78 protein-coding genes are annotated in these 83,063 nt (G+C 43.0%); 47 read left to right on the forward strand and 31 right to left on the reverse strand.

The genetic code is table 11. The annotated features are described in order from the left end of the window. Window positions 1–280: 280 nt before the first annotated feature. The 9 genes from GQS54_RS17245 to GQS54_RS17285 form a co-directional block, all read right to left on the reverse strand. Entirely contained in the window at window positions 281–1,780 is a 1,500-nt protein-coding gene (locus tag GQS54_RS17245; protein ID WP_166425189.1) for a VCBS repeat-containing protein, read from the reverse strand. Between the two features lie 169 nt (window positions 1,781–1,949). Continuing rightward, complete coding sequence (locus GQS54_RS17250) at window positions 1,950–4,472, reverse strand: TonB-dependent receptor (RefSeq protein ID WP_166425190.1); 2,523 nt, start codon at window positions 4,470–4,472, stop codon at window positions 1,950–1,952. A gap of 819 nt (window positions 4,473–5,291) precedes the next feature. After that, entirely contained in the window at window positions 5,292–7,196 is a 1,905-nt protein-coding gene (locus GQS54_RS17255; RefSeq protein WP_166425191.1) for a TRAP transporter fused permease subunit, read from the reverse strand. A 172-nt stretch (window positions 7,197–7,368) separates the two neighbouring features. After that, window positions 7,369–8,295: a TAXI family TRAP transporter solute-binding subunit gene (locus GQS54_RS17260; RefSeq protein WP_166425192.1), complete on the reverse strand. Its 927-nt coding sequence runs from the start codon at window positions 8,293–8,295 to the stop codon at window positions 7,369–7,371. 187 nt (window positions 8,296–8,482) lie between these two features. After that, window positions 8,483–11,392 (reverse strand): TonB-dependent receptor, encoded by a 2,910-nt coding sequence (locus GQS54_RS17265; protein WP_346766588.1) that lies wholly within the window; start codon window positions 11,390–11,392, stop codon window positions 8,483–8,485. A gap of 105 nt (window positions 11,393–11,497) precedes the next feature. Next, window positions 11,498–12,550 carry a FecR domain-containing protein gene (locus tag GQS54_RS17270; RefSeq protein WP_166425193.1) on the reverse strand — a complete coding sequence of 351 codons (1,053 nt, stop codon included), beginning with the start codon at window positions 12,548–12,550 and terminating at the stop codon, window positions 11,498–11,500. A 2-nt stretch (window positions 12,551–12,552) separates the two neighbouring features. Then, window positions 12,553–13,131, reverse strand: coding sequence for an RNA polymerase sigma factor (locus tag GQS54_RS17275; protein ID WP_166425194.1), 579 nt, complete (start codon window positions 13,129–13,131; stop codon window positions 12,553–12,555). A gap of 429 nt (window positions 13,132–13,560) precedes the next feature. Continuing rightward, window positions 13,561–14,064 carry a nuclear transport factor 2 family protein gene (locus tag GQS54_RS17280; protein ID WP_166425195.1) on the reverse strand — a complete coding sequence of 168 codons (504 nt, stop codon included), beginning with the start codon at window positions 14,062–14,064 and terminating at the stop codon, window positions 13,561–13,563. A gap of 131 nt (window positions 14,065–14,195) precedes the next feature. Next, window positions 14,196–16,463, reverse strand: coding sequence for a TonB-dependent receptor (locus GQS54_RS17285; RefSeq protein ID WP_166425196.1), 2,268 nt, complete (start codon window positions 16,461–16,463; stop codon window positions 14,196–14,198). Window positions 16,464–17,020: 557 nt separating this feature from the next. Here GQS54_RS17285 and GQS54_RS17290 point away from each other — a divergent pair. Further along, window positions 17,021–19,363, forward strand: coding sequence for a TonB-dependent receptor (locus GQS54_RS17290; RefSeq protein WP_346766589.1), 2,343 nt, complete (start codon window positions 17,021–17,023; stop codon window positions 19,361–19,363). 17 nt (window positions 19,364–19,380) lie between these two features. Further along, window positions 19,381–20,592 carry a dipeptidase gene (locus GQS54_RS17295; RefSeq protein ID WP_205967818.1) on the forward strand — a complete coding sequence of 404 codons (1,212 nt, stop codon included), beginning with the start codon at window positions 19,381–19,383 and terminating at the stop codon, window positions 20,590–20,592. Window positions 20,593–20,724: 132 nt separating this feature from the next. On the opposite strand, the gene GQS54_RS17300 is transcribed toward GQS54_RS17295, so the two are convergent. Beyond that, the gene (locus GQS54_RS17300) at window positions 20,725–21,267 is read right to left on the reverse strand and encodes an acyloxyacyl hydrolase (RefSeq protein ID WP_166425197.1); all 543 of its coding nucleotides are present in this window, start codon (window positions 21,265–21,267) and stop codon (window positions 20,725–20,727) included. A 312-nt stretch (window positions 21,268–21,579) separates the two neighbouring features. Here GQS54_RS17300 and GQS54_RS17305 point away from each other — a divergent pair, with 312 nt between their 5' ends. Next, window positions 21,580–22,107 carry a hypothetical protein gene (locus GQS54_RS17305; RefSeq protein ID WP_166425198.1) on the forward strand — a complete coding sequence of 176 codons (528 nt, stop codon included), beginning with the start codon at window positions 21,580–21,582 and terminating at the stop codon, window positions 22,105–22,107. Window positions 22,108–22,148: 41 nt separating this feature from the next. Here the strand turns inward: GQS54_RS17305 and GQS54_RS17310 are convergent, their stop codons facing one another. Next, window positions 22,149–22,550 (reverse strand): rhodanese-like domain-containing protein, encoded by a 402-nt coding sequence (locus GQS54_RS17310; RefSeq protein ID WP_166425199.1) that lies wholly within the window; start codon window positions 22,548–22,550, stop codon window positions 22,149–22,151. 10 nt (window positions 22,551–22,560) lie between these two features. After that, window positions 22,561–23,295 carry a sulfite exporter TauE/SafE family protein gene (locus tag GQS54_RS17315; protein WP_240919993.1) on the reverse strand — a complete coding sequence of 245 codons (735 nt, stop codon included), beginning with the start codon at window positions 23,293–23,295 and terminating at the stop codon, window positions 22,561–22,563. Between the two features lie 86 nt (window positions 23,296–23,381). Between GQS54_RS17315 and GQS54_RS17320 the strand changes: the two genes are divergently transcribed. Further along, window positions 23,382–24,248, forward strand: a complete 867-nt coding sequence (locus GQS54_RS17320) for an MBL fold metallo-hydrolase (protein ID WP_166425200.1) — start codon at window positions 23,382–23,384, stop codon at window positions 24,246–24,248. Window positions 24,249–24,255: 7 nt separating this feature from the next. Here the strand turns inward: GQS54_RS17320 and GQS54_RS17325 are convergent, their stop codons facing one another. Continuing rightward, the gene (locus GQS54_RS17325) at window positions 24,256–25,878 is read right to left on the reverse strand and encodes a response regulator (protein WP_166425201.1); all 1,623 of its coding nucleotides are present in this window, start codon (window positions 25,876–25,878) and stop codon (window positions 24,256–24,258) included. 266 nt (window positions 25,879–26,144) lie between these two features. Here GQS54_RS17325 and GQS54_RS17330 point away from each other — a divergent pair, with 266 nt between their 5' ends. The 5 genes from GQS54_RS17330 (at window position 26,145) to GQS54_RS17350 (ending at window position 31,774) form a co-directional block, all read left to right on the forward strand. Next, window positions 26,145–27,635 (forward strand): CoA-acylating methylmalonate-semialdehyde dehydrogenase, encoded by a 1,491-nt coding sequence (locus GQS54_RS17330; protein ID WP_166425202.1) that lies wholly within the window; start codon window positions 26,145–26,147, stop codon window positions 27,633–27,635. A gap of 11 nt (window positions 27,636–27,646) precedes the next feature. After that, window positions 27,647–28,804, forward strand: a complete 1,158-nt coding sequence (locus tag GQS54_RS17335; RefSeq protein WP_166425203.1) for an acyl-CoA dehydrogenase family protein — start codon at window positions 27,647–27,649, stop codon at window positions 28,802–28,804. 32 nt (window positions 28,805–28,836) lie between these two features. Continuing rightward, complete coding sequence (locus GQS54_RS17340; protein ID WP_166425204.1) at window positions 28,837–29,967, forward strand: enoyl-CoA hydratase/isomerase family protein; 1,131 nt, start codon at window positions 28,837–28,839, stop codon at window positions 29,965–29,967. 3 nt (window positions 29,968–29,970) lie between these two features. Next, complete coding sequence (mmsB, locus tag GQS54_RS17345) at window positions 29,971–30,897, forward strand: 3-hydroxyisobutyrate dehydrogenase (protein ID WP_166425205.1); 927 nt, start codon at window positions 29,971–29,973, stop codon at window positions 30,895–30,897. Between the two features lie 115 nt (window positions 30,898–31,012). Further along, window positions 31,013–31,774, forward strand: a complete 762-nt coding sequence (locus tag GQS54_RS17350) for an SDR family oxidoreductase (RefSeq protein ID WP_166425206.1) — start codon at window positions 31,013–31,015, stop codon at window positions 31,772–31,774. Between the two features lie 90 nt (window positions 31,775–31,864). Here GQS54_RS17350 and GQS54_RS17355 read toward each other — a convergent pair whose 3' ends face one another. The 3 genes from GQS54_RS17355 to GQS54_RS17365 form a co-directional block, all read right to left on the reverse strand. After that, entirely contained in the window at window positions 31,865–33,262 is a 1,398-nt protein-coding gene (locus GQS54_RS17355; RefSeq protein WP_166425207.1) for a DUF4397 domain-containing protein, read from the reverse strand. A gap of 164 nt (window positions 33,263–33,426) precedes the next feature. Then, the gene (locus GQS54_RS17360) at window positions 33,427–34,191 is read right to left on the reverse strand and encodes a class II glutamine amidotransferase (protein WP_166425208.1); all 765 of its coding nucleotides are present in this window, start codon (window positions 34,189–34,191) and stop codon (window positions 33,427–33,429) included. A 216-nt stretch (window positions 34,192–34,407) separates the two neighbouring features. Beyond that, complete coding sequence (locus tag GQS54_RS17365; RefSeq protein ID WP_166425209.1) at window positions 34,408–34,743, reverse strand: DUF3718 domain-containing protein; 336 nt, start codon at window positions 34,741–34,743, stop codon at window positions 34,408–34,410. Window positions 34,744–35,073: 330 nt separating this feature from the next. Between GQS54_RS17365 and GQS54_RS17370 the strand changes: the two genes are divergently transcribed. Both GQS54_RS17370 and GQS54_RS17375 read left to right on the forward strand, forming a co-directional pair. After that, window positions 35,074–36,084, forward strand: a complete 1,011-nt coding sequence (locus GQS54_RS17370; RefSeq protein ID WP_166425210.1) for a rhodanese-related sulfurtransferase — start codon at window positions 35,074–35,076, stop codon at window positions 36,082–36,084. A 91-nt stretch (window positions 36,085–36,175) separates the two neighbouring features. Continuing rightward, complete coding sequence (locus GQS54_RS17375; protein ID WP_158768904.1) at window positions 36,176–36,424, forward strand: EF-hand domain-containing protein; 249 nt, start codon at window positions 36,176–36,178, stop codon at window positions 36,422–36,424. Window positions 36,425–36,517: 93 nt separating this feature from the next. Here GQS54_RS17375 and GQS54_RS17380 read toward each other — a convergent pair whose 3' ends face one another. The 3 genes from GQS54_RS17380 to GQS54_RS17395 all read right to left on the reverse strand — a co-directional run bounded on the left by GQS54_RS17380 (window position 36,518) and on the right by GQS54_RS17395 (window position 40,911). After that, a complete protein-coding gene (locus GQS54_RS17380; protein WP_166425211.1) occupies window positions 36,518–37,693 on the reverse strand; it encodes a saccharopine dehydrogenase NADP-binding domain-containing protein in 1,176 nt (391 codons plus the stop codon). A gap of 594 nt (window positions 37,694–38,287) precedes the next feature. Then, window positions 38,288–39,724 (reverse strand): pyruvate kinase, encoded by a 1,437-nt coding sequence (gene pyk, locus GQS54_RS17390; RefSeq protein ID WP_166425212.1) that lies wholly within the window; start codon window positions 39,722–39,724, stop codon window positions 38,288–38,290. A 335-nt stretch (window positions 39,725–40,059) separates the two neighbouring features. After that, window positions 40,060–40,911: a MurR/RpiR family transcriptional regulator gene (locus tag GQS54_RS17395; protein WP_166425213.1), complete on the reverse strand. Its 852-nt coding sequence runs from the start codon at window positions 40,909–40,911 to the stop codon at window positions 40,060–40,062. A 275-nt stretch (window positions 40,912–41,186) separates the two neighbouring features. Between GQS54_RS17395 and zwf the strand changes: the two genes are divergently transcribed. From zwf to GQS54_RS17420, 5 genes are read left to right on the forward strand one after another with little or no spacing between them, the layout of a single operon-like run. After that, complete coding sequence (zwf, locus tag GQS54_RS17400; protein ID WP_166425214.1) at window positions 41,187–42,677, forward strand: glucose-6-phosphate dehydrogenase; 1,491 nt, start codon at window positions 41,187–41,189, stop codon at window positions 42,675–42,677. Window position 42,678: 1 nt separating this feature from the next. Continuing rightward, complete coding sequence (pgl, locus tag GQS54_RS17405) at window positions 42,679–43,371, forward strand: 6-phosphogluconolactonase (RefSeq protein WP_166425215.1); 693 nt, start codon at window positions 42,679–42,681, stop codon at window positions 43,369–43,371. Window positions 43,372–43,380: 9 nt separating this feature from the next. Next, complete coding sequence (gene edd / locus GQS54_RS17410) at window positions 43,381–45,204, forward strand: phosphogluconate dehydratase (protein WP_166425216.1); 1,824 nt, start codon at window positions 43,381–43,383, stop codon at window positions 45,202–45,204. 2 nt (window positions 45,205–45,206) lie between these two features. Beyond that, complete coding sequence (locus GQS54_RS17415) at window positions 45,207–46,160, forward strand: glucokinase (protein WP_166425217.1); 954 nt, start codon at window positions 45,207–45,209, stop codon at window positions 46,158–46,160. A 5-nt stretch (window positions 46,161–46,165) separates the two neighbouring features. After that, complete coding sequence (locus tag GQS54_RS17420; RefSeq protein ID WP_166425218.1) at window positions 46,166–46,816, forward strand: bifunctional 4-hydroxy-2-oxoglutarate aldolase/2-dehydro-3-deoxy-phosphogluconate aldolase; 651 nt, start codon at window positions 46,166–46,168, stop codon at window positions 46,814–46,816. A gap of 110 nt (window positions 46,817–46,926) precedes the next feature. Here GQS54_RS17420 and GQS54_RS17425 read toward each other — a convergent pair whose 3' ends face one another. The 8 genes from GQS54_RS17425 to argC all read right to left on the reverse strand — a co-directional run bounded on the left by GQS54_RS17425 (window position 46,927) and on the right by argC (window position 54,611). Continuing rightward, a complete protein-coding gene (locus GQS54_RS17425) occupies window positions 46,927–47,334 on the reverse strand; it encodes a YkgJ family cysteine cluster protein (protein WP_166425219.1) in 408 nt (135 codons plus the stop codon). 140 nt (window positions 47,335–47,474) lie between these two features. Then, complete coding sequence (locus GQS54_RS17430; protein WP_166425220.1) at window positions 47,475–47,822, reverse strand: HopJ type III effector protein; 348 nt, start codon at window positions 47,820–47,822, stop codon at window positions 47,475–47,477. A 79-nt stretch (window positions 47,823–47,901) separates the two neighbouring features. Further along, complete coding sequence (gene argA, locus GQS54_RS17435; RefSeq protein ID WP_166425221.1) at window positions 47,902–49,212, reverse strand: amino-acid N-acetyltransferase; 1,311 nt, start codon at window positions 49,210–49,212, stop codon at window positions 47,902–47,904. Between the two features lie 23 nt (window positions 49,213–49,235). Next, on the reverse strand, window positions 49,236–50,612 hold the full coding sequence (gene argH, locus GQS54_RS17440; protein ID WP_166425222.1) for an argininosuccinate lyase: 1,377 nt from the start codon (window positions 50,610–50,612) through the stop codon (window positions 49,236–49,238). After that, entirely contained in the window at window positions 50,612–51,850 is a 1,239-nt protein-coding gene (locus tag GQS54_RS17445) for an argininosuccinate synthase (RefSeq protein WP_166425223.1), read from the reverse strand. The genes argH and GQS54_RS17445 overlap by 1 nt, the downstream gene beginning before the upstream one ends. 35 nt (window positions 51,851–51,885) lie before the next feature. Beyond that, window positions 51,886–52,803: an ornithine carbamoyltransferase gene (locus GQS54_RS17450; RefSeq protein WP_166425224.1), complete on the reverse strand. Its 918-nt coding sequence runs from the start codon at window positions 52,801–52,803 to the stop codon at window positions 51,886–51,888. Window positions 52,804–52,812: 9 nt separating this feature from the next. After that, on the reverse strand, window positions 52,813–53,586 hold the full coding sequence (gene argB / locus GQS54_RS17455) for an acetylglutamate kinase (RefSeq protein ID WP_166425225.1): 774 nt from the start codon (window positions 53,584–53,586) through the stop codon (window positions 52,813–52,815). After that, the gene (gene argC / locus GQS54_RS17460; protein WP_166425226.1) at window positions 53,583–54,611 is read right to left on the reverse strand and encodes an N-acetyl-gamma-glutamyl-phosphate reductase; all 1,029 of its coding nucleotides are present in this window, start codon (window positions 54,609–54,611) and stop codon (window positions 53,583–53,585) included. Before argC ends, argB begins: the two co-directional genes overlap by 4 nt. Window positions 54,612–54,950: 339 nt before the next feature. Between argC and argE the strand changes: the two genes are divergently transcribed. From argE to GQS54_RS17475, 3 genes are all read left to right on the forward strand, one after another. Next, complete coding sequence (gene argE, locus GQS54_RS17465; RefSeq protein ID WP_166425227.1) at window positions 54,951–56,096, forward strand: acetylornithine deacetylase; 1,146 nt, start codon at window positions 54,951–54,953, stop codon at window positions 56,094–56,096. Between the two features lie 200 nt (window positions 56,097–56,296). After that, the gene (locus GQS54_RS17470; protein WP_166425251.1) at window positions 56,297–57,316 is read left to right on the forward strand and encodes a galactose oxidase; all 1,020 of its coding nucleotides are present in this window, start codon (window positions 56,297–56,299) and stop codon (window positions 57,314–57,316) included. 56 nt (window positions 57,317–57,372) lie between these two features. After that, window positions 57,373–57,780 (forward strand): methylglyoxal synthase, encoded by a 408-nt coding sequence (locus GQS54_RS17475; RefSeq protein ID WP_166425228.1) that lies wholly within the window; start codon window positions 57,373–57,375, stop codon window positions 57,778–57,780. Between the two features lie 156 nt (window positions 57,781–57,936). On the opposite strand, the gene GQS54_RS17480 is transcribed toward GQS54_RS17475, so the two are convergent. Continuing rightward, window positions 57,937–58,734: a hypothetical protein gene (locus tag GQS54_RS17480; RefSeq protein WP_166425229.1), complete on the reverse strand. Its 798-nt coding sequence runs from the start codon at window positions 58,732–58,734 to the stop codon at window positions 57,937–57,939. 177 nt (window positions 58,735–58,911) lie between these two features. On the opposite strand from GQS54_RS17480, the gene GQS54_RS17485 reads away from it, so the two are divergent. The 4 genes from GQS54_RS17485 to trmL all read left to right on the forward strand — a co-directional run bounded on the left by GQS54_RS17485 (window position 58,912) and on the right by trmL (window position 62,597). Then, window positions 58,912–59,619 (forward strand): response regulator transcription factor, encoded by a 708-nt coding sequence (locus tag GQS54_RS17485; protein WP_166425230.1) that lies wholly within the window; start codon window positions 58,912–58,914, stop codon window positions 59,617–59,619. Then, window positions 59,619–61,019, forward strand: coding sequence for an ATP-binding protein (locus tag GQS54_RS17490; RefSeq protein ID WP_166425231.1), 1,401 nt, complete (start codon window positions 59,619–59,621; stop codon window positions 61,017–61,019). Before GQS54_RS17485 ends, GQS54_RS17490 begins: the two co-directional genes overlap by 1 nt. A 67-nt stretch (window positions 61,020–61,086) precedes the next feature. After that, a complete protein-coding gene (locus tag GQS54_RS17495; RefSeq protein WP_166425232.1) occupies window positions 61,087–62,064 on the forward strand; it encodes an alpha/beta fold hydrolase in 978 nt (325 codons plus the stop codon). A 68-nt stretch (window positions 62,065–62,132) separates the two neighbouring features. Continuing rightward, the gene (trmL, locus tag GQS54_RS17500; protein WP_166425233.1) at window positions 62,133–62,597 is read left to right on the forward strand and encodes a tRNA (uridine(34)/cytosine(34)/5-carboxymethylaminomethyluridine(34)-2'-O)-methyltransferase TrmL; all 465 of its coding nucleotides are present in this window, start codon (window positions 62,133–62,135) and stop codon (window positions 62,595–62,597) included. A gap of 112 nt (window positions 62,598–62,709) precedes the next feature. Here the strand turns inward: trmL and fre are convergent, their stop codons facing one another. Beyond that, on the reverse strand, window positions 62,710–63,423 hold the full coding sequence (gene fre / locus GQS54_RS17505) for an NAD(P)H-flavin reductase (RefSeq protein ID WP_166425234.1): 714 nt from the start codon (window positions 63,421–63,423) through the stop codon (window positions 62,710–62,712). Between the two features lie 526 nt (window positions 63,424–63,949). On the opposite strand from fre, the gene GQS54_RS17510 reads away from it, so the two are divergent. The 4 genes from GQS54_RS17510 to rlmB all read left to right on the forward strand — a co-directional run bounded on the left by GQS54_RS17510 (window position 63,950) and on the right by rlmB (window position 68,255). Continuing rightward, on the forward strand, window positions 63,950–64,183 hold the full coding sequence (locus GQS54_RS17510) for a TIGR02647 family protein (RefSeq protein WP_166425235.1): 234 nt from the start codon (window positions 63,950–63,952) through the stop codon (window positions 64,181–64,183). Window positions 64,184–64,289: 106 nt separating this feature from the next. After that, window positions 64,290–64,943 carry a tetratricopeptide repeat protein gene (locus GQS54_RS17515; protein ID WP_205967819.1) on the forward strand — a complete coding sequence of 218 codons (654 nt, stop codon included), beginning with the start codon at window positions 64,290–64,292 and terminating at the stop codon, window positions 64,941–64,943. Window positions 64,944–65,082: 139 nt separating this feature from the next. Next, window positions 65,083–67,512 carry a ribonuclease R gene (gene rnr / locus GQS54_RS17520; RefSeq protein WP_166425236.1) on the forward strand — a complete coding sequence of 810 codons (2,430 nt, stop codon included), beginning with the start codon at window positions 65,083–65,085 and terminating at the stop codon, window positions 67,510–67,512. 2 nt (window positions 67,513–67,514) lie between these two features. After that, window positions 67,515–68,255: a 23S rRNA (guanosine(2251)-2'-O)-methyltransferase RlmB gene (gene rlmB, locus GQS54_RS17525; protein ID WP_166425237.1), complete on the forward strand. Its 741-nt coding sequence runs from the start codon at window positions 67,515–67,517 to the stop codon at window positions 68,253–68,255. A gap of 151 nt (window positions 68,256–68,406) precedes the next feature. On the opposite strand, the gene GQS54_RS17530 is transcribed toward rlmB, so the two are convergent. Further along, complete coding sequence (locus GQS54_RS17530; protein ID WP_166425238.1) at window positions 68,407–68,736, reverse strand: hypothetical protein; 330 nt, start codon at window positions 68,734–68,736, stop codon at window positions 68,407–68,409. A gap of 110 nt (window positions 68,737–68,846) precedes the next feature. Here GQS54_RS17530 and GQS54_RS17535 point away from each other — a divergent pair, with 110 nt between their 5' ends. From GQS54_RS17535 to rplQ, 20 genes are all read left to right on the forward strand, one after another. Beyond that, entirely contained in the window at window positions 68,847–69,746 is a 900-nt protein-coding gene (locus GQS54_RS17535) for a LysR substrate-binding domain-containing protein (RefSeq protein WP_166425239.1), read from the forward strand. 156 nt (window positions 69,747–69,902) lie between these two features. After that, window positions 69,903–71,543, forward strand: a complete 1,641-nt coding sequence (locus tag GQS54_RS17540) for an AMP-binding protein (protein WP_166425240.1) — start codon at window positions 69,903–69,905, stop codon at window positions 71,541–71,543. Between the two features lie 154 nt (window positions 71,544–71,697). After that, window positions 71,698–73,065, forward strand: coding sequence for a DUF4397 domain-containing protein (locus GQS54_RS17545; RefSeq protein WP_240919994.1), 1,368 nt, complete (start codon window positions 71,698–71,700; stop codon window positions 73,063–73,065). A 397-nt stretch (window positions 73,066–73,462) separates the two neighbouring features. Continuing rightward, window positions 73,463–73,828, forward strand: coding sequence for a 50S ribosomal protein L14 (gene rplN, locus GQS54_RS17550; RefSeq protein ID WP_006990572.1), 366 nt, complete (start codon window positions 73,463–73,465; stop codon window positions 73,826–73,828). 12 nt (window positions 73,829–73,840) lie between these two features. Beyond that, window positions 73,841–74,155, forward strand: coding sequence for a 50S ribosomal protein L24 (gene rplX / locus GQS54_RS17555; protein ID WP_158768937.1), 315 nt, complete (start codon window positions 73,841–73,843; stop codon window positions 74,153–74,155). A gap of 15 nt (window positions 74,156–74,170) precedes the next feature. Continuing rightward, window positions 74,171–74,710 carry a 50S ribosomal protein L5 gene (gene rplE, locus GQS54_RS17560; RefSeq protein WP_158768938.1) on the forward strand — a complete coding sequence of 180 codons (540 nt, stop codon included), beginning with the start codon at window positions 74,171–74,173 and terminating at the stop codon, window positions 74,708–74,710. A gap of 10 nt (window positions 74,711–74,720) precedes the next feature. Beyond that, the gene (gene rpsN / locus GQS54_RS17565) at window positions 74,721–75,026 is read left to right on the forward strand and encodes a 30S ribosomal protein S14 (RefSeq protein ID WP_006990569.1); all 306 of its coding nucleotides are present in this window, start codon (window positions 74,721–74,723) and stop codon (window positions 75,024–75,026) included. A gap of 12 nt (window positions 75,027–75,038) precedes the next feature. Beyond that, window positions 75,039–75,431 carry a 30S ribosomal protein S8 gene (gene rpsH, locus GQS54_RS17570; protein ID WP_166425241.1) on the forward strand — a complete coding sequence of 131 codons (393 nt, stop codon included), beginning with the start codon at window positions 75,039–75,041 and terminating at the stop codon, window positions 75,429–75,431. A 10-nt stretch (window positions 75,432–75,441) separates the two neighbouring features. Next, window positions 75,442–75,975, forward strand: a complete 534-nt coding sequence (rplF, locus tag GQS54_RS17575) for a 50S ribosomal protein L6 (RefSeq protein WP_166425242.1) — start codon at window positions 75,442–75,444, stop codon at window positions 75,973–75,975. A 12-nt stretch (window positions 75,976–75,987) separates the two neighbouring features. Further along, complete coding sequence (gene rplR / locus GQS54_RS17580) at window positions 75,988–76,341, forward strand: 50S ribosomal protein L18 (protein ID WP_166425243.1); 354 nt, start codon at window positions 75,988–75,990, stop codon at window positions 76,339–76,341. Between the two features lie 9 nt (window positions 76,342–76,350). Further along, a complete protein-coding gene (rpsE, locus tag GQS54_RS17585; protein WP_158768942.1) occupies window positions 76,351–76,854 on the forward strand; it encodes a 30S ribosomal protein S5 in 504 nt (167 codons plus the stop codon). Window positions 76,855–76,860: 6 nt separating this feature from the next. Further along, window positions 76,861–77,043, forward strand: a complete 183-nt coding sequence (gene rpmD / locus GQS54_RS17590; protein WP_166425244.1) for a 50S ribosomal protein L30 — start codon at window positions 76,861–76,863, stop codon at window positions 77,041–77,043. Window positions 77,044–77,046: 3 nt separating this feature from the next. Next, the gene (gene rplO, locus GQS54_RS17595) at window positions 77,047–77,481 is read left to right on the forward strand and encodes a 50S ribosomal protein L15 (protein ID WP_158768944.1); all 435 of its coding nucleotides are present in this window, start codon (window positions 77,047–77,049) and stop codon (window positions 77,479–77,481) included. A gap of 5 nt (window positions 77,482–77,486) precedes the next feature. Further along, window positions 77,487–78,806, forward strand: coding sequence for a preprotein translocase subunit SecY (secY, locus tag GQS54_RS17600; protein ID WP_007104310.1), 1,320 nt, complete (start codon window positions 77,487–77,489; stop codon window positions 78,804–78,806). Window positions 78,807–78,830: 24 nt separating this feature from the next. Beyond that, on the forward strand, window positions 78,831–78,947 hold the full coding sequence (gene rpmJ, locus GQS54_RS17605; protein WP_166425245.1) for a 50S ribosomal protein L36: 117 nt from the start codon (window positions 78,831–78,833) through the stop codon (window positions 78,945–78,947). Between the two features lie 125 nt (window positions 78,948–79,072). After that, the gene (gene rpsM / locus GQS54_RS17610; RefSeq protein ID WP_158768945.1) at window positions 79,073–79,429 is read left to right on the forward strand and encodes a 30S ribosomal protein S13; all 357 of its coding nucleotides are present in this window, start codon (window positions 79,073–79,075) and stop codon (window positions 79,427–79,429) included. Between the two features lie 12 nt (window positions 79,430–79,441). Continuing rightward, complete coding sequence (rpsK, locus tag GQS54_RS17615; protein WP_007104307.1) at window positions 79,442–79,834, forward strand: 30S ribosomal protein S11; 393 nt, start codon at window positions 79,442–79,444, stop codon at window positions 79,832–79,834. Between the two features lie 24 nt (window positions 79,835–79,858). Next, window positions 79,859–80,479, forward strand: coding sequence for a 30S ribosomal protein S4 (rpsD, locus tag GQS54_RS17620; RefSeq protein ID WP_158768946.1), 621 nt, complete (start codon window positions 79,859–79,861; stop codon window positions 80,477–80,479). Window positions 80,480–80,501: 22 nt separating this feature from the next. Continuing rightward, a complete protein-coding gene (rpoA, locus tag GQS54_RS17625) occupies window positions 80,502–81,491 on the forward strand; it encodes a DNA-directed RNA polymerase subunit alpha (RefSeq protein ID WP_158768947.1) in 990 nt (329 codons plus the stop codon). A 41-nt stretch (window positions 81,492–81,532) separates the two neighbouring features. Next, on the forward strand, window positions 81,533–81,934 hold the full coding sequence (gene rplQ, locus GQS54_RS17630; protein WP_158768948.1) for a 50S ribosomal protein L17: 402 nt from the start codon (window positions 81,533–81,535) through the stop codon (window positions 81,932–81,934). A gap of 80 nt (window positions 81,935–82,014) precedes the next feature. On the opposite strand, the gene GQS54_RS17635 is transcribed toward rplQ, so the two are convergent. Next, a complete protein-coding gene (locus tag GQS54_RS17635; RefSeq protein WP_166425246.1) occupies window positions 82,015–82,791 on the reverse strand; it encodes a hypothetical protein in 777 nt (258 codons plus the stop codon). Window positions 82,792–83,063: the final 272 nt, after the last annotated feature.

An 83,063-nucleotide genomic window follows, 5' to 3' on the forward strand; every position in this document is an offset into this window, starting at 1 on the left:
CCAGCCTGAACCTGATATTGAATCGGTGCTGCCATGGAATGTTAAGTTAGGCTAGACGTCTTTTACAAGACAGTTACGATTAAACAACATGTGTATCGGTGGCTGCTTAAAACTTCTAGCGATAAATATTATTGTCGACAAAAGCTATTACTGCTGGGGAGTGAAAAATGTTGTTTCGATATGGGCGCCACAAATGTACAAATTATTTTAAATGAACGGGCGGTATTTGTGATCAAAAAATAGCAAACTTCACAACGTATTTATGAAGTTTGCACCTAGGTTATTTAGACGTAGCAGGCCTATGCACCATTAGCGGTTTATTGGCTAAGGTTGTAATATCTTTGACTTCTACGCTTAGTTTTTCACTTCCCATAAAGTTCACTTCTACCGTTATGGGTTGTAAACTTGGCAAGGTAAAATAGACAGGTCGAGCGCTTTGTGCATTATATCCGCCTCCTGTCGATACTATCCTTGAACCGAGTATTTTACCGTCAGCATCAAAGAATTTCACAACTGCACCTTGTTGGGTATAGTTTCCTTGAGTGTCTAATACAAGGACTGCAATAGATTTAGCGCGCGCGGCTTCGTCCATTTCATTTCTAAAAACAAAGTGTCCACCCGTAGCCCCGTAGCCATCAGTGACAGACAGATCTAAGTCGCCGTCATTATCATAATCAATCCATTCCACTCCATGATCACCAGCAGAGGTTAATTCTGGATGACTATTGTCTACTTCAAACTTGGAACCTGTATTCTTGTAGAGCTTACCAAGCGGCTCTGATTGGCCATTAACCTTGTGATATCCAACGACCATTAAATCCAGATAACCATCATTGTCGTAATCTCCCCATGCCGCTGCGACGGAATGGTCTGGATCAACAACGCCCAGCTTTTTTCCTACTTCTTCAAAACTACCATCGCCGTTATTTTTATACAGTAGATTATCTCCATAGGTGGTGACATACAGGTCAATAAAACCGTCGTTATTGTAGTCGCCTACAGCACAACCCACGCCGCCTTCTGAATAAAGACGTTGGGTTTCATCCATGCCAAGTTCAGGGGCTATATCAACAAATTTATCTAAATCGTTTCTACCAACAGTATCGCTGTCACCTGATTGATTGGCTAAGAAAAAGTCTAAATCACCATCGTTATCAATATCAAACCAACACGCTCCTACTGTTCTTCTAGAATCATATACACCTGATGCATACCCTAGCGGTTTAAATACGCCATTTTCGTTTTGCAAAAGCTGGTTTGCCCCAGTACGGTTTGCTGCATAAAGGTCAGAGTCTCCGTCATTATCGTAATCAATCCAGTTTGACTGACGGCTAATACGGCCAGGTATTGCTAGCCCTATGGATTCAGCGACTTCTACAAACGCTTTTCCATCATCGTTTCTAAAAACATAGCTCCGACTTGGTATTGGCATCTCATTTGAGCCTCCTAATATATCCAAGTCACCATCGTTATCGTAATCCCCCCATGAAACACCGCGTATTTGATCACCTTTAATCGGGAGGCCTAATTCTTTGCCGACACTTACAAAAACGCCGTCATCATTACGATAAAGGCGAACTTCTCCGCCCTTTATCGAGACTAATAAATCGAGATCCCCGTCTTTGTCATAATCGCCCCAGGCATTAGAAACTGAGCCTGGAGTATTAAAAGTCTCAGTTTGAATTGATGTAAACGTTGTCGGTGATGCTATTGCACTAACACATAAGACAGAGCATACCGCAGCAATTGCATGCATCTTAAAATATCTAGTTTTCGACATTATATTCCTCCTAAAGACTATTTAACTTTTGCCAGCTTCCGCGATGTTTAGGTAAAATATCTTAAGGAATCTGGACGAACTTTTTTTTCATTGTTACTTTTAACTGTAAGACTTGGTTAAATTTGAATGAGACGACATAACCTGTCTCATCCATTTCAAATTTTAAAAACTACCAAGCGTAGGAAGTGCGCGCGTACCAGCTACCACCTGTAAAGCCGTAAGGAGCGTACGTATCGTAAAAGTTTCCGCCCAACGAGTTAGCTGAACGCTCTTCGGGATAGGTGTTGAAAACATTATTCGCACCTGCAAAGAACTCAAGGCCATTTTCCATTTGATATCCCGCTTCCATGTTGACGATCCACTTCGCCTCATTGGTTGTATCTAATGCTGCATTATTACGCACCACTGTCCACTCACCAAAGCGAGTACCACGAACATTTAGTACCCAACCATTTTTGCGAAAATTAGCGGATAGGCTTGTTTTGGAGTCTGGTACCGCATCTGTGTAGGTTCCCAATCGAGTGCGGTCAAACTGTTCTACTTGTGAGCCATCATCAAGCACTAAGCCTGATAACTCATCTGGGTTTTCGTCGACATGAACCACATCTACTTTGTTATAGTTGTATGCAGCGCTCAGTGTGAGATCTCCAAAGCTAGTATTGGGTGTCCAGGTCGCCACTAAATCAACACCCTTGCTTCGTGTATCAATGGCATTGGTGAAGTAGTTAACTGCACCTAATGAGGCATCAAAACCCGCATTGTCGAGCAGAGTTGATATCTCATCACCGATGGTGCCACCGGACAATGCTAGGCGCGTATCTCCTCTATTAAACTGTGTTGAAAGTGCAATTCGGTCATCCACATCAATTTGATAGATATCCATTGTGACAGATAGATTACTGGCAGGCGTATAGCTTATCCCTGCACTGTAGTTTACCGATGTTTCGGGTGTCAGTGGATTAGCACCTAAAGCCAAGGCCGCAGGATCGGTAGAAGGAAGGGTTTGGCGCAAGACAATGGTTTCTGCGATACCGTCATTGTCTAGATCCACAAATTGACCGCGGCTGCCACGAAATCCCAGTTGTTGGATGCTGGGTGCTCGAAAACCAGTGCTCACAGAGGTTCTAAATGCAACATCATCAGTGATTTCATAACGCATGTTGATTTTCCCTAGCACCTCTTCACCAGAGGAGTCGTTGAAATCCTCATAACGCAGAGCGCCAGCCAAGAACAGTTTGTCTGATACATCCCATGCCAAATCGATATAGGCATTAATATTGTTACGTGAAATATCGTTTTCGGCTTCGGGGGCAAAGCCTGGGAACCCTTGTGCACCGGGTGCCAATCCGTTATTACCATCGGCATAACTAAGTGGCTCGCCTTTAACAATTTCAAAAGACTCTTTTCGAAATTGCATCCCAAAGGACACTTGAAGGTCGCTGCCATCTAAAGCAATGGCACGGGTTGCATCTAATTGAGCAATCATTTCATCCGAGTTCATATCACCTAGAAAGAAAGAGGTCGGGCTAGCGGAGCCGAGACTGGAATTCAGACCGTTAGTGTTATACCAAGAGGTCTCATCGGAGCCATAGCTCATTGAAAAGTCCCAATCAAATTCCATACTGGTACCTTTAACACCAGCGACTATTTCAAAGTCATCTTCTTTAATTTGCTCTTCTGGGCGAAAACCTCGAGGAAAAATGTCGGTAATATTACGCGCATCTCCTGGAAGGCGATAAGTAAATATCAAATCAGATGCACGGCGAGCATAAGTCGCAAAGCTATAAAGTTGAATTTCACCTACATTAGTGCCCGCGTTAATACCAAAAACGTTGGTTGTTTGCGGAAAATTACCAAAATTTTTGGTTACTTGGCGATCAAGGCTTGCTTCTCTGGGATCAAAGCTACCGTCGTCCAAAAGAGCAAATAGGTTTCGTCCTCCGTCTTCTGGTAGAGCTAACGTGCGAGCGCGATTTGATAATTTACTGTCTTTATAGTCATAAGATAAATTGACGAAACCATCTTCACCGAACGCGAAGCCATTGTTTATGCCAACACTGAAATTTTCACCGTCACCACGGTCGAAATTCTGTCCTGTACTCACGACAGCACGGCCGCCTTCAGCATCATCTTTTAAAATGATGTTGACAACCCCTGCTATGGCGTCAGAACCGTATTGAGCTGATGCTCCATCTCGTAGCACTTCAATGCGCTCAATGGCAGAGGAGGGGATCATATTTAGATCTACGCCAGCGGAGCCGCTAAATAAACCGGTACTGGTATTGATTAAAGCCGTTTTATGACGTCTTTTGCCATTCACCAAAACGAGAGTTTGATCAGGATTTAATCCACGCAGGCCTGCAGAGGCAATAAAGGTTCCGGTGCCGCCGCCAGAGCGTTGTGGAAGATTAAGAGATGGAACAAGGAATCGTAGTGACTCGAATAGCCCTGTTTGTCCCTGTTGCTCAAGTTGTTCACTGGAGAAGACGTCAATAGGAGTTGGGCTTTCAATAACTGTTCTGGGATTGCCTCGCACCCCAGTAACTACGATATTTTCTAGATTGCTTGCTTTATCATTGCTCTTTGAGGGTAGGTCTCCTTCTTGAGCTACAGCCGACGAGGCGGCCATAATCGACGCGATAACACCATAAGTGCCAATTTTCACTTTACCCTTTACATTTTTATTTTTCATATTCTCTGCTCTTTGTTAGTCCTAGGAAGCACTCGGGTTATCGCAGCTTGTTCTTCCAATATAAATGGTAGAATTCGAGTCAATGGTCTTTCAGACCCCTCTCGACAAGCAAAACGAGAAACCGGCTTCAACTGAAAAGTGACCTCTCAGTGTGTTTTATATTTTTGAGGTCACAAGTGCTTGAGGAAAAATTGAAGTTAAGTTAGCAGCCTGCGCAACGTCTCTTAACTCATTTCCGGCAGATTGTTCGGGTATGTCAAAATACATTGTCATTATTGTTTAGCTGGTCGGAACGTTTACCTAAAAAGCGAACGTCGACTTGCTAATACGCAATGTAAATACAACAAAGTTTAATACCTTTCGAATCAACTTTTTTCCAACTTCAGGTTGAGCGTCAGCATAAAATGACTGCAGTTCAATCTACCTATACAGAGAATTGAAAAAGCAAAACCCGCTACTTTTTTTTAAAATAACTCAGGGCTTAGTAATTACGCGGTAAATTAAACTGGCAATACGACCGGAATACGACGAGCTAAAAAAGAAGAAGCGCGCAGATGCTTGAATATCAACGACAGCTGAATCGAGACAGTCAATGTTAAGGACATCACGTCTATTGTACGTTTAGGAATATGGATGCGATTGAGCATCAATCTTTAGCATGACTGCTATGTACGTCAGCTTAGAAATGAAGTCACTGAAGGTTGAGTGGTCTAATGTATTATCTTCATTTTCATGCTTGGCAACCTGTCAAACATCATTATTAAAGTGTGATACTTCCGCTATTGGTTTGTTCATACCAATAGCGGAGCTAGGCGACTTTTAGCGTACAGGAATAGGTTGTAATCTTTCTGACTTAGACGCGCGATAATTGATTATCGTCGTGACTATGATAATAGCAATACCCAAAATATTGATAAAAAGGTTAGGTACCAACATAGTAAACCCTGCTAATAATAATAGGCCACGAGCGGCTATTGGGAGTTTGGTTGCTAATCTTCCCTCAATAGTACCTGCAAAGGAGATGATTAATCCAACCGTTAAAATAACAGCTTTAACGAAATCAATATTTTGACCTTCCATCCAGATCAACCCAGAAAATGCCATCATGATCGGTATAATAAAAAATCCTTGAGCAAGTTTAAAAGCTTGGACTGCAGCTTTCATAGGTGACGTGTTGGCAATACCGGCGGCAGCGAAAGCAGCTAAAGCAATCGGGGGGGTTACGTTAGAGGTTTGCGATAACCAAAATACAATCATATGCGCAGCGAGTAAACCAACGCCTAACTCAGTTAAACTTGGAACAGCCATAATTGATAATACGATATATGCAGCCGTTACAGGTAACCCCATACCCAGAATAACCGCAGCGATGGCGATCAATCCTAATACAGACCATAAATAGCCGCCAGAAAGCGCCATTAAAAATTGTGTAAACTGTAAGCCAATACCTGTTTGGCCGACTACACCAACAACAATGCCTGCAGTACCACAAGCTACTGAAATAGGAAGGGCAAGTAATGCACCCTCTTTCATTCCTGCAAAAAAGACCGCTATCGTAATTCGGCTGTGTTTTCTACACATTGCTGCGACCAATATGGCAACGCACCCAGAAATACCCACTAATATAGGCGAGTAACTCATCAGTAGCAAAGTGGTTATTAAGATTAATGGCACTAAAAAATGCCAGCCATCTTTTAGTACAGTAGAGATTTTTTCAGTTACTTCCATACCCTGTAAGCCTAGCTTGCAAGCCATTAAATGCACATACAACAAGGTACAGGTAAAGTATAATATGGCTGGTGCAATTGAGACTAATAATATCTCACTGTAAGGAATGCCGGTAAATTGTGCCATTACAAAAGCACCTGCGCCCATCACAGGGGGCATGATCTGGCCACCCGTTGATGCAGCGGCTTCAATACCGGCAGCCTGCTCTGGTTTGTAGCCAAGCTTTTTCATCATAGGGATTGTTAATGCGCCAGTTGTCACCGTATTGGCAATGGCGGATCCTGAGATTGAGCCGAGAGCTGCTGAAGCAATAACACTGGCTTTAGCTGGTCCGCCTCTGTACTTTCCGGCGATAGAAAAAGAGGCGTCAATAAAAAACTTTCCTGCCCCCGTAACCTGTAAAAAGGCGCCAAATAATACAAATATAAATACTACACCTGCGGCAATTGCAAGTGGAGCACCGTAGATACCATTGGTTGAAAATACATGGAATCGGACAATTTCTTCTATTGAAAACCCTCTGCTGGCCACGACTGAAGGCAATGCGTCGCCAAAAATTGCATAGAACAAAAATAGTGCCGCAATTAATACCATTACTGCACCAACTGTACGGCGTGTTGCTTCAAGCAGTAACACGATAATAATTAAACCGGACAACTGATCCAGCGTCGTCAACCCATCGAGTAGAAAAGAAATATCATCGTAATCAAAGGAAATAATGTGATACGAAGCCCACGCAGTGGCAATAATAAAAACTATGTCAATACCACGACCAAATAGATATAGCGCTGAGGAATGTTGGGTCTTAATTAACGGAATAGTTAAAAAGACTAAGATTAGTACCCAACTTAAATGGATGGGTCTAAAAACAGGCGCAGATAAATCTGCGGTTATACCCTGCCATATCTGGAAGATAGATAATGCTATTGCCGCCAACGCTGCAATTAACACAACTTTGTTTGTTACCCAATTACTCGTCGTTGTTTGATCCGTCATGCGATTCTCCGAAGGTAGTCGTGATGGCTACCAACTCACTCATTTTTGTGATTGTATTTCGAATTTAGGCTGATGCTTGACTGCAGCGGTTTGAATGCTTATTTACTGCAATCAAGATTTACTATCCGCCTCAATTACCTTTCATCAGCGTGATTGTTTAGTTGTATGCAACTTATTTTTGTTCTTTTAAATATTTTAACGATCCGGGGTGTAAGGTGATTCCGTCTAGTTTGTTCATATTTTCAAGCGTTGTATATTTAGTGACGCTAATAACTTGATTGATTTTTTTCATATTCTCAAAAGCAACCTTTGTCATCTGATAAGCAAGGTCGGTATCGAGATTCTTGTTTACTATAAGGATATTCCATACGGCTGGTGCGCTAAACGCGGTAACATCCTTGTAGCTGCCATCTGGAACTTCCATTGCTTGATATGACGCATTGTTATCCGAAACAGCTTTAAGCTCTTCTGGTGTAAACGATAGAATTCTAATTTTATGAGTGAATGCTAATTCAGTGATTGCCCCAACACCGATACTGCCTACGACTACGCCTGCATCTATCTGACCTCCTGAAATAGCATCGGTTGTTGCGGTGTAATTTAGAGATTGAGCATCGATATCTTTGTCACTTATGCCCAAGGCTGAAAGAATATTAGTTGCACTCACGCGTGTACCAGAGCCTGGCGCACCTAGTGAAACGCGTTTGCCTTTTAAGTCTTGAATTGACTGTATATCTGAGTCTGCTGATACAACGAATTGAACCACATTCGGGTATAAAGCAAATAAAACGGCTACATCCATTTTTCGAGGAAAAGGCTTAACACCTTCATGCGCTTGCAATACCACATTACCCATGGCGATCCCTGCGAGTTGTCTTTTGGTAGCAACTTTAATGGTATTTTCAACTGAAGCAGCCGTTACTTCAGCTCGCATGTCAAAGTCTTCAATATTTTCGCTCCAGATCTTCGCTAACATCCCCCCAAGTGGATAATAGGTACCGCTTTGGCTACCAGTACCAATAGTGTACGTTTCAGCTATGGTGTTAAGTGAAAGCAAACACGTTAACCCTAGGATCCCATTCTTTAAAATCTTACTCATGTTATTAACCCCATGCGCAGGAAACGAAGCCCGCAGTATTAAATTTTTTGCGTTGAATCAACGTAAAAGTTGCTGAAATGTTGTTTAGCAAAGTGCTAAAAAATGTAGTTAAATTCGCCTTGAAAAATTCACTTTTCATCATTATTTAATGTCTCTATTATCATTGGGTTACCGGCAATCATTCTGATTACCATGCATAAGAACTACGTATGTACCAGCTTCCTCCAGTGAAACCATAGGGCGAATACGTATCATAGAAGTTAGTCCCTAAAGAATTAGCTAAGCGTTCCTTTGGATAAACATTGAAGATGTTGTTAGCGCCAGCAAAGAATGCGAGTCCATTTTCTAATTGATAACCGGCTTCTAGGTTAACGATCCATTTTGCTTGGTTTTTTGTATCGAGATTCTCAGTCGTACCTTTGACTGTCCATCGACCGAAACGAGTGGCGCGAGCATTTATTAGCCATTTATCTAATCCGTAGTTGGTAGAAATGCTAAGTTTAGAATCAGGTACTGCATCGGTATAGGTGCCTAAGCGTTCACGATCGAACTGCTCTATTTGCGAGCCATCAGCTAACACTAAACCTAATAACTCCTGTGGATTGTCGAGCGAATTAACAACATCAACTTTGTTGTAATTGTACGCACCACTTAGGACTAGATTACCCATAACCATTTTCGGCGACCAGGTGGCAACGATATCGACGCCACGACTTCGTGTATTAATGGCGTTCGTAAAATAGTTTACAGCGCCTAATGATGCATCAAAGCCTGCTTCATCAAGAAGGGCTGAAATTTCACTACCTATGGTACCGCCAGATAAAGCCAAACGCTTATCGCCGCGATTAAATTGAGAAGATTGCGCGATACGGTCATCTACATCAATTTGATAAAAATCTATGGTAAAGGAAGTATTGTCTAAGGGGGTGTAGGTAATCCCAGCGCTAACGTTAACGGATGTCTCAGGAGTTAGAGGGTCTGCTCCTAAAGCCTTTGCTGCGAGATCGGTCGGAGATAAAGTCTGACGTAACACAATAATTTCAGCGAAACCGTCGTTATCCAAATCGGTGAATTGTCCACGACTACCACGGAAGCCCAATTGCTGAATACTTGGTGCTCTAAAGCCTGTATTTATGGAAGTCCGAAATGCGACGCTGTCGCTGATCTCGTAGCGTAGGTTTATTTTCCACAATATTTCATCACCAGCAGAGTCATTAAATTTTTCGTAACGTAGCGCGCCTGCTAAAAAGAGCTTTTCGGAAACATCCCATGCTAAATCTATGTATCCGTTTATATTATTACGAGAAACGTTACTTTCGGCTTCAGGATAAAAGCCTCGGTAGCCTTGTGCGCCTGGCTCTAACCCATTATTCCCATCTGCGTAGCTTAAATACTCTCCTTTGAGTATTTCAAAACCTTCTCGTCGATATTGCAGACCAAATGATACTTGAAGATCGCTGTCTTCTAATATGAGAGGGCGGGTGGCATCCAGTTGAATTATCATTTCGTCTGAGTTCATATTACCCAGAAAAAACGATGTTGGACTGCTTGAGCCTAAACTGGCATTCAGACCGTTGGTATTATTCCAAGTGGTATCATCAAAACCGTAGCTCATCGAAAAATCCCAATCAAACTCAGCCTTGGTACTCGTAATACCAGCGACCAGTTCGAAGTCATTTTCTTTTATTTGCTCTTCTGGACGAAAGCCTAAAGGGAAAATATCGATAATATTACGTATGTCGCCAGGAAGTCGGTAAGTAAATGTCAGATCTGATATTCGATGAGCGTAAGATGCGAAACCATAAAGCTGGATGTCTTGAAGGCTCGCTTTAGCATTAACACCAAAAATATTTGTCGTTTGCGGGAAGTTACCAAAATTCTTGGTCACCATACGATCAAGGCTGCTTTCTCTAGGGTCAAAGCTTCCGTCCTCTAAAAGGGCAAATAGGTTTCGTCCTCCGTCTTCGGGTAACGCTAAAGTGCGAGCACGGTTGGATAATTTACTTTCCATAAAATCGTAGGATAGATTGATATAACCATCGTCACCTAGGGCGATTCCATTGCTTATGCCAACACTGAGATTTTCGCCGTCACTGCGATCAAAGTTTTCTCCAGCGGAAAAAACAGCTCTGCCCGTTTCAGGTTTATCTTTCAAAATAACATTTATCACCCCAGCGATGGCATCGGAGCCATATTGAGCTGATGCACCATCTCGCAGTACTTCGATACGCTTTATGGCGGAGGTAGGGAGCATATTTAAGTCGACTCCAGCAGAACCACTGAATAAGCCAGTGCTGGTATTGATTAATGCGGTCTTGTGGCGCCTCTTGCCGTTAACTAATACAAGTGTTTGATCTGGGTTTAAGCCTCTTAAGCCTGCGGAGGCTATAAACGTGCCTGTTCCTCCTCCGGAACGTTGCGGTAAATTTAGTGATGGAACAAGAAACCGTAAAGATTCAAAGAGTCCTGCTTGACCTTGTTGTTCAAGTTGTTCACTGGTGAAAACATCGATGGGAATAGGGCTTTTGATAACGGTTCTAGGGTTTCCCCGTACTCCTGTTACCACTATATTTTCATATTTATCTTCCAGAGTTAATGTGGAAGATGACATCATACTAGGGGCGTTCCCATCAGAAGTACCAAGTTTTTCCGTTCTCGTTAATCTTGCTTTTTTCATATTATCTGCTTTGAGAGAGCTACTGAAAGTTCTCGGATCATCAGCGCTTGATTCAACAAAAATTGTAGCGTTAGCGTAAATGGTCCCTTTGAGGCCCGTCCCAGCAAGTAAAGCGATAAGACCAGCTTCAACTGAAAAATGACCTCGTAGTTCATTTGTAGTCACTGAGGTCACAAGTGCTTGAGGAAAAATTAGAGCTAAGTTAGTCGCTTGCGCAAAATTTCTTAACCCATCTCCGGCAGATTTTTCAGGAATGTTAAAATACACAGTCGTTATTTTTTGTTCTATTAAATCATTCGTCGCTAAAGCGAAAGCTGATTTGTAAACGAGCACTGTAAATGCAACAAAGTGTAGTATCTTTCGAATCAATGTTTTTCCAACTTCAGGTTGAACAGCACCATTTTCCAACGACGCATTCACAGCAAATCATTGGCTGTAGCTCAACCTACCTATACAGAGTAATGAAAAAGAAAAATCCTCTATTTTTTTTCGAAATAACTAGAAATAGCGTGATTGAGAATATGTTTAACTGTTCGGATTGGTTATGTAGTAATACCCACCACTCATTTTGTTAACGTTTAAACCAAGATTCAATTCCAATGTAGTAAAAACTGTCTCGAGATTATCGATAGGATAAAATCCTCCCACCTTCATCGCTTGTATTGATTTGTCTGCAATAACAATATTTAAGTTGGTGTAACGCGATAATTCAGCTATCACATCCGATAATGGCTCATCATCGAAAGACAGGAAACCTTTTCTCCAATACAGTTTTTTCGCAATGGATTTATCGCTTTCTTGTTCAACAGACTCGACTTTAACGTCATCAAATACCACGTTATTACCCGCACCAACGATGACTTCATTTTTGTCTTGGTACGCTGTTTTGTCAGCTTGAAAAGGTCCATCAATATTTTCTTTCGCTCTAACTCTTACCGTTCCGTGAGAGACTAAAACATTGACCAAATTACCATCAAGGCGCACTGAAAAGTTGGTGCCCAATGCACGAACATCCCCTGTTCCTGCTTTTACAGTAAAGGGCCTGCTTTTGTCAGGCGCTACCCCAAAATTAGCTTCTCCCTGAAAAAGAGTGATATTTCGCTGCTTGCGACTGTAATTCACTTCAACAATACTATTGGTGTTTAATAAAAGCTCTGAACCGTCGGTGAGTATTATATTTTTTTGTTCACCAATTTTCGTGAAATACTGGCCATTTTTTGAGGTGTTCTCTAGCGAACCCTGTAAATAGAAAATAATTGGAATCGCCAGAACTAATGCAGCAAAGGCCGCTGTTTTATAAGAAAGTTGAGCGAATCGATGGCTAAAAAAAGTACGTTTTTCTTGTTTTTCGCTTGATTGTTCTTGAGACGAGGAACGCTCCCCTATTTCTGACATTTTGTCCCATAATTGTGCAAGTCGCTTTAACTGCTTTTCATGTTCGGGACTTATTGCTAGCCACGTATTTAATTCAGTTTTATCTAAGGCTGTAAGTTCATCTTGCTCCATACGGGCAATCCATTCACTTGCTTCACGCTTTATTCGTTCTTTATCATTCGGAAATTTAACTACCTGAGTCATTCCTATTTACTCTTTCTATGATTCATATTTGCTTCGATATCACTTTGTTTAGTGAATCCTATTTGCTGCTGTTTAGTAATATATTCATCGCAGCGCTCTAGCCCTTTTGCGATATGCTTCTCTGCTGTACTAACCGCAATGTTCAATTGGAACGCAATATCCTTGATTCTAACACCCTCTAACAACCTTAAACGTGTTACCTCCTGACATTGTTTTGGCAGCGATTTTAAAGCAGCCAGCAATAGTGCTTTTTCTTGCTGCTCAGATAAATGGGCAAAAGCATCTTGTTCTTTACTAATGAGTAATGACTCGCCAGAATCCTCTATATATTCAGTAATTCGGGTAGAAATTTTACTATTTTCACGGATCGCTAAATTTTTTGTTGTTTTATATAAATACAACTTAGGAAATTTTATTTGATTTTTTTTATCTGCAACAAAAGTTTTTACGAACGCTTCTTGAAGAATATCTTCTAATTCGTATTCTTTTTTGACATATCGCCGCACCACATTAGCTAAGGACGACTTGCACTCTGAAAAAACCGAAAGAATAGATTTTTTACCTAATACATCTTCTTGCATTTCTAATCCTCGCTGTTTTTCACATGGTTAAAAATAAACCATCACAAAAGTTACTCCCAGTATTTAAATACTTGGGAGGGTAATGTCCTGTAAAAGTGCGACAAAACGGTCACAGAAAAAAATAGTAAAATTATGTGATAGAGATCTGAGTTTCAGTTCTGACTCTGGGTAGTTCGAAAATAAATCTTTCGTATTGAAAGATAAGATAACCAGAAATAACATTACTTTTGTTGAAGCGTTTTTATTAACGTTTGGTTTCGTTAAGTTTTAACGCGTTTGTACTACTGCCTTTTTTTAGTAAATACTAAACACTTTAGATTTGCAATATAGTCAGTAGAGAATATTGTATCGCGGTAAAATAGCAGGATGGGCCTGCTATTTTTCATGACTGACCAAATTTTAAATCGCTATAAACTGATGTCGGGACTATTATTTTTCACCGCGCTGTGCGAAGGCCTTAATATTTATTTCCGATACCTTTTCCCATGCTTCGTTGGGCACTAACACTGACATAGCGTAGTGGGCGATTTTCCAGTTGCCTTTATCATTAATAAGTACGCCTGTGCCACGAAAACGGCCCCATTTTTTAGATACGGTTATTTCGTCAAACCAAGCGATGTCATGTTCGGTTGAAAAATTGACGTTTCGCTCTACTGCTGAGTAGGTCCAGCCAGTGCCGCCAGCAAATCGTTCCGCTACATATTTGTCCAACGACTCAGGTCGCGACCAGCGCTCCCAATCATCGGTGCCCATAAATACGCCGGTGTCGGTAAATGAACTGAGGTAGGCGTCTAAATCAGCCTTGCTGGCGGCTTCGTGTAAGCCATCCAGAACTTGGTTTACCGCTTGCGTCGCTTCAACCTTTGTTTGGGCAAATGTGGCAAACGAGCAAAAAAGCCCGATAGCAATGATGACCAGAGATAGTTTTTTCATCAGTAACTCCATTAACGGCGTGTGAATATGTTTTTGAAATTATTCATTTAAATTAATAAAAGATAACAAGGCAGGCGTTTGTGTTTTCTGCCTTGTATCTTTAGTTCATTGGTATACCTTAATTCTAAGGGTTAGAAACCGCCTCTAAACGTCATGCCAATCGTACGTGGTGTAACACGAATACTGGCTGGTGGATCAAACGGCGGACGACCAATTGCGCGTACGACTCCGTCGTCATCAAACATATTATTGGCAAACAACGATATTTCGTAGCCTGAAAAACGTAGGCCTACGCGCATATTGGCTAATGTGTAGGCATCCATTTTGCGGTAGTTAGAATTTTGCTCACTGAACTCAGTAGAACGATCATCGGTGTACTGCACGTTTACCCAACCAAAGCCTTCAAGATCTTTGTTTAGCTGCATGGAGTATTCAGCTGATGTGGTGAATGATACCTCGGGTACGAACGGCGCCGCATCGCCTTTTAGAGCATCAAGGTTTGGTACATCAGCATCCAAAGTAGTATTGATATAGGCACCGCCTGCAGAAAGGACTAAGCCTTCAATGGGTTTTACCGTAACTTCAAGTTCAACACCCTTGCTGGTTGCGTCACCAACGTTTTCTTTAAAACCAAATCCACATTCAAAGCTACGGCTGGTTTGCATATCGCTCCAGTCAATATGAAAATAAGTGGCGTTATAACTAACCGTACCTTGTGAATCACTACCTTTTACACCTATTTCGTAGTTCCAGATTTCATCTGGGTCAAAGAAGCGAGTATCACCGCCATCACGTTCAACCTCGGCTAGCTCATCGGCACATACTGATGCAGGTATGGCTCCGTTGATACCGCCGTAACGAAAGCCTTTAGCTGCCTGAGCATACACTAAGTTATCGCGGTTTAAGTGATAGGACACATTCAATTTAGGATTAAACCCATCGACGCTGCCTTTAGGACGAGTATCACTGTTGGCTTCGCCGTTGAACAAGCCAGATTGGTAGAACTCGATCTCTTGTTCCCAGTTGAAATAACGTAAGCCCGCAGTAATCGATAAGTCACCGATATCGTAATAAAGCTCACCGAAAAAGGCGTAGGTTTTAACGGTCAGATCATCAAAGCCGTAGAATAAATGATCATCCGGTGCGCCGAATGCAGAAGAGGGCACACCTAATATGGCGTCAGCACCTGGTACGGGAAAGGTATTTTCATAAAATACGTCTTTCTTGTCAGCATAAGCGCCTACCGTCCACTGTAAATCGCTATCGCTGGTTGAGGCCAAGCGTAGCTCTTGCACATATACTTCAGAATCAGTTACATCGACTAGTTCATGAGGAGTAATGCCCGGCGGTAATGCCGATTCAAATAGCAAATCTAATGAGCGCGGGTTAACAATAGAGCGGTCAAAGTAAGAAGTAGAACTGACTAACTCAGCCCAATCTAGATCGTATGTAAGGGTTACGTTGGCGATATCCATGGTATCGTCGTAGCCATCAAAAGATGGATAGTCTCGCACGAATAAAGGCGTGGAGTCGATATCAACCGGACGGCCATTGTCTGAATAATCATGGTGTAAATAGCTGAAGTCGATGGTCAATTCATTGGTAGGAATATACAAGGCCGAAATTTTCGCACCCTTGGAATTACCGGTGTTGAGATCTTTTTCGCCCGTCAGGCTGTTGTCAATATATCCACCATTGTCGAGGTAATAACCACTGATCCGCACGGCTAATTCGTTTTCAATAAGCGGCACGTTCACAAGCGCTTTGACCGACTGGTTGTTGCTACCATGCTCAATTTTCGAAGCACTGAGTTCGTATTTGCCTTCAAATTCAGTCAGATTCGGGTCGTTTGAAACGAGTCGCACAGTGCCTGTCATTGAGCCCGCACCAAACAATGTGCCTTGTGGGCCACGCAGAACTTCAACACGTTTAAGGTCAAACAAGGCGAGTTCTGGGTTCATGCCACCCATTGAAATGGGGATTTCATCTAAATATATACCAACGGTTTCTTGGTTTTGTGTATCGTTGTCATTTCCACCACCATTTGCTACACCACGAATAGATAAACGTGTGCGTCCGGGACCATTCTGGTAAGCCGTTAAGCTAGGAACAACGCCTAGCAAATCGGTGAAATCAGTGGCTCCTAGGTTGTTGATCAGATCTTCGCTGACAACATTAATACTAATCGGCACGTCGTTCATTGATTCTGAACGTTTACGAGAGGTAACGATTACGCGTTCATATTGTGCGCTCTCTTCAACTGCTGGTGCGCTGCTTTCTTGTGCTTCAAGGGCGGTAGAGCCAATAACAGAGGCAACGAGTAGCGCAACACGAGAAGGGGTAAATACGCGTGTACTCAGGGTTTTACAGGTGTGACTCAATGTGTGTGTGTTGTCCATGGTGTGATGCCTTTTAATGGGTCAAAGTTAAGCAACTTCTATTGCTTTTATAATGAAAGTCGAATGATGAAATTGGATATATCATTGTGCGTTAAATTGCAAAATGATGTGCAGCGAACGGAGTTCTTGATGATTCGTCAGCTTTTTTCAGATGGCTTTCAAAGCTAGTTTCGACCGGATTTGCTAGCACTGCAATCACTTATTATTCTGGTTCGACCTTAGCAAAGCTAATGTTCACGGGGTTTGTGCGTTATAAATTACCCGAATTTATTATTCTATTCCTCTCACAGTTATGGTGCGTTTCTATTCCTAGTGGTGCAAGGGGACAATAGTTTGAAAGATTTAACGCATCGTTTGCTTTCTTTTTGTTCGTGATTTCAATTCCTCTGATATGTGGTCTACCGCAGTAAAAATGCACAAAAACACATTTTGTTGTTTGCTGAATTCGTCCGCTAGTCGAACTTGGTACGTTTATTGTGATGTGTTTAGTGAATCCTCAGAGAAGGGTATTCGCCGAACAGGCAATTATCAGTGCAAATAGATTAGGAAATACACTCGTGAAAATTACTAAAGAAATCTTTCGTCCGACATTACTCAGCGTGTCGCTTGCCGCATTATTTACCGTGAACCCCACCTTTGCTCAAGATACCGATAGTTTGGCAGCAGATGAGCCAGCGGAAAAGATTCAAGTCATGGGTCGCCGAATTTCAGAAACAGAAGTGGCGATCGGTACCGACGAAGTGACCAATACCCTAGCCGTTACCCGCGAAGCGCTGCTATCTGCACCCGGCGGGATTTCAGGTTTAAAGATGTTAGAAAGCCTGCCGGGCTTTAATGTTCAAACTGATGGAGCATTAGGCTTATATGAATTTGGTAACTCAGTTAATGTACGAGCGTTTAATTTAAGCCAGATGGGCTTTGTGTTAAACGGTGTGCCAATGGGCCGTTCAGATGCGTTTGGTGGTAGCCCAATTTTCAGATACGTAGATAACGAAAACCTAGCGTCCGTAGTTGCCTCGCCTGGGGCCGGCGATGTGTCAGCTCCTAGTTATTCGACCTTAGGGCCAATTGCATCTTATTATTCTGTTGATCCATCAGATCAAATGGGCGGCATGATGTCGTTAACCATTGGCGATGATGACTTACAACGCTCATTTATAAAACTAGAAACGGGGGATTTAGACGGATTCAGGGCTTTTATTAGTCGTTCAAAAACCGACAGTGATTTATGGCGCGGTCCAGGCACAATCGACCGAGAGCACATTGAAGGTAAAGCCGTTTATACCTTTAGCCCAGAAACGTCGTTGGAATTTAGTTATGTAGCAAATGATTTTTTTGATTATGACTCGCCTTCTGGTACTGCGGCTACCTTTGCAGATAATTATTACTATAGCTACGAAGACTCCATTCCTGAGGGCTGTATTTCTGCCCAACCAGAGGTATACGATTATAATCAAGACGGCAGTATCGACCAAACTGATTTTACCCCTGTATTTACTGGCAGCAATTGCACTAGCTACTATGAAGACCGAGTAAACGTGCGCGATGACAAATTATATTCACTGCAACTTGATACCTACCTAACAGATAACTTGCAATTTACCGGTACCTATTATTTTGAGGATAAAGACGGCTACGGAGTTTCACCGGATACTTACGGTAATACCTTAGGGATTTATGAACGCCAAGCTGCAGCAGGCTTAGATGTGGTGCACCCCCGTGGAGTGCAATATGGTTTATCGTCAGTGGGTGGTGACCGTAAAGGCTTCGTGGCTGATTTTAGTTTAGAGCTTGAAAATAACCACATTGAATTTGGTGGCTGGCGCGAAAAAGACACGTACCACCGTACACAACAGCGCCTAAACAAAACTGCCGGCAGTGCAGATGGTGACGTAATTTGGGATGAAGTGGCTTACTACCGCCGTGACTACACCTCGGTCCGTGAAACTACCCAGTTGTATTTAAAAGATACCATCAGCCTGCTAGATGATGATTTAAAGCTTCAGGTTGGTGTGAAGTCGCTGAATGTTGATTATTCTTTAGATGGCTATCGTGATTACAACGATTATGAGATTAATAGTGAAGCGGGTTATGGCCCTCAATCGGTTGGGGGTAAATTTAGCAATCATTTTTTACCTTCGTTAGGAGCGGTTTACACGCTAAACGATACCGATCAAATATTTGCTTCGTACTCACAGAATTATGCGTTACCCAGTGGCACGGATGATATATACGATAACGCGGTTAGCTTTGAACCTGAGACCCCAGAGGGTGAAGAGGCCGATAATTACGAGTTAGGTTACCGTACTAATCAAGAAAGCTTCAATGCCGCCATCGCATTGTTCTATACCCGTTTTGATAACCGGCTTTTTGAGAGTAATGTTTTTAACCCCGCTACGCAGCAACCTGAAGGTTTTTATATTAATGGCGGCGCCTCAGAAGCCTATGGTTTTGAATTAACCGGTGTGTACCAACCTGAAACGTTTAATAAAGAACTCTATTTAAACGCAAATATCTCATACAAACATGCAACGTTGATTGATGGTTTTGATAGCAACGCTGCGGGCAATAAATTGGCCGACAGCCCAGATTGGTTAATGACGGGAGGCATTACATACGAGCCTACAGAATGGATAGTGGCAAATGTGTCAGCTAAATACACAAGTAGCCGCTTTACTGATTATGGTGAAACTTATGAAATGGACAGTTACACCACCGTTAGTGCGTATGTTGATTTAGGCGGTATTAACCCGTTTGGTATGCCAGAAAATGTTAGCTTACGTTTTAATGTAGACAACTTGTTCGACAAAGAAGTATTGTCGTTTGCGTTTGTTGGTTCAGCTTTTTATCGTCCGCTGAGCCCACGTAATTTTCAAGCATCGTTAACGGTAGCATTTTAATTAATACGGGAAAACACATGTATAAATTGAACAAACAGTTCGTATCAGTCGCACTTGGCTTATTGATGTGGCAGACAGCGGGGGCTGTTACCCTTGAGGAGGCAACCGCTATACAACGCCAAATCGTGACGTTAGATACGCACTTAGATACGCCGGCTAATCTCGTGGTGCCGGGCTTTGATATTCTTGAACGTCACTCCTATGGGCATGACTTTTCACAAGTCGATGTCCCCAGAATGCAAGAAGGCGCATTAGATGGTGGCTTCTGGGCTATTTACTCACCCCAAGGTGAGCTGACTAAAATAGGTTATGAGCAAAGCCGTGATACCGCGTTGTTACGTGCATTAGCAATCCGTACCATGGTGACAGCGAACCCTGAAATATTCGAATTTGCAACGCAAGCTAGTGATGCTCAAGAGATAAAAAAGAGTGCCAAGCATATTGTATATATGAGCATGGAAAATTCGTACCCCTTGGGCACGGATATCAGTTTGCTGGAGACTTTTTATAAGTTTGGTCTGCGTATGACGGGGCCAGTACATTTTAAGAATAATCAATTTGGTGATAGCTCTACAGATCCTGATGGCCCTAAATGGGACGGTCTGTCACCTTTAGGTGAGCAGTTAGTCGTTGAAGCTAATCGACTTGGCATCGTTCTAGACGGTTCACATGCTCATGATGAAACAGTAAAAGACATGATCCGCTTGTCAAAAACGCCGATTATCTTGTCGCATACAGGGAGTAAAGCTATTTACGATCATCCGCGTAATGTTGACGATGAGTTGCTTAAAATGCTCGCTGCATCAGGCGGTGTTATTCAAATGAACGCGTACAGTGAATACCTAGAAGCATTGCCTGCTGATCCTAAGCGTAAAGAAGCCTTTAAAGGGTTAATGAAGTTGGTAAAAGACGGTAGCGATCGTGAAATCATCCTTGAAAAACGTCGTGAAATTGAACATGAGCATCCTGCGGTAAAAGCCTCATTTGAGGTTTATATGAATCACTTCTTACATGCTTTAAAGGTTGTTGGGCCAAAACATGTAGGTATTGGCGCTGACTGGGATGGTGGCGGTGGTGTTGATGGCATGATGGATGTGGTTAATTTGCCAATGATTACTCAGCGCTTATTAGATGAGGGTTACAACAAAGAAGACCTAGCCAATATTTGGGGGGCTAATGCCCTACGTGTTTTACAGCAGGCTCAAGATTATGCAGCAAACGAAAAATAAAAATAATAAAGTTTGTTTATTTGGTTAGCAATTGGCGTTAAGTGGGTTGTTCGCATTGTTAAACACTCGCCCCTGTATTTGCATGCATTGGGCGAGTGCATTAAGCCTATGTATCCTGCGGATAGGCAACAACTAGAAATAAATTGCATAGGAGACATTGAGAAAATCAACGCCTGGATTTCGATCGTTTAAACCGCCGTTTGAATAATGCATGTATCGTAGCGCCACAGATTGATCCATGTTGTCACCAAAATCGGTGACTAAGCCTAACCGGTCTTCAAATTGGTAATGAGAGCCAATATCCTTACCTGCAAAGCGGGTGTCTTCAACTAATGATACACCGATACCAAACTCCCATCTCAGAGGATATTTATTGGCTATAGTAGCGAACTGTTTAGAAAATACCGGTGAAATGGCCATGGCGTAATTGGTTTCATGGCTATTTTGTTCGCCAAATTCCCAAAAATTAACACTTACTTCCCAATACAAATCTAGGTTTCCTAACCATTTTATTTGCGTAAGTTGGGTTGCGTAGGGTCGATAAGCTAATCGTATTCCTTGAATATCGTCTGAGCCCAAAAGGTAATCTACCGCAATGCCTTGTTTTGCTGCTTGCGCGGTTGGTGTAATAAAGTAGCTGCCGAGTAGGGCGATAATGATGAATAATGTACGCATGAGTGTGTCCGTATTTAAATTAATGTGTGAATACTAAATAGGGACGATTAAGATAATAAATTGGTTTTATCATCACAAATATTCGACTTTACCGTTCGGTATAATAGAACGTTTTGTGTTTTTAATAGCTTAACTTGTTTATATATACATTTTTTTATTATTTTAGTTATATTTATTTACCATTCTAAACAATGGTTTTACATGACACGTTATTTGACAGGCTAAATTCCGTTTGGGTGCATTGAATTATTGCTATTGGTACACTTGAATTTATATATAGGTTTGTAAGGTGTTTAAAACAGGGGTAGGTGCTTGGCGAAACTCAGTAGTAGCGAACAAGAAAAAGTCGAGCTTGAGCACCAGGCGGCTAAAATTTTTATGCGTTGTTATGAGCGTGATAGCGGTCATGAAATTCGCCACCTTTGGCATAACCGCCCCAGTAAGCCAGATGTGTCCTGTCGCTTGGAAGGGGAACGTTTAGATCTCGAAATTGCCCATTTATACGGTAGCGAATTGGAAGCCAAGCAGATACTAGGTCGTGAGCTAAATGAAGAAACCTGTTTAGAGTTGCGAAATCTCGATAGTATGACTCAGCCTGAAGAGCGATTGCTCAAAGCATTGAACCGCATCCTGTACAACAAGTCTCTAAAGCACTATCGCTCTGAGCGTGTTTGGTTGGTTATTCGTAATGCCCATCCAGCATGGGATAGAACGCAAATAGAAGCACTGCGTAACAAAATAGATGTGCCACCTAGCCATCCGTTTGAGCAAATATGGATGGTAGGTGACTGGGAAGGAGAAAGCGGCATCATTAAGCTGTTTCCCTGTGCATTACACTAATACCTTTGCTCAGTTTCACTTTATATTTCAATTTGTTTACGTTAAATGTCGTTCGACAGCTTATAGTCGAGCTCGCGCCATCTGAGTGTGCCCCCGGCTAGCGAAAATACCTGTTTAAATCCCATATGTAACAATGATTCTGCTGCTAGTGCTGAGCGCCCGCCTGAGCGACAGTAAAGCAATATATTTTGCTGGGCTAGCCACGCGGTTGGATCAGCTTTATTCTCACATACGGCCAAACCACTCAGCTTGGCTTCAAGCAGACCTCGGGGTATGACGAGTGCACCGGGTAGAATACCTGACTGACATTCATCGGCTTCACGAACATCGACTAAAATAGGATATTTTTCCGGCGTTTTTGCATATTCCTCACACGTAACCTCTTTGATGATTTGCCTGACGTGATCAATATACTGCGAATAATCTAATACTTTGTTTTGCATTGTTATTACCTCAATAAAATAAGTTAGCTAGCAGCCAAATCGCCACGACTACTATAAGAATGGAAAATCCACGTTTGAGTTTATGTTGATCTAGGTGTGAAGATATCGACTGCCCCGCTAAGACAGATATGGCACCTACGCCGGCCATCGTTAAAATAATCAGCCAGTTTAACTCAGGGGCTTGGTCGCTAAGCGCAATAGAAGTAAAAGCCGTGGCCGAGTTAATGACGATTAGCAGCAGACTATTGGATACCGCACTTTGCATATTTGCACCGGCAAAAATGACCAAAGCCGGCACGATTAAGAAGCCACCACCAACACCCACCACGCCAGTGATAAGCCCCACCGTTGCTGCGGCACTTAGCAATGCCCATGTACTCGGTGATTTGCCAGAAGTAGGTGGCTTATCGGCAAACATTTTTATCGCAACAACAGCCATAATAACAACGAGTAGAACAGTTTGACTGCCTGGCGGCATCCATATCCCTAGCCGTGCCCCTAAAGCGGCAAATGGCAAGCTCACAATACCAAAACTGGTAATTATGCGTTTGTCGAGGGCGCCGTTTCGATAGGCTCTTATACTGCCGACAGTCGCAATTATACCGACTATGATCATTGAGCTGGTTATGGCACTTTTTTCATCCAGACCAAGGAAAAGGGTTAACGCGGGAACAGTTAATATTGAGCCACCTGCACCGAGCAGTCCTAAACTAAGGCCAATTAAACCAGCGCTTACTAGCAACATCAGATACATAAACTTGTACATACTTTAATTAATATTGTATATTTGCAATATACGATATTTATATATGATTAAGCAAGGAGTTAATTATGGCGGTTCAAGTTAACGGTTTTTTTCATGAAGGAACGGGCACCATTAGTTACATAGTGGTTGATAATGAGCGCAGACACGCGGTGATAATAGACAGCGTACTGGATTTTGATCTTTCATCTGGAGAAGTAAGTGCAGAATTTGCGGATAAGCAATTAGCCTTTTTACGCGATAATAAATTACAACTTGATTGGATTTTAGACACCCATGCTCATGCTGACCATTTGAGTGCAGCTAATTATTTACGCACTAAAACATCGGTTAAAACTGTTATTGGCGAGGGGATTAAGATTGTCGAAGATCATTTTGCTAAAACGTTTAACCATGAAAGTCAGTCGACCCACTTATACCAAGCGTTTGACCGCTTATTAACAGAAGGGGAAACATTAGATTTTGGCTCTGCATCATTACAAGGAATGAGCACGCCAGGGCACACCAGTGACAGCCAAAGCTATGTGATAGAAGATAATATATTTGTCGGTGATACTTTATTTATGCCAGATGGCGGAACTGCCCGTTGTGATTTTCCTGGTGGCGATGCTGGATTATTGTGGGATAGCATCAGTCGAATTCATCAATTACCTGCACATTACAAAATTTGGGTCTGCCACGATTATCAGCCCCAAGGCCGCGAGTTGCGTTATCAGACGACCGTAGGTGAGAGTCGTTCTTCAAATATCCATGTAAATTCCCAAATGGATAAAGCGCAATATGTGGCATTACGAAACACTCGGGACAAAACCCTTGCGGTGCCCAAATTATTGTACCCCTCCTTGCAGGTAAACTTGCAATCAGGCGTATTGCCAGAGCCTGAGAGTAACGGTATGCGGTATATTAAAATTCCGTTAACGGATAACACTCATTAACTGTTGGTTATAAAGGAAATTTACTGGGTGCTCTTTCTACTTTTTTGCCTATTTCCTCTAGCCGTTTAAGATTATTGGGGCTCATTTGGCGACGAGAAAGTTCTTTTAAAAATTGAGCCGTATTAAGGCTTTGATATTTTGCCTCACCTGATTCGACTAGGCTTTGCAGTAAATTTAAGCTAAAAGCGACCTCCCGAGGGAAGAGTAAATAGGCTTGATAAAAGTCTTGTGTGGCTTTTTGATAATCGTGTTTTACATAATGTTCTAAGCCGGTCTTGTTCAGACTCATGGCTTCAGGCCTGCGCTCGCCGATGGTCTCTTCGCGCTTCACCACTATCATATTGGCAACAGTTGCTTCGTTGCCATCTTCAATTTGTTCTAAACGTGCTTTACACAAAGCTAATATTTCACTGGCTTTAAGGTCATTGCCAATACCTTTCCAAGCAGAAACCGCGTCGGTCATTTGCATGATGTCATTACTGTCAATGTCGTCCATGCCTTCTCTTTGCAGTATTTCAGTGGCTTTGTCTACATCCCCAGCCATCACTGCTAAAGCGGCGAATAAAAAGTCTTTTTTAATCACTAGCTTCTGGTCTTGGTTTTTGCGCCCCGCAGAGCCAATTAAAAATTTAGCGACTTGTAAGGTTTTATCTCGTTCGTTGGCTTTTTTGCCCTCGGCTTCTTGCAAGTAACAGCGTGCTAAATCGAGGGTTAATTCATCGAAACGTTCTCGGATCCCACGATTTGACTCGCGCTTTTTCTCAAGTAATTGAATGGCTTCGCTGTTGCGTTCTTGGGCTTGAAATATATAGGCTTTTAAGCGGGCCGCCGAAACTGACATTTCTCCTTCACGGATCTTATCTATGTGGTCTTCTGCTTGAGCATATTGATTATTTCTAATACAAATACGTGCTAGCCATTCTCGTGCTTTATCGCTAGTCAATTGCGTATTGGTAAGCGTTAACAGCATTTCTTCGCTTTGTTGTATTTGCCCATCTAGATACAGACTTTGAATCAAGCCCCATTTTGCCCATATTATTTTGTCTGAACCGCGTAACACGTCTTCATACACTTTGGCCGCCTCTTTAAAAAGCTTCACTTTGATAAGTAAGCGAGCTTGTAATTTGACCATTTGACTGCGCATACGGGGACGACTATTACGTTCCAGCATGTAGTTTAATTTATCCAAAGCTAAATCAAATTCACCGTCATCCATCAGCTTAAATACGGGCATCAGATAGTGGCGGAAATTTAGACAAGCTGAGATGTTCTTCTCAATACTGCGGATTGTGTAAGGTTTGATCACAAGTGCATCTGGGTGAACATCGACGATTTGTCCAACGATTATGGGTAGGCGGTCTGAGGTGATGAAAATAATGCTGGTAGAGCTTTTTAGTAGACCTTGTTCTTGTAATTCTTGGACCACTTCTACGCCATTCTTGTTTTGCCCTAGGTGGTAATCCATCAATAACAAGTCAATTCGGCGCAGCCTAGCATGGGCTTTTAATTCACGACCATTACTAAAGCAGCCAACCTCGGTGAACCCCATTTCCATTAAGTGGTTACGTAAATTAATGCGTGCCATGCCGTTGTCTTCAACAATGGCGACTTTAATATCACTAGGAGACATGAATTACCTTGGTTGGTAGAGCGTATTTTTGTTTCATAATCAATAGCATAACAAGGGAAAAAATATAGTCGTATTAATTAACTTAGTCCAGAGGTTATTAACCTAGTGTGCTGAAAACCAGTCGTCATGTATACAGATGTTGTCAGTTTATAAAATAAATGTTTGAACTGACGTTAACGTAAAGGTAAATTGTTTGATAATCTACTAACACTTCGTTAACAGTTTTGGTTTGCCGCTAAAATCAAAGCAATTTATTAGGGCTATTTATGCAACACATTCCTTTACTTATAAACGGTGAGTTTATTTCATCTGAATCACGGCAGTTTATTGATGTCACCAACCCTGCAAACAACATTGTTATCGCCAAAGCACCCATTGCTAGCGATGCGGAAATTGATGCTGCAGTCGCTTGTGCAAAAGAAGCTTTTTTAACGTGGCGCGAAGTACCCGTGTCAGAACGAGCACGCGTGATGATGCGTTACCAACAACTTCTTAAAGAGCATCATGACGAGATAGCCACGATACTTAGTAGTGAAACGGGCAAAACATTTGCTGATGCCAAAGGTGATGTTTGGCGTGGTATTGAAGTCGTCGAGCAGGCCATGAATGTGCCTTCAATGATGATGGGCGAAACGTCTGAGAATGTTGCTCGTGGCATAGACACTTACAGCTATACCCAGCCTTTAGGTGTGTGCTTAGGCATTACACCCTTTAATTTTCCCGCAATGATCCCGTTGTGGATGTTTCCACTGGCAGTGGCTTGCGGCAATACGTTTATCCTTAAACCGTCAGAGCAAGACCCATTAACACCCACGCGCTTAGCTGAGCTATTTATTGAAGCGGGTGCGCCCAAAGGTGTGTTAAATGTGATCCATGGCGGCAAAGATCAGGTCAATAGATTACTTAATCACGACGACATAAGTGCCGTGTCATTTGTTGGCTCTGTACCTGTCGGACAACATGTTTATAAAACAGCCACCGATAATATGAAACGCGCCCAATGTTTTGCCGGAGCGAAAAACCACTCTGTAATTATGCCAGATGCAAATAAACAACAAGTACTGAATAACCTCGTTGGCGCATCTGTCGGAGCTGCTGGTCAGCGCTGTATGGCGATATCGGTTGCGGTTTTTGTAGGGGATGCAGGTGAGTGGGTTGAAGAGCTGGCAAATATGATTGGTCAGGTAAAACCAGGATTATGGGACGACGAAGATGCCGCATATGGGCCGTTGATTAGCCCGCAAGCTAAGGCGCGAGTGTTATCCCTTATTCAACAAGGTAAAGATGAAGGCGCTACATGTTTGATTGATGGTAGTGACTTTACGTTAAAAGGTTATGAAGAGGGCAACTGGGTTGGGCCAACTGTGTTCAGCGATGTGACTGAGGCGATGCAAATTTATCAGCAAGAAATCTTTGGCCCTGTGCTGTGCTGCATGGTGGTAGATACATTAGAAGAAGCCATTGCACTGGTGAACCGTAATCCATTTGGTAATGGGACCTCCATTTTCACTGCAAGTGGCGCGGCGGCACGCAAGTATCAGCATGAAATAGAAGTAGGGCAGGTAGGTATTAATGTACCGATCCCTGTGCCATTGCCATTCTTTTCATTCACTGGCTGGAAAAACTCCTTCTACGGCGACATGCATGCTTATGGCAAACAAGCGGTACGCTTTTATTCTGAAACCAAAACCGTGACAGCTCGCTGGTTTGAAAACGATATCCCATCTGGTCCTAACATGACCATCAACTTAAAGTAAGTGAGTTAACTATGAACTTTGATTTGACCGAAGATCAGCAAGCCTTTGCTGATACAGCCCGCCAATTTGCCCAGCAGGCTTTGGCGCCCAATGCTGCAAAGTGGGACAAAGAACATCACTTTCCCAAGGACGTGATTCAACAAGCTGGTGAACTGGGTTTCTGTGGCTTGTATACCAGTGAAGAGGATGGTGGTTTAGGGTTGAGCCGCTTGGATTCGTCGATTATTTTCGAACAGTTATCTATGGGCTGTACAGCTACTACGGCCATGATGACGATCCACAATATGGCGACTTGGATGATTGCCAAATGGGGTAAACCAGCGCTAAAAGACAAGTGGTGCCCAGATTTGGTCACAGGCAAGTTGCTAGCATCTTACTGTTTGACGGAACCCGGTTCAGGCTCTGACGCTGCCGCCTTACGTACAAGTGCAAAAGTGGACGGTGATGAGTATGTACTCAATGGCTCGAAAATGTTTATTTCGGGTGCGGGAGAAACCGAAGTGCTGGTGGTTATGGCACGCACTGGCGGTGAAGGCCCTAAAGGGATTTCAGCGTTTTTGGTGCCGGCTGACGCACAAGGTATTATTTACGGCAAAGCCGAGGATAAAATGGGTTGGAATGCTCAGCCCACTCGCTTAATTACATTCGACAATGTGCGTATTGCGAAAATTAATTTACTGGGTGAAGAAGGCCAAGGTTTTAGTTTCGCGATGCAGGGCTTGGACGGTGGGCGCGTCAATATCGCCACTTGCTCAATCGGCACCGCCCAGCAAGCATTAAACACCGCAACCGCTTATATGAAAGAACGCACCCAATTCGGTAAACCGTTAGCTGCGTTTCAGGCATTACAGTTCAAATTAGCTGACATGGCTACAGAGCTTGTGGCCGCCAGACAAATGGTGCGCCTAGCTGCCTTTAAACTCGATAATCAAGATCCTGAGCGCAGCGCTTATTGCGCTATGGCGAAGCGTTTCGCGACGGATATTGGATTTGAAGTGTGTAATCAAGCGCTACAAATTCACGGTGGTTACGGTTACATTCAAGAATACCCGTTAGAGCGTCATGTTCGAGATGTGCGTGTTCATCAAATACTCGAAGGTACCAATGAAATTATGCGCATGATAGTCGGACGACGTTTACTGGCTGACGATGCGGGTAAAATTTTATAAGGTGTTTAGTCACCAAACGAGAGGAGAAAATTGTGTCTGATTGCGTTATTTTTCAAGAACGGACCACTAAAAATGGCATGAAGATAGGCCATGCCACCCTTAATCGACCGAGTGCCCTTAATGCACTGAATATGGACATGATACAAGCCTTGATGCCACAGCTTTTAGCGTGGCAGCAAAATGCAGATATTTGTATGGTGATCCTTGATGGTGCTGGCGAAAAAGGATTATGCGCCGGAGGAGACGTTGTCGCAATGCATAACGCCATGGCGAGTAATCCTAAGGCCATGCCCAACTCACTGCAGTGTTTTTTCACTGAAGAGTATAAGCTTGATTACCTTATTCACACCTATGCTAAACCGTTTGTGGTGTGGGGAGGTGGAATTGTAATGGGCGGCGGTATGGGGTTGATGAATGGAGCGAGCCATCGAATTGTCACTGATACGTCACGTATGGCCATGCCAGAAATCAATATTGGTTTGTACCCTGATGTAGGCGGAAGTTGGTTTCTAAACAACATGCCCCCCGGCTGTGGACTGTTTTTAGGAATGACAGGCGCGAGTATGAATGCCGCGGATGCGCTATACGTTAATATGGCTGATTATTTTATCCCCAATGATTTGAAAAATCAGTGGTTAGCCAACCTAGATGACTTGCCTTGGAGTCAAAATAGCGCTGCTAATAAAGACCAGTTGAGTGTTTTTTGTGCGGATTTACATCAACAGCATCAAGCGTTACTGCCCCAAGGTAAGGTAGAAGCACTACAAGATGAACTCAGTGCGCTTGCGCTTGAAACGACAGCTGCTGGCGTTGCAAAGCGAATACTCTCCTTAAAAGCCAGCGACGATAAATGGCTTGATAAAGCGCAAAGGACCTTACAAACGGGTTCACCTATTAGCGCAAATTTGGTCTTCAAACAATTGCACAATGGCCAAAGTATGACCTTGGCGCAATGCTTTAACATGGAATTGGTGATGTCATGTCGCTGCGGAGAATTCGGTGAATTTCAAGAAGGTGTGCGGGCATTATTGGTTGATAAAGATCATCAACCAAACTGGCGTTACCCCACGATTGAAAGCGTACCAAATGAAATCATGGTTTGGTTTTTTGATAGTCCATGGCAAGCAAATGAGCATCCTCTTAGTACCCTAGGTAAGGAGTAGGTTATGTCATTATCACATTATACGATCGCCTTTATCGGTTTAGGCAATATGGGTGGGCCGATGGCGGCCAATCTGCTTAAAGCTCAAGCGAAGGTTAAGGTTTTTGACCTAGTCCCCTCAGCTGTTTCTGAGCTAAAAAGTAAGGGAGCTTCAGCAGCAAATAGTGCAGTAGATGCCGTGGATGGCGCGGATATTGTGATATCTATGCTGCCAGCTGGCAAACATGTACAGAGCTTATACTTAGGAGATAGTGAGCGTGGGACTGCCGGGCTAATCGATGTACTAACGGAAAATACCTTGGTTATCGATTCGAGCACTATTGATGCAGCCACGTCAATTTTAGTGGCTGATGCATTGCGCGAAAAAGGCATGCGCTTTCTCGACGCGCCCGTTTCGGGTGGCACAGCGGGCGCTGCTGCGGGAACGTTAACCTTTATCGTGGGCGGCGAAGAGACAGCCTATCAAAGTGCTTTACCTGTGTTGCAAGCCATGGGCAAAAATATTTTTCATGCCGGTCAAAATGGCGCGGGTCAAATCGCTAAAATTTGCAACAACATGCTGTTATCGGTGTTAATGCTCGGTACATCAGAAGCTTTGCAAATGGCGATTGATAATGGACTGGATCCCAAGGTGATGTCAGACATTATGCTGCAAAGTTCAGGACGAAACTGGACACTGGAGCTATACAACCCATGTCCAGATGTGATGCCAAATGTGCCTTCATCGAATAATTATAAAGGCGGTTTTATGGTGGATTTAATGCGCAAAGACTTGGGCTTAGCGCTAGACACTGCATTGAAAAGTCATTCGAGCACGCCGATGGGAGCAATAGCACAAAATTTGTACAATATGCATAGTATGCAAGGTAATGGTCAGCGAGACTTTTCAAGTATATTTGAGCTATTTTCTGCACAAAAGTCTAAAGCGTAGCGAAGTAGCGAAGTAGCGAAGTATCGTGGTTGAATGGGCAAAGACTGATTCGCATCAAATTGACCACTGGCAAGACCCATACATTTAATTTAATCAATATTAGGGAAGCAGAATTATGCAGTTAGAAGGTAGCGTTATTGCAATCACTGGCGCAGCGCAAGGTTTAGGTCGTGCGATGGCGCAGGAATTTGCTAAGCAAGGAGCAAGCATTGCACTTATCGATATGCAAAAAGAACCGTTAGAACAAGCAGCCAAAGAACTACGTAGTCTAGGGGTGAAAGCCGAGTATTACGTGGTAAATGTTACTAACGAAGCAGAAGTAGAAGTTGCATTTGCCGATATTGGGATGGATTTTGGCCAGTTAAATGGTTTGATTAATAGTGCAGGTATTATGCGCGATGGCATGTTGCTCAAAGTAAAAGATGGCAAAGTAGTCAGTAAGATGTCCAAAGAGCAATTCCAATCAGTATTAGATGTGAACGTCACGGGCACGTTCTTATGTGGTCGAGAAGCTGCCAAACAAATTATCGAAAGCAAAAGCGACGGCGTGATTATCAATATCTCGTCAGTATCCCGTGCTGGTAATATTGGACAAACCAATTACTCTGCATCTAAGGCCGCTGTCGCTACAATGACAGTGTCGTGGGGTAAAGAGTTAGCACGTTTTGGTATTCGCACCGGTTGCATTGCCCCAGGTTTAGTCGAAACCGCTATGGCAGCACAAATGCGCCCGGAAATGCGAGAAGCCTTTTTGAATACTGTGCCGATGCGCCGCTTAGCTGAGGTAGAAGAACTGGCCCACACGGCTAGGTACATTTTCGAAAACGATTATTTCACCGGACGCACCATAGAGCTTGATGGCGGCACGCGGGTCTAAGGTTTTCGACTGATTAAAATGGCTCAATAAGTATCGAGCCTATGTGGATATCCTATAGCGAATACGGGGGCTCATTGCCCCCTATATATATTAATAATTAAAATAGGTTTGCAATTGATAAGGGGAGCCGCCATAAGCATAGTCGGTGGCAATAAGGTCAATGACATCGCCTTCATCAACACCCCGCAAAGACGTTTCAATAATCAATTCGCCACTTGATGCGTTATATATATAAATATCGTAATCGCCGCTTTCCAACTCATATTGCTCATTACTCATATAACTTAGTTCCACCTGAGGAGTATATGAATCTGGGTTACCGCCATCACTAACAATGACCACCTCAATTGCGTTACTTTTTATATCGTCAATACTATGATTTATAAGTAATTTGGCGTGAGTGCTAATGACTCGTAAGTCTTCTTCATTGTCATTTACTGTGATACTGGAAGCGCTATCACCCGCGGTGAGAACTAATAACCTGCTACTGGGCTGAAGATTTAAGGTGAAAGTATCAATTTTTTCACTTGTATCGTTATCGACTAAATAAAAATATCGTGTGTCGCCTTCATCTACATCATCAATATCGATATTAAACGTATCAGAAATAGTGTCGAATTCTAATGTGCTGGCCAATAATGTAGCATCGCCATCTGTCCCAGTTAAGTACACATCTAGATAATTAGAATTGGATATGCCGTGAGTAAAACGTACATTTGCAGACTGTGCTTCATTGGTAAGTAATCGAGCGCCATCTGTTTCAATTTCGACTATCGCGTTAATTAACTCATCTGAACCAGCAACAAGGTAACCCGTAAATGCAAAGATTATGGCGTCTCCTGTTGAAATGGTAATACTATCCGATGAAGCGAGTATTGTATCTGTACCAGACTCCGTTACGATGATCTTGTATACCCCTTTTTCGACTTCGACTTCGTCGCTGTCATCACTGTATGGCAAAGTAAAATCCGCAACTTTATTTAGCAGATCTTCTCCCTCAGCTAACAAGTACACATCAATATCTGTGTTTAGGTCTGCTAAATTGGCAAACTGAATGATTGCATCATAGTCGTCATCAAAATCGTCATCGAATAAATCAGAAATATCGGTTTGAAATGTGATGGATGAGGGGGCGTCAGAGTCGCCATACATAACATATGTACTGATTTTGTTCTTTGATACGTTAACGCTGTCACTACTGGTGAATTCATCATTTTGTGAATTAGGCAATATTTGATTGAACGCTAAGTCGTAACTTCCTTTACTGACATAATCAATCGCGCTGGCATCACCGTAAGCTAATTCGTCTAAAGATTCGTCTTCTAGTACGACTTCAATAGCGGGGGATTGTGGAACGAGATTAACGAACTGATAGTATCCTTTTGCATCAGTGTCACTGCTGCTACTTAGATCACATGCGCATAAATTTAATGCTAAGGCAGTAATAATGGTATTAAAAAATACAGTTTTAAATTTTTTCTTAAACATATCAAGAGAGACTAAAATAGAATGAAAGTAGGATTATTTTGACTGAAACTTGCTGAGAATGTTTGCTGCTTAAGGTAAACGTTGTGTAAAAAACCACAGTAGAAATATCGCAGAAAAGAGCACGTTGTATGCTCTTTTGTTTTTACTACCTTGCTTCAAATGCGCTATAAAGGCTCTCCAAAGCGAAATACTTGGCCTTCGCCGGGTAGCATCTTCTGCCAATTCTCATTGCCGGTAAGAGGTTCGGTCGCGATGACAGTGACGATGTCGTTAGGCGTTGTCTCTTTAGCAAAGTCGATATCCACATCAATATCAGACAGTTGCGCCTTACCAAACGGTGCTCTTCGGGTAATCCATTGCAATTTAGTAGAGCAAAATGCAAGTAAGTACTCACCGTCGGTGATAAGCATATTAAATACACCTAACTTATTAAGTTTTTTAGCTTCTCTTTGCAAAAAATTAAAGGCCGATATGCGTTTGCTAGGGCGTTGCGGAAATCGATTATCTAACGCGCTCATTAAATAGCAAAAGGCTCGTTCGCTGTCAGTGGTTCCAACTGGGGTGAATCGGTCTATGGGTAAATCAGCATAGCCACTTAATTGGCCATTATGGGCGTACGTCCAGTTGCGGCCCCATAACTCACGACTGAAAGGATGGGTGTTTTCCATACCAATACGCCCGCGATTTGCTTGGCGAACATGTGCGATAACGGCCTTACTTTTTATTGGATAATCTGAAACTAAGCGGGCAATCTCAGATTCATAACTAGGCTGTGGATCCTTGAATATACACACACCTTTTTGTTCATAAAATGCTACGCCCCAACCATCTTTATGGGGACCGACGCGACCACCACGTTCACGCAGTCCCTTAAAACTAAAGCAAATATCGGTTGGTACATTGGCCGACATTCCCAATAACTCACACATATTTTACCCCATATATTATTGATTTTGCGATTATACCTTGAATGGTGCAGACAGATCTCTTGGATCATATGGTTTGCAATAAAAAGATGCCGCGAGGGGGGCGTTGATAAGCGTACTTTAGTCTAGGCGGCTAATACTATGTATTAGGCACAAAAAATCCGCTCTAGGCGGACTCTTTGCTCTGGTTGTACCAAGTTTTTACGTGCAGCGTGCTTATTAATGTGTATTGACACTGGCGATGACGCTTGGCATTTCGCTGTACTTTCCATTCGTAAGATAGTTATTCATCTTTGTTGATTTATCACCATATTGCTCAATAAAAGCCACAATATTCTGGCCATTACAGGTCATTTTTTCTGTCACATAACGCTTGGTTAATTTGTTTGCTTTCATCGCTTTATGCATTTTAAAAATATTACCTGTTGTGGCGGTAACACATAATTTAGTCCCAGCTTGGTCATCTGTGGGTACGAATTCAGGGCTTGCATGTGCAGCACCAAGAACAGCAAAAGTGAGAGTAGCAGCGGCGATAATTTTAGTCAGTTTTTTCATGAGTGTTTCCTTTAGATAATCAATTTAACAGTGTGTTGTGTTGTTAATTATGTGATTGCAACTCAGATGCCATTTTTATTATCCATATAAATCAATAGGTTAATTTTTAATGGTTAATTTCAATTGTGAAAAAAAATATATGTAATGTTAATTGACCAAATTTTGGTTTTTTTAACCAGTAGGCTTTGCAAACAGTATTACTATGAATATTTATGTGCAAAGCGAAACCTTAGACTTTAAAAAAGCCCCTTAATTTGCTATATTTCCGGCGCTTTTTACGCATCCCATTAACTGCTCTGGACTTACGATCCAAATCGCAAGGAAAACTTAATGCAAAACAAACCTTCTACGCCCTTCGTTGTGTGCGCGCTATACAAATTTGTTACCCTCAAAAATTTTGAAGACATGCGTCAGCCGCTGCTCACTTTTATGCAAGAAAATGGTATTAAAGGTACTTTATTGCTCGCCGAAGAAGGTATCAACGGCACGGTTTCTGGTTCCCGTGAAGCGATCGACGCAGTACTGGCATATCTAAATAATGACCCGCGGATCAACCCCATCTCTCACAAAGAGTCTTTGGATGAGAATCAGCCTTTTCATCGCACTAAAGTAAAATTGAAGAAAGAAATTGTCACCATGGGAGTCGAAGGTATTGATCCACTGCGCACGGTTGGTACTTATGTGAAACCTAAGGACTGGAATGCACTTATTTCGGATCCCGGCGTAACCGTTATCGATACGCGCAATGATTATGAGATTGAGATAGGTACGTTCAAGAACGCCATTAACCCAAATACTGAATCATTTCGTGAATTCCCTCAGTATGTAAAAGACAATCTTGACCCAAGTAAAAATAAGAAAGTCGCAATGTTTTGTACAGGGGGCATCCGCTGCGAGAAGTCCACCGCTTATTTGAAAGAGCAAGGCTTCGAAGAAGTCTTTCATCTTGAAGGTGGGATCCTTAAATATTTAGAAGATGTTCCAAAAGATGACACACTTTGGGAAGGTGATTGTTTTGTGTTTGATAATCGTGTGGCAGTAAATCACGATTTACAGAAAAGTGAATACGACCAATGTTATGCATGTCGATTACCCATTACCGAAGAAGATAAGCAAAGTCCACTTTTTGAAGCGGGAGCGAGCTGTCCTAAGTGCCATGGAACCCATAGTGATGAGCAACTTAAGCGCTTCCGTGAGCGTGAAAAACAAGTCAATTTGGCTAAAGAGCGAAACGAAGCGCACGTTGGCGAAGATGCCACAAAAGCCATAAAATTTCGTCGTCAGCAAAAGGCAGCACAGCGCAGAGCACAGCGCACTGCTGCTGGAAAAAGCAACGGTTGATTCCCAGTGTAATGGGCTTTTCTTCACTAACGTAGACATTCGGTTATATGAAAGGGTACACTCAGGCTAACTTAACTAATGTGAATTAAACATGGCAGATCAAAAGACGTTAGCGCCAGAAAAGGTCGCTGAAATTCGTAAAGAATTCGATTATTTCGATACGGATAACAATGGTGAAATTGGATTAACAGAGTTTATTGAATTGTTAACTATAATATCTCCTAAGACCAAGGCCAGTCATGTTGAAGAAGGCTTTGGTTTAATTGATGAGAACAATGATGGCTCTATCGATTTCGAAGAATTTTTGGAATGGTGGCAGCAATCTTGGTGGGAATACTAGCCCCCTAAATCTTATTGGTTGTACTTAGACTAATGACAAAAAGCCCAAGCAAATGCTTGGGCTTTTTCGTTCAGGTTACTCTTGAACAGGAGCTTATACTTGCTTAAAGGTTAAGCCTGCATTATCCACTAAACGCGTAATTAACTGATCGCCCATCGCAGATGCTGGGGTAAGGATACCGCCTGCTGTATCAGTTGCATCTTTGATAAGACAAAGCGCAGCTTCGGTAATCATACGTGATGTTGAGCCGTAACCTGGGTCTAGCGTTGCGCTAACGCTTACTGTTAGGTTCTGTCCTTCCTGATCGTTACCGACAAATAGCACTTCATAGAAACCATTTTCGCGCTCTTCTTTACTTGGGCCTTCACCTGGTTTAGGGCCGCCATCTTTCATCATTCCTTTGTCGTTAGCGACGGCATTGGCTATGGACTCACCCTTCTCGCCTGGGCCGGTCATTAGCATTTCATCGTAGACAAAATCACTGCCATATTGATGTTCCAGTAAGAAGTTGCTGCGGTGCACGTTTCGGGTATTAATCGCCGCCATAATGAAAGGCGTTACCCAAGTGTTTAACGACTCTTCAAAATAAGGTTTGTTCCCTAAGGGTTGTTCAGTCCCTGCAAAGCCGGGCGTAAGTGCGAAGGGATTCAGCAATAGTTGGAATTGCTTAGGATCTTTCTTTGCTGCGGCCAGTGTTGCTTTCAAACTTGCAGCTGTGCCACCCGAAAATGTACCTTGCATCTTTTTAACGCGACCTTTAACGCGATTAAAAGTATGGCCGAACTTTTCTTTCGCCAATTGTTGCAATTGATACACACCTAAATCAAACGGAATCGAATCAAAACCACATGAGAATACAATGCGCGCGCCACTTTCTTTTGCAGCAGCCTCGTTTGCATCGATCATGTGACGCATCCATACTGGCTCGCCGCATAAATCAACGTAATCAACGCCAGATTGAGCGCACATAGCGACCAGTTCTGAACCATATAATTGGTACGGCCCTACTGTAGTCAATATTAGGCGGGTCCGGTCAAGCATGGCTTGCATGGATTTAGCATCTTCTGCGTCTGCAACGACTAAAGGGGTATCCTTTGGGGCACCAATCTCGTCTCGCACTTGTGCAAGCTTATCGGCACTACGTCCAGCCATCGCCCAAGTAAAGCTGTTGTCGTCTTTGTATTGCTTTACGAGGTATTCAGCGACCAAACGTCCAGTGAAACCAGAAGCTCCATATACAACAATATCGAATTCTTTATTTATACTCATTTTATAGTTCTCATGGGATTTACGATGTTTTAATAGTAAAACCTCATCGTTTAACCTTCACTTTATTTGATTGATGTCTAACTATAGGAAGGGCGAATTAACGTCAAACTACCATATCGGGTATAAAATTAAGGACGTGCAATTAATGCGGTAGACGGTGTCGTTGTCAGCAGGTTAACTGACAACGGAGTTGGCTAAATGATTAGTAGATTACATTAAAATTTATAAGTCGCTTGAGCGTAAGCAAAATGCCCTTGAGAGTTATGGGTTCTAATACCAAACCCCATGTAATCATGGTAACTAAATGAGTGTTTTTCATTCAGCAGGTTGGTCGCACTAAAGGTACATACCGTATTCTTGGTACCTGCAAAGTTGACAGTCGTAACGACTGTAATCATAGAGTCTATATCAGGTAATATGATGCCGTCAGTTTGTATGCGAACAGACGCATCTTGTGCAAACTCGCCGATATAATTATTGCCGATAGGGGAGAGACGAACGAAGGTATATGGAAGAAATAAAAAAGGCGCGCTTAATAATAAGCACGCCTAGATAAGTCACTGAGGGATTCAGCTTAATTAACGTTTGTTCGACTTATGACACAGCTACAATCTTACAAGCGTTTGTGCCACCAACTGTTTCCATTGTGTCGCCGTAGGTCATAATGAATAGGTCACCCGTTTCAAGTAGGCCCTTTTCTTTCATAATCGCTACAACGTCTTTCGTCAACTCACCCGGGCTACTGCCACGAGAATCAAAGAATACAGGCTTAACACCGCGATATAGCGCCATAATGTTTAGGGTTGAGTCGTGACGAGACAATGCGTAAATTGGCAATGACGTCGTTATGCGCGACATTAGGCGTGGCGTGCTGCCACTTTCAGTTAACGCGACTATCGCCTTCACCGTACTCAAATGGTTCGCAGCGTATACGGCGCTAAGTGCCAATGTTTCGCTTACAGAGCTGAAGCTCTGGTCCATGCGGTGCTTTGAAATATGAACGCTTGGGTGCGTTTCTGCGCCAACACAAACTCGTGCCATGGCGGCCACTGTTTCAACAGGGAACTCACCGGCTGCTGTTTCAGCAGAGAGCATTACTGCATCGGTGCCATCTAAAACGGCATTTGCCACGTCCATCACTTCTGCACGAGTAGGCATCGGACTGCTGATCATCGATTCCATCATTTGAGTTGCAGTGATAACCACTTTATTTAATTGGCGAGAGCGGGCGATTAATTTCTTTTGTACGCCAACTAATTCAGCGTCTCCTATTTCAACACCTAAATCACCACGCGCTACCATGACCGCATCAGATGCTTCAATAATGTCATCGATAGCTTCGTCGGTTGCAACTGCTTCGGCACGTTCTACTTTAGCGCAGATCATTGCATGACAGCCGGCTTTCTCCGCTAATTGACGTGCATAACGTAAATCGTCGCCACAACGAGGAAAAGAGATTGCGAGGTAATCAACGCCGATAATTGCGGCAGTTTTAATATCTTCTTTGTCTTTTTCAGTTAATGCTTCAGCTGATAACCCACCACCTAAGCGATTAATACCTTTATTGTTAGACAATTTACCCGCCACAGTTACTTCTGTGTGAACCTTATTACCGATCACTTCAATAACTTTAAGTTGAATACGTCCATCATCTAACAATAAAATGTCGTCGGCGTTCACGTCGTTCGGCAAGGCTTTATAATCGATACCTACTGCGTGTTGATCGCCATCATCACGACCCATATCAGCATCGAGAATAAATTTATCGCCCATGGTCAGAATAATCGAACCTTGTTTGAACTTGGCAACGCGGATTTTTGGACCTTGCAAATCACCCAAGATTGCAATGTATTTACCCAGTTTTTTCGCTACTTGACGAACCTTGTCGGCGCGGTCGATGTGGTCTTGTGCGGTACCATGAGAGAAGTTCATGCGTACTACATTCGCACCGGCTTGTACTATGCCTTCAATTTGTTCGACCGTGTCTGTTGATGGCCCTAATGTAGCTAGAATTTTGGTTCGTCTTAACATAGTTAATTTGCTCTGGTTGTGGCGCATACTGTTTCAGGAATGCAGGTATTAAATAACGGATTTATTAAAATCTGCCATGACATTAACGATAGCTCACAAACCACTTTTACTTAGTGGATTGATACAAAATCGTATTTTGTATGACTGTCAGTCGGCGATTATAACAACTCAAGCTGACAAGATTATTACCATTTCGTAATTTTATTACGAAAATACTAGATTAATAAGTCATTATTGTGAAATTTTTTAACATTAAAAGCCAATAAAGAGCGCAAATTAGCGTGAGGTCAGACCAATAAGTGCTAAAAAACACCTTTATTTGTAAGTTTTAATCACTAGTCGTTGCGTTTTTCGAACCTTGAACCACGTAACGTATCTTTTACACGTTTGAGGTTTTCGCGAAATTTAGTGCCCCGTCGCAAGGTAAAACCAGTTGCTAAAATATCGATTAAGGTCAGTTGAGCAATGCGCGATGCCATAGGCATATACATATCAGTATCTTCTGGTACTTCTAATGATAGAACTAAATTACATTCTTTTGCTAACGGACTATCTTTAGATGTAATACCGACTACTGTTGCATCATTACTGCGTGCTATTTGAGCTACTTCAACTAGGCTTTTAGTACGCCCAGTATGGGAAATTAGCACGATTACATCGTCTTCTGATGAGTTCATACAGCTCATGCGTTGCATAAGAATGTCTTCGAAATAGACTACTGGTACGTTGAATCGAAAAAACTTGTTAAGCGCATCGTGTGCCACTGAGGCTGAAGCCCCTAAACCGAAAAATGATATTTTTTGGGCTTGAGTTAGTAGGTCTACCACACGGTTAATGGTGTTGATATCAACGGACTGGCGGGCAACTTCAAGAGACGCCATTGTCGATTCGAAAATCTTTTTGGTGTACTCCTCAGGGCCATCATCTTCTTCCACATGTCGGTTTACATAGGGAGTACCGTTGGCTAAGCTTTGCGCTAGATGCAATTTAAAATCAGGGTAGCCTTTAGTGTCTAAGCGACGACAAAAGCGATTGACTGTGGGCTCGCTGACATCCGACATTTTCGCTAAGGCGGCGATACTGCTGTGGATCGCGATTTGAGGGTTCGCCAAAATGACTTCGGCTACCTTGCGTTCTGACTTACTAAAAGCCTGTTTATGCTGCGTTATTTTTTCAAGAATGTTCATAAGGCCACAGAATTCTTAACTAAAATCATAAAGTAGACGCAAGAATAACACTGTCAGTGGAAAACTTGGTAACCTTCTTGTAACTTTTTAACAAAAAAACGCTATTTTCTGGGTTTATAACGCGATAAAAGCGTGGAAATCGTCGCCTTTTTCTAACAAACGTTGTAAAATTACAACATTTGTTGTTAACTGTGGGCAAAGATAAGTCATGATTGAAGTGTTATTATTAGCCCAATTCCAATCACGCAATTTCATTAATTAGCAGGTTAAACACAATGACGTTAGATAACTCATCCGCACCATGCGACTTTGTTCTATTCGGCACTAAGGGTGACTTAGCTCGCCGCAAATTACTTCCGTCGCTTTACCAGTTAGAAAAAGCACAATTAATGCATGCTGAAACCCGCATCTTGGGCGTCGCCCGCGATGCCATCAGCTTGCAAGAATATATTGCTCTGGTAAAAGAAAATATTGAAAAATTCGGTGGCGAAGCCCTTTGTGAAGAGACATGGGAGCGCTTTTGTGCCAAGTTAAATTATGTTTGCGTTGATATGAAAAACGCAGATAGCTACAGTGTTTTTCAAGAGCATGTCGATGCTGGCCGCACTATGGTGTGCTACTTCGCTACGCCTCCCTCTATCTTTGGTGATATTTGTCGTGGACTTAAAGCTGCAAACGTTATTGATAAAAGCATGCGCGTTGTGCTTGAAAAGCCCATTGGTCACGATTTAGAGTCATCTAAAGTGATTAACGATCAAGTTGCCGAGTTTTTCGATGAATCGCAAATCTATCGTATCGATCATTATCTTGGTAAAGAGACAGTTTTAAACTTAATCGCATTGCGTTTCGCAAACTCAATTTTTGCTACTAATTGGGATCATAACAGCATTGATCACGTACAAATCAGCGTAGCTGAGTCAGTAGGCATTGAGGGACGCTGGGGTTATTTCGATACTGCCGGACAAATGCGCGATATGGTGCAAAATCACTTATTGCAAATTTTGACGTTGATTGCTATGGAGCCGCCGACGACGTTAGATGCCGATAGCATTCGTGGTGAAAAGCTTAAAGTGCTTAAAGCATTACGTCCGATTAACTCAACTAATATCACTAAGAAAAGTGTTCGCGGTCAGTATATTAGTGGTTTCGTTAAAGGCAAAGAAGTGCCGGGGTATCTGGATGAGCCAGATGCTAATCCACGTAGCGAAACAGAAACATTTGTTGCCCTTAATGTTGATATTGATAATTGGCGTTGGGCTGGCGTGCCATTCTATTTGAGAACAGGTAAACGTTTACCAAACAAAACCAGTGAAGTGGTTATCTACTTTAAACGCCAACCCCATAACTTATTCGAAGATAGTTTCTCTCAGTTACCACCTAATAAGCTCACGATACGTTTGCAACCTGATGAGGGCGTAGAAGTCACCGTCATGAATAAGGTACCGGGTTTGACCAGTACCGGTGCCATGGATTTACAAAAATCCCGTTTGAATTTGAGTTTCTCTGAAGCATTCCAAGACGATCGTATTGCTGATGCCTATGAAAAATTATTGCTTGAAGTAATGCTAGGCAATCAGGCGTTATTCGTAAGCCGTGATGAAGTGGAATTTGCCTGGAAATGGGTGGATGGCATCATCGAAGCTTGGGGACACACTAATGAGCCTCCCGAGCCTTATCAGGCTGGAACTTGGGGGCCTGTTGCGTCTATCGCGCTGTTAGCCCGTGAAGACCGTGCTTGGTATGAAAGCAAAATAGGGAAAAAATAATATGTCATTAAGTGAAAATAATTTTCAGTCGACTGATGAATTAAATTCCACTTTTGCCGAGCGTATTGTGAATATTTTGCAAGCCGGTATTAGCGAAAATGGTCGCGCCAGTCTAGTTGTATCTGGTGGACGCACCCCCAAAGCTTTATTTAATTCGCTGTCGAATGTCGATCTTGATTGGTCAAAGGTTGATATCAGCCTTGCAGATGAGCGTTGGGTCGGTGTTGATGACGACGCAAGTAACGAAAAAATGGTTCGCCGAGAGCTTTTACAAAATAAAGCTGCCGCCGCAAATTTTATTGGTCTCAAAACTGCGCACGCGGATGCTAAAGAGGCAGTTGACACCTGTACGGCCAACTTAGCTAATTTGCATACGCCTTTTGATGTGTTGATCTTGGGAATGGGTGAGGACGGTCACACTGCTTCATTGTTCCCTTGCTCTGAGCAAATTCATCAAGGTCTGGATCAAGGCGCGCGTCGAACCTATATAGCGGTACAACCGACGACCGCTCCGAATCAACGTATGTCCTTGACGTTGCCGGCGTTGTTAAACAGCAAACATATTTTCTTGCATTTAACTGGCGCAGGTAAAAAGCAGGTATTAGACGAAGCCCTTAAAGGTGGCGACGAGCATGTAATGCCCATTCGCGCGGTGTTGAATAACGCCGACGTTGAATTAATGTGGGCGCCTTAGGAGAACATTATGAATTCCATTATCCAAGAAGTTACCCAGCGTATTATTGAACGTAGCCAAGGCTCTCGCAAAGCGTACCTTGATAAAATCGAAAAAGCGCGTTTACACGGGCCACATCGTGGCACCTTGTCGTGCGGGAATTTAGCCCACGGCTTCGCTGCGTGTGGTACTGAAGATAAAGCTGATTTACGCAGCATGACTAAATCAAATATCGCGATTATTTCGTCATACAACGACATGTTGTCAGCGCATCAGCCATACCATGATTATCCTGAAATTCTGAAGAAGGCTATTCACCAAGTTGGCAGCGTAGCGCAGTTTGCTGGCGGCGTACCAGCGATGTGTGATGGCGTTACTCAAGGCAACGCTGGCATGGACTTAAGCTTGATGAGCCGTGACGTGATAGCCATGTCGACTGCTGTTGCTTTGTCACACAATATGTTTGACGGCACGTTGATGCTGGGTATTTGTGACAAAATTGTCCCAGGATTATTGATTGGTGGTTTGAGCTTCGGACATTTACCTACTATTTTTGTACCCGCAGGGCCTATGCCTTCAGGTATTCCAAATAAAGAAAAGGCTCGTGTACGCCAAATGTATGCGGAAGGTAAGGTTGGTCGTGAAGAGTTGCTTGAGGCTGAGTCTCAGTCTTATCATTCTGCGGGTACTTGTACTTTTTATGGTACAGCGAACAGTAACCAATTAGTCGTTGAAACTATGGGCTTGCATTTGCCAGGTTCTTCTTTCGTTAATCCAGGCACATCTTTGCGTGAAGCGTTGACCGATGCTGCTGCACGTCAAGTGACGCGTATTACCGATCTAGGCGAAGATTATCGCCCAATCGGTCATATTGTGGACGCCAAAGCTATTGTAAATGGCTTGGTGGCGTTATTAGCAACAGGTGGTTCAACTAACCACACCATGCATTTAGTGGCGGTTGCACGTGCTGCTGGTTACACCATCAATTGGGATGACTTTTCTGATATCTCTGATGCTGTGCCGCTTCTTACGCGCATTTATCCTAATGGTTCTGCTGATATAAACCATTTCACTGCTGCTGGCGGTATGGCGTTGTTGTTCAGAGAATTATTAAACGCTGGATTACTCCACAATGATGTTAAAACCATCTGTGGCGATGGCCTTGAACGGTATACCCAAGAGCCAAAGCTCGAACAAGGCGAACTCGTATGGCGGGATGGCCCTACAGAGTCATTCGACAAACAAGTGGTTGCCACCGTGGCTGAACCCTTTAAGCCTGATGGCGGCTTGTCTGTACTGACAGGTAACTTGGGTAGAGCAGTGATGAAAACCTCGGCACTGCGTGAGCCCCATTGTATTATAAAAGCCCCTGCCGTTGTCTTCGAAGACCAGTTTGAATTGGCGGCAGCTTTTAAAGGCGGCGATTTAGATAAAGATTGTATCGTTGTGGTGCGTTTCCAAGGGCCTTCAGCCATCGGTATGCCAGAACTGCATAGCTTGACACCACCTTTAGGTGTATTGCAAGACAAGGGCTTTAAGGTGGCTTTGGTCACTGACGGTCGTATGTCAGGTGCTTCAGGTAAAGTACCTGCGGCTATCCATTTGACCCCAGAAGCGATTAAAGGTGGCTTGCTCGCGAAAGTTCAAAACGATGACCTAATCGAGCTTAATACCAAAACTGGCCATATTACCTTACACGTTCCTGAAGCTACGTTAGCAGCCCGTGAAGCGAAGGTGACCGACGTTGCGTCTCACCAAGTTGGTATGGGCCGTGAAATGTTTGCTGGCATGCGTTCTACCCTGACGGGCGCTGAGCAGGGCGCTTGTTCGCTTTTCGTCGGACAGGATGATTAATCGTGACAACTAATTTTGTCGCGGATATTGGTGGAACCAATATCCGCTTAGCGCAAGTTATTGACGGTCAAGTGGCTGATATTCGCAAATACCTGTGTGCCGATTTCGACACATTAACGGATGCGATTAAACAGTACTTTTCGGAATTTCCTGCTACCCAATTTGGTGCTGGCTGTTTAGCCATTGCATGTCCCGTTAGCGGCGACTTTGTTAAAATGACCAATCACACGTGGGCTTTTTCTATTCAAGCTGTGCAAAGTGAATTGGGCCTTAAGTGGCTAGGAGTCATCAATGACTTTGCGTCGGTAGCACATTCATTACCTAGATTGGGCGATAGTCAAAAAGTGCAAATTGGCCAGGGCAAAGCTGTGCCTGACGCTAATATTGCCGTGTTTGGACCAGGAACCGGTTTAGGTGTTGAACACTTAACCTGCACTGATGGGGCATGGAAAGCGCTTGATGGCGAAGGTGGACACGTTGATTTTTCAGCTGTCGATGAAAATGATATCGCTATTTTGCGCTTTTTAACTAAAAAGCTAGGCCATGCCTCAGCAGAAGAAGTGATGTCAGGAAGAGGAATTGTCCATATCTATCAGGGGTTGGCAGCGGCTAAAAATGTACCGTCAGAGTACAGTGACGCTGCAGATATAACCTCTCGGGCAATTGATAATAGTTGCGTCTTGTGCCGAGAAACACTTGAGCAGTTTTGTCGTATCATGGGGAGCTTTGCAGGTAATTTAGCGCTGAATTTGTGTACCCGTGGTGGTGTTTATATCGGCGGCGGAATTGCATCTCGATTTGTAGAGTTTATTGAGAAAAGCGAATTTCGCGCGCGTTTTGAAGCAAAAGGCCGGTTTCGTGATTACGTTTCCAGCATACCTACATATATTATAACAGAGCCTGATCATGGTTTGATCGGCGCGATGGCATACCTACAACAGCATTATAAAGGTTAACTACGATGACAAAAAATTGGAAAGTTTCTTCAGAAGAAATCTTTAGTGCGGGACCTTTAGTTCCAGTACTGGTTATTAAAGATGTGAAGCACGCCGTGCCTCTAGCTAAAGCGCTAATTGCAGGTGGTATACGCGTACTAGAAGTGACTTTACGTACCCCAGCAGCACTTGATGTGATCAAAGCTATTGCCACTGAAGTACCTGACGCCATCATTGGTGCGGGCACAGTGACTAACGCTAAGCAATTAGCAGACGTCGAAGCAGCAGGCGCAATGTTCGCGATTAGCCCAGGCATGACATCTGATCTTCTTGACGCGGGTAATAAAGGTGGTATCGCCCTTATACCTGGGATCTCTTCTATTTCTGAATTGATGCGCGGCATCGATTTTGGTTACACCCACTTTAAATTTTTCCCAGCAGAAGCATCTGGCGGTGTTAAAGCAATTAAAGCGATCGGTGGACCTTTCCCCGATATCGCCTTTTGCCCAACTGGTGGCATAAGCCCAACTAATTATGTTGAGTATCTATCACTACCTAACGTGCGTTGTGCAGGTGGTTCTTGGCTAGCGCCTGATGATGCTGTCGAGTCAGGTGATTGGGCTCGTATCACCGAGTTAGCGAAGCAAGGCGTTGCAGGCGCAGCGGGAATTAAATAACGTCATTTACGATGTTTTATAAAAGGTCACTGATGTGGCCTTTTTTGTCTGTTCAATTTAACGCGTAAATTTGCCTTTAAGCCTCCTTCAATCTTCCTTCAATCAGTTCATCACTTATCAAACGCAGGTCGACTATCTTTCATCAGAATATCTAGTTCTTGTTGGGCTTTGACGGGGTTGGCTAAGTCTTTATCTTCCAGCATCTCACATTCATCATTAAGCATTTGCTTGATTGTAACAGGGTAGTACCTGCAGTCATCTGGGCGGTCATAATAGATATCGCAGGTGTATATATCTTTTGCTTTAACGTTGCCCGGGTCAGCTGGGATGACGCGCAAAAAAGGGCAATAATTCAGTAGATTACCTGTTTTCGGACTTGCCCAAATCAAACCCTTTTTGACATATTGCGCGATGTCCGGGCGAAATAATTCCCACATATCTATCTCACTGTCAGTGACTGATAAACCGCCGTCACCATATTGGGTACAGCATTTTCCGCATTGAGTGCATTCTTTCAATTTAGGTTAGCGAGTCGATAAATAGTAACGGGAGTGTAGCAGAGAAAAAGCTAAGATGAGTTACCTCATCCTAGCGCTAATATGAGACCAGATGTTTATAACGTGAATCGCAATAAGCGGTTAACTAATGGAGTCTTAATTTATGCTAGCGGCACTAGCGCTGGGGCATTGAATTTAATACCACTCCAACCTGTATTCATAAAGTTACGGATGTTGCCATGGTCGTTGCCTTCAGGATGTTGCAAAACATCGTTTCGATAGAAGGTCCCGAATAAACTCACGGTTTCAAATTCAGAGAGCTGATGGAGCTGGGCAAAATAAAATATTTTACATGAGCCTTCATTGCTACCCTTTTCGTTGACTAGCTCACCATTAGTGAATGCTGTTGCTGAATATTGATAATTTTGTTGGATCACATTGATTACTTGGCTGAACTCAACATTTGCAGCTTGAGTTTGCACTTGGATGATCAGATCGTCTTTGGTCATGAAAGTCCTAAATTATACTAAAAAATAGCAAAGGAAATTTCGACAGAAATTGCCTTTGCAAATCATATTGAAGCTTCTATTACAGTGTTAAAACAAAGACTTTAGAATTGCGCTGGAAGTTATACAGTAACTTCTTTTTAGCGGGCAAGTCGTCCAATGAGGCGAGCACGAAACCTTGTTCTAAAAACCAATGAGAGGTCACCGTGGTTAAACAGAAGATAGACTTTAGCCCCTGTATTTTTGCTTGCTCACGAATGGCATTCAATAAGCGTTCCCCACGATTGCCGCCACGATAGTCAGTATGCGTTGCAACACACGCTAATTCGCCACATTGTTCTTCAGCGTAGGGATATAAAGCAGCACAAGCTATTGTCATACCATCGCGTTCGATAATGGTAAACTGCTCAATCTCACGCTCTAGAATTTCTCTGGAGCGTTTGACCAAAACGCCTTTTTCTTCCAGCGGGTTGATCAGATTTAAGATGCCACCCACATCTTCGATCGTCGCGCTGCGAAGTTGTTCATAATAACTTTGCGATATAAGCGAGCCAGCACCATCACGGGTGAACAATTCTTGTAGTAAGGCACCATCTTGACCGTAGCTCACGCAATGGCAACGACTTACGCCAGATTCGAGGCTGTCTATAATCGTTTGAATAGTGTGTTTTTCCGCATGGAAATGGGCTTGTTCTAACATGGGATACAATGAATTAAGTTGAATATTGCGTAACAATCGGCCTGTTTCATCTACTAAGCCATCTTGTTCAGAAAAGATAATCAACTTGTCAGCTTTGAGTGCTTTAACGGCATTTGTTGCCACATCTTCATGGCTTAAGTTGAATACTTCGCCTGTAGGGGAATATCCCATAGGTGGCAATAAAACGATGGAGCCATCTTCAAGATGATCATTGATACCCGTGACATCAATCCGTCGCACTAAGCCAGTATGTTCGTAATCTACTCCGTTGCGCACACCTATGGGCATTGCAACGACTAAATTACCAGAACAAACACGTATTTGTGCACCGTGCATGGGGGAATTGGCTAAACCCATGGTTAACAAGGCTTCAATTTGCGAGCGGACAGAGCCCGCTGCGTCTTTAACACATTCCAAGGTTTGTTTATCGGTAATACGCAGGCCTTCAGAGAAACGAGGCTCTACATGTCGCAGAGCTACACGTTGATCGATCTGCGGACGTGCCCCGTGAACCAAAATTAATCTTACGCCCAAACTGTTAAGCAGGGCGATATCTTGAATAATATTGGCGAAGTTCGCATCTTCAACCGCTTCACCACCAAACATCAATACAAAGGTTTTACCTCTGTGGGCATTAATGTAAGGTGCTGAATTACGAAAAAGCTTAACGCTGTCGTTGTGTGAAAGTACCACGTGTTTTCCTTACGCTTACACCGTTATTTTTTCAAAGATGCTTGAGCATTTTTCAGAGCTGCCAATACAGGCTTGATACCTGTTCCGCCCAAAATATCGCGCTTGTTTACCAAATATTCAAGTTGTAGAACAGGGTACACATCCTCTTCTATCACATCTGAATAGACTTTAAGTTCGGCAATACTGAGCTCTTCAATGGCTTTTTTCTTTTCAAGGGCATCCAGTACCACTCGGCCAGAAATATCATGGGCAGTTCTAAAAGGAATGCCTTTAGCAACCAAGTAGTCAGCTAGCTCGGTGGCATTAGCATAACCCTCGCGGGCTGCTTTCGCGCAACGTTCGCTATCCAGCTTGATACTGTCTACCACTTCACACGCAATGCGCAAACAAATGTGCCATTGGTTTGTGGCGTCAAACAAGCCCTCTTTGTCTTCTTGCATATCTTTGTTATAGGCAAGTGGTAAGCCTTTCATAGTCACAAGCATGGCTTGTAAGCTACCAAAAACACGGCCACATTTACCGCGCATCAATTCCAATGCATCAGGATTTTTCTTCTGGGGCATCAAGGATGAGCCAGAGGTAACGGCATCACCTAACTGAATGAAACCGGCTTCGCCTGAGTTGTAGAAGATCAAATCTTCAGCCATACGTGACAAATGCATCATGCTGGTACTAGCGACAAAAAGAAGCTCTAGTACGTAGTCACGATCAGATACCGCATCAAGACTGTTAATGCACGGGCTATCAAAACCTAGTTCTTCGGCAATTGCTTGGCGATCGATAGGGTAGGTTGTGCCGGCTAATGCACCGCTGCCCAGTGGACATTGGTTTAAGCGTGCTTTTAAGTCGTGAAGACGACCCAAGTCGCGCTTTAGCATTTCAACATATGCTAGGCACCAATGGGGGTAACGCACTGGCTGAGCACGTTGTAAGTGGGTATAGCCAGGTAGAATAACGTCTTGATTGGCGTCAGCGTTACCGACTAATGAAGCAATAACAGCTTCAACATCTTCCACTAAAAGCTCAACGTGTTCACGGGTCCATAAACGAAAATCCGTGGCGACTTGGTCATTACGGCTACGGCCAGTGTGCAGCTTGCGCGCTACATCACCAAGCTGCTCAATCAAGGTCGCTTCAACGAAGCTGTGAATATCTTCTTCACTGCTGGCGTCAAAGTCTAGCTCACCGGCATCCGCTTTTACCAACAAGGCTTTAAGGGCTTCTTCAAGTTGTTGGTGTTCGTCTTGGGTTAACACGCCCGCTTTTGCAATGGCACGGGCCCATGCGATTGAGCCGCGAATATCTTGGCTTGCCAATACTCTATCAAAAGGTAATGAGTCGTTAACAGTGCGAAACATTGCACTGCTGCCGTCTTGAAAACGCCCGCCCCACAAGCTCATTATTCGATACCTGTGTTTTTAAATGGAATGCCTTTTCTATTTAACGCACCAATACGGCTAGATAGACTGTATAAACGAATAAAGCCTTCAGCGTGGCTTTGGTCGTACACATCATCAGCACCAAAGGTCGCAAAATCTTCTGAGTACAAACTGTTAGGTGAACGACGTTGTGTAACAGTGGCTTGGCCTTTATATAACTTCACTACGATGTCGCCAGTGACTTGTTCGGCAAAGCTTGCAGCACCAGCCAATAATGCATCGTTAAGAGGGGTAAACCAACGCCCGTCATACATAACATGTGAAAATTCTAGACCAATTTGCTCACGGTATTTAAGCGCGGCTTTGTCTAATACTAAGCTTTCAAGAGCTTTATAGGCAGCTAGCATAACGGTGCCACCAGGGGTTTCGTAACATCCACGAGACTTCATGCCGACTAAGCGGTTTTCGACGATATCTATGCGGCCAACACCGTGAGCGGCAGCTAACGTATTCAATTTAACCAAACACTGATATGGACTAAGCGCTTCGCCATTAACTTTAACCATACGGCCATGCTCGAAGCTAACTTCAACACGCTCAGGGGTATTTGGTGCATCTTCCGGTGAAACTGTCATGGTCCAGACTTCTTTACTAGGCTCACACCATGGATCTTCTAGCTCACCACCTTCGTGAGAGATATGCCACGCGTTTGCATCTCGGCTGTATATTTTAGTCGCAGAAGCCGTTGTTTTAATGTTGCGTTCAGCGAGGTAATCGAGCAAGTCCTCACGAGAAACCATGTCCCACTCACGCCAAGGTGCGATGACAGTTAGCTCTGGTGCAAGCGCTGCAAAGGTACCTTCGAAACGTACTTGGTCATTACCTTTACCGGTACAACCATGACATAACGCATCAGCGCCGACTTTACGGGCAATCTCAACCTGGGCTTTGGCAATAATTGGACGCGCCATAGACGTACCCAATAAGTATTGACCTTCGTAAACCGCACCAGTTGTGATGGTTGGATAGATGTAATCAGAAACGAACTCTTCTTTTAGATCAACGATGTAGCATTCGCTTGCACCGGTTTTAATGGCTTTTTCTCGTAGCCCTTCTAATTCTTCGTCGCCTTGCCCTACATCTGCTGCAAAAGCAATGACTTCACAGTCATAATTCTCTTTTAACCAAGGAATAATCGCTGATGTATCTAAACCACCCGAGTAGGCTAATACCACTTTTTTAATGTTTTTCTTGCTCATTGTCTTTACCTAAAAATGTTAAATGGGATATAGGGTTACGCTGCGCCGCCAAGAAGATGCACTAAAATGGCATTCTGGGCGTGCATTCTGTTTTCTGCTTGCTGCATCAAAAGTGATTGCTGTGAATCAATCAAGGTGCCGCTAATTTCTAAGTCGCGATGGGCTGGCTGACAGTGCATAACATATTGTGCACCAGTCGATTGCATCATCGCTTCATCGATTTTGTATTTACCGAAGGCCTTTTTGATGGTTTCAATTGGAGTTTCGTCACCCATTGAAATCCAGGTATCGGTATACAGCGCTTGGGCGCCGTTGGCAGCACTAATATCAGTACTTATGACCAATTTACCGCCATTTTCTGCCGCTTTTTGCTCAGTCAACGCAACGATTTTTGGATCGACTTCGTATCCAGGAGGCGTAATCACTACGACTTCGCAGCCTAATGTTACACCGACAATCATCAAAGAATGTGTCACGTTGTTGCCATCACCGATATACGCTAGCTTAACATTGCTCAGATCGCCAAAGCGCTCCGTTAGTGTTAGGTAATCAGCCATGGCTTGGCAAGGATGATACATGTCGCACAACGCATTAATAACCGGCACCTTAGCGGCACTGGCCAGTTCTTCCAATGTAGAGTGAGCAAATACACGAGCGACAATAGCGTCAGCCCAACACGCAAGATTATTACCCATGTCTTTGGTATCTTCACGGCCAGCCAATTTATTGGATTGGCTGTCTAAATAAACTAAATGCCCACCCAATTTATGAATGCCAATATCGAAGCTGACACGGGTACGTAATGAAGGCTTTTCGAATAAAGCGACAATCGACTTACCCGCTAAGGCTTGACGATAATCAGCTGGATTATTCTTAATTGTGATAGCCAATTGTAAAAGCGCATTGAGGTCTTTTGCTGACCAATCAGTGAACGACAGTAGATCCTTTTTCATGGAGGTACCTTAAATATTTGGGATTATGGTAGTGCCAACAGGGTTACCCGCCAGCAATCCTAAGAGTTGCTCTGGTGTTTGCCAACTCGCGATTGTTATGGGGCGCTGTAAACTCGTCGCAGCATCAAGTGCGGCGTCAACTTTTACGTGCATACCATCTTTGATCACCCCTGAACTCACTAATCCATCAATATCTAGCGCAGTTAGTTGGTTGATCAGGGCTTTGTTGTGATCCAAAACACCAGGCACATTCGACAGCAACAGCAAATCGGCATTTAACAGTTGCGCAATAACAGTTGCTGCTTGGTCGGCGTTTACATTGAGTAAATTACCTTTTTCATCAGCTCCTATTGAGCTAATGATCGGCAGGATATTCGCCTCGAGCAACAAATTCAACATAGTTGGTGAATTTGCTTTAGCAACACCTACTGAGCCAAGAGCTGGATCAAGTGTTGTACAAATGGTCATATCGCCATCCGCTAGGCACAAACCGACAGGAGTCGTATCTGCGCGGATAGCAAAAGAGCATAACTGTTTATTCGCCGTTCCCGCTAGGGCACCGGTAATATAGGGCATGTGCTCGGGCGGCGTTACACGAAGGCCATTGATCTTAGTACTGGTTAACTGTAGCGATTCAAGTAACTGCTCAACCATTGGTCCGCCACCGTGAACTAATACCACAGGACGACTTTGTTGTAGTTGTTTGATAACGCTAAGTAATTGTAAGGCTTCTTTGGTGGCTTGCATAAACGCGCCACCAACTTTAATGACTAAAGGAGTCATGCTGACACCTCATGAATTAACCCTAATTGAGATACAAAGCCAAAGCGTAAATTAGCACACTGCATCGCTTGCGATGCTGCACCTTTTAGCAAGTTGTCGATAGCGCTGGTAATGACAAGGTAGCCTTTATCAGTATCTAGCTTCCAAAATAGATCACAGTGCGGCGTACCAACAACATCATCTAATTTCGGCCAAGTGTTGCGAATACGCACAATTGGGTGGTTCTGGTAAGCCTGAGCAAACGCATTAGCCACTGCTTGCGCACTAACATTTGCATTCACTTTAACGGTAATTGTAGCTAAAATTCCGCGTTTGAAGTTACCTAAATGAGGTGTGAAAATAACCTCACGGCCTAAATAGGCACTTATCTCAGGTTGATGGCGATGGCCCAATACACCATAGGCTTGTAAGCTTACTTCGCAAAAACTGCTGGCCATTGCCGCTTTACGACCCGCACCAGACACACCTGATACCGCATTAATAATAGGTAAGTGGCCATCTGCAATAAACCCCGCATTTTGCAACGGCTTTAAAGCACTCAGTGAAGCTGTCGGGTAGCAACCCGGCACAGCAACCACGTCCGCTTTTTTGATGTCTTCAGCAAACCAATCTGCTAAACCATAAACCGCTTGCGCTAAGCAGGCTGGCTGTTGGTGAGAAAAACCGTAGTATTGTTCAAATACTTGTTGGTCTTTTAACCTAAATGCACCCGACAAATCAAACACCACGGCTTTGCCGGAAGATAAAATGGGCATCCAGTCGTGACTTGCTTCATGAGGAGTAGCAAGAAAAATGACATCCATCTCATTCGCTAGCGAATTTAAGATATCGTCGTCCAATGGAGTAAGCGGCAAGTTTACTTGTGCAAACAAGTAACCATGCACGTCACCAAGCTTTTTGTTTGCATCTTGGCTTTGTGCTGACACATATAAGGCATTTAATTCAAAGCGTGGGTGGCGTTGAACCAAAGAGGCTAATTCGGCACCGGTATAACCACTGGCTCCGATAATACAAGTTTTGATCATAAAACGTATATCTCTAACTAATCTTGAAGATTTAATTTACTAAACAAAGGCGATAAAAATAAAAAAACCCAAAACCTTTAGCAAATGCTAAAGGTCTGGGTGAGCTAAACGCATCAGACCTCGACTTATCGTCGATACAACATGCTGGCGAAGCTAGGCAGGGAATCGAATGTTAATGTAATAGAATTCATATGCGTTATTAAACCGAATTAAGATAATATGTATGAATAATTTTAGCTAAAAGCGTATTCGCTAAATAGTTAAACCATGTTGTCGCCGAGTATGCCATGTGTTATATACTTATGCAAATAAAATGAATAATTATTTAAAGGTTTGGTTATGCCATCTTTGTCTTTTTTAGAACGTTATGCACACATTATAAAAACACCGTCTATCAGCGCATTTAGCGCAAATTTAGACCAGTCTAACCGGCCTATTATTGATTTGCTATCGGCCTGGTTTAGTGACTACGGTTTCAACATAAGTATTCAAAAAGTGCCTAATACGCGTGATAAATACAATATGTTGGCAAAAATTGGCACGGGTGAGGGCGGGTTGTTGTTATCGGGTCACTCAGACACTGTACCATTTGACGATAACAAATGGCAGTTTGATCCGTTTGTCGCAAAGCAGGCTGATGGCAAGTTATATGGCTTAGGAACCTGTGACATGAAGGGTTTTTTTGCATTCATTCTTGAAGCCATAAAGGATATTCCTCTTAAAAACTTGAAGAAACCACTCTACATTTTAGCCACCGCCGATGAAGAAACGTCTATGGCTGGTGCGCGGTTTTTTGTTGAGCAACAGTTAATCAAACCGGATATGGCGATTATCGGTGAGCCAACAGAGCTTAAACCGATATTCAAACACAAGGGGCATATGGGTCATAGTTTGAATATCGAAGGCAAAGCTGGGCACTCAAGCGATCCAGCGAAGGGCGTTAATGCGATAGAAATTATGTACCAGGCCATCGGGAAATTGATTGCTTTAAAACAGCAGCTAGCGGAAAAATACCGAGACGATGCGTTTAGCGTACCGGAAGTCACCATGAATCTTGGACATATTCACGGTGGGGACGGTGAAAATCGTATTTGCGGGCACTGCCAGCTAAATTTTGATTTACGTGCCATTCCTTCACTTAGTGATGAACAGGCTATTGCTATGATTGACGAGGCACTCGCGCCCCTAAAGCAAAAATACCCTCAGCGAATTACGCGTGAAGCAATGTACGAAACGGCACCTGCATTTGGATGTCGTAATGAACAAGGCATTTTAGAATTGGCAAAAACTTTAACTGGCTTCGATCCGGTTAGCGCTAATTACGCTACAGAAGCGCCGTTTATTAACCTGTTAGGCTGCGACACCATAGTGCTAGGTCCAGGCAGCATAGAGCAAGCCCATCAACCTGATGAGTTTATTTCTCTGCATTATGTTGATCCTACGGTTAACTTGCTACGCAATTTTATTAAACAGGTTTGCTTTTAATGAGCACCGCGAATCAAGGTTTTAAATATCGGTTGTTCACCGTGTTGTGTGTCGCGGTAATAAGTACCAGTGTGCTAAGTGGTTGTATTGTGAATACTCACTTAGGAGAAAATGAGGCGACCTTATTGCAACCTAAATTGTTTGAGGAGGTATTAACTCCGGCCGAACCGTTGAAACAATCAATAGCCTCTTATCCTGCGATGCCTGAAGCGGTTACAAACAATGCTGTAGCTAAAGTGGATACTTCTCAAGGCAGTTATTTATTGTCTTTTATGGGCTTAGGTGCAAAAAAATCCTCTGCTGCAGTACATAACAAAGTGTGGGCACTGAATATTAATCCTGATGGTAATGATAGCAAAAGGTTGAACGCTAATGTCAGCCAATGGCAAGCAAAATCACCGGTGCCATCAAGTTTGCCTCAGTCAGGTCGACTAGCCAGTATCGCCGTTGGTGTCGATGGTATGGCGTATATATTTGGCGGTTACACCGTTGACCAAGCGCATAACGAAGTATCGAGCCCTGATAATTTTCGCTATGACGTTGTGACCGATACTTATTATCCCATCTCCGCTACTCCCGTGGCAGTTGACGATGCAATTGCACTTGTTTATCACCAGCGGTATGTGTATTTAATTAGCGGTTGGCATAACGATGGTAATGTAAATTTAGTACAAATTTACGATGTGAAAACCGACACTTGGCAACAGGGATCGCCCTTTTTAGGACAACCAGTATTCGGCCATGCAGGTGCAATCGTTGCTGAGGATATATTGCTTTGTGATGGGGTTAAAGTCGATGTTCAACCCGATAAACGTCGCACGTTTTCAGCACAACGTGCTTGTTACCACGGTAAGATTAATAAGGATGAAGTGCATAAAATCGATTGGCGTTCGGTGGAACACCCTAACGCAGCAGCACGCTATCGTATGGCTGCGGTAGGTGATAGCGTAACGAATTCTGCGATATTTGTTGGTGGTTCAGATAACCCCTATAACTACGATGGGATTGGCTATAACGGTGAACCTGCAAAACCCAGTAAACAAATTTGGCGCTACGATTTCTCTCAGGCGAAATGGACAACGACTGAAATGAACAATGCGACTATGGATCACAGGGGACTTTTACCCATCGGAGAAGGTGATGAACGACATTTTGTGACCCTTGGGGGAATGGTTGAACATCAAAAAGTATCGAGTGCTGTAACCCCCATTGTTTTGTGAGCGATATAGCAGCATTAATTGGGTTAAAAATTTTAGTTAAGTTATTGGGGTAATATATGCAAAAAACGATTGCGCTAGTTGCGCACGACCACAAAAAACCAGAATTGATCCGCTGGGCAATAGAACATAGAAAAGAACTTTCTAAGCATAAATTAGTGGCCACAGGCACCACAGGAGGGTTGGTACAAGAGGCGTTAGATTTACCGGTTACCCGCTATAAGAGCGGACCACTAGGTGGGGACCAACAAATTGGTGCATTGATTGCCGAAGGTAAATTGGATAGTTTAATTTTCTTTTGGGATCCCCTTAATCCTGCACCTCACGACCCCGACGTTAAGGCATTATTGCGTTTGTGTTCTGTGTGGAACTTACCCGTCGCTTGCAATACCTCAACAGCGGATATGTTAATTACATCGCCACTGTTTATTGAAGGCTTGTACGAACGGGCAATGCCTGAGTATTAGGCTATGTTAAGGTCAATATAACACCTTAATCCAGAGCAATATCTTTATGGCAAGCTACAGGTTAGGCGCAGTCACTTGCGCTAATTCACATAGTTACGAGTAAAGGTAGTAATATGCTCGTCAGGCAGTCAATAGCGCATAACTTGGTAATAAAACTTAGGCGTCGTCTGCATGATGACGCTGTTTTCTAGACATTTTCTTTCTTGGTAATGACTGTATTTCAAGCATCTTTAGCTGTTGTTTGGGCGTTAACATATTCCAAAAATCATATTTGTTTTTAGCCTGACTTACTGCATTTTCAAGTTGAGAATCTTTTGTTTCTTGCGCCAATGCTAGCCAATCGCTTTTTAGCAGTTCATCACGTGATATTAGCGCTAGCAGACGTTCTTTAAATGCAATATGACTCGCTTTGTTTTTTTCGCGATTAGCTTTTTCTATTTCGTGCCCAGCGACCAATAGCGCGTCTTGTTGCTCAGTAAGCGCCAGCGCTTCGAAACGACGACCTCGATTATTTATTCGCCCCGCGGGCTTATCTGGTAGTGTTTCTTCACTGAGTTTATTAATAAATGACTGTTTCTGAGTCGTATCTAAGGTTAACCAAAGTTGATGTTGAATTTGTAGGTTTTGCCACATAAGTTCTGCGCGTAAGAGCAAGCTTTGCGCAATTACGCTGCGAATATCGTTTTCATTCCACACGGTGTTTTGCTCTAAGGTACGCAGAGCTTCGCGATTTGTATGCATGTCTTGTTTAAGCGTGACATTATCTGCGTCTTTCTGTTTAAGCCGTAATCTTAGGTCTTGACGCTGAGTGTCTGAAAGTTCCAGCTGTTTAAGTATGGGGTACAAATATCCAGGGCCATTATGCTCCAAAGGATTAACTTTCGCTGATGCTTGCGTTAAAAACATCGCTAACGAGATAGCGATAGGGGAAAACAATAATTTAATCGTCCGCATGAAATGTTCCTCGTAAGGGCTAGAATGCGGTATTAGTTTATCAATCCTTGCGCAAAGAAACGCAAGCCCAGTGTAAAGATTACGTAAATCGTAAGCCTCTGATGAGTGCTTCCGTTATTATTTTACGTATATAAATGCGACTTTTAATATGTTGCAGTGGCTGTAAGGAATATACACATGATAGAAAAGTCTCTGTTGTTGATAGATGATGACCATGCTCTGACTGAGTTATTGAAAGAGTACTTAAGCGCTCAAGGTTATAAGGTTCAGGTAGCCAGTGATGGCGAAGCGGGCTTATTTGCCGCCAAATCGGGTCAGTATTTCGATTTGATTATATTGGATGTAATGCTACCTAAATTAGATGGTTTTGAGGTGCTAAAGCGCTTGCGAGCTACGCATATTACACCTGTACTTATGTTAACAGCCAAAGGCGATGATTTTGACCGTATATTGGGTCTTGAACTAGGCGCTGATGACTACCTTGCCAAACCGTTTAATCACAGAGAGCTGTCTGCTCGGGTAAAAGCTATTGTGCGCCGGGTAGACATACAAGCTGGCCTGCAAGGCGATAAGCAAAAACAAAGTATGATAGAAATTGGCGACGTGCAATTAAATGTTGCGGCACAAACCGTGGCTTGTAATGCCCAGAAAGTTGAGCTGACAGGTACCGAGTTTGCAGTACTTCGATTATTGATGAGTTGTAGCCCAGATCTTGTGCCAAAACAGGCGATTAGTGAACAAGTGTTGGGGCGAAAGCTTGCCGCTTTTGATCGAAGTATTGATATGCATGTCAGTAACTTACGCAAAAAATTAAACCAATTCAGTGAACACGATAAAATTAAAACCCATAGGGGTGTCGGCTATGTTTATTTAGGTGAAATATAATGAACTGGCAGCATCTTAATCCGTTTCGTAGTTTGTATGGACGCATTTTTTTGTGGTTTTGGGGTACTACCATCGTGATGATAGTGGGTGCTGTCTGGATAATGCAAAGTATTAAAGCCGAAGTTGAATATCTGCCCATGGATGAGAAGCAGCAGTTTATGCTTGAAAACAGCCGCAAGTCGTTACAACGTCAGTTTTCTCGCAATCGCGACGGCGAGCCTGTGCAAAATACCTTAGAGCGTTTTGGTCAACGCGGCAAAATGACCGTTATTCTTCTTAACCCGCAAAATAAAGAAATTATATTAAGTGGCCCGATGCCACGCTTACACAATGAAAAACCTTTCTTAGATCTCATCGACTCGGCTAATCCTTTACGCATTATTACCCCTATGGGGGATTTTAGTGGTCCTATGGCGATTAACTTAGTGGACACAGATTACTTGCTGTTTGTTGGGCGTGTTCGACCAATGGGATTTCCCGGAGAAATGCGCCGAAAACCCCCTTTGTTGCTGATTAGTTTGGTGTTATTAATAAGTGCTTTTTTATGCTCTTTAATCGCTTGGTCGTTAGTTAAACCCATAAAGCAGCTGCAAGATGCTACCAAGCGTATGGCCAGCGGTGAATTAACGAGTCGCGTAGGATCAGCCAGTTATCGTGGTGACGAAATTGGTCAGTTAGGCCGAGATTTCAACCATATGGCGGAACAAATAGAAACGTTGCTAACTGGACAAAAACGACTGCTAGGGGATATTTCCCATGAGTTACGCTCGCCTTTGACGCGTATGCAATTAGCGATTGGCATTGCTCAGCAACAAGACCCATCAGTGTCATCAGCAAGTAATGAACAAGCGCTGGCAAGAATCGAAAAAGAAGCCCATCAAATGGAGCATATGGTCGCTCAGGTATTGATGTTGTCGAGATTGGATAGCAATGCGCGAGTTTCACAGAAGCGGACCATTAGTTTTGATGCTTTGCTAACGGGGCTTTTGGCCGATTGCGAATTTGAAGCTAAATCAATGGACAAGCAACTATCAGTAGACATTGAATGTGATGCCAATATGAGTGCTGATGAAGATTTACTTGCCAGTGGTATTGAAAACGTACTGCGAAACGCATTGAAGTATGCCGACCGGCACGTATCTTTTACCTTATGCATAAAAGACAACATGGCTGAATTGGTTATCTGTGATGACGGAGTGGGCATACCTGAGTCAGATTTGAGTAATATTTTCCAACCCTTCTACCGAGTTTCTAGCGCGCGGGATCGAGATAGTGGGGGAATTGGCCTTGGTTTAGCTATTGCCAGCCGAGCTGTGGCCGTGCATAACGGCAAGATTACTGCGCATAATCAAATTAAAGGCGGCTTGTGTGTGAACATTCGCTTACCCATTATTGATTAAAGCCATTGTATGCAGCCATAATCTGCTCTGCTAAGCTACCAGCCTAGTGAAACCATTGAGGCTAAATATGGCGGATAACTACCTAATAAGTAATGAGAAGCAACTTGAACTAACGTACCGCGATCAAATTAAACCATTGATGGCGGCCGTGGTTCAGGGCCACTTTGTCGGTGTGTCGGGAATTTCGATTAGCTATGCTTATTTATGCCATTCAGAGGCTAAAGGAGCGGTGTCAATTTCAACGGGCCGAATTGAATCTTGGGTTAAGTATCAAGAAGTCATGTTTGATTTGTACCAAAATGGCTATTCGGTGTTTATTCATGATCATCGGGGCCAGGGCTTATCGGGACGTATGACCCGTAATCCTCATATGGGTTTTGTACATGATTTTTCCGATTATGTGGCCGATTTTAAACAGTTTTATCAACAAATAATTCAACCGAATGCTCGCCATAAGCCGCAGTTGTTATGTCATTCAATGGGCTGTGCGATTGGCGCACTGTATATATTGGCGCACCCTGATGACTTCTCGCAAGTTGTTTTTTGCGCGCCTATGTTTGGTATTCGCCCTGCTTTACCCAATTTTCTAGCAAAAATGCTAATAGGTGCGAATTTGCTTATTAGTCGTGGTCTAGGACACGATGCAAGTTACTTTCTAGGACAAAAAGACTATCAAGAAACTGAATTCTCCCTTAATGAACTTACCCATAGCGATACGCGCTATCGAATATTCAGAGACGAATATACGCTAAAGCCCGAAGTGCAACTTGGTGGTGTAACGGGGCATTGGCTGCGGGCTGCATTGATTGCTATGAACAGTATTGAAGAAAATGCAGCTCAGATTGCGCTCCCCGTATGTGCAGTGCAAGCAGGTGATGACACAGTCGTTGACAATAAACGACAAAGCCGGGTTCTAGACAGAATGCCGAACTGTAAGGTATTGAGAATAGCTGGGGCAAGGCATGAGGTATTACTCGAACAGGACCAATATCGCCAGCCGTGTATGCAGCAGATACTCACCTTTATGGATACACCGCCAGTGTGATAAAGCTTACCAGCACAAGCGCATATTTGTTAGAATCGCTTTAATCTAGAACTACTGTGACATTATAAATGCTGGATATCGTTTTATATCAACCTGAAATTCCACCCAACACAGGCAACATTATTCGTTTATGCGCTAACACGGGTTTTGCGTTGCACTTAATCGAACCATTAGGATTTGAATGGGATGACAAGCGAGTTCGCAGAGCAGGGCTTGATTACCATGAATTTGCTAATGTGGTGCGCTATCCCAATTTGCAGGCTTACTTAGATACTAGGCAGCCGAAACGCGTGTTTGCTTGCACGACCAAAGGTACAACTTTTTTTGCTAAGGCTGAATATAGGATTGGAGACGCACTGCTGTTTGGACCCGAAACACGTGGTTTACCGGATGATGTGATCCAGAGTTTACCGCCTGAACAGCGGGTACGTATTCCTATGCTTGCAGACAGTCGTAGCATGAATTTATCAAATGCCGTATCTGTATTTGTGTATGAGGCTTGGCGGCAGCTAGATTTCAGCGGTGCTGTTTAGCGCATCTGAACCGATAAAATTTAGCATCAAAGTTGTATTGCTGATACGCAGCAATACAACGTGTGTTTTGTCGCTCGGTTTCCACTTATGTTATTTAATATTCACTGAGCTATTAAATAAACTCGAAGGCATCGCCATATAGGTTTTTAAGTATTAAACCTTGCTGGTGGAATTCTTCCCGCGCGATACCCGCCATCTCAAACCGTCCGGCGACATAAACACGATAGGGCTCTAAACTGACAAAATCTTCAAGTACGGCCTTGTGAACCCAGCCCGTTTTCCCCGACCATTGATGGCCAGGATGTTCAACAACCGGAATAAAGCTAAAGTGTTGATGTTGTTTTGCTAACGCAACTAATTCTTCATAGGCGTACATATCGGCAGTGGAACGAGTCCCCCAATACAGGAATAAGGGATCTTTATGACCTTCAGTATGCTGTGTTACCTCAAGTATTTTTTGCAATATAGCTTGGGCGTAAGAAAAACCTGTACCGCCAGCCAGTAAAACAGTCGGCATGCTAACGGTAGTTCGGGCGTACGCACTGCCTAAGCCGCCATTTACCGTTATTTCGCCATCTTGACGCATTCTATCAAGTACTTCACCAGCGTAACTATTGCCAGGCTCAGCGCCGATATGTAGTTGAATCTTTTCGTCTTTGCGTGGTGCATTAGCAATAGAAAATGGTCGTTGGTCATCCTCATCCATAACTACTTTTAAATACTGCCCAGCTTGGTGAGAAAAAGTTTGTTCAGGGGTAAGTGTCACCAAACTTACGACTGGATTAAGAGCAACGATTGAATCAACCTTACAAAGGGTGTGGTGCATAATAATGTTCTACGCTTATATCAAATTGCGGTATTAAAGCCGCAAATAATTAGAATGTTAATGAAGTTTATCGTGAGCGTATCTGCTTTCGCTTAATAAATCTTCTTAAGAATTGCAGAGTAACGTGAGGTTCAAACTGCTAGCGTTAATTTTTATTGCTTAAATGTATATTTAATCAAAGATCGAATGAATAGAATAGTAAAGTTCATAACGGCATTATTTTTAGAGTATAAACTGCTCGCCGCCAAGTTACGAGATGGATCGTTAGACCTTGTTATTTTTAGTTATTTTATGATTGCACTGATTTATCCAAGAACAAAGATTTAGATTTTTAGGCTTGCTTTTGTGAGCGGCTAATGGTTTATTGACTTAGCAAGTTATGCAACGTTAATTGGTTCGCTCGACATACTTTTGAATCGCATAAGGGCAGGTTTGTTATCTACTTTGATGCGTATTATTTAGCTGGTAAAAGTAAGCTGAGCAAGCTTTATGTACAGCCTTTATAAACACTTCTCGAGGATTGCCTATGTCTCTTACCACTGAAATGGTTAATGAGTTTAATTTATTATTAAAGTTTCCAACGACCAGCCTCATGCAAGGACTGAAAGTTCACAACGACGCCGAGCCTGATGTCATTGCAGCGGCTAAACGTTTATTCGACAAAGGAATTATTACCCTACCTGATGGTGGTTATTTGACTGACCTCGGTCATGATCTAATTGAGCATGCACAAGTCGTACAATCTGCATTAACGAGTTAATCACGCGTTTAGCGTTATATTAAAATAGCAATTAGGCAGTTTTGGGTTTATCAATTCTGACAACTGCCGATAATACTTATATGAGTCTCAGCTATTTGATATCACTATGACCTTATTCTTACCTAAAACGTCTCAATTTACATTGTTTGCAATAGTGCTAACTTTGCTTTCTGTTTGTTCATCTTTTAGCCAAGCAGCAGAGGAAATTAAAGCGGTGCAGCTTTATTCTCAGGATGAATTATTACGCTTAATCCAGCGCAATGAACATTTAACACAAGTGGTATTAGATGACTGCCAACTGGTACAAGATATCGAAGCTAGAGCGCAGACGCTAAAAATACCAGCGTATCAGTTTTTGTGGGGTGACATGTTGGCTTGGGGTGTGTGTGTCACTGCTGAGCCTGAACGAGGTATTAATTTTATGCGCCAAGCGGCTGATCAAGGCTTGGCTGAGGGGCTAGAGCAGTTAGGTCGATATTATGCGCAGGGTAAATTGGTTCAGCAAGATAAAGAGCGAGCAGTCGTATTTTTGCGTGAAGCATCTATGTTGGGTAATCAAAAGGCGCAAATTGAGCTGGTGGACTTATTCCTAGATGGTTATGGCAGCCCTTATGATTACGAAGACGCTTATCATTGGTTGTATAATGCAATTACTAACGATAAAAAAACGCATCAAAAAATCACGAGTTGCTTAACTAAGTTAGAAAAGCTGATGCATCCTAAGGCGGTACGTAAAGCAAAACGTCCTTTGGACACCTAATTCACTTCACTTTAATTCCCTCTGTTTACTGTATATAGATTCACTTGCGTCCCGTTGTGGTCAATAAAGCGTTTTTAATTGCGTCAGCTTCGTTATACTAGGCGCATAATTTACCTTACATGGAAACGCCATCACTTATATGAGCGACGATCCCTTTTACCAGCGCGAGAAAGAAAAATACGAGAACCCAGTAGCTAGCCGAGAATATTTACTGCAAATGCTTACTGATGCTAAAAAGCCGTTATCCTTTCTTGAATTTTGTCATCTATTAAATGCCGAAGATGAAGATAGCCGCATTGGCATCCAACGTCGTCTGCGTGCAATGGAGCGCGAAGGGCAAATCGAATTCAACCGTGATAAAAAATACGCCAAACTTAAATTAGAAGAGTTGATTCAAGGGCGCGTTATTGGCCACCGAGATGGGTTTGGTTTTTTAAAACGCGATGATGGCGAAAAAGATTTATTTATCCATAACGCACAAATGTCTACCGTATTACATGGTGATATTGTGTTGGTTAAAGAAAGTGGTACTGATAATCGTGGTCGCCGAGAAGCGCGTATCGCTAAAATTATCGAACCTCGTAGTGAACCTATTGTAGGGCGTTACTATTTTGAAAATGGTGTCGGTATGGTTATTCCTGATGACAGCCGCATTAACCATGAAATTACTATCCCCCCAGAATATGTAAATGGTGCCCGTCAAGGGTTTATCGTCGTGGTAGAAATTGTTCAGCGACCCAGACGCCGTGTAAATGCTATCGGTAAAGTGATTGAAGTGTTGGGCGAGCATATGGCTCCGGGCATGGAAATTGACATGGCGTTAAGAACGTTTGATATTCCTCATGACTGGCCAAAGGGTGTCACCAAACAGATTCAAGACCTCAATGAAGAAGTGCCGGAAGAAGCAAAAGAAAATCGCGTCGATTTACGTCAATTACCGCTGGTAACTATCGACGGGGCTGATGCCCGTGATTTTGATGATGCAGTATTTTGTGAACCTCTCGACGACGGTGGTTGGCAATTATGGGTGGCCATAGCAGACGTTAGTTATTACGTACGACCAGGTACTGCTCTTGATAGCGAAGCTCAAAATCGAGGTAACTCGGTTTATTTTCCTGAGCAAGTTATTCCAATGCTTCCCGAAGTTTTATCTAACGGCCTATGTTCATTGAATCCTCAAGTTGACCGTTTATGTATGGTATGCGAAATGACCGTCAGTTCAAATGGAGACTTAGTAGAACATCAATTCTATGAAGCGGTGATGAACTCTAAAGCGCGTTTAACCTATACAAAAGTGTGGGATCTCTTGAAAGATGAAGACGCGCAAGGCAACTCAGAGTTGCATAAACGTTACGCCGAGCAAGTACCTCATTTAAAAAACTTGCATAATATGTACCGCACGCTAAAGCGTAGACGCAGTCAGCGTGGTGCTATTGAGTTTGAAACCCAAGAAAGTAAGTTCGTATTTAATGCTCAGCGCAAAATAGATACGATCGTACCTGTGACCCGCAATGATGCTCATAAACTGATCGAAGAGTGTATGATTTTGGCGAATGTGGCTGCGGCAACAACCTTATCTAAGCAAAAAGCCGAGGCGCTTTATCGCATTCATGATGAGCCTGACGCCGATCGGTTAACTGCATTTTTGTCTTATCTTGCTGAGGTGGGTATTACTCATCATATTAGCAAAGATGCATCGCCTCAAGAGTTCACTGAAGTGATCAATAAAATTCAGGGGCGAGCAGATCAAGAACTTATTCAAACCATGCTGCTGCGTTCAATGAAACAAGCTGTATATAGCCACGAAAATATCGGACATTTTGGATTAGCGCTAGATGCTTATGCTCATTTTACTTCTCCTATTCGTCGTTATCCTGATTTGGTAGTCCATCGTGCGTTAAAAGCAACGATTGATAAAAAGCAGCAACGAAAGAGCAAAACAGGCGGTAAAGCATATTCAGCAGAAGAAGTTGAAACGTTAGGTGAGCAATGCTCGATGACGGAGCGACGTGCTGATGATGCCACACGAGATGTATCTGATTGGCTCAAGTGCGAGTTTATGCTCGACCATGTTGGTGATACGTTCGAGGGTGTCATTGCGTCAGTGACTAGCTTTGGTTTCTTTGTACGTTTAAGTGAATTTCATATCGACGGTTTACTGCATATCTCTGCACTTGATAACGACTTTTATCACTTTGACGAAACCAAACAACATTTAGCCGGTGAAAACTCAGGTCTTGTTTATCGGTTAGGTGATCTTCTTGAAGTAAAAGTTGCCGGCGTGAACCTAGACGAGCGAAAAATTGATTTTGTATTAGCCAATGCACCGCCCAAAGGCAGAGGCACAAAACGCGGAGCTAAAAAGTCTTCGTCAGCCAAAAAAGGGGCGCCAGCGAAGGGCAGTCCAGTATCTAAGGCGGCGGCCGACTCTGCAAATGCGAAAGATGGTGCTAAAGCAAACCCAGCCAAGAAAAAGTCACGTACTCGACGTTCCAAGGCAAAAGGGGCAACTGAATCGAAGCCCGGGACTAAATCACGCCGTTCGTCGGCCAGTAAAGGAAGTAAATAACTATGGCTCAACATGAGTGGTTGTATGGGATCCACGCTCTAGAAGCGGTAATAGAGCGCGAGCCCGAGCGCTTAATTGAGTTATTTGTATTGAAGGGGCGTGACGATGCGCCTATCAATACGATTATTAACCATGCACGTAAATTTGGTATCGCCGTACAGTTTTGTCAACGTAAAACATTAGACGATAAAGTCAATGGTGAGCAGCACCAAGGAGTAGTCGCTAAAGCGAGGCCTGGTAAACAGTTTAATGAAAGTGATTTAGACGAAATTATAAAAAATAGTGCATCCCCATTTTTATTGATACTCGATGGCGTGACTGACCCACATAATTTAGGGGCGTGTTTGCGTACTGCTGATGCTGCGGGAATAGATGCTATCGTTGTACCAAAGGATAATTCAGTCGCCCTTACGCCTGTCGTTAGAAAGGTCGCGTGTGGTGCTGCTGATTTAATCCCATTAGTGCAAGTGACTAATCTTGCACGTACCTTGCGTGAGATAAAAGATGCAGGTGTATGGGTAGTGGGTACCGCTGGTGAGGCAACCCAAAGTATTTACGATTGCAAGATGCAAGGCCCCATAGCGTTAGTAATGGGAGCCGAGGGCAAAGGCATGCGCCGATTGACTCGTGAGCACTGTGATGAACTAATAAAATTACCCATGGCAGGCTCGGTATCTAGCTTGAATGTATCTGTTGCAACGGGCATTTGCCTGTATGAGATAGTTCGCCAACGCGCCATTTAGGTCGATTAAGTATGCGGTTTCAAGTGCAGCATTGAATTGTGTTTTGAAACTGAAATGATCGCCCCTCTAATATTAAACGTTAGGGTTAATTACGGGGCGATTTATTGTAGTAACGACCGGCAGAAGTGGGTAAACCTTTATATAGCCTCTATTAATAAGTGTTTTTGAGTAACCTTTTTGCTTCTGAACGGCCTAAACAAGCCCGAAGCGGCGTTGTGATGAAATCATTAAGCTCTGCATGTCTTCCTTTCCCCTCCCAAACGCTATCGCCTTGAGAAATCTCGGTCCGACAACTGATTTGTTGACCATTTTGCCGATACAAAATCCGCACTAATTTTGATCGTTTAACAAGAGGCTCATAAGGATAACCGGTCTGTGTGTATAGTTTCTCTAATGTCTGTTGTCCATTAGCTTCCACGCTTAGTGTTAATATCAGTATTGTTAAACACGATATAAATGCTGTATGTATTATATTTTTCATAGTTAAACCCTCGTTTGAAGAGTGTTTAAGATAGAGCTGTGATGATATTCTGACAAACGATGAAAACTAAACTACAGTTAAGTAAAACTTGATTGAAATTAGTGTTATCGATGAACAAGCTCCCGCCTCTTAATGCATTGCGCTACTTCCTCACAGCAGCGAAAACGATGAGTTTTAAAGAAGCTGCCGATCAGATGTACGTTACCCAAGCTGCGATTAGTCAGCACATAAAGACGCTGGAAGCGTTTTTGGGTTGTCAGTTGTTTGAGCGTGGTCATCGGAGGATTTCGTTGACCCGTGCTGGTCAAGCTCTATTACCTGATATAACAACAGGATTTGATTATCTTAATAAAGGGGTTCGTAACGTTGCGCTCGATAGCCGTCCAAATATACTTAACCTCACCGTTATTGAATCCTTATCGTCTCGTTGGTTAGTGCCGCGACTATATCGTTTTCAACAGCGTTATCCGCATATTAACGTGCGCATACAACCAACAAATCGATTACTGAATTTTGCTCAAGACGAACTCGATTTAGCTATTCGTTTTGGGCAAGGAGAGTACAAGCAATTGGAAAGTCGTCAATTGGCCAGTGATACAATGCACTTAGTTTGCCACCCTCGATTGGCCAGTAAGATTTTAACGCCTGGTTCACTGAGCACCTATCCCATCTTAAAAGAAAATAGCAGTGACGTTATGCCAGCATGGGATCAGTTTTATGCTCAGCACACGATACTCCCTAACAATGAGCAAAGTGCTCTACAAGTTGATGATTCAAGCATAACGATAATTGAAGCCGCATTAGCAGGGCAAGGAGTTGCGATGATACGACACAGTCTGATTTACGAGCAACTTGAGCGAGGCCAATTGGTTAAACTTTTTGATTTTAGCTTTGACTGCCATTATGCCTATTACTTGGTGGCTCCTCCTGCACATTTTACCAGAGAAAAAGTGCAGCAATTTTCGTCGTGGCTTGAAGAGATGTTTGACGAAATCCCTAAGGTGGGTTAAAAAAACAACGCTTTGTTTATAAAGCAAGCTGCATTCACTTAGCTTATCGATAACGATATAGAAAATAAATGTCCAACTCTTATAGTTGTTTGACCTGTGGGCCTGCAATCGTTATAACGTTGTTATTAAGATGTATATTTACGTACAGGAGACAAAATGTCATTACAGACCCCCTTAGAAATGATGTACCACTGGGAAGACACTACACCCCAGAAGGTTTATTTAAAACAACCAGTGAATGGGGTGGTGAATAGCTACACTTGGGCTCAAACCGCAGATCAAGTACGTCGTGTCGCTGCTGGAATTATAGCACTGAATTTGCCAGCAGGCAGTCACATAGCTTTGCTATCAAAAAACTGCGCAGAATGGTTTATTACCGATTTAGCAATTATGTTAGCTGGGCACGTCTCTGTCCCGATCTATTCTACTGCGGGTGAAAAAACGATTCAGTATGTGTTGAAGCATGCATCTTGCCCGGTCATTTTTGTCGGTAAACTAGACGATACAGCAGAGCAAGTGGCTGCAATCCCCCAAGAAGTAATCAAACTGGCCTTTCCTTATCCTGATATTGAAGCCGAACAACAATGGGACACGTTGTTAGCCAACGAACCCTGCATGGACCGTCCAGTTCCACAGATGGACAGCACAATGACCATCATTTACACATCAGGAAGCACCGGTAACCCCAAGGGTGTGGTGCATACTTATTCTTCTATCAGTTGGGCCGCAAGTAATTCCCGTAACGAACTAAGTGTTGGTGGTGATGACCGGATCCTAAGTTATTTACCGCTTGCTCATATAACTGAACGAGTAATGGTCGAAATGGCAAGTTTCTATGCCAATACGCAAATCGGCTTTCTCGAATCACTCGCAACCTTTAATCGCGATATTTGTTCTTTGAAACCTACATTATTTATTTCTGTGCCTCGTCTATGGACGCGCTTCCAGATGGGGGTATTAGCCAATATGCCGCAAAAGAAACTCGACTTTCTATTGAAGATCCCTTTTGTTGGTAAGGTGGTAGCAAGCAAAATTAGAGCGAAACTTGGTTTAGACCAAGCACGGCTGTGTGCCAGCGGTTCAGCACCTATTTCACCTGCAACGCTAAAATGGTTTTTAAAGGTAGGGGTGAATATTTCTGAAGGTTGGGGCATGACTGAGAATAGTGCTTACGGAACCTGTTGTGTGCCTTTTAGAGCAGACAAAATCGGCAGTATCGGAAGAGCTTATGAAGGCGTAGATATACGCATCGCCGATGACGGAGAAATACAAGTCAAAGGGCCGTGCAATATGAAAGAGTATTACCTCGAGCCTGATAAAACCGCTGAGGTATTTACCGAAGACGGCTTTTTGAGAACCGGTGATAAAGGCGCGATTGATAATGACGGTTATATTAAAATTACCGGCCGATTAAAAGAAATTTTTAAAACTGCTAAGGGCAAGTATATAGCCCCAGTTCCTATCGAAGCAGTGATTATGGGTAATTCGTCTGTCGAACAGGTTTGTGTTACAGGCTCACAATTAAAGCAGCCTATTGCGCTTGTGGTCTTATCTGAAGAAGCCGCGAAACAAGACAAAGAGCGTATCGAAAAGAGTTTATTGGCGACATTAGAATCAGTTAACGGTGGATTAGAAAGTCATGCAGTGCTTGATCGTATTGTAATCATGAAGGATGACTGGACCGTTGAAAATGGCTTACTTACGCCAACATTAAAAATCAAACGACATTTGCTCGAAGAAAAGTACGACAGTTTGATTAACACGCACAGTAAAGAGCGTTTGATCTACCAAAATTAGTCGTCTAATCTGTTTAACACCACGCTGTATATCTATTAGCCCCTTAATTGCCATCTTTATGTAAAGAGTGTAAAGGTAACGTAAAGGGGCATTCTGCCATTTCAAAACATCCTCATAATGACGATTAACTATATCGCATTAATGAGGATGCACGTTGTTCAGACATTTATTCAAACCCTTTGCTCGCGTAATCCTTTTCGTCTCATCAGTACTGTTGATAAACGCTTGTGGAGGAGCAAGTTCCGATCATTATTCTTACAAAGATGCTTATTTACAGTTCTATAACGGATCGATAAATGGTGGCACAACCATTATGAGTGAAGTAAACGGAAGGAATTTAGACTCTGCTACTTATGGTGACGCAACCAGCGTATTTACGTTAGAAAGTGGTATTTTGGATCTTGAGTTTTATCGAACAAATGCAGACCAGCAAAAAATTAAGCTCGAAACACGTAATATCACTCTTAGAGATAATGAAAAACTGATGATGGTGCTGAGCGGCGATTATGCGAGCCCGTCAATAAAAGAATACCGTATTAAGCATGAAGCCCTAAAGGACCATTTCCGCTTATTTATTACTTCGGTCGTGCCAGATGGTGCGAGTTATGATGTTTATATGAGTGATGAGGGGACAACATTTAATACTGCTAACTTTCTTGGCCGAGTTAGTTCTCAAGGATTAACCGAGGTTGCGTATTGGGACCCAGTCCAAGTCAGCGACGATTTTGACGAAGGCAAGTATGTTGTGTATCTAACCTTACCAGGAGATGCGACCCCTATTTTCCAGAGCCCAGCAATTGATTTTATGTACGATACTGAATATATGATGGTGCTACGTAAAACCAGCGGGGTTATCCAAGGCAACGTAGAAATTGATTTAGTGATTAACTCATCCCTAGTAGAAAATTATGCTGATGCTGAAGCGACCGCACAATATCGTGTATACAATAGTCTTAATGGATTAGCTGAAGTATCAGTTTTGTTTGATGACAACGTAAATGAAAGTATTACGTTACACGCTAATAGTATAAGCGAATTCCATAGCGCAAATTATGGTGATTATCGTTTGTCTGCTTCAACCCGTGAAGACCCAAGTACAGCGTTCGAAAATAGATTAGTGACGTTACATCAAGGGACAAGTAAGGCTATTATTATTTATCAAACTACTGACGGTCAGTTAAGTTCCTTAGCTTTTACGGAAAGTACCTTACCTCAGGTTTACGAGCATGAAGTTGAGGTTGTCAACCTAGTGCCCGATTTTCCTGCTATAGACTTTTATTTTGTGCGCAAAGGACAGAGCATCGAAATAGCCCAATATCGGCTAATAGCTTTAGATTTCGCGCAAACAGCAAAAATAATCTTACCAAGCGATGATTATGAGCTAGTAGCAATGTATAACAATAAAGAAGTGTTATTAGACCGAACTGAATTGTTAGGTTTGAATGAACAGGCAAATTACATCGTGACAGTTGAAGTAAATGATACGTCCCCTACCGGCTATAAAATATCACTGCTGCACTAATTAGGGTACTGCAACAAAGCATACTAAATCAGTAACACCTCGCTATGATTAAAAATGAATTTATTTTCACCTAAAATTGTTGAAATATGTTTTCTAAACCCACCAGACCCATATGTAAGTCTAGTCTCTTACTAACCGCATATTTAGCCTTAGTTAGGCTAAGTAGATTTTCTGTAATACATTGTTTTAATAGATATTTTTTCCGTCAACAATGCAGTGACGAAAATAACTTGGTTCAGAATTACTTTTTTTACAAATACGACTATCGCAGCTGTACATTTTCTGTTAGTATTTCGCGCCCTTTTAATAGGGGTATGTATAAAAAGTCAGCGATAATGTTGGCTTTTTACGAAACAATATGACTCGTGAGAGTCTTAATTAACAGCGGAGCACTAACATGATCCAAATGCAAACTAACCTGGACGTAGCCGATAACTCGGGTGCTCGCAGGGTTCAGTGTATTAAGGTTCTTGGTGGCTCGCATCGCCGTTATGCACATATTGGCGACATCATCAAAGTTACCGTTAAAGAAGCAATTCCTCGCGGTAAAGTAAAAAAAGGTGATGTGCTAACTGCAGTGGTGGTGCGTACTAGAAAAGGCGTTCGTCGTTCTGATGGATCTTCGATCCGTTTCGATAACAACGCAGCTGTTTTGCTTAATGCAAACAAGCAACCAATTGGTACGCGTATCTTTGGCCCGGTCACTCGTGAGCTTCGTGTTAATAACATGAAAATTGTCTCACTGGCCCCTGAGGTACTATAAGGAGTCACGATAATGGCTAGAAAAATTCGTCGTGATGATGAAATCATCGTTTTAGTAGGTAAAGACAAAGGAAAAACAGGCAAAGTGCTTAAAGTTCTTCCAGCGGCTGACCGCTTGATCGTTGAAGGTGTGAATTTGGTGAAGAAACATCAGAAACCTAACCCTCAATTGGGTGTTACTGGTGGCGTTATTGAGAAAGAAGCATCAATTCATGTATCAAATGTAGCGGTTGTTAACCCTAAAACGGGTAAAGCAGATCGCATAGGTTTCCGTTTTGAAGACGACAATAAAGTTCGTTTCTTCAAATCTGACGGTGAACTGGTTTAATAATTGGAGAGTACGATGGCGAAACTGCATGATTTCTATAAAGAAACAGTAGTAGCGGAACTTGCGAAGCAGTTCAACTACAAAAGCGTCATGCAAGTCCCTCGGATTGAGAAAATCACTCTAAACATGGGTTTAGGTGAAGCGGTAGCAGACAAAAAGGTGTTGGAAAATGCAACATCTGACATGCAAGCAATTGCTGGTCAGAAGCCTGTTGTTACTGTTGCTCGCAAATCTGTAGCGGGTTTTAAAATCCGTGAAGGTTATCCGATTGGCTGTAAAGTAACCCTACGTGGTGAACGTATGTGGGAATTCTTTGAACGTTTAGTTTCAATTGCAATTCCACGTATCCGTGACTTCCGTGGCTTGAATCCTAAGTCGTTTGACGGCCGTGGAAACTATAGCATGGGTGTTCGTGAGCAAATTATCTTCCCTGAAATCGATTTCGATAAGGTGGATAAAATTCGCGGTATGGATATTACTATCACGACTAGCGCTGAAACCGATGCGGAATCGCATGCACTATTAAGTGCATTCAGTTTCCCATTTAAAAAGTAAGGGTAGGGTTATGGCAAAAGAATCAATGAAAGCGCGCGAAGTAAAACGCGCCAAGCTAGTTGCAAAGTTCGCTACCAAGCGTGCCGAACTTAAAGCAACTATCAGCAACGTCAACTCTTCTGATGAAGAACGTTGGGACGCTGTTCTTAAGCTACAACAATTGCCACGTGATTCAGCTCGTACACGTCAACAGAATCGTTGTCGTATTACTGGCCGTCCACATGGTTTCCTACGCAAGTTTGGTCTTAGCCGTATTAAGTTGCGTGAAGCAGCTATGCGCGGTGAAGTACCTGGCCTTAAAAAAGCCAGCTGGTAAGGAGTAGCTAATATGAGCATGCAAGATCCTATCGCGGACATGTTTACACGTGTTCGTAACGGTCAGATGGCTAGCAAAGTTTCTGTATCTATGCCTTCATCTAAGTTACGCGTTGCAATTGCAGCCGTACTTAAAGAAGAAGGTTATGTTTCAGACTTCGCAGTAACTGGTGACGTTAAACCTGTTTTAGAAGTGACTCTTAAGTACTTCGAAGGCAAGAAAGTAATTGAAAGCATCGAGCGCGTAAGTCGCCCAGGTCTTCGCATCTATAAGAAAAAAGATGAGTTGCCAAAAGTATTGGGTGGTTTAGGTGTTGCTATCGTTTCTACCTCTAAAGGTGTGATGACCGACCGTGCAGCGCGTAAAGCGGGTATGGGTGGTGAAATCATCGGCTACGTAGCGTAAGGGGATAAAAATGTCACGTATAGCAAAAGCTCCTGTAGACGTTTTATCTGGCGTAGAAGTTACTATCGCTGGTCAAGAAGTCACAGTTAAAGGTAAAAACGGTACATTAGTCCGTGTATTTAATAAAGCAGTTGAAGTTGTTCAAGAAGAGAATCAACTTAAAGCACAACCTCGTGAAGGTTCTGTTGATGGTTGGGCTCAATGTGGCACAGCTCGCTCATTGTTAGATGCAATGGTGATTGGTGTATCTCAAGGTTTTGAGAAAAAACTTCAGTTAAATGGTGTTGGTTATCGTGCGGCAGCGCAAGGTAAAAAGCTAAATTTGACTCTTGGTTTCTCACACCCTGTAGCATACGAAATGCCTGAAGGTATTTCGATTGAGACTCCTAGTCAAACTGAAATCGTCGTTAAAGGCGCCGATAAGCAGTTGGTAGGTCAGGTTGCAGCTAACATCCGTGGATACCGTCCGCCAGAGCCTTACAAAGGTAAAGGTGTTCGTTACGCTGATGAAGTTGTGCGTCGTAAAGAAGCTAAGAAAAAGTAGGTAGGTGATACGATGGATAAGAAAACAGCTCGCTTGCGCCGCGCTACACGTGGACGCAAAAAAATTAGTGAACTGGCCGCGCATCGCTTGGTTATTAACCGCACACCACGCCATATATACGCTCAGTTAATCGCTCCTTGCGGTTCACAGGTGTTGGCGGCGGCTTCTACTGTTGAAGCAGATCTTCGCACTACCGTTAAATCAACGGGTAATGCAGAAGCTGCTGTAGCAGTTGGCAAAGCGATTGCAGAACGAGCTATCGAAAAAGGCATTAAAATTGTCGCATTCGATCGCAGCGGTTTTAAGTATCACGGTCGAGTTAAGGCATTGGCTGATGCTGCTCGTGAAGCAGGTCTTCAGTTCTAGGAGTTAATTATGGCTAAAGTAGAAGTTCAACAACAGGGTGACCTGTTAGAAAAGCTAATCGCTGTAAACCGTGTTTCTAAAGTAGTTAAAGGTGGTCGTATCTTTAGCTTTACTGCTTTGACAGTAGTAGGAGACGGTAACGGTCGTGTTGGTTTTGGTTACGGTAAAGCACGTGAAGTGCCTGCTGCAATCCAGAAAGCTATGGAAAAGGCGCGCCGCAATCTTGTGGACGTTGATCTTAATGGCAACACACTACAGCATGCAATTAAAGGTCGTCATTCAGGCTCAAAAGTTTACATGCAGCCCGCATCAGAAGGTACTGGTATTATTGCCGGTGGTGCGATGCGTGCAGTACTTGAAGTCGCTGGCGTACAAAACGTACTTTCAAAATGTTACGGATCAACTAATCCAATTAACGTTGTGCGTGCAACTATCAATGCGTTGACAGAAATGACTTCGCCTGAGCAAGTTGCAGCTAAGCGTGGATTGTCTGTACATCAGATTTTGGGGTAATTGAACATGGCTAAGATGATAAAAGTTAAGCAAACCAAAAGCGCTATTGGTCGCCTTCCAAAACATAAGGCGACTCTTACGGGTCTAGGTTTACGTCGCATCGGTCATATTCGTGAACTCGAAGATACCCCTTCTGTTCGTGGCATGATCAACCGTGTATTTTACATGGTTGAAGTAGTGGAGGAGTAACAGATGCATTTAAATACTCTTGCTCCCGCACCAGGAGCAAAAAAATCTAGTAAGCGCGTTGGTCGTGGTATGGGTTCAGGCCTTGGAAAAACTGGTGGCCGTGGTCACAAAGGTCAAAAGTCTCGCTCAGGCGGTTCTGTAAAACCTGGTTTTGAAGGCGGACAAATGCCAATTCAGCGTCGTCTACCTAAGTTTGGTTTCACTTCACGTAAATCTTTGGTTTCTGACCAAGTAACGTTGAGCGAAATTGCAAAGGTAGAGGGTGAAGTGGTTTCACTTGAAACTTTAAAAGCAGCAGGTCTTGTTAAGAAAGAAATGTTGTACGTTAAAGTGCTTAAGAGCGGTGAAATTTCACGAGCTGTTACTATCAATGGTTTGAAGGTTACAAAAGGCGCGCGCGAATTAATCGAAGCGGCCGGCGGTAAGGTAGAGGAATAAGCTAGATGGCTAAACCAGGATCAAATTCAAGCGCAAAAGGCGGCTTGAGTGAGCTTAAATCAAGATTGTTGTTCGTACTTGGTGCGATAATTGTGTTTAGGCTTGGCTCATATGTGCCTATTCCTGGTATCGACGCGGCTGTGCTGGCTGATTTATTCGACCAGCAAAAGGGTACCATCGTAGAAATGTTTAACATGTTCTCTGGTGGTGCACTTGAGCGCGCCTCGGTTCTTGCCCTGGGTATAATGCCATACATTACGGCTTCCATTATCATCCAGTTGCTGACAGTAATGCATCCACCGATGATGGAACTTAAAAAAGAAGGCGAAGCAGGTCGTCGCAAAATTAGTCAATACACACGTTATTTCACGTTAGTATTGGCGACATTCCAAGCAATTGGTATTGCGACAAATCTACCTAACTTGATATCAGGTTTGGTGATTAATCCAGGTTTTGGTTTTTACTTTACAGCTGTTGTCAGTTTGGTTACCGGTACCATGTTTTTAATGTGGTTAGGTGAGCAAATTACAGAGAGAGGTATCGGTAACGGTATTTCTATATTGATTTTCGCGGGTATCGTGTCTGGTTTGCCAACGGCTATAGGCCAAACAGCAGAACAAGCACGTCAAGGTGATTTGAACTTACTGTTCTTGTTACTTATCGGCGTAATAATAATTGCTATAACGTACTTTGTAGTATTCGTAGAGCGTGGTCAGCGTCGTATCGTCGTTAATTATGCAAAACGTCAGCAAGGCCGTAAGGTCTTCGCAGCTCAGAGCACGCATTTACCGTTAAAAGTGAATATGGCAGGTGTTATTCCACCGATCTTTGCGTCAAGCATCATTTTGTTTCCTGGTACCATTGCAAATTGGTTTGGTCAGAATGAGTCATTCTCTTGGTTACAAGAAGTGGCATTGATGTTGTCTCCTGGACAACCTTTGTATGTGATGTTTTACGCTGCGGCGATTATCTTCTTTTGTTTCTTCTATACTGCGTTGGTTTTCAACCCACGCGAAACAGCAGATAACTTGAAGAAGTCTGGTGCGTTTGTTCCAGGGATTCGTCCTGGTGAACAGACTTCACGATACGTTGATAAGGTAATGACTCGCCTAACCCTAGCTGGCGCGCTTTATATAACCTTTATTTGTTTGGTGCCTGAATTCATGTTGATAGCTTGGAACGTACCGTTTTATTTCGGTGGGACCTCATTACTTATTATGGTAGTGGTTATCATGGACTTTATGGCACAAGTACAGACACATTTGATGTCTCATCAATATGAGTCTGTTCTTAAGAAAGCTAATCTTAAGGGCTACGGCCGTTAAGATAGCGATTTACGGAGTGATGAAATGAAAGTTCGTGCATCCGTCAAGCGGATTTGCCGTAGCTGTAAAGTCATTAAGCGCAACGGTGTTGTTCGTGTGATTTGCAGTTCCGACCCTAAGCATAAGCAAAGGCAAGGTTAATCGAATGGTTTGCGGAATTGCTAAATACGATAGTGTCCGCAAACCTTTATTTGCAATTTTGTCATTGGGTAAGTATCCTATCGGGCTTTTTAGGCTGATGACATAAACTATGAGGAGTACTGTTAATGGCCCGTATCGCTGGCATTAACATCCCTGAACACAAGCATACTGTAATCGCGTTAACCGCGATCTTCGGTGTAGGCTCTACACGTGCTCAAAGCATTTGTGAAGCATCTGGTGTTGCAGAGACAACCAAGATCAAAGATCTTGATGAAGAACAAATTGATAAATTGCGTGACGAAGTTGCGAAATTCACTGTCGAAGGTGATCTTCGTCGTGAAGTATCAATGAGTATTAAACGTTTGATGGACCTAGGTTGCTTCCGTGGTATTCGCCACCGTCGTAGTCTTCCTCTACGTGGTCAGCGCACTAAAACGAATGCGCGTACCCGTAAAGGTCCTCGCAAAGCAATTAAAAAGTAAGCGGGGAATAAGATGGCTAAAGCTCCTACTAAAAGCACGCGAAAGCGCGCAAAACGTCAAGTTGCTGACGGCATGGCTCATATCCATGCGTCTTTCAACAACACAATAGTGACAATTACAGATCGTCAAGGCAACGCTTTGTCTTGGGCTACATCTGGTGGTTCAGGTTTCCGTGGTTCACGTAAATCTACCCCTTTTGCTGCTCAGGTAGCTGCTGAACGCGCTGGTATAGCCGCTCAGGATTACGGTTTGAAAAATCTAGAAGTATTCGTTAAAGGTCCAGGTCCAGGTCGTGAATCTGCTATCCGTGCTTTGAATGCTGCTGGTTATAAAATCACTAATATTACCGATGTGACGCCTATTCCTCACAACGGTTGTCGTCCACCGAAAAAACGTCGCGTTTAATCGACGGACTGTTGGAGAAAGATAATGGCAAGATATTTGGGTCCAAAACTCAAACTTAGCCGCCGTGAAGGAACAGATTTGTTCCTGAAAAGTGGCGTTCGAGCAATCGAATCAAAATGTAAAATTGATAATCCCCCTGGTCAACACGGCGCACGTCGTGGACGTTTGTCTGACTACGGTGTTCAATTACGTGAAAAGCAAAAAGTACGTCGTATGTACGGTGTTCTTGAAAAGCAATTCCGTAACTATTACAAAGAAGCGGCTCGCTTAAAAGGCAATACAGGTGAAAACTTGTTGCAACTTTTAGAGCAACGTTTAGACAATGTTGTTTACCGTATTGGTTTCGCTAGTACTCGCTCTGAAGCGCGTCAACTAGTAAGCCATAAAGCAATTTTGGTCAACGGACAAGTTGTTAACGTTCCTTCTTTTAATGTTTCTGCTGATGATGTTGTATCTGTTCGCGAAAAAGCTAAAAAACAAGCGCGTATTGTTTCTGCTTTAGAGCTTGCTGAGCAACGTGAGAAACCAACTTGGATTGAAGTGGACAGCAAAAAGATGGAAGGCACATTTAAACGTGTTCCTGAAAGAACTGATTTGTCTGCGGATATAAACGAACAGTTGATCGTCGAACTTTACTCTAAGTAAAGCTTAAAGAAGAGAGGTAACAATGTCGGGTTCTGTAACTGAATTCTTAAAACCAAGGTTAGTTGAAATTGATAACGTTTCGCCTACACGTGCAAAGGTAACTTTAGAGCCCTTAGAGCGTGGTTTTGGTCATACATTGGGTAACGCACTACGTCGTATTCTTTTGTCATCTATGCCGGGTTGTGCAGTGACTGAAGTTGAAATCGATGGTGTGTTACACGAGTACAGCACCAAAGAAGGCGTTCAAGAAGACGTTATTGAAATATTGCTTAACCTTAAAGGTTTAGCGGTACGTCTAGAAGGCAAAACCGAAGCAACACTAACATTAGTGAAGTCCGGTGCGGGCCCAGTATTAGCTGGAGACATCCAGCATGATGGTGATGTTGAAATCGTAAACCCAAGTCATGTCCTTTGTACTTTAACTGGCGAAGCTGAACTCAGCATGCGTATTAAAGTAGAAATGGGTCGTGGGTACGTTCCAGCGTCAACTCGTCGCTCTTCTGAAGAAGATGATCGCCCAATTGGCCGTTTATTGGTTGATGCTTCATTTAGTCCAGTATCACGTATATCGTACAATGTTGAATCTGCTCGTGTTGAACAACGCACAGATTTAGACAAGCTAGTTATCGATATGGAAACCAACGGTACTATCGATCCCGAAGAAGCAATTCGTCGTTCAGCTACTATTTTAGCTGAGCAACTCGACGCATTTGTTGAGCTTCGTGATATGTCAGAACCTGTTGAAAAAGAAGAGAAACCGGAGTTCGATCCGATTCTTCTTCGTCCAGTTGATGATTTAGAGCTTACTGTACGTTCTGCAAACTGCCTTAAGGCAGAAGCAATACAGTATATTGGTGATCTAGTACAACGCACCGAAGTTGAGTTGTTAAAAACGCCTAACTTGGGTAAAAAATCTCTTACTGAGATTAAAGACGTACTAGCTTCTCGTGGACTTTCACTAGGCATGCGCTTAGAGAACTGGCCACCAGAAAGCATCGCAGAAAAAGATTAATCAGATTTTATATAAACTGATTTTTAAAGAAGGATAGGACTATGCGCCATCGTAAGAGTGGTCGTCAGTTGAATCGTAATAGTAGTCACCGTCAAGCGATGTTTCGCAATATGGCTGGCTCCTTAGTGAAGAGTGAGTTAATTAAAACAACTCTTCCTAAAGCGAAAGAACTACGTCGCGTAATTGAACCTCTTATCACACTTGCTAAGCAAGACAGTGTAGCAAACCGCCGTTTGGCTTTTGCACGTACTGGTGATAAAGAAGTTGTAGGTAAGTTATTTAATGAACTTGGCCCACGCTATGAAGAGCGTCCTGGTGGATACATCCGCATTCTAAAATGTGGTTTCCGTACCGGAGACAATGCTCCTATGGCATATGTTGAATTAGTAGACCGTCCAGAAGTGGAAGAAGTCGTTGAGATTGAAGACGCAACTGCGGAATAATAATTCAAACCATAAAAAAACCGGATTTTAATCCGGTTTTTTTATATCTGCAATTTACTGTTATCGATAAGGTGGCTAAATCACTGCTCACTTGCATGGGCTAGGGCTGCAGTAATTTCCTCATCCGTTGCGCCGCCTTCTTTGGCGTACTTATAAATGCTTTGTTCATCAAGACCAAAGTTTTGAGCGGTCTCAATAATCCTTTTTACATTATCTCGTTCAGAACCTGACTCACGCACTGCAGTACTAACAACACTTTCTGCATCATTAGGGAAAATAGCTAATAATGCTTCTACAACATATTCGCCCACCAAAGGAACAGCTTCAATTGCTGAACTTAAAATCTCGACAATTTTATTAGGGTGCTGTTGTGCTAAGGACTGAACAATGAAGTCAGCAGAATCGGGTTCGGTGATCACAGCAACACGAACAATTTCATTTAACTCTTCAGGGGTGGAGTTTGCTGCAGCGGTGACTACGAAGTCTATATAGCTGGGTTCAGCATTAATTGCGGTTTTCACTATGTTGGCACAACTGGCGATATTCTTTTCGAGGGCAATTTTAACAATGTCTTCAGTTAGCATAGGTTGCGCTGAAATCGCCGCGTGAATAATTTCCTGGTATTTTTCGGGGTACATATCAAGAGCGGTGCTAACCACATTAGACGCTTCTTGCGGATAGTTGCTAACGATACTTTTTACCGCTCGGCCTATTGACAGGTTCTGCTCAAGTTGACGTTTTAAGAACGTATTACTAGAGTGACCATCTTCGATGGTTACCGTTTCTTCCTGGGCTTTGATATTTAGAGCAGTCGATACAAGGCCTGCAATAATGGCGATTTTTATTATTTTTTTCATTTTTTCAGATATCCAATAACTAAAACTAACTTCTACGTTATGACATCCGTGCCATTTGTAGCTTAAACCTAACAACAAATTAACTAAATAGACAGTAATCAAGCCATTTTGTTCAAAAAACATTCTGCAAGAAGGTTATTTCATTTTTATGACAATAAAGTATTGACCTAATTCAATCTATCTCTATAATGCGCATCTCGCTTCGGGACAGCCGCTAAAACAGCTGCACTGACACTGGGTTTACCCAGGTAATTGCGGACTCTTCGGAGTCA

The organism is Paraglaciecola sp. 20A4, assembly GCF_011378905.1.
Classification (GTDB): Bacteria; Pseudomonadota; Gammaproteobacteria; order Enterobacterales; family Alteromonadaceae; genus Paraglaciecola.

Coding starts and splice junctions, on each gene's coding strand:
- GQS54_RS17245 (WP_166425189.1), bottom strand. CDS start 1,780: ATGTCGAAAACTAGATATTTTAAGATGCATGCAATTGCTGCGGTATGC.
- GQS54_RS17250 (WP_166425190.1), bottom strand. CDS start 4,472: ATGAAAAATAAAAATGTAAAGGGTAAAGTGAAAATTGGCACTTATGGT.
- GQS54_RS17255 (WP_166425191.1), bottom strand. CDS start 7,196: ATGACGGATCAAACAACGACGAGTAATTGGGTAACAAACAAAGTTGTG.
- GQS54_RS17260 (WP_166425192.1), bottom strand. CDS start 8,295: ATGAGTAAGATTTTAAAGAATGGGATCCTAGGGTTAACGTGTTTGCTT.
- GQS54_RS17270 (WP_166425193.1), bottom strand. CDS start 12,550: ATGACTCAGGTAGTTAAATTTCCGAATGATAAAGAACGAATAAAGCGT.
- GQS54_RS17275 (WP_166425194.1), bottom strand. CDS start 13,131: ATGCAAGAAGATGTATTAGGTAAAAAATCTATTCTTTCGGTTTTTTCA.
- GQS54_RS17280 (WP_166425195.1), bottom strand. CDS start 14,064: ATGAAAAAACTATCTCTGGTCATCATTGCTATCGGGCTTTTTTGCTCG.
- GQS54_RS17285 (WP_166425196.1), bottom strand. CDS start 16,463: ATGGACAACACACACACATTGAGTCACACCTGTAAAACCCTGAGTACA.
- GQS54_RS17295 (WP_205967818.1), top strand. CDS start 19,381: ATGTATAAATTGAACAAACAGTTCGTATCAGTCGCACTTGGCTTATTG.
- GQS54_RS17300 (WP_166425197.1), bottom strand. CDS start 21,267: ATGCGTACATTATTCATCATTATCGCCCTACTCGGCAGCTACTTTATT.
- GQS54_RS17310 (WP_166425199.1), bottom strand. CDS start 22,550: ATGCAAAACAAAGTATTAGATTATTCGCAGTATATTGATCACGTCAGG.
- GQS54_RS17315 (WP_240919993.1), bottom strand. CDS start 23,295: ATGTTGCTAGTAAGCGCTGGTTTAATTGGCCTTAGTTTAGGACTGCTC.
- GQS54_RS17320 (WP_166425200.1), top strand. CDS start 23,382: ATGGCGGTTCAAGTTAACGGTTTTTTTCATGAAGGAACGGGCACCATT.
- GQS54_RS17325 (WP_166425201.1), bottom strand. CDS start 25,878: ATGTCTCCTAGTGATATTAAAGTCGCCATTGTTGAAGACAACGGCATG.
- GQS54_RS17330 (WP_166425202.1), top strand. CDS start 26,145: ATGCAACACATTCCTTTACTTATAAACGGTGAGTTTATTTCATCTGAA.
- GQS54_RS17335 (WP_166425203.1), top strand. CDS start 27,647: ATGAACTTTGATTTGACCGAAGATCAGCAAGCCTTTGCTGATACAGCC.
- mmsB (WP_166425205.1), top strand. CDS start 29,971: ATGTCATTATCACATTATACGATCGCCTTTATCGGTTTAGGCAATATG.
- GQS54_RS17350 (WP_166425206.1), top strand. CDS start 31,013: ATGCAGTTAGAAGGTAGCGTTATTGCAATCACTGGCGCAGCGCAAGGT.
- GQS54_RS17355 (WP_166425207.1), bottom strand. CDS start 33,262: ATGTTTAAGAAAAAATTTAAAACTGTATTTTTTAATACCATTATTACT.
- GQS54_RS17360 (WP_166425208.1), bottom strand. CDS start 34,191: ATGTGTGAGTTATTGGGAATGTCGGCCAATGTACCAACCGATATTTGC.
- GQS54_RS17365 (WP_166425209.1), bottom strand. CDS start 34,743: ATGAAAAAACTGACTAAAATTATCGCCGCTGCTACTCTCACTTTTGCT.
- GQS54_RS17370 (WP_166425210.1), top strand. CDS start 35,074: ATGCAAAACAAACCTTCTACGCCCTTCGTTGTGTGCGCGCTATACAAA.
- GQS54_RS17375 (WP_158768904.1), top strand. CDS start 36,176: ATGGCAGATCAAAAGACGTTAGCGCCAGAAAAGGTCGCTGAAATTCGT.
- GQS54_RS17380 (WP_166425211.1), bottom strand. CDS start 37,693: ATGAGTATAAATAAAGAATTCGATATTGTTGTATATGGAGCTTCTGGT.
- pyk (WP_166425212.1), bottom strand. CDS start 39,724: ATGTTAAGACGAACCAAAATTCTAGCTACATTAGGGCCATCAACAGAC.
- GQS54_RS17395 (WP_166425213.1), bottom strand. CDS start 40,911: ATGAACATTCTTGAAAAAATAACGCAGCATAAACAGGCTTTTAGTAAG.
- zwf (WP_166425214.1), top strand. CDS start 41,187: ATGACGTTAGATAACTCATCCGCACCATGCGACTTTGTTCTATTCGGC.
- pgl (WP_166425215.1), top strand. CDS start 42,679: ATGTCATTAAGTGAAAATAATTTTCAGTCGACTGATGAATTAAATTCC.
- edd (WP_166425216.1), top strand. CDS start 43,381: ATGAATTCCATTATCCAAGAAGTTACCCAGCGTATTATTGAACGTAGC.
- GQS54_RS17420 (WP_166425218.1), top strand. CDS start 46,166: ATGACAAAAAATTGGAAAGTTTCTTCAGAAGAAATCTTTAGTGCGGGA.
- GQS54_RS17430 (WP_166425220.1), bottom strand. CDS start 47,822: ATGACCAAAGACGATCTGATCATCCAAGTGCAAACTCAAGCTGCAAAT.
- argH (WP_166425222.1), bottom strand. CDS start 50,612: ATGAGCTTGTGGGGCGGGCGTTTTCAAGACGGCAGCAGTGCAATGTTT.
- GQS54_RS17445 (WP_166425223.1), bottom strand. CDS start 51,850: ATGAGCAAGAAAAACATTAAAAAAGTGGTATTAGCCTACTCGGGTGGT.
- GQS54_RS17450 (WP_166425224.1), bottom strand. CDS start 52,803: ATGAAAAAGGATCTACTGTCGTTCACTGATTGGTCAGCAAAAGACCTC.
- argB (WP_166425225.1), bottom strand. CDS start 53,586: ATGACTCCTTTAGTCATTAAAGTTGGTGGCGCGTTTATGCAAGCCACC.
- argC (WP_166425226.1), bottom strand. CDS start 54,611: ATGATCAAAACTTGTATTATCGGAGCCAGTGGTTATACCGGTGCCGAA.
- argE (WP_166425227.1), top strand. CDS start 54,951: ATGCCATCTTTGTCTTTTTTAGAACGTTATGCACACATTATAAAAACA.
- GQS54_RS17470 (WP_166425251.1), top strand. CDS start 56,297: ATGCCTGAAGCGGTTACAAACAATGCTGTAGCTAAAGTGGATACTTCT.
- GQS54_RS17475 (WP_166425228.1), top strand. CDS start 57,373: ATGCAAAAAACGATTGCGCTAGTTGCGCACGACCACAAAAAACCAGAA.
- GQS54_RS17480 (WP_166425229.1), bottom strand. CDS start 58,734: ATGCGGACGATTAAATTATTGTTTTCCCCTATCGCTATCTCGTTAGCG.
- GQS54_RS17485 (WP_166425230.1), top strand. CDS start 58,912: ATGATAGAAAAGTCTCTGTTGTTGATAGATGATGACCATGCTCTGACT.
- GQS54_RS17490 (WP_166425231.1), top strand. CDS start 59,619: ATGAACTGGCAGCATCTTAATCCGTTTCGTAGTTTGTATGGACGCATT.
- GQS54_RS17495 (WP_166425232.1), top strand. CDS start 61,087: ATGGCGGATAACTACCTAATAAGTAATGAGAAGCAACTTGAACTAACG.
- trmL (WP_166425233.1), top strand. CDS start 62,133: ATGCTGGATATCGTTTTATATCAACCTGAAATTCCACCCAACACAGGC.
- fre (WP_166425234.1), bottom strand. CDS start 63,423: ATGCACCACACCCTTTGTAAGGTTGATTCAATCGTTGCTCTTAATCCA.
- GQS54_RS17510 (WP_166425235.1), top strand. CDS start 63,950: ATGTCTCTTACCACTGAAATGGTTAATGAGTTTAATTTATTATTAAAG.
- GQS54_RS17515 (WP_205967819.1), top strand. CDS start 64,290: ATGACCTTATTCTTACCTAAAACGTCTCAATTTACATTGTTTGCAATA.
- rnr (WP_166425236.1), top strand. CDS start 65,083: ATGAGCGACGATCCCTTTTACCAGCGCGAGAAAGAAAAATACGAGAAC.
- rlmB (WP_166425237.1), top strand. CDS start 67,515: ATGGCTCAACATGAGTGGTTGTATGGGATCCACGCTCTAGAAGCGGTA.
- GQS54_RS17530 (WP_166425238.1), bottom strand. CDS start 68,736: ATGAAAAATATAATACATACAGCATTTATATCGTGTTTAACAATACTG.
- GQS54_RS17535 (WP_166425239.1), top strand. CDS start 68,847: ATGAACAAGCTCCCGCCTCTTAATGCATTGCGCTACTTCCTCACAGCA.
- GQS54_RS17540 (WP_166425240.1), top strand. CDS start 69,903: ATGTCATTACAGACCCCCTTAGAAATGATGTACCACTGGGAAGACACT.
- rplN (WP_006990572.1), top strand. CDS start 73,463: ATGATCCAAATGCAAACTAACCTGGACGTAGCCGATAACTCGGGTGCT.
- rplX (WP_158768937.1), top strand. CDS start 73,841: ATGGCTAGAAAAATTCGTCGTGATGATGAAATCATCGTTTTAGTAGGT.
- rplE (WP_158768938.1), top strand. CDS start 74,171: ATGGCGAAACTGCATGATTTCTATAAAGAAACAGTAGTAGCGGAACTT.
- rpsN (WP_006990569.1), top strand. CDS start 74,721: ATGGCAAAAGAATCAATGAAAGCGCGCGAAGTAAAACGCGCCAAGCTA.
- rpsH (WP_166425241.1), top strand. CDS start 75,039: ATGAGCATGCAAGATCCTATCGCGGACATGTTTACACGTGTTCGTAAC.
- rplF (WP_166425242.1), top strand. CDS start 75,442: ATGTCACGTATAGCAAAAGCTCCTGTAGACGTTTTATCTGGCGTAGAA.
- rplR (WP_166425243.1), top strand. CDS start 75,988: ATGGATAAGAAAACAGCTCGCTTGCGCCGCGCTACACGTGGACGCAAA.
- rpsE (WP_158768942.1), top strand. CDS start 76,351: ATGGCTAAAGTAGAAGTTCAACAACAGGGTGACCTGTTAGAAAAGCTA.
- rpmD (WP_166425244.1), top strand. CDS start 76,861: ATGGCTAAGATGATAAAAGTTAAGCAAACCAAAAGCGCTATTGGTCGC.
- rplO (WP_158768944.1), top strand. CDS start 77,047: ATGCATTTAAATACTCTTGCTCCCGCACCAGGAGCAAAAAAATCTAGT.
- secY (WP_007104310.1), top strand. CDS start 77,487: ATGGCTAAACCAGGATCAAATTCAAGCGCAAAAGGCGGCTTGAGTGAG.
- rpmJ (WP_166425245.1), top strand. CDS start 78,831: ATGAAAGTTCGTGCATCCGTCAAGCGGATTTGCCGTAGCTGTAAAGTC.
- rpsM (WP_158768945.1), top strand. CDS start 79,073: ATGGCCCGTATCGCTGGCATTAACATCCCTGAACACAAGCATACTGTA.
- rpsK (WP_007104307.1), top strand. CDS start 79,442: ATGGCTAAAGCTCCTACTAAAAGCACGCGAAAGCGCGCAAAACGTCAA.
- rpsD (WP_158768946.1), top strand. CDS start 79,859: ATGGCAAGATATTTGGGTCCAAAACTCAAACTTAGCCGCCGTGAAGGA.
- rpoA (WP_158768947.1), top strand. CDS start 80,502: ATGTCGGGTTCTGTAACTGAATTCTTAAAACCAAGGTTAGTTGAAATT.
- rplQ (WP_158768948.1), top strand. CDS start 81,533: ATGCGCCATCGTAAGAGTGGTCGTCAGTTGAATCGTAATAGTAGTCAC.
- GQS54_RS17635 (WP_166425246.1), bottom strand. CDS start 82,791: ATGAAAAAAATAATAAAAATCGCCATTATTGCAGGCCTTGTATCGACT.